This window comes from Streptomyces bullii, from assembly GCF_042657145.1.
In the GTDB taxonomy this organism is placed as follows: Bacteria; Actinomycetota; Actinomycetes; order Streptomycetales; family Streptomycetaceae; genus Streptomyces; species Streptomyces bullii.
In genome coordinates, this window is record NZ_JBHSNY010000006.1 from 111,601 (window position 1) to 225,608 (window position 114,008).

Annotated in this window: 93 protein-coding genes, 1 tRNA gene and 6 pseudogenes (2 of these 100 only partly in view); 39 read left to right on the forward strand and 61 right to left on the reverse strand. The window is 72.5% G+C overall.

Annotation, left to right across the window (positions count from 1 at the left end; genetic code table 11):
- The 6 genes from ACFPZJ_RS18035 to ACFPZJ_RS18060 form a co-directional block, all read right to left on the reverse strand.
- Positions 1-863, reverse strand: the 5' portion of a protein-coding gene (locus ACFPZJ_RS18035) for a proline racemase family protein (RefSeq protein WP_381022352.1). The gene continues 139 nt to the left of window position 1, outside the view; 863 of the gene's 1,002 nt are visible here — the first part of the coding sequence; its start codon is at positions 861-863; its stop codon lies beyond the left edge, outside the window.
- A gap of 19 nt (positions 864-882) precedes the next feature.
- Positions 883-1,773: a dihydrodipicolinate synthase family protein gene (locus tag ACFPZJ_RS18040; protein ID WP_381022355.1), complete on the reverse strand. Its 891-nt coding sequence runs from the start codon at positions 1,771-1,773 to the stop codon at positions 883-885.
- A complete protein-coding gene (locus ACFPZJ_RS18045; protein ID WP_381022357.1) occupies positions 1,770-3,347 on the reverse strand; it encodes an FAD-dependent oxidoreductase in 1,578 nt (525 codons plus the stop codon). The genes ACFPZJ_RS18040 and ACFPZJ_RS18045 overlap by 4 nt, the downstream gene beginning before the upstream one ends.
- Positions 3,337-3,636 carry a (2Fe-2S)-binding protein gene (locus tag ACFPZJ_RS18050; RefSeq protein WP_381022360.1) on the reverse strand — a complete coding sequence of 100 codons (300 nt, stop codon included), beginning with the start codon at positions 3,634-3,636 and terminating at the stop codon, positions 3,337-3,339. The genes ACFPZJ_RS18045 and ACFPZJ_RS18050 overlap by 11 nt, the downstream gene beginning before the upstream one ends.
- Complete coding sequence (locus ACFPZJ_RS18055) at positions 3,633-4,787, reverse strand: NAD(P)/FAD-dependent oxidoreductase (RefSeq protein ID WP_381022362.1); 1,155 nt, start codon at positions 4,785-4,787, stop codon at positions 3,633-3,635. The genes ACFPZJ_RS18050 and ACFPZJ_RS18055 overlap by 4 nt, the downstream gene beginning before the upstream one ends.
- An 87-nt stretch (positions 4,788-4,874) precedes the next feature.
- Positions 4,875-5,525, reverse strand: a complete 651-nt coding sequence (locus ACFPZJ_RS18060) for an MmyB family transcriptional regulator (RefSeq protein ID WP_381022364.1) — start codon at positions 5,523-5,525, stop codon at positions 4,875-4,877.
- 238 nt (positions 5,526-5,763) lie between these two features.
- Between ACFPZJ_RS18060 and ACFPZJ_RS18065 the strand changes: the two genes are divergently transcribed.
- The 3 genes from ACFPZJ_RS18065 to ACFPZJ_RS18075 all read left to right on the forward strand — a co-directional run bounded on the left by ACFPZJ_RS18065 (position 5,764) and on the right by ACFPZJ_RS18075 (position 7,491).
- Positions 5,764-6,420, forward strand: a complete 657-nt coding sequence (locus ACFPZJ_RS18065) for a helix-turn-helix domain-containing protein (protein ID WP_381022366.1) — start codon at positions 5,764-5,766, stop codon at positions 6,418-6,420.
- Between the two features lie 32 nt (positions 6,421-6,452).
- On the forward strand, positions 6,453-6,983 hold the full coding sequence (locus ACFPZJ_RS18070; protein WP_381023418.1) for a toxin-antitoxin system, toxin component: 531 nt from the start codon (positions 6,453-6,455) through the stop codon (positions 6,981-6,983).
- A 271-nt stretch (positions 6,984-7,254) separates the two neighbouring features.
- Positions 7,255-7,491 (forward strand): hypothetical protein, encoded by a 237-nt coding sequence (locus ACFPZJ_RS18075; protein WP_381022368.1) that lies wholly within the window; start codon positions 7,255-7,257, stop codon positions 7,489-7,491.
- Positions 7,492-7,542: 51 nt separating this feature from the next.
- Here ACFPZJ_RS18075 and ACFPZJ_RS18080 read toward each other — a convergent pair whose 3' ends face one another.
- Together ACFPZJ_RS18080 and ACFPZJ_RS18085 are read right to left on the reverse strand one after the other, a co-directional pair.
- Entirely contained in the window at positions 7,543-8,220 is a 678-nt protein-coding gene (locus ACFPZJ_RS18080; RefSeq protein WP_381022369.1) for a 4'-phosphopantetheinyl transferase family protein, read from the reverse strand.
- A complete protein-coding gene (locus ACFPZJ_RS18085) occupies positions 8,217-9,077 on the reverse strand; it encodes a metallophosphoesterase family protein (RefSeq protein WP_381022372.1) in 861 nt (286 codons plus the stop codon). Before ACFPZJ_RS18085 ends, ACFPZJ_RS18080 begins: the two co-directional genes overlap by 4 nt.
- Before the next feature lie 330 nt (positions 9,078-9,407).
- Between ACFPZJ_RS18085 and ACFPZJ_RS18090 the strand changes: the two genes are divergently transcribed.
- Positions 9,408-10,541 (forward strand): ATP-grasp domain-containing protein, encoded by a 1,134-nt coding sequence (locus tag ACFPZJ_RS18090; RefSeq protein ID WP_381022375.1) that lies wholly within the window; start codon positions 9,408-9,410, stop codon positions 10,539-10,541.
- Positions 10,542-10,668: 127 nt separating this feature from the next.
- Here the strand turns inward: ACFPZJ_RS18090 and ACFPZJ_RS18095 are convergent, their stop codons facing one another.
- The 6 genes and pseudogenes from ACFPZJ_RS18095 to ACFPZJ_RS18120 form a co-directional block, all read right to left on the reverse strand.
- Positions 10,669-11,544, reverse strand: a complete 876-nt coding sequence (locus tag ACFPZJ_RS18095; RefSeq protein WP_381022377.1) for a sulfotransferase family protein — start codon at positions 11,542-11,544, stop codon at positions 10,669-10,671.
- 53 nt (positions 11,545-11,597) lie between these two features.
- The gene (locus ACFPZJ_RS18100; RefSeq protein ID WP_381023487.1) at positions 11,598-11,804 is read right to left on the reverse strand and encodes a hypothetical protein; all 207 of its coding nucleotides are present in this window, start codon (positions 11,802-11,804) and stop codon (positions 11,598-11,600) included.
- Between the two features lie 10 nt (positions 11,805-11,814).
- A pseudogene (locus ACFPZJ_RS18105) lies at positions 11,815-12,191 on the reverse strand (alpha-L-fucosidase); the annotation flags it as partial.
- Positions 12,192-12,194: 3 nt separating this feature from the next.
- A complete protein-coding gene (locus ACFPZJ_RS18110) occupies positions 12,195-15,242 on the reverse strand; it encodes an alpha-mannosidase (protein WP_381022379.1) in 3,048 nt (1,015 codons plus the stop codon).
- Between the two features lie 37 nt (positions 15,243-15,279).
- Positions 15,280-16,617 carry a 6-phospho-beta-glucosidase gene (locus ACFPZJ_RS18115; RefSeq protein WP_381022381.1) on the reverse strand — a complete coding sequence of 446 codons (1,338 nt, stop codon included), beginning with the start codon at positions 16,615-16,617 and terminating at the stop codon, positions 15,280-15,282.
- Complete coding sequence (locus tag ACFPZJ_RS18120; RefSeq protein WP_381022383.1) at positions 16,614-17,378, reverse strand: DeoR/GlpR family DNA-binding transcription regulator; 765 nt, start codon at positions 17,376-17,378, stop codon at positions 16,614-16,616. The genes ACFPZJ_RS18115 and ACFPZJ_RS18120 overlap by 4 nt, the downstream gene beginning before the upstream one ends.
- Before the next feature lie 137 nt (positions 17,379-17,515).
- Between ACFPZJ_RS18120 and ACFPZJ_RS18125 the strand changes: the two are divergent.
- The 5 genes and pseudogenes from ACFPZJ_RS18125 (at position 17,516) to ACFPZJ_RS18145 (ending at position 21,468) form a co-directional block, all read left to right on the forward strand.
- A pseudogene (locus ACFPZJ_RS18125) lies at positions 17,516-18,568 on the forward strand (carbohydrate kinase family protein).
- A 220-nt stretch (positions 18,569-18,788) separates the two neighbouring features.
- Positions 18,789-19,426 (forward strand): annotated as a pseudogene (locus tag ACFPZJ_RS18130) (LamG-like jellyroll fold domain-containing protein); the annotation flags it as partial.
- A 164-nt stretch (positions 19,427-19,590) separates the two neighbouring features.
- Positions 19,591-19,754: pseudogene (locus ACFPZJ_RS18135) on the forward strand (histidinol-phosphatase); the annotation flags it as partial.
- A 12-nt stretch (positions 19,755-19,766) separates the two neighbouring features.
- Complete coding sequence (locus ACFPZJ_RS18140; protein WP_381023421.1) at positions 19,767-20,615, forward strand: hypothetical protein; 849 nt, start codon at positions 19,767-19,769, stop codon at positions 20,613-20,615.
- Between the two features lie 25 nt (positions 20,616-20,640).
- Positions 20,641-21,468: a PaaX family transcriptional regulator gene (locus ACFPZJ_RS18145; RefSeq protein WP_381022385.1), complete on the forward strand. Its 828-nt coding sequence runs from the start codon at positions 20,641-20,643 to the stop codon at positions 21,466-21,468.
- Here ACFPZJ_RS18145 and ACFPZJ_RS18150 read toward each other — a convergent pair.
- Genes ACFPZJ_RS18150 through ACFPZJ_RS18165 form a run of 4 tightly spaced genes read right to left on the reverse strand, consistent with a single transcriptional unit; the run spans position 21,459 to position 25,251 of the window.
- Positions 21,459-21,914, reverse strand: a complete 456-nt coding sequence (locus ACFPZJ_RS18150; RefSeq protein ID WP_381022387.1) for a MaoC family dehydratase — start codon at positions 21,912-21,914, stop codon at positions 21,459-21,461. The two genes, ACFPZJ_RS18145 and ACFPZJ_RS18150, sit on opposite strands and share 10 nt — an antisense overlap.
- Before the next feature lie 11 nt (positions 21,915-21,925).
- Positions 21,926-23,434 carry an acyl-CoA synthetase gene (locus ACFPZJ_RS18155; protein ID WP_381022389.1) on the reverse strand — a complete coding sequence of 503 codons (1,509 nt, stop codon included), beginning with the start codon at positions 23,432-23,434 and terminating at the stop codon, positions 21,926-21,928.
- A 12-nt stretch (positions 23,435-23,446) separates the two neighbouring features.
- Entirely contained in the window at positions 23,447-24,334 is an 888-nt protein-coding gene (locus ACFPZJ_RS18160) for an amidohydrolase family protein (protein WP_381022392.1), read from the reverse strand.
- Positions 24,334-25,251 (reverse strand): SDR family NAD(P)-dependent oxidoreductase, encoded by a 918-nt coding sequence (locus tag ACFPZJ_RS18165; protein WP_381022395.1) that lies wholly within the window; start codon positions 25,249-25,251, stop codon positions 24,334-24,336. The genes ACFPZJ_RS18160 and ACFPZJ_RS18165 overlap by 1 nt, the downstream gene beginning before the upstream one ends.
- A gap of 194 nt (positions 25,252-25,445) precedes the next feature.
- On the opposite strand from ACFPZJ_RS18165, the gene ACFPZJ_RS18170 reads away from it, so the two are divergent.
- From ACFPZJ_RS18170 to ACFPZJ_RS18195, 6 genes are all read left to right on the forward strand, one after another.
- Complete coding sequence (locus tag ACFPZJ_RS18170; protein WP_381022398.1) at positions 25,446-25,907, forward strand: MarR family winged helix-turn-helix transcriptional regulator; 462 nt, start codon at positions 25,446-25,448, stop codon at positions 25,905-25,907.
- A gap of 143 nt (positions 25,908-26,050) precedes the next feature.
- The gene (locus ACFPZJ_RS18175; protein WP_381023423.1) at positions 26,051-27,349 is read left to right on the forward strand and encodes an MFS transporter; all 1,299 of its coding nucleotides are present in this window, start codon (positions 26,051-26,053) and stop codon (positions 27,347-27,349) included.
- Entirely contained in the window at positions 27,346-28,713 is a 1,368-nt protein-coding gene (locus ACFPZJ_RS18180; protein WP_381022400.1) for an alpha/beta hydrolase family protein, read from the forward strand. The genes ACFPZJ_RS18175 and ACFPZJ_RS18180 overlap by 4 nt, the downstream gene beginning before the upstream one ends.
- Positions 28,710-29,477 (forward strand): IclR family transcriptional regulator, encoded by a 768-nt coding sequence (locus tag ACFPZJ_RS18185; protein WP_381022402.1) that lies wholly within the window; start codon positions 28,710-28,712, stop codon positions 29,475-29,477. Before ACFPZJ_RS18180 ends, ACFPZJ_RS18185 begins: the two co-directional genes overlap by 4 nt.
- Before the next feature lie 225 nt (positions 29,478-29,702).
- Positions 29,703-31,103 (forward strand): glycoside hydrolase family 16 protein, encoded by a 1,401-nt coding sequence (locus tag ACFPZJ_RS18190; protein WP_381022404.1) that lies wholly within the window; start codon positions 29,703-29,705, stop codon positions 31,101-31,103.
- Positions 31,104-31,226: 123 nt separating this feature from the next.
- Complete coding sequence (locus ACFPZJ_RS18195; RefSeq protein ID WP_381022407.1) at positions 31,227-31,964, forward strand: SAM-dependent methyltransferase; 738 nt, start codon at positions 31,227-31,229, stop codon at positions 31,962-31,964.
- A gap of 103 nt (positions 31,965-32,067) precedes the next feature.
- Here ACFPZJ_RS18195 and ACFPZJ_RS18200 read toward each other — a convergent pair whose 3' ends face one another.
- Positions 32,068-32,973 (reverse strand): helix-turn-helix domain-containing protein, encoded by a 906-nt coding sequence (locus ACFPZJ_RS18200; protein WP_381022408.1) that lies wholly within the window; start codon positions 32,971-32,973, stop codon positions 32,068-32,070.
- Positions 32,974-33,117: 144 nt separating this feature from the next.
- Between ACFPZJ_RS18200 and tkt the strand changes: the two genes are divergently transcribed.
- The 9 genes from tkt (at position 33,118) to ACFPZJ_RS18245 (ending at position 44,383) form a co-directional block, all read left to right on the forward strand.
- On the forward strand, positions 33,118-35,211 hold the full coding sequence (gene tkt, locus ACFPZJ_RS18205; RefSeq protein ID WP_381022411.1) for a transketolase: 2,094 nt from the start codon (positions 33,118-33,120) through the stop codon (positions 35,209-35,211).
- A gap of 19 nt (positions 35,212-35,230) precedes the next feature.
- Positions 35,231-36,373: a transaldolase gene (gene tal, locus ACFPZJ_RS18210; RefSeq protein ID WP_381022414.1), complete on the forward strand. Its 1,143-nt coding sequence runs from the start codon at positions 35,231-35,233 to the stop codon at positions 36,371-36,373.
- A complete protein-coding gene (zwf, locus tag ACFPZJ_RS18215) occupies positions 36,374-37,996 on the forward strand; it encodes a glucose-6-phosphate dehydrogenase (RefSeq protein WP_381022416.1) in 1,623 nt (540 codons plus the stop codon).
- A complete protein-coding gene (opcA, locus tag ACFPZJ_RS18220) occupies positions 37,993-38,940 on the forward strand; it encodes a glucose-6-phosphate dehydrogenase assembly protein OpcA (RefSeq protein WP_381022419.1) in 948 nt (315 codons plus the stop codon). The genes zwf and opcA overlap by 4 nt, the downstream gene beginning before the upstream one ends.
- The gene (pgi, locus tag ACFPZJ_RS18225; protein ID WP_381022422.1) at positions 38,933-40,600 is read left to right on the forward strand and encodes a glucose-6-phosphate isomerase; all 1,668 of its coding nucleotides are present in this window, start codon (positions 38,933-38,935) and stop codon (positions 40,598-40,600) included. The genes opcA and pgi overlap by 8 nt, the downstream gene beginning before the upstream one ends.
- Positions 40,601-40,610: 10 nt before the next feature.
- Entirely contained in the window at positions 40,611-41,495 is an 885-nt protein-coding gene (gene gnd / locus ACFPZJ_RS18230; protein WP_381023426.1) for a phosphogluconate dehydrogenase (NAD(+)-dependent, decarboxylating), read from the forward strand.
- A 5-nt stretch (positions 41,496-41,500) separates the two neighbouring features.
- A complete protein-coding gene (locus ACFPZJ_RS18235) occupies positions 41,501-42,091 on the forward strand; it encodes a histidine phosphatase family protein (protein ID WP_381023429.1) in 591 nt (196 codons plus the stop codon).
- Between the two features lie 43 nt (positions 42,092-42,134).
- Positions 42,135-43,601, forward strand: a complete 1,467-nt coding sequence (locus ACFPZJ_RS18240; RefSeq protein ID WP_381022425.1) for a membrane-associated oxidoreductase — start codon at positions 42,135-42,137, stop codon at positions 43,599-43,601.
- A 116-nt stretch (positions 43,602-43,717) separates the two neighbouring features.
- Complete coding sequence (locus tag ACFPZJ_RS18245) at positions 43,718-44,383, forward strand: TetR/AcrR family transcriptional regulator (RefSeq protein ID WP_381022428.1); 666 nt, start codon at positions 43,718-43,720, stop codon at positions 44,381-44,383.
- A 43-nt stretch (positions 44,384-44,426) separates the two neighbouring features.
- Here ACFPZJ_RS18245 and ACFPZJ_RS18250 read toward each other — a convergent pair whose 3' ends face one another.
- Positions 44,427-44,861 (reverse strand): VOC family protein, encoded by a 435-nt coding sequence (locus ACFPZJ_RS18250; RefSeq protein WP_381022431.1) that lies wholly within the window; start codon positions 44,859-44,861, stop codon positions 44,427-44,429.
- 66 nt (positions 44,862-44,927) lie between these two features.
- Positions 44,928-45,374 (reverse strand): PPOX class F420-dependent oxidoreductase, encoded by a 447-nt coding sequence (locus ACFPZJ_RS18255; protein WP_381022433.1) that lies wholly within the window; start codon positions 45,372-45,374, stop codon positions 44,928-44,930.
- 155 nt (positions 45,375-45,529) lie between these two features.
- Here ACFPZJ_RS18255 and ACFPZJ_RS18260 point away from each other — a divergent pair, with 155 nt between their 5' ends.
- Positions 45,530-46,762, forward strand: a complete 1,233-nt coding sequence (locus tag ACFPZJ_RS18260) for a serine hydrolase domain-containing protein (RefSeq protein ID WP_381022435.1) — start codon at positions 45,530-45,532, stop codon at positions 46,760-46,762.
- Positions 46,763-46,766: 4 nt separating this feature from the next.
- Here the strand turns inward: ACFPZJ_RS18260 and ACFPZJ_RS18265 are convergent, their stop codons facing one another.
- The 4 genes from ACFPZJ_RS18265 to ribA all read right to left on the reverse strand — a co-directional run bounded on the left by ACFPZJ_RS18265 (position 46,767) and on the right by ribA (position 50,871).
- Entirely contained in the window at positions 46,767-47,924 is a 1,158-nt protein-coding gene (locus ACFPZJ_RS18265; RefSeq protein WP_381022437.1) for a saccharopine dehydrogenase family protein, read from the reverse strand.
- 4 nt (positions 47,925-47,928) lie between these two features.
- Positions 47,929-48,975 (reverse strand): saccharopine dehydrogenase, encoded by a 1,047-nt coding sequence (locus ACFPZJ_RS18270; RefSeq protein ID WP_381022439.1) that lies wholly within the window; start codon positions 48,973-48,975, stop codon positions 47,929-47,931.
- Positions 48,972-50,114, reverse strand: a complete 1,143-nt coding sequence (locus ACFPZJ_RS18275; protein WP_381022441.1) for an NAD(P)/FAD-dependent oxidoreductase — start codon at positions 50,112-50,114, stop codon at positions 48,972-48,974. Before ACFPZJ_RS18275 ends, ACFPZJ_RS18270 begins: the two co-directional genes overlap by 4 nt.
- A 97-nt stretch (positions 50,115-50,211) precedes the next feature.
- A complete protein-coding gene (gene ribA, locus ACFPZJ_RS18280) occupies positions 50,212-50,871 on the reverse strand; it encodes a GTP cyclohydrolase II (RefSeq protein WP_381022444.1) in 660 nt (219 codons plus the stop codon).
- A 41-nt stretch (positions 50,872-50,912) separates the two neighbouring features.
- Between ribA and ACFPZJ_RS18285 the strand changes: the two genes are divergently transcribed.
- Complete coding sequence (locus ACFPZJ_RS18285; protein WP_381022447.1) at positions 50,913-51,701, forward strand: creatininase family protein; 789 nt, start codon at positions 50,913-50,915, stop codon at positions 51,699-51,701.
- Positions 51,702-51,847: 146 nt separating this feature from the next.
- Here the strand turns inward: ACFPZJ_RS18285 and ACFPZJ_RS18290 are convergent.
- The 5 genes and pseudogenes from ACFPZJ_RS18290 to ACFPZJ_RS18310 all read right to left on the reverse strand — a co-directional run.
- Positions 51,848-52,744, reverse strand: a pseudogene (locus ACFPZJ_RS18290) (lysylphosphatidylglycerol synthase transmembrane domain-containing protein); the annotation flags it as partial.
- Positions 52,741-53,742 (reverse strand): class I SAM-dependent methyltransferase, encoded by a 1,002-nt coding sequence (locus ACFPZJ_RS18295; protein ID WP_381022450.1) that lies wholly within the window; start codon positions 53,740-53,742, stop codon positions 52,741-52,743. The pseudogene ACFPZJ_RS18290 and the gene ACFPZJ_RS18295, both read right to left, overlap by 4 nt.
- Positions 53,739-54,938, reverse strand: a complete 1,200-nt coding sequence (locus ACFPZJ_RS18300; protein WP_381022452.1) for a glycosyltransferase family 4 protein — start codon at positions 54,936-54,938, stop codon at positions 53,739-53,741. Before ACFPZJ_RS18300 ends, ACFPZJ_RS18295 begins: the two co-directional genes overlap by 4 nt.
- The gene (locus tag ACFPZJ_RS18305; RefSeq protein ID WP_381022454.1) at positions 54,935-55,333 is read right to left on the reverse strand and encodes a 6-pyruvoyl trahydropterin synthase family protein; all 399 of its coding nucleotides are present in this window, start codon (positions 55,331-55,333) and stop codon (positions 54,935-54,937) included. Before ACFPZJ_RS18305 ends, ACFPZJ_RS18300 begins: the two co-directional genes overlap by 4 nt.
- 149 nt (positions 55,334-55,482) lie before the next feature.
- Complete coding sequence (locus tag ACFPZJ_RS18310) at positions 55,483-56,463, reverse strand: zinc-dependent alcohol dehydrogenase (RefSeq protein ID WP_381022457.1); 981 nt, start codon at positions 56,461-56,463, stop codon at positions 55,483-55,485.
- Positions 56,464-56,571: 108 nt separating this feature from the next.
- Here ACFPZJ_RS18310 and ACFPZJ_RS18315 point away from each other — a divergent pair, with 108 nt between their 5' ends.
- On the forward strand, positions 56,572-57,333 hold the full coding sequence (locus tag ACFPZJ_RS18315; protein WP_381022459.1) for a CDP-alcohol phosphatidyltransferase family protein: 762 nt from the start codon (positions 56,572-56,574) through the stop codon (positions 57,331-57,333).
- A gap of 25 nt (positions 57,334-57,358) precedes the next feature.
- Here the strand turns inward: ACFPZJ_RS18315 and ACFPZJ_RS18320 are convergent, their stop codons facing one another.
- Genes ACFPZJ_RS18320 through ACFPZJ_RS18335 form a run of 4 tightly spaced genes read right to left on the reverse strand, consistent with a single transcriptional unit; the run spans position 57,359 to position 62,382 of the window.
- Complete coding sequence (locus ACFPZJ_RS18320) at positions 57,359-58,588, reverse strand: MFS transporter (RefSeq protein WP_381022462.1); 1,230 nt, start codon at positions 58,586-58,588, stop codon at positions 57,359-57,361.
- Positions 58,585-60,345, reverse strand: a complete 1,761-nt coding sequence (locus ACFPZJ_RS18325; RefSeq protein WP_381022465.1) for an ABC transporter permease subunit — start codon at positions 60,343-60,345, stop codon at positions 58,585-58,587. The genes ACFPZJ_RS18320 and ACFPZJ_RS18325 overlap by 4 nt, the downstream gene beginning before the upstream one ends.
- A 3-nt stretch (positions 60,346-60,348) precedes the next feature.
- On the reverse strand, positions 60,349-61,842 hold the full coding sequence (locus ACFPZJ_RS18330) for an ABC transporter substrate-binding protein (RefSeq protein WP_381022468.1): 1,494 nt from the start codon (positions 61,840-61,842) through the stop codon (positions 60,349-60,351).
- Positions 61,843-61,845: 3 nt separating this feature from the next.
- Positions 61,846-62,382: a GNAT family N-acetyltransferase gene (locus ACFPZJ_RS18335; protein WP_381022470.1), complete on the reverse strand. Its 537-nt coding sequence runs from the start codon at positions 62,380-62,382 to the stop codon at positions 61,846-61,848.
- A 162-nt stretch (positions 62,383-62,544) separates the two neighbouring features.
- On the opposite strand from ACFPZJ_RS18335, the gene ACFPZJ_RS18340 reads away from it, so the two are divergent.
- On the forward strand, positions 62,545-63,531 hold the full coding sequence (locus ACFPZJ_RS18340; protein WP_381022472.1) for an ATP-binding protein: 987 nt from the start codon (positions 62,545-62,547) through the stop codon (positions 63,529-63,531).
- Between the two features lie 27 nt (positions 63,532-63,558).
- Positions 63,559-63,951, forward strand: coding sequence for an SCO5389 family protein (locus tag ACFPZJ_RS18345; RefSeq protein WP_381022475.1), 393 nt, complete (start codon positions 63,559-63,561; stop codon positions 63,949-63,951).
- Here ACFPZJ_RS18345 and ACFPZJ_RS18350 read toward each other — a convergent pair.
- Complete coding sequence (locus ACFPZJ_RS18350; protein WP_381022478.1) at positions 63,938-64,792, reverse strand: alpha/beta fold hydrolase; 855 nt, start codon at positions 64,790-64,792, stop codon at positions 63,938-63,940. The genes ACFPZJ_RS18345 and ACFPZJ_RS18350 overlap by 14 nt on opposite strands.
- A gap of 151 nt (positions 64,793-64,943) precedes the next feature.
- The gene (locus tag ACFPZJ_RS18355; protein WP_381022481.1) at positions 64,944-66,848 is read right to left on the reverse strand and encodes a discoidin domain-containing protein; all 1,905 of its coding nucleotides are present in this window, start codon (positions 66,846-66,848) and stop codon (positions 64,944-64,946) included.
- 301 nt (positions 66,849-67,149) lie between these two features.
- On the opposite strand from ACFPZJ_RS18355, the gene ACFPZJ_RS18360 reads away from it, so the two are divergent.
- Positions 67,150-68,937: a coagulation factor 5/8 type domain-containing protein gene (locus ACFPZJ_RS18360; RefSeq protein ID WP_381022484.1), complete on the forward strand. Its 1,788-nt coding sequence runs from the start codon at positions 67,150-67,152 to the stop codon at positions 68,935-68,937.
- Between the two features lie 389 nt (positions 68,938-69,326).
- A complete protein-coding gene (locus tag ACFPZJ_RS18365; RefSeq protein WP_381022486.1) occupies positions 69,327-70,334 on the forward strand; it encodes a cytochrome c oxidase assembly protein in 1,008 nt (335 codons plus the stop codon).
- A 66-nt stretch (positions 70,335-70,400) separates the two neighbouring features.
- Here ACFPZJ_RS18365 and ACFPZJ_RS18370 read toward each other — a convergent pair whose 3' ends face one another.
- Positions 70,401-71,507 carry an NAD(P)/FAD-dependent oxidoreductase gene (locus ACFPZJ_RS18370; RefSeq protein WP_381022488.1) on the reverse strand — a complete coding sequence of 369 codons (1,107 nt, stop codon included), beginning with the start codon at positions 71,505-71,507 and terminating at the stop codon, positions 70,401-70,403.
- Positions 71,508-71,802: 295 nt separating this feature from the next.
- Between ACFPZJ_RS18370 and ACFPZJ_RS18375 the strand changes: the two genes are divergently transcribed.
- Together ACFPZJ_RS18375 and ACFPZJ_RS18380 are read left to right on the forward strand one after the other, a co-directional pair.
- On the forward strand, positions 71,803-74,589 hold the full coding sequence (locus tag ACFPZJ_RS18375) for a SpoIIE family protein phosphatase (RefSeq protein ID WP_381022490.1): 2,787 nt from the start codon (positions 71,803-71,805) through the stop codon (positions 74,587-74,589).
- Positions 74,590-74,774: 185 nt separating this feature from the next.
- Positions 74,775-75,218, forward strand: a complete 444-nt coding sequence (locus tag ACFPZJ_RS18380) for a hypothetical protein (RefSeq protein WP_381022492.1) — start codon at positions 74,775-74,777, stop codon at positions 75,216-75,218.
- Between the two features lie 135 nt (positions 75,219-75,353).
- On the opposite strand, the gene ACFPZJ_RS18385 is transcribed toward ACFPZJ_RS18380, so the two are convergent.
- The 4 genes from ACFPZJ_RS18385 to sucC form a co-directional block, all read right to left on the reverse strand.
- Positions 75,354-75,441 (reverse strand) — tRNA-Leu (locus tag ACFPZJ_RS18385).
- Between the two features lie 218 nt (positions 75,442-75,659).
- Complete coding sequence (locus ACFPZJ_RS18390) at positions 75,660-77,201, reverse strand: aldehyde dehydrogenase family protein (protein ID WP_381022495.1); 1,542 nt, start codon at positions 77,199-77,201, stop codon at positions 75,660-75,662.
- Between the two features lie 209 nt (positions 77,202-77,410).
- Positions 77,411-78,295: a succinate--CoA ligase subunit alpha gene (sucD, locus tag ACFPZJ_RS18395; protein WP_381022497.1), complete on the reverse strand. Its 885-nt coding sequence runs from the start codon at positions 78,293-78,295 to the stop codon at positions 77,411-77,413.
- Between the two features lie 11 nt (positions 78,296-78,306).
- Positions 78,307-79,437, reverse strand: coding sequence for an ADP-forming succinate--CoA ligase subunit beta (gene sucC, locus ACFPZJ_RS18400; RefSeq protein WP_381022499.1), 1,131 nt, complete (start codon positions 79,435-79,437; stop codon positions 78,307-78,309).
- A gap of 145 nt (positions 79,438-79,582) precedes the next feature.
- On the opposite strand from sucC, the gene ACFPZJ_RS18405 reads away from it, so the two are divergent.
- The 4 genes from ACFPZJ_RS18405 to ACFPZJ_RS18420 all read left to right on the forward strand — a co-directional run bounded on the left by ACFPZJ_RS18405 (position 79,583) and on the right by ACFPZJ_RS18420 (position 86,179).
- A complete protein-coding gene (locus ACFPZJ_RS18405) occupies positions 79,583-81,265 on the forward strand; it encodes a thiamine pyrophosphate-binding protein (protein ID WP_381022501.1) in 1,683 nt (560 codons plus the stop codon).
- A gap of 12 nt (positions 81,266-81,277) precedes the next feature.
- Positions 81,278-82,519 carry a formyl-CoA transferase gene (gene frc / locus ACFPZJ_RS18410; protein WP_381022504.1) on the forward strand — a complete coding sequence of 414 codons (1,242 nt, stop codon included), beginning with the start codon at positions 81,278-81,280 and terminating at the stop codon, positions 82,517-82,519.
- A 4-nt stretch (positions 82,520-82,523) separates the two neighbouring features.
- Entirely contained in the window at positions 82,524-84,668 is a 2,145-nt protein-coding gene (locus tag ACFPZJ_RS18415) for an acetate--CoA ligase family protein (RefSeq protein ID WP_381023432.1), read from the forward strand.
- A gap of 122 nt (positions 84,669-84,790) precedes the next feature.
- Positions 84,791-86,179, forward strand: a complete 1,389-nt coding sequence (locus ACFPZJ_RS18420; protein WP_381022507.1) for an OFA family MFS transporter — start codon at positions 84,791-84,793, stop codon at positions 86,177-86,179.
- 123 nt (positions 86,180-86,302) lie between these two features.
- Here ACFPZJ_RS18420 and ACFPZJ_RS18425 read toward each other — a convergent pair whose 3' ends face one another.
- The 20 genes and pseudogenes from ACFPZJ_RS18425 to ACFPZJ_RS18520 form a co-directional block, all read right to left on the reverse strand.
- The gene (locus ACFPZJ_RS18425) at positions 86,303-87,355 is read right to left on the reverse strand and encodes a sugar phosphate isomerase/epimerase family protein (RefSeq protein WP_381022509.1); all 1,053 of its coding nucleotides are present in this window, start codon (positions 87,353-87,355) and stop codon (positions 86,303-86,305) included.
- Between the two features lie 60 nt (positions 87,356-87,415).
- Positions 87,416-88,813, reverse strand: coding sequence for an alkaline phosphatase family protein (locus ACFPZJ_RS18430; RefSeq protein WP_381022512.1), 1,398 nt, complete (start codon positions 88,811-88,813; stop codon positions 87,416-87,418).
- Positions 88,810-89,979, reverse strand: coding sequence for a metabolite traffic protein EboE (gene eboE / locus ACFPZJ_RS18435; protein WP_381022515.1), 1,170 nt, complete (start codon positions 89,977-89,979; stop codon positions 88,810-88,812). The genes ACFPZJ_RS18430 and eboE overlap by 4 nt, the downstream gene beginning before the upstream one ends.
- A 3-nt stretch (positions 89,980-89,982) precedes the next feature.
- Complete coding sequence (locus ACFPZJ_RS18440) at positions 89,983-90,876, reverse strand: TatD family hydrolase (RefSeq protein WP_381022518.1); 894 nt, start codon at positions 90,874-90,876, stop codon at positions 89,983-89,985.
- Positions 90,876-91,619 (reverse strand): EboA domain-containing protein, encoded by a 744-nt coding sequence (locus ACFPZJ_RS18445; RefSeq protein ID WP_381022521.1) that lies wholly within the window; start codon positions 91,617-91,619, stop codon positions 90,876-90,878. The genes ACFPZJ_RS18440 and ACFPZJ_RS18445 overlap by 1 nt, the downstream gene beginning before the upstream one ends.
- 278 nt (positions 91,620-91,897) lie before the next feature.
- Positions 91,898-92,806: pseudogene (locus tag ACFPZJ_RS18450) on the reverse strand (sugar phosphate isomerase/epimerase family protein); the annotation flags it as partial.
- The gene (locus ACFPZJ_RS18455) at positions 92,803-93,747 is read right to left on the reverse strand and encodes an SCO3242 family prenyltransferase (RefSeq protein WP_381023435.1); all 945 of its coding nucleotides are present in this window, start codon (positions 93,745-93,747) and stop codon (positions 92,803-92,805) included. The gene ACFPZJ_RS18455 and the pseudogene ACFPZJ_RS18450, both read right to left, overlap by 4 nt.
- A gap of 287 nt (positions 93,748-94,034) precedes the next feature.
- Complete coding sequence (locus ACFPZJ_RS18460; protein WP_381022523.1) at positions 94,035-95,381, reverse strand: inositol-3-phosphate synthase; 1,347 nt, start codon at positions 95,379-95,381, stop codon at positions 94,035-94,037.
- A gap of 198 nt (positions 95,382-95,579) precedes the next feature.
- Entirely contained in the window at positions 95,580-96,962 is a 1,383-nt protein-coding gene (locus ACFPZJ_RS18465; protein ID WP_381022525.1) for a ThuA domain-containing protein, read from the reverse strand.
- 12 nt (positions 96,963-96,974) lie between these two features.
- Complete coding sequence (locus tag ACFPZJ_RS18470) at positions 96,975-99,488, reverse strand: PQQ-dependent sugar dehydrogenase (protein WP_381022528.1); 2,514 nt, start codon at positions 99,486-99,488, stop codon at positions 96,975-96,977.
- A gap of 105 nt (positions 99,489-99,593) precedes the next feature.
- On the reverse strand, positions 99,594-100,592 hold the full coding sequence (locus ACFPZJ_RS18475; RefSeq protein ID WP_381022530.1) for a sugar phosphate isomerase/epimerase family protein: 999 nt from the start codon (positions 100,590-100,592) through the stop codon (positions 99,594-99,596).
- A gap of 14 nt (positions 100,593-100,606) precedes the next feature.
- Complete coding sequence (locus ACFPZJ_RS18480) at positions 100,607-101,851, reverse strand: Gfo/Idh/MocA family protein (RefSeq protein ID WP_381022532.1); 1,245 nt, start codon at positions 101,849-101,851, stop codon at positions 100,607-100,609.
- Between the two features lie 269 nt (positions 101,852-102,120).
- Positions 102,121-103,170: a substrate-binding domain-containing protein gene (locus ACFPZJ_RS18485; RefSeq protein ID WP_381022534.1), complete on the reverse strand. Its 1,050-nt coding sequence runs from the start codon at positions 103,168-103,170 to the stop codon at positions 102,121-102,123.
- Positions 103,171-103,187: 17 nt separating this feature from the next.
- Positions 103,188-104,204, reverse strand: coding sequence for an ABC transporter permease (locus ACFPZJ_RS18490; RefSeq protein ID WP_381022537.1), 1,017 nt, complete (start codon positions 104,202-104,204; stop codon positions 103,188-103,190).
- Positions 104,201-105,718, reverse strand: a complete 1,518-nt coding sequence (locus tag ACFPZJ_RS18495; RefSeq protein ID WP_381022539.1) for a sugar ABC transporter ATP-binding protein — start codon at positions 105,716-105,718, stop codon at positions 104,201-104,203. The genes ACFPZJ_RS18490 and ACFPZJ_RS18495 overlap by 4 nt, the downstream gene beginning before the upstream one ends.
- Before the next feature lie 115 nt (positions 105,719-105,833).
- Positions 105,834-107,015: an ROK family transcriptional regulator gene (locus ACFPZJ_RS18500; RefSeq protein WP_381023437.1), complete on the reverse strand. Its 1,182-nt coding sequence runs from the start codon at positions 107,013-107,015 to the stop codon at positions 105,834-105,836.
- Between the two features lie 1,050 nt (positions 107,016-108,065).
- Positions 108,066-108,743, reverse strand: a complete 678-nt coding sequence (locus ACFPZJ_RS18505; RefSeq protein WP_381022542.1) for a GntR family transcriptional regulator — start codon at positions 108,741-108,743, stop codon at positions 108,066-108,068.
- Positions 108,744-108,892: 149 nt separating this feature from the next.
- Positions 108,893-109,840, reverse strand: a complete 948-nt coding sequence (locus ACFPZJ_RS18510) for a beta-ketoacyl-ACP synthase III (protein WP_381022544.1) — start codon at positions 109,838-109,840, stop codon at positions 108,893-108,895.
- A gap of 172 nt (positions 109,841-110,012) precedes the next feature.
- A complete protein-coding gene (locus ACFPZJ_RS18515; RefSeq protein ID WP_381022547.1) occupies positions 110,013-110,168 on the reverse strand; it encodes an MFS transporter small subunit in 156 nt (51 codons plus the stop codon).
- Positions 110,137-111,474 carry an OFA family MFS transporter gene (locus tag ACFPZJ_RS18520; RefSeq protein ID WP_381022548.1) on the reverse strand — a complete coding sequence of 446 codons (1,338 nt, stop codon included), beginning with the start codon at positions 111,472-111,474 and terminating at the stop codon, positions 110,137-110,139. Before ACFPZJ_RS18520 ends, ACFPZJ_RS18515 begins: the two co-directional genes overlap by 32 nt.
- Before the next feature lie 218 nt (positions 111,475-111,692).
- Here ACFPZJ_RS18520 and ACFPZJ_RS18525 point away from each other — a divergent pair, with 218 nt between their 5' ends.
- Entirely contained in the window at positions 111,693-112,664 is a 972-nt protein-coding gene (locus ACFPZJ_RS18525) for a 2-dehydropantoate 2-reductase (protein ID WP_381022551.1), read from the forward strand.
- A protein-coding gene (locus ACFPZJ_RS18530; RefSeq protein ID WP_381022553.1) for a molybdopterin oxidoreductase family protein crosses the window boundary here: on the forward strand, positions 112,661-114,008 show its 5' portion. It continues 572 nt past the right edge of the window; the window shows 1,348 of its 1,920 coding nt (coding positions 1-1,348); it begins with the start codon at positions 112,661-112,663; its stop codon lies off the right edge, out of view. The genes ACFPZJ_RS18525 and ACFPZJ_RS18530 overlap by 4 nt, the downstream gene beginning before the upstream one ends.

Below are 114,008 nucleotides of genomic sequence, written 5' to 3' on the forward strand. Positions count from 1 at the left end.
GTGAAGCGGGTGCCGATGAAGGACTCGTTCACGAACTCGGAGTGCAGCGGGAGTTCCCCGCGCGCGTGCAGCTGGGCCATGCGGGCGCTGGTGCCCGTGCCGCAGGGCGAGCGGTCGAACCAGCCGGGGTGGATCGCCATCGCGTGCCGGGAGTGGCGGGCCGTCGAGCCGGGGCCGGCCAGGTACACGTGGTGGCAGCCGCGGATGGAGGGGTCCTCCGGGTGGACCGGCGGGTCCTCGGCGTTGACGGCGTCCATCAGCGCCAGGCCCGCCGCGAGGATGTCGTCCTTGCGCGATCGGTCGAAGGGCAGCCCGAACCGCTCCAGCGGCAGGATCGCGTAGAAGTTGCCGCCGAAGGCGAGGTCGTACGTCACCGTACGGCCGTCGGGCAGGGTGGCCTTGCGGTCGAGGGCGACGGCGAAGGACGGCACGTTGCGCAGGGTGACGGCTCCGGCGGCGCCGTTCCGCACGGCGACCTCGGCGACGACCGGGCCCGCCGGGGTGTCCAGGCGGATGGTGGTGACCGGCTCGGTGACCTCGACCATGCCGGTCTCGACCAGCACGGTCGCGACACCGATCGTGCCGTGCCCGCACATCGGCAGGTAGCCGGACACCTCGATGTAGACGACGCCCCAGTCGCAGTCGGGGCGGGTCGGCGGCTGGAGGATCGCGCCGCTCATCGCGGAGTGCCCGCGCGGTTCGTTCATCAGCAACTGCTTGATGTCGTCGCGGTGGTCACGGAAGTACAGCCGCCGCTCGTTCATCGTCGCGCCGGGGATCGTGCCGATGCCGCCGGTGACGACACGGGTCGGCATGCCCTCGGTGTGCGAGTCGACGGCGTGCAGGACGAGCTTGCTGCGCATGTCCGGCTCCTTCCGGGCCTCAGGCGAGCCCCGCCGCGACGGCCTTCTCGGTCGCCGCCCGCACGGCGGCCTCCTGCTCGGGCAGCAGGGGCACGCGCGGCGGGCGGCAGGGGCCGCCGTACCGGCCGACGACGTCCATCGACACCTTGATGGCCTGCACGAACTCCACCCGGGAGTCCCAGCGCAGCAGCGGATGCAGCTGCCGGTACAGGGGCAGGGCGGTGGCGAGGTCGCCGGCGACGGCCGCGCGGTACAGCTCCACGCTCGCCCGGGGCAGCGCGTTCGGGTAGCCCGCGACCCAGCCCTTGGCGCCGGCGACGGCGAGCTCCAGCAGTACGTCGTCGGCACCGACCAACACATCCAGTTCGGGGGCGAGTTCGGCGATCCGGTAGGCGCGGCGGACGTCTCCGGAGAACTCCTTCACGCCGTGGATGTGACCCTCGCCGTGCAGCCTGGCGAGCAGTTCCGGCACCAGGTCGACCTTGGTGTCGATCGGGTTGTTGTACGCGACGACCGGCAGGCCGGCCTTGGCGACCTCGGCGTAGTGGGCCAGGACGGAGCGCTCGTCGGCGCGGTAGGCGTTGGGCGGCAGCAGCATCACCGCCGCGCAGCCGGCCTCCCGGGCCTGCTCGGCCCAGCGCCGGGCCTCACCGGACCCGTACGCGGCGACGCCCGGCATGACGCGCTCCCCGCCGACCGCGGCGACGGCCGTCTCGACGACCCGGGCGCGTTCCTCGACGGTGAGCACCTGGTACTCGCCGAGGGACCCGTTGGGCACGACGCCGTCGCAGCCGTTGTCCACGAGCCAGGCGCAGTGCTCGGCGTACTTGTCATGGTTCACGGAGAGGTCGTCGTTCAACGGCAGCGCGGTGGCGACGAGCACGCCGCGCCAGGGGCGGTGGTCGGTCATGAGGGGTCCTCCTCGGGGTGGTCGCGGGGTTCGGGCGGCGGGGCGGCGGGGGTGTGGGTGGTCTCCGGGTGCGGTGCGGGTGCGCAGCGCCGAGCGGGCCCGGAGGGCCGGCCGGGGTCGGCGTGGTGGTCGGTCTCCCCTCCCTCACCGGGCTCAAGGCGACGGCCGGTCCCGGAGTACGGCTGGGCCTCGGAGCCCTGCCCGGCCGCGGAGTCCTGCGAGCTCCCGACATCCAGCCCGGCGAGCACGCCCAGTGGTACCGGCCTGGCGAACGTCCGCCTTGCCTGGGGAAGTTCGCATCCGGTGAGCCCGGCGACGGCCGGTGCGCACATCCTGCCCTGGCACCAGCCCATCCCGGCCCGGGTCAGCAGCTTCACCGTGCGGACGTCGCCCGCGCCGAGGTCGAGGGCCTCGCGGACGGCGCCCGCGGTGACCTCCTCGCAGCGGCACACGACGGTGTCGTCGCCGACCCGGTCGGTCCAGTGCGGGGGCGGCGCGTACACGGTTTCGAGGGCCTTGGCGAAGACGCGGAGCCGGGCCCGGGCCTTGACCGCCGCGGGCGCCGGGGCGGGTGCGGTGCCGCGCAGTCGGGCCGCGACGGACCGTCCGGCGAGGTGCCCCTCGGCGAGGGAGAGGGCGGCGCCGCCGATGCCGGTGGCCTCGCCGGCCGCCCACACGCCGGGAACGTCGGTGCGCTGTTCGTCGTCGACGGCGACGGCGGTCCCGTCGAGGCGGCAGCCGAGACCCTCGGCGAGGTCGGTGTGCGGGAGCATGCCGTGGCTGACGGCGAGGGTGTCGCAGAGCAGCAGCCGCTCGGTGCCGGGCCGGACACGTCCGCCGGGGTCGAGTGCGGCGACGGTGACACCGGTCAGCCGGTCGTCGCCGTGGGCGCGGACGACCGTGTGGTGGGCGAGGAGCGGTACGCGGTGCCGCATCAGCCGGGCGGCGTACCCGGCGCCCTCCGGCAGCTTCGCGGCCAGCGCCCGGCCGTGCCGCAGCAGCCGCCCGGGACCGGCCGACTCGACGAGCGCGGCGACCTCGACACCGGCCGCGGCGAGCCCGGTCGCCACGGGCAGCAGCAGCGGCCCGGTCCCGGAGACCACGGCCCTGCGTCCCGGGACCACGAGCCCGCCCTTGAGCATGGCCTGCGCCCCTCCGGCGGTGACGACGCCGGGGAGGGTCCAGCCGGGGAAGGGCAGCACGGTCTCGTGGCCGCCGGTCGCGAGGAGCACGGCTTCGGCCCGCACCTCGGCCGGGTCCTCCTGCTCCGGGCCGAGCAGCGCGTGCACGGTGAAACCCTCCGGGTCCCGCTGCACTGCCCAGACGTGATACTCCGTCAGCACGCGCACGTCGCTCGCGGCGAGTTGCTCCCGCAGCCGCCTCCAGGTGCGCCACTGATGGTGCAGCGCCTCGGGCCGGCGCGCCCCGAGCCCGGTGGCGGGCTGCCGCCAGAACTGCCCACCCGGCTCGGCCGCCCCGTCGACGAGCGCGACCCGTACGCCCCGTACGGACGCCGCCAGCGCCGCGGCCAGCCCGGCCGGGCCCGCGCCGATCACCGCCAGGTCAGTGCGCATGGCCGGTCCCCTCCTGCGTGCGGATCACGTCGCCCGGGCGTACCGGCACCAGACAGGCCCGCTGGTTGGGCCGGTCGTTGACGGTCACCAGGCAGTCGAAGCAGACGCCGATGCCGCACAGCACCCCACGCGGGCGGCCCGTGCCCCGGGTGGAGCGCCAGGAGGTCACGCCCGCCGCCCACAGCACGGCGGCGACGGTCTGGCCGGGCAGCACCTCGACGGGCCGGCCGTCGAAGGTGACCGTGAAGGCGGGACCGGGTCGCGCTCCCGCCCGCTCCAGCGGATTCACTCGGCCTCCTCGGGGAAGCGGTCGGGCCGGAAGGGCGTGAGGTCCAGGTCGGTCCTTCGCCCCGTCAGCGTCTGCGCGATCAGCTGCCCGGTGCCGGTGGACAGGCCGATGCCCGCACCCTCGTGGCCGCAGGCGTGGAAGAGACCGGGCGCCCGGGGATCGGGGCCGATCGCCGGGAGGTGGTCGGGCAGGTACGGCCGGAAGCCCGCGTACGTCCGCAGTGCCCGCACCTCGGCCAGGAACGGGAACAGCCGCGTCGCTCCCGCCGCCAGCGCCCGCAGCGCCGCGAACGACAGGGACCGGTCGAAGCCGACCCGTTCGCGGCTGGCGCCGATCAGGACGGGCCCGGCGGCGGTGCCCTCCACCACCGGGGAGGTCTGCAGCGCCGCCGAGTCGCTGGCGACGTCGGCGACGTAGTCGGCGGCGTACACCTTGTGCCGGACACGGGGCGGCAGCGGCTCGGTGACCAGGACGAAGCCGCGTCGGGGCAGAACGGGCAGCGACACTCCGGCGCGGGCGGCGAGCTCGCCGCCCCAGGTGCCGGCCGCGTTGACCACCGCCGGGGCGTGGACGTCGCCTCCATCCGTGCGCACCCCGCGCACCGCGCCGTCCGGCCCGCGCAGCACCTCGGTCACCTCCCGGCCGGTCAGCAGCCGGGCCCCCGACGCCCGCAGCAGGTGGGCCGCGGCGAGGGCGGGCATCACCTGGGCGTCCTGCGGATAGTGCACGCCGCCGGCCAGGCCGGTCGTCAAGTGCGGTTCGAGGTCGGCGAGTCGATCGGCCGGTACGTCGACGGCCACGACTCCGGCCGCCCGTTGCCCGGCGGCGAGCTCCGCCAGCCCGGTCAGCGTCCCGGGGCTCGCGGCGACGACCAGACCGCCCTTGGCCTCGTACTCGACCGCCTTGCCCAGCCCCTCCTCGGCCAGTTCGGCCCACAGCCGGCCGGACAGCAGGGCCAGGTCGAGCTCGGGTCCCGGTGCCTTGTCGGAGACGAGGAGGTTGCCCTCCCCAGCCCCGGTCGTACCGCCGGCGACGGGGCCGCGGTCCACCACGGTGACGTCGAGTCCCGCACGGGCCGCGTACAGGGCGCACGCGGCGCCCACCATGCCGGCGCCGACGACCACGACATCGCAGGTCAGTCGCTGACTCACTCCAGTACTATGTCACATGGCGCATCAGAGGAGAAGAGTGCGTGAGCAGACGTCGAGCACCGTGCGGGCAGCCGCGCGGTCGCGCGGTCAGTCGCTCGCGGGGACCACCCTCAGATGCGCGGCGGCGCGCCGCGCCCTGGCCGGCGCGCGGCGCGTCTCACGCAGCACCAGGGTCAACCGCGTGTACCCCATCCCCTCGAGCGTCCTGGGCGTCTCCACGACGATGCGGCAGTCCGTGGCGCCCCAGCGCGGATCGGGATGCAGCAACGGCCGTACGGCGCCGTCGTGCTCGACGGCCTCCTCGCCGACCGCGTGGATCCAGTGCGGCAGGCCCTGCCGGTAGGCGGCCTCCATGAGGGGGTCCTGCGCGATGTCGCGGCGGACGGACTGCAGCGCCGGGTCGTGGCCGTACCGCTCCAGGGCGGCCGCGAAGTGCGCCAGCATCGGCAGGCACCAACTGGGCTCGTGCTCGCCGAGGACCGTGGCCGCGTCGGGGTGGAACAACACGAACCTCAGGAAGTTCTCGTCCGGCATGGCCGTCGGATGCGGTCCGACACGAACGAAGAGTGACCGGAAGGCGCTGTTGGCGAGCACCACGTCCCAGCGGTGGTCGACGAGGAAGGAGGGGAAGGGGACGGCCTCCATGAGGGTGGCGCAGTCCCGGAGATAGGCCTGGGCCTCGGACGTCTCGGGGACGGGCCGCGGCGCCGGCCGCCACCCTCCTGCCTGATATGCCATCGGGAGGTCACCCCTCTTGCTGTGCGGCCTTGACGCGGCCGCCCCGATCCTGCTGCCAGCACGCGAGGCGTGTCAACTATCGTGGCATTTCATGCCTGTTGACGGCTGAAATTGGCCACAGTTGTGGCGAGACCTGGATGTGAGTTCGAACCACCCGCTAGTCTCCGGAAAGTTCACAGCACCCGCTTGTGAAGAGCCTGCTTGTGAGAAGCCTGTGAGAGACGTAGGAGATCTGTCGGTGACGGGTGGCTTCGAGGGACCGGGCAGCACGCCGACGGCCGCACTGCCGGCCGTCGTCGCCCGTGTCACCGCACTCGTCGACCGGCTCGGCGTGCCGCACGGCGAGGTCTTCGACGTCGGCCGCCTGTCCGTCGCCTCCGGCGTCGCGGAACCCGTGGTCAGGGCCCTGCTGAGCGGCCGGCCCGCGGGCGAGCCCGATGTGCAGGCCCGGTTCGTGCAGCGCCTGGACCTGCTGCGCCGCACCCGGCTCAAGCCGAACGGGCGCAGGTACACCCAGCAGGAGATCGCCGACGGCGCGGGCATGTCGCGGCAGCAGGCCGGCGCCCTCATCAACGGCGACCGGCGCCCCACCATGGAGCACTGCGACGCCATCCAGCGCTTCTTCCGGGTGCACGCCGGTTTCCTCACCGCCGAGGACCCCGAGGCCCTCGCGATCGCTCTGCAGCACACCGAGCAGGAGCTGCTGCAACGGCTCGCCGACCGCGAGCGGGAGGCCGCCGCTGCCGCCGACGACCCGCTGGAGCGGCTGCTGCAGGACCACGGCGTGCGCGGGATCGCCTGGCGGGCCGCGCAGCTGCCCACCGACCAGCACCGCGACAAGGTCGCGGAGTGGCTGGACATGCTCCTGGAGAGCGTCAAGCGGCCCGAGTCGTGAAGCTGGGGAGAGAAGTGGGCATCGGTAGGGAAATGCGCCGCCTGTGCGGCGAGTTGGTCGCGGAACTCACGCTCGACGCCCCGGCACGGCCCGCCGACCTGTACGGCGCGCTGTGCGACGCGATGAGCAGACGCCGCGGCCGCCCCGTCCACTTCCGCACGGCCGCCTTCCCGCCCGGCACCGCCAGCGGCCTGTGGCTCGACATGGCCGACCAGGACCTCGTGGTGATCGAGGAGCGCACGGCGCCGGACCACCAGTTGGTGATCCTCGGCCACGAGCTGTGGCACATGAACGCCGGGCACTGCGGCCACCACGTGGAGGGCGCCACGGTCGCGGCCCGGCTGCTCGACGACACCGCCGACCTGCGGGCGACCGTTCTGAAGGTCGCCGCGCGGACCCGCTTCGACCTCGACGACGAGCAGGAGGCCGAGCGCTTCGGCCTGCTGCTCGCCAGCAAGTGCCGTGCGTGGCTGGCCGGCTCGTCGCTGCGGGGCCCGGTGCAGCGGGACCGTCTGGCGGGCCGGATCGAGGCGTCCCTGGGGTATCTGGGGCCGCAGGGCTGAACGGCCCGCGGGGACGAACGGCCGTAGGGCTGCACGGTTCGCGGGGACGAACGGCTGTGGGGCTGCACGGCCCGCCGTTCAGGGACTCGAGGGGACACTCCCGTCCGCTGAGCGGGCGAACCGGAGCGCGGAAAGGCCGGATTGTCAGTGCCGGGCGGCAAGCTGGTGGTGCGCCGCCGAGTGCGGGGGCGTGCGTGGACCGGGTCCCGCTCGCCGGGCGGGCTGTGCCGGGGCGCGCTGACCGATGCCGCCGACAGGGGGGAACCGACCGATGCCCACCGCCGTACTGACCGACCGTGAACGCACCGCCGTCCAGGCCTATCTGCGCCTGCTGCACACGGTGCGGGCCTCCCTCGACACCGCCCCCGGCCCGCATGGGCCCGCCCGGCCGCCGGTCGTCCCGCCCGCCGTGCTCGCCGAGGCGGAACGGGCCCTGGCGCGGGCGGGCCTGACCGGCAACGAGGAGGAGTTCTTCCGGCTGTTGCGCAGCTGGTGCCCGGAAGCGTGACGCCGGCGCGCCGGCGCGCCGGGCGGGGGTGCGCCGCGCGGGGATCCCTGGTCAGCCGTGCGGGACCGTGACCGCCGTCGCGACCAGGCCGCGGGCCGCCGTCCAGCGGCCCTCGAAGTGGCCGAGACGGCGGTCGCCCACCCACGGGCCCGGCACGAGGAGGTTCGCGCGGAAGCCGCCACGGACCCGCTCGCCGGGGTCCACGGAGATCTCGACGTCGGCCTCCATGAAGTCCAGCCACGTGCCGGTGAGCGGGAACCACGCCTTGTAGACGGACTCCTTGGCGCTGAACAGCAGCCGTTCCCAGTGCACGTCGGGCCGGTCCGCGGCCAGCCGCCGCAGCCGCCGCGCCTCCGTCGGCAGGGACACCGAGGCCAGCACGCCCTCGGGCAGCGGCCCGTCGGGCTCCGCGTCGATGCCGACGGAGGCCAGGTCGGTGGCCCGCACCAGCGCGGCGGCGCAGTAGCCGTCGCAGTGGGTCATGCTGCCGGTCAGCCCAGCCGGCCAGCGCGGGGCGCCGCGCTCACCGGGCAGCACCGGCTGCGGCGGCACACCGAGCTTCTCCATGGCCCGCCGCGCACAGGACCGTACGGCGGCGAACTCACGGCGCCGCTTGTCGACCGCCTGCGCCACGCGGGCCGCCTCCTCGGGGTACAGCGGCGCGTCCCCGGCGTCCTGGCCGAACGACTCCACGGCGACGACCGTCTCCGGCAGCAGCTCCTCGATCAACGGTCCGCGCCCTCCCTCGGCAGGATGCGGCGCAGCCGCCCCGGCGGCTCGGACCGCTTGCGCCACTCGCGGGGGTAGCCCACCGACACCTCCTCGAAGCGGACGCCCTCGTGCCAGGTGGTGCGCGGGATGTGGAGGTGACCGTAGACCATCGTGTGGACGCGGAATCGGCGGTGCCAGTCGGCGGTGAGCCGGGTGCCGCACCACATGGCGAACTCCGGGTGCCACAGCACGTCCGTCGGGTGCCGGTCCAGCGGGTAGTGGTTGACGGGGACCGTGGGCAGGTCGTCGGGCAGGTCGGCGAGTCTGCGTTCGGTCTCGGCGACCCGCGCCCGGCACCAGGCCTCCCGGGTGGGGTACGGGTCGGGATGCAGCAGGTACTCGTCGCTGCACACGATCCCGGTGCCGCGGGCGTACTCCAGTCCCTCCTCCTTGGTCGCGCAGCCCGCCGGCAGGAACGAGTAGTCGTACAGCAGGAACAGCGGTGCGACGGCCACCGGACCGCCGGGGCCGTCCCAGACGGGGTAGGGGTCCTCGGGCGTCACCACGCCCAGTTCCCGGCACATCTCGACCAGGTGCTCGTAGCGGGCGACGCCGCGCAAGGTGACGGAGTCCCTCGGATGGGTCCACAACTCGTGGTTGCCGGGCGCCCACACGACCCGGTGGAAGCGGCCGGCGAGCGTCTTGAGCGCCCAGCGGACGTCGGCCACGGTCTCCGCGACGTCACCGGCGACGAGCAGCCAGTCGTCCTCCGTCGCGGGCCGCATCCCCTCGACCAGGGCGCGGTTCTCCGGGTAGCCGATGTGCAGGTCGCTGATCGCCAGCAGTTGTCCGCCCCCACCGGCCCTCGACGTCACTCTCGCCCCCTCCGCACGCACGAACGGCACCACGAGATCACATCCGTGCCGCCGGGACAAGGAGCCCGTTCCGGCACGTGGCGGACGGCGCGCTCCGCTGGGGCGGGGGCCGGACTGCCCAGCAGGTCGGCGAGGCCACGACCGGGCCGCGCCATGATCAGGAATCCGTGACCCGCGCGTTGCACGACACGGTCCGCCGAAGCCGTATGATCTGCCCCAACACCACCGCGATGACTCCCTTCACACAGGGGCGGTTTGGTGTCCCTTCCATTCGTCCTGCCCGGGCACGGGCCGCTCAGCCCTGCCCGCGAACCGTGAAAGGCGGCCTGCATGGTCTCTCGCGTACGCGTCTGGCTCAACCGCACGTACGCGGAGAACGTGTTCTTCATGGATCAGCTGCGGAGAAATCCCAGCGACCGGGCCGTCGAGATCCATGCCACGCACGGCGACCCCGACTCTCCCGTGCTGGCCGCCGCCGACACCGCCGAACTGGAGCCCGAGGGCCTCTCCCCGGCGGCGTACGTCGAGTACGCCCTCGACCAGTGCGCGCGGCGCGGCATCGACGTGTTCGTTCCCCGGCTGCACCAGGCGGCGGTCGTCGCGCACCGCGCCGAGTTCGAGGCGGCCGGTACGGCGCTGCTGGCGCCGCCGCCCGAGGCGGTGGCCGTCTTCCAGGACAAGGTGATCGCCTACGAGGCGGTCCAGGCGATCGGCGTGCCGGTGCCGCCGTGGTGGCGGGTGCGGTCTGCCGACGAACTCCTCGACGCCGTCGAGGAGTTGGAGGCGGGCGGACACAAGGCGTGCTTCAAGCCGGCCTCCGGTGCGGGCGGGGTGGGCTTCCGTGTGATCACGCGCGCCCCCTTCTCGCTCGCGCACCTCGGCGGGTTCCCGAGCCCGTACGTGCCGCTCGATCTGGTGCTGGACGCGGTGCGGCGCGCCGAGGAGCCGGTCGACTGGCTGGTGATGCCGCGTCTGGAGCAGCCGGAGGTGTCGGTGGACTGTCTCACCGGCCCCGACAACCGGATCCGCCTGGCCGTGGGACGCACCAAGAACGGGCGGCGCCGGGGCTTCACGCTTCACGAGCAGTGGCTGGAGCCGGCCCGGCTGATCGCGGAGGGTTTCGGTCTGCACTACCTGTCCAACATCCAGTTCCGGATGTACGGCGAGCAGCCGGTGCTCATGGACGTCAACACCCGTCCGGCCGGCGGGCTGCACCAGCTGTCCCTCTGCGGGCTCAACGCGCCCTGGGCAGCTGTGCAGTTGGCGCTCGGGGAGGACCCGGGCGAGATCGCCCCGCCGTTCCTGGGGCAGGACTACACGGTGGTGTCCGGGCCGCGTCCGCTGCGGCCGGTGTCGCTGCCGCAGCAGCGGGAGGAGACGGCGGAGCGGTTGCTGCCGGCGGTGCCCTCGCAGGCGCCGGTCGACTCCGTCGGGGCTCCGGCGGCTCAGGCACTGCCGCTGTAGACCGCCGGCGCGGGCGCTGCGCACGGAGCGCCCGCGGCGGCGCCCGGCACGAAAGACGAACCGTTCATTCGAACCGTTGAGACGTATCGCTCAAAGACCGTTCAGAAGGACCTTTCAGACGTACCGTTCAGTCGACGGGATAGCCCCACGTCCTCGCCAGTTCGGCCAGGCGCGGCGGCAGGTCGACGTCCGGGTCGGCGGTGCGGGCGGTCTGGATGCGGCCGGATTTGATGGTGCTGGACCAGTCGCCCAACTGGGGCCGGAAGGTGCCGTGGTCCTTGCCGCCGTAGTCGAGCATGCCGGGCTCCCAGGACAGCCCGAGGTGCTCGCAGACGCCCCGGGTCGCCTTCTCCGGTTCGGTGGTCAGCTCCTCGTACGTGAGCACATGCACGTGAGGGAGACGGGTGCGGGCCTCTTCCAGCTTCTCGCTGTAGTCGAGGACCTCGGCGCGGATGGCGTCGTGGTCGGGGTCCGAGCGCCGGCGGGTCAGGGACGTGATGACGGCGGCCGGGTGGCGCAGCAGGAGGAGGTAGCGGGCCTTCGGCCAGCAGCGGTGCAGGCGGGGCCAGACGAGCGTGTTGGGCGGGGTCTTGTCGACGATGACGTCCTTGCCGCTGCGGGTCAGCTCCAGGTGCAGCACGCGGTCCCAGAGCACGTGTTCCAGCTCCTCCTTGTCCAGGTGGAGCTCCTTCATGGCGTCCGCGGTGAAGTCGCGGGACAGGTGCACGTGCACGGTCCGCAGGTGCATCTCGTGCGGGGCGCGGATGCGGCTGTGGCTGTTGAGCAGGACGCGCAGCAGGGTCGAGCCGGAGCGCACGGACGACAGCACGAAGACCGGGGACTCCACCAGGCGCGGGGCGGGCGGGGCGACGTAGCGGTCCCGCGGTGTGCGCGGGGCGGGCATCGCGTTCAGGGTGCGGCGCGGCGGGCTCACCGCCTGGACCATCAGTTTGCCGCGCCGCTTCAGTCCCTTGCTGATCGCGGACATACGGGGGTCTCGCACGGTGGCACCTTTCTCTCGCCTTGCCCTGGGATCTCAGGGGGCGCGGAAGAACGTCAGGTGTCCCGAAGGCGGCGAGAAGGGGGCACGGCGGTGGAGGTACCCGCCGTGACCTGTGCGTTCACCGTGTTCGCCGTGCGTCGTACGGTTGTCGGCGCCGCGGCCACCCGTCCCTGCTCGTCGCGCCCGACGAGCAGCTGTACCGCCGAGCGGCCCGCGCCGCGGTACAGCTCCAGCTCGCCGTCGAGTTCGACCGCGAGCACCGTGGCGTGCGGGTCGCCCGCCGCGCCGCTCGGAGTGCGAGTAGGACAGGCCGACCTTGAGGCCCTGCTCGCGCAGGGCCTCGGCGTAGCCGCCGATCAGGTCCCGGCCCACGTTCAGGGCGCCGTACACCGTGTCCCACAGGGCGACGCCGTCGTGGTGGCGGCTGGTCAGCACGGCGTACCTCGCTCCGCCCGCGCGAAGAGCCTCGCCCAGGCGCGCGCGTCGTAGCGGGAGGCCGTGAAGCGGTCCAGCTGGGACAGGTACGGGTCGTAGGGGACGATGCCGTCGTAGAACGACCAGGACTCCTGGACGCCGTCGACGGCGTAGACGCCCCAGTGGACGAAGATCCCCAGCTTGGCGTCGGTGAACCAGGGTGGGACCGGCACGTCTCAGGCCCGCCTCAGACGCAGCGTCAGGATCTGGAACGGCCGCAGGAAGACGGCGACCCCGCCGTCGCCGGTGAGCTCCGCGTCGTGCAGCGGTCGCTCCAGCAGGTCGGTCACCTGAGCGCCCGCCAGCGGGAAACCGGCGCGTAGGGTGCCCTGGGCGCGTCCGCCGCGGGACTCGTAGAGCCGTACGACGACATCGCCGGAGGTGTCGTCGGCGAGCTTCACGGCCTCGAAGGTGACGCCCTCGCCGGTCACGGAGACCACCGGCTCGGGCTCGCCGGCCGAGTCCGCCACGCGCAGCGGGAGGTTGAGGGCGTAGCCCTCGGCGACGGCCTCCGCGATGCTCGCGCCCGGCAGGAGCGCGTACGTGAACCGGTGCCGGCCCTGATCGGCCTCCGGGTCCGGGATGCGCGGGGCGCGCACCAGGCTGAGACTGACCGTGGTCGTCGTTCCGCCGTCCTCACGGACCGTGCGGGTCACGTCGTGGCCGTACGTCGAGTCGTTGAGGACGGCGACGCCGTAGCCGGGTTCGCCGAGGTGCACCCAGCGGTGGCCGGAGACCTCGAAGCGGGCCGCCTCCCAGCTGGTGTTGGTGTGGGTGGGGCGCTGGATGTGGCCGAACTGGATCTCGGCGGAGGAGTGCGGGGCCCGGATGTCCACGGGGAAGCCCGCCTTGAGGATCTTCTCGGCCTCGTGCCAGTCGATGTCGGTCTCGATGTCGATACGGGGGCTGCCTGCGCGCAGGGTGATCGTCTGGGTGATGCGGGACCCCTTGCCGAAGGCCCGCTCGACCCGGACGGCGCCGATCAGCGGGTCCTGCTCGACGACCGTGACGGACTCGGCGTCCAGCAGGTCCGTGTAGCGGTTGCGGTAGTGCTTGTCGATGTCCCAGGCGTCCCAGTAGTTGGGCAGGTCCGTGTGGAGCCGGAGCCGGTTGCCCCGGTCGGCGAGGACTTCGCGGTCGGCCCTCAGGTCGCGGACGGAGGACAGGGTGCCGTCCTCGGCGACCTCGACCCGGACCAGCCCGTTGTCGAGGACGCGGCCGGTGACCGTCACGGGGGCGGGGGCCTTGGGGGCGGCGGCCAGGGGCGCGCTGCCGTTCGCCGGCACCTCCACGTACGCGGGTGCGCCCTCGGGGGTGCGGACCACTTCGGCACGGGCGCAGGGGCTGGTGTTGAAGACGCGGGTGGTGCCGGCGCCCAGCGCGGTGATCGCCTCGGCCGTCAGCTCCTCCAGTTCCTTCGCCACCCGTGCGTACTCGGCCTCCGCCTCCCGGTGCACCCAGGCGATCGAGGAGCCCGGCAGGATGTCGTGGAACTGGTGCAGCAGGACCGTCTTCCACAGGCGGTCGAGCCTCTCGTACGGGTAGCGGTAGCCCGGCGCGTGCAGCGCCGCCGTCGTGGCCCACAGCTCGGCCTCGCGCAGCCGGTGTTCGGAGCGGCGGTTGCCCTGCTTGGTGCGGGCCTGGGAGGTGTAGGTGGCGCGGTGCAGCTCCAGGTACAGCTCGCCGTTCCAGACGGGGGCGTCCGGGTACTCCTCGCGGGCCTTGGCGAAGAACGCGTCGGGGTGCTCGATGACGACCTTGGGCGAGCCCTCCAGGTCGGCGAGGCGGCGCGCCCGCTCCATGATCTCGCGGGTGGGGCCGCCACCGCCGTCGCCCCAGCCGAAGGGCGCCAGCGAGCGTGTACCGGCGCCCTTCTCCGCGTAGTTGCGCACGGCGCGGTCCATCTCCTCGCCGCTGAACCGGGCGTTGTAGGTGTCGACCGGCGGGAAGTGCGTGAAGACGCGGGTGCCGTCGATGCCCTCCCACCAGAAGGTGTGGTGGGGGAACTTGTTGGTCTGGTTCCAGGAGATCTTCTGGGTGAGGAACCACTCGTTGCCGGCGAGCTTGGCCAGCTGCGGGTAGGCGGCGGTGTAGCCGAAGGAGTCCGGCAGCCAGACGCCCTTGGTCTCGATGCCGAAGTGCTCCATGAAGAACCGCTTGCCGTGGACCAGCTGGCGGGCGATCGCCTCGCCGCCGGGCAGGTTGCCGTCGGCCTCGACCCACATGCCGCCGACGGGGGCCCACTGGCCCTTCTCGACGGACTTCTTGATCCGCTCCCACACGTGCGGGTAGTTGTCGCGCACCCACTCGTACTGCTGGGCCTGGGAACAGGCGAAGATGAAGTCGTCGTACTCGTCGGCCAGGGACGTGACGTTGGAGAAGGTGCGGGACGTCTTGCGCTTGGTCTCGCGGATCGGCCACAGCCAGGCGGAGTCGATGTGCGCGTGCCCGACGCCGGAGACGGTGTGGGCGCTGGCGTGGGCGGGCCTGGCGAGGACCGGCGCGAGCACCTCGCGGGCGGCCGGGGCGCTGCCGGAGACGTCGTCGAGGTCGAGGGCGTCCATGGCCCGGTCCAGGGCGTGCATGATCTCGTGGCGGCGCGGTTCGTGCTCGCCGAGGTGGACCATGAGCCCGCGCAGCACCTGCAGGTCCAGGTCGAGGTGCCAGACCTGCTCGTCGAGGATCGCGAGGTCGGCCCGCCGGAAGACGTACAGGGGCTTGTCGCCCGCGGTCAGGACGTCGCCCAGCGGGGTCGGCGCCGCGAAGTCGTTCGCGAGGATGTCCGGGTTGGAGGCCGCCTCGACCAGGTAGTCCACCGGTTCGCCGCCGGCGGCCGGGTTGCCGATGGGCACGTACTGGTTGAGCGGGTTGACCGCCTTCAGCGGGGTGCCGTCGGTGAGGTGGACCAGGGCCTCCGCCTGGTTGCCGGGCCAGTCGCCCGTGAAGCCGAGGTCGATGACCGCCTCGACGCGCCGGCCGGCCCACTCGGCGGGCACCTGCCCGCGCATCCGGAACCAGGTCGTGCCCCAGGGCGGGCCCCACGGGGTGCCCATCGCGAAGGGCCGGTACGAGGCGGCGGCGGCCTCCTCGAAGGGGACCGGCTCTCCCGGCGCCTGCCAGGCCTCGACGGTGAGCGGGACGGTGGCCGAGTAGATCGCCGGCTTGACGCGCTGGGTGTGGAGGCGCTCCACGCGCTCCTCGATCCGGCGGCGTTCGTCGTGCATCGCAAGTCTCCAGAGAGCCAGGAAGGGGGGTGAGCGCTTACTTGAGGTACGCCAGGCCAGGGTGGACCGAGGTGTAGCCGTCGACCAGTCTGCGGGCCACGTTCACGGAGTCGACGAGCGGGTGCAGCGCGAACGCCTTCACCGCCGTCGCGCGGGAGCCGGACTCGGCGGCGGCGAGCACCTCCCGCTCGACGGCCTTGACCGCGCAGACCAGGCCGGTGGCGTGGCCGGGCAGCGGATCGACCGCGACCGGGTGGGCTCCGTTGGCGTCGACCAGGCAGGGCACCTCGATGACGGCCTCCGCGTCCAGCACCGAAAGGGTCGTGCGGTTGCGGACGTTGAGGATCAGGGTCGTGCGCTCGTCGCGGGCGATGGCCCGCATCAGTGCCAGGGCGACCTTCTCGTAGCCGCCGGACAGGTCGTCCTCGTCGCGCTCGCCGGCGCCGGCCGTCTCGCGGTTCTCGGCCATGTAGGTGGCCTCGCGCTCGGCGCGGGTCCGGTCCCACAGCTGAAGGGCGCGGGCGCCGGGGTCCTTCACCTGCTCGTAGAACCGGGCCTGCTGCTCGTGCAGGAAGGCGCCGCGGGTCCTCTCGGCCTGCTGGTAGGCCCGTACGGCTTCCCGGTTGAAGTAGTAGTAGTGCAGGTACTCGTTGGGGATCGCGCCCAGGGACCGCAGCCAGTCGACGCCGAACAGCTTGCCCTCCTCGAAGGAGCCGAGCAGGTCGGGGTCGGCGAGCAGGCGCGGGAGTTCGTCGCGGCCGTCGACGCGCAGGCCGCGCACCCAGCCGAGGTGGTTGAGGCCGACGTAGTCGATGAACGCCTCGCGCGGGTCGGCGCCCAGCACCCGGGCGATCCGGCGGCCGAGGCCGACCGGCGAGTCGCAGATGCCGATGACGCGGTCGCCGAGCCGGCGGGACATGGCCTCGGTGACCAGTCCGGCCGGGTTGGTGAAGTTGATGACCCAGGCGTCGGGCGCCAGCCGGGCCACCCGCCGGGCGATGTCCACGGCGACCGGGACCGTCCGCAGACCGTAGGCGATGCCTCCGGCGCCGACCGTCTCCTGGCCCAGGACGCCCTCCGCGAGGGCCACCCGCTCGTCGTCGGCGCGGCCCCGAAGGCCGCCGACGCGGATCGCGGAGAACACGAAGTCGGCGCCGCGCAGCGCCTCGTCGAGGTCGGTGGTGGCGGTCACCTCGGGCGCGCCGGGCACGCCGGCCGCCTGCTCGGCGAGGACACGGGTGACCGCGGACAGCCGGTGCGGGTCCAGGTCGTGCAGCACGACCCGCGTCACTCGGCCCTCGGCGCGGTCCCCGAGGAGCGCGCCGTACACGAGCGGCACCCGGAACCCGCCGCCGCCCAGAATCGTCAGCTTCACGTCTGCACCTTTCCCGCCACGACGACCTCGACGCCTGCCTCCTCGAAGGAGGCACGTGTCGCCGTGTCGACCGGCTCGTTCGTCACCACCACGTCCAGGTCCTCGGGACCGCAGACCTTCGCCATCCCCGTGCCCGGGAACTTCGCCGCGTCGGCGAGGAGGACGACCCTGTCGCCGGCCCGGATCATGGCGCGCTTGACCGGCACCTCGACGACCGTGGTGTCCATGACCTGCCCGCCGGGCCGCACCCCGCTGGTGCCGAGGAAGAGCCAGTCGGCGTGCAGCTGGCGCAGGTTGTCCTCGGTGAGGAAGCCGACCAGGGAGCGGTACTCGCGGCGGACCATGCCGCCGAGCAGCACCAGCTCGATCTCCTCGTCGTCGGCGAGCTCCTCGTACACCACCAGGTTGCTGGTGATCACGGTGAGCCGGCGGCCGTGCAGCTGCCGGGCCAGCCGGTAGGCGGTGGTGCCGATGTCCAGCAGCACCGACTGACCGTCCCCGATCATCCCGGCGGCGCGCACGGCTATCGCGTCCTTCTCCGCCACCCGCACCTCGGCGACCTCGGCGAAGGGCTGGTCGCCCTCCTCCACCACGGCGCCGCCGTGCACCCGCGTGAGCAGGCCGTCCTCCTCGAGCTTGACCAGGTCACGCCGGACGGTGGCCGGACTCACACCCAGTTGCCCGGAGAGATCGGTCACGGACGCGGGGCCGCCGGAGCGCAAGGCCCGCAGGATGAGTTGGTGTCGTCGTTCTGCCAGCACGGCGTGCACATTACTCGTCATCTCCAATCATCGCCATGCTCATTTCTGCTCGGATATTGACCAATGTTGGCGGGCAGCGCACGATTCCGCTCACTGAAATGACGAGTTTTGACGAGTCCGGATGAGAGGACGCTGCCGTGGACGACGACCGGCCCGATGTGCTGTTGACCGGGCTGCTCTTCTACGACCGGGTCCTCACGGGGCTCGGGAAGCCGCCGACACCGGGCGAGGAGGTCTGGACGGCGGGCATGGGTTGCGGCCCGGGCGGCACCGCCAACCTGGCGGTGGCCGCCGCCCGCTTCGGTCTGCGGACCTCCCTGGCCACGGTCTTCGGCGGCGACTTCTAGGGCGCGTACTGCCGTGACGTCCTCGACCGGCAGGAAGGTGTCGACCTCTCGCTGTCCCGGACGGCGGACGGCTGGCCCACCCCGGTCACCGTCGCCCTCGCCCACGGTCACGACCGGGCCATGGTCACCCACGGCCAGGAGCCCCCGTACTCGCAGGACGCGCTGATGGGCGACCCGCCCGAGGCGCGCGCCGCCCTCGTCCACCTGGAGGCACAGCCCCGCGCCTGGCTCGCCAAGGCCGCCGCGAACGGCACCCACATCTACGCCGACGTCGGCTGGGACCCCGCCCAGGAGTGGTCCATGAATCTCCTGGACCAGCTCGCCCTGTGCCACGCCTTCCTCCCCAACGAGACCGAGGCGATGGCCTACACGCACACCGACAGCGCTCTCGCCGCGCTCGGCATCCTCAGCGAGCTGGTGCCGGTCGCCGTGGTCACGCGCGGCGGCGACGGCGCGGTGGCCGTCGACCAGATCACCGGCGAGTACGCGGACGTCCCCGCGCTCGATATCGATGTCCTGGACGCGACGGGCGCCGGGGACGTCTTCGGCGCGAGCTTCGTCGCCGCCTCGCTCGGCGGCTGGCCGCTGGAGGAACGGCTCCGGTTCGCCGTCCTGGCCGCCGGGCTGTCCGTCCGGCACCACGGCGGGGCACTGGCCGCGCCCGGCTGGTACGGCGTCGACCGCTGGTGGCGCTCCCTGGCCGATCCCGGACTCCGGCGGGCGTACGGCTTCCTGGCCGACCGCGTCCCGGCCGACGCCGGCCCGCCCGTACGCCACGCTCCCGTCACGCCGCCCGCCCCTCACACGCCCCTCGGCCCACGCGCCTCCCAGCGGCGGCACTGACTCCCCACCCCCTCGGCATGTCGAACAGAACACCAGGAGTGACCCGCGGACCTTTCTCGTAGAGGCTTCCTCCAGGCCGCCGCGCTCACCGCCGCCGCCTCCGGCCTGACCGTCGCATGCGGCGGCGGCTCAGGATCGGGCGGCACCAAGAACGGCAAGAGCCTCACCATGTGGTATTGGGGCGGCGCGCTCAGCGACAAGGTGGTCGCGGAGGCCAGGCACGTCCGTCACGGTGGGCGGCGGCACGCTGTCCTGGTCGCCCGACCACCACCCGGACCAGCCAGGCCACGGCAGCCTGGAGTTCCAGGGGTACAAGTCCCCGCTGAGGGGCGCGTACCTGCGCACGGTCGACGGCGCCCCGCTCAACTCGGCCACCTTCCGGGACGGTTACACCATCGAGGCGTTCTACCGCCTGCCCGCCGACTGGGACCCCGCCCACCACGCCTGGTCGGGCCTGCTCGGCCGCACGGGCACGGGCGGTGCCGCCGGGAAGACCGCCGACGACCCGGACGAGCCGCTGGCCACGCTGTCCCTGTCGAACGACCGCGAGCCGCAGTGGGCGACGCGCCCCCTGAACCAGCAGGGCATCGCCACCAACTGGGGCCACGAGACCCCGTTGGAGACCTGGTGGCACCTCGCGGTCGTCAACGACGGCGAGCACACCACGCTGTACGTCGAGGGCTGCCCGGTCGTCCGCAACCCGGGGGCGCCCGCCGTGGGGATCACCTCCGTGGGGCTGCCGTGGCTGCTCGGCGGCTACGAGCACGCCGGAAGATCGACCAGATCCTGTACGGCCGGCTCGGCGACGTCCGGATCGTCGCGCGGGCGCTGGCTGTCACGTCGTTCATGAACCACTGACCTTCGAGGACGCGCAGGACCAAGCAGCCGCCCGAGGGGGCCGACCGTCCGTCTCCCCCGTCGCCCTGGACGTCGCAGGCGTCTCCCGCCGCCGACTTCTGCGCCGAGCGGGCCTGTTCGGGTCGGCCATCGTCCTCGGGACGACGGCGGCCCCGCGCCGGCCGAGGGTCGTACGGACCGAGGACGTCTCCGGACGCACGGGCACCCGCACCCTGCGCATTCCGCTGACCGACGGCGACGAGTCCCGGTCCCCCACCCGTCCGGAGACGGTGACCCGTGGGCCGATACGTGGTTCTATTCGAACCCCATCTTCGTCGACGTGGAAGGTTCCCGACTCCTGATGAAGCGTCATCTCCTCGTATCTGCCGCCTTATTGGGTACGTTCGCGCTGGGCTCGGGCACGGCCTCGGCCGCCGGTGAGCCGCGCTGGGCCGAGACCGGCACGGCGTACACCGGCACCCTCGGCGGCGGTCAGGGCCTCGCCAGCCGCGCGGACGGCTCGCTGCTGTACCGCGGACTGGCGTCGATCCCGCTGGACCTGCGTGTCAAGGGCTGGAACCACATCGGCGACCCGGACGTCGCGCGCGACCACGTCTTCGACGCCTACCAGGGCGCCGACACGGCCACGTCGAAGATGTTCGCGGTGACCACCCCGGCCGGGAAGCGCTACGAGTACGTGCACCCGCTGAGCCCGGGCGAGAAGGTGAACAACTCCTTCGCCAGCGTCTCGCCCGACGGGCAGTGGCTCGTGTCGGGCGAGTGGGGTGAGCAGCGCAGACTCCAGGTCTTCCCCGCTCCCCTGCTCAACCCCTCCACCCCGGCCGCCGGCGGCGAGTTGAAGGAGGCCGGGCAGATCACCCTGGACAGACCGGTGCGGGACATCCAGGGCTGCGACTTCGTCAGCGACACCCGCCTGGTGTGCGCCTCGAACGACGCCACGGGCACGCTCTTCTCCGAGATCCGTCCGCTGCTCCAGGTCGACCTGCCGAGGAAACTGGACGGGCAGCCCGTCACCGGCGCGGTCAGCAGCCTGTTCGCGCTGCCGCAGCGCGGCGTGTGCACGGGCACCTTCGAGACGGAGGGCGTCGACCACGACATGAACACGGGCACCCTGCGCGCACAGGTGATCCCGCCGGGCGTGTGCGCGGTGACGACGGCCGTGTACACGTACCGGCAGGTCACAGACTGATCGACGAGGGTTTACGGTGGGCCGCGTGACCGGTGAAGAGGCGCTGCGGCCCCAGTCCCTCATGCTGACGTTCCTGGGCGACCAGGTGCTCGGCCACGACGTGTGCGTGTACTCGGGCAGCGTCATCGACGTGTTCGCCCGTGCCGGCGTCGGCGAGCAGGCGACCCGCTCGACGCTGACCCGCATGGTGAACCGCGGTCTGCTGCGCCGCCAGCGCGAGGGCCGCCGGATGTACTTCGGGCTGACCGAGCGTTCGGAGGCGGTGCTGCGGGACGGCGAGCGGCGCGTCTGGCGGACCGGCGCTGTCAACCGCACCTGGGACGGCAGTTGGACCCTGCTCGGTTTCTCGCTGCCGGAGTCCTGGCAGCGCCAGCGCCACGACCTGCGCTCCCAGCTCACCTGGAGCGGCTTCGGCCCGCTGTTCAGCGGCCTGTGGATCGCGCCCGGCGAGGTCGACGTGTCGGCGCTCGTGGCCGAGCTGGGCCTGTCCGCCCATGTGAAGGTGTTCCGCGCGCACGCCGACACCGGCATGGACATCGGCCGGATGATCGAGGAAACCTGGCAGCTGTCCGACCTGGCGGCGGGCTACGAGGCGTTCGTAGGGCGCTGGCAGCCGTGGGAGAGCCGGCTGCCGGACGCCGACGACGCCCTCGCCCTGCGGCTGCGGCTCCAGGCCGAGTGGTTGCGGATCATCCGGCGCGACCCCCGTCTGCCGGTCGAGCACCTGCCGGACGACTGGCCGGCCGAGCAGGCCGAGAAGACGTTCCGGACGGTGTACGACCGGCTGTCGCCGCTCGCCCGGGACGCCTCGGAACGCCTCCTCGACCTCGTACCGGCCCGCCCTCAGACGTAGAACCGCGACAGGCTCTGGAGCACCGCCGCCGGCTTGGTGGCGCCCTCGATCTCGACCGTGCCGTCCACGGTGATCTGCACGCCGCCCGGCACGTCCTCGACCTCCGCGAGCTTCGCGGCGAGCCGGATGCGCGAGCCGGCCTTCACCGGGGCGGGGAAGCGCACCTTGTTCAGGCCGTAGTTGACCTTGGTGGTGACGCCCTGGACGTCCAGCAGCTCGGTGAACAGCGGGATGAACAGGGAGAGGGTGAGGTAGCCGTGCGCGATGGGGGCGCCGAAAGGGCCGTCCTTGGCGCGCTCGGGGTCCACGTGGATCCACTGGTGGTCGCCGGTGGCGTCGGCGAAGGTGTCGATCCGCTGCTGGGTCACCTCGATCCACTCGCTGGTGCCGAGGTCCCCGCCGGCGAGCTTGCGGAGTTCGTCGAGGCCGTTGACGGTGATGCTCATGCAGGGCTTCCTTAGGGCTGGGAGGTGCCGTAGCGCTGGCGCACACGGGACTTGAGGAGCTTTCCGGAGGCGGTGCGCGGCAGTTCGTCCGCGACCACCACCGACTTGGGGATCTTGTACTTGGCGAGGTGTCCGGCCAGGGACGCCAGGACCTCGTCGGGGTCGAGCTCGGCGCCCTCGCGGGGAACGACCACCGCGCGCGGCACCTCGCCCCACTTGTCGTCCGGCACGCCGATGACCGCGCACTCGACGATGTCCGGGTGGGCGAGCAGCCGGTCCTCGATCTCGGCGGGGTAGACGTTCTCGCCACCGGAGATGATCATGTCCTTGATGCGGTCGACGATGTACACGTAGCCCTCCTCGTCGACCTGGGCCGCGTCGCCGCTGCGGAACCAGCCGTCCGCGAAGGAGGCGGCCGTCTCCTCGGGCAGCCCCCAGTAGCCGGGCATGACGTGCGGTCCGCGCACCACGACCTCGCCCACCTCTCCGACGTCGACCGGCGTGAGGTCGGGCCGTGCGACGCGTACGTCGCTGAAGAAGTGCGGAACGCCGGCCGAGCCCGCCTTGCCGACCGCGTGCTCGGCGTCCAGGAACAGGGTGCCGGGCGCGGCCTCGGTCATGCCGTAGCCCTGGAGGAAGGTCAGGCCGCGTTCCTGGTAGGCGGCGATGAGCGGGGTGGGGACGGGTGAGCCGCCGCAGGTGAGGATGCGCAGCGACGACAGGTCCGCGTCCGCCCAGCGCGGGTGCCGGGCCACCTGGTCGAACATGGTCGGCACGCCGAACATGAAGGTGATCCGGTGCCGTTCGATCAGGTCGAAGGTGGCGTCCGGGTCGAAGGCCTCGACCAGCACGCACGCGCCGCCCTTGAGCAGCACCGGCAGGGTCAGCATGTTCAGGCCGGCGGTGTGGAACAGCGGGGCGGAGACCAAGGCGCGTTCGTCGGCGATCAGGTCGGTGTCCACGAGGACGTTGATCGCGTTCCAGGTGAGGTTGCCGTGGGTGAGCATGGCGCCCTTGGGGCGGCCGGTGGTCCCCGAGGTGTACATGATGATGCAGGTGTCGTCGGCGCCGACCGGTTCGTCGATCGGTTCCTCGGACGCCTCGGCGACGGCCTGCTCGTACTCCGCGCCGGCCTCGACGTAGGCCCGTACGTCGGTGTCGCCCGGCAGCCCGGCCACGAGCCCGGCGTGCGACGGCCCGTACACCAGCGCCCTGGCTCCCGAGTCGGCGAGCTGGTAGGCGATCTCCGGCCCGGCCAGGCGGGTGTTGAGCGGGACGAAGACGGCGCCGAGCGTGCCCGCCGCGAACAGGGTCTCCAGGAAGGAGGGGTGGTTCGGGCCGAGGTAGGCGATCCGGTCGCCGCGCCGTACGCCCCGGGCGCGCAGGGCGTGGGCGAGCCGTGCGGTGCGGGTGTGCAGGGTGCGGTAGTCGACCGGCCGGTCGCCGTGGATCAGGGCGGTGCGGTGGGGGGTCTTGCGGGCCCGGCGTGCGGGCCATGACCCCAGTCCCTCGTTGCGCATCGTCGCGCCCCTTTACGGTGTCGTCAGCCCGAGCAGGCGGGCGGCGTTCTCCTTGAGGATCTTCGGCCTGACCTCGTCCTTGATGGGCAGCTTCTCGAAGTCGGCGAGCCAGCGGTCCGGGGTGAGGACGGGGAAGTCGGAGCCGAAGAGCACCTTGTCCTTGAGCAGTGTGTTGGCGTACTGCACCAGCTGCGGCGGGAAGTACTTCGGCGACCAGCCGGACAGGTCGATGTGCACGCCCGGCTTGTGCGTGGCGACGGCGAGCGCCTCGTCCTGCCACGGGAAGGACGGGTGCGCCAGGATGATCTTCAGGTGCGGGAAGTCGGCAGCGACGTCGTCCACGTGGAGGGGGTTGGAGTACTTCAGCCGGATCCCGCCGCCGCCCGGAACTCCGGCGCCGATGCCGGTCTGCCCCGTGTGGAACAGGGCGATGGTGCCGGTCTCCTCGATCACCTCGTACAGCTCGTACGCGACCGCCCTGTCGTTGGGGAAGAAGCCCTGGATGCTGGGGTGGAACTTGAAGCCCTTCACCCCGTACTCCTCGACCAGGCGCCGGGCCTGCCTGACCCCCGCCCTGCCCCGGAAGGGGTCGATGGAGGCGAACGGGATCAGCACGTCCGGATTGGCGGCGGCGGCCTCGGCGACCTCCTCGTTGGGGACCGGCGCCGTACCGGTGGCGGACTCGGCGTCCACCGTGAAGATCACGGCGGCCATGTTCCGCTCGCGGTAGTAGGCGGCCGTCTCCTCCAGGGTCGGCTTCCGCCTGCCCTCGACCTTGAAGTAGGCGGAGGAGGCGTCGTGCAGGTCGTCGTCCAGGGAGGAGTGGCCCTTGGAGGACACCTCCGCGTGGGTGTGGACGTCGATCGCGACCAGGCCCTCGACGTTCGCAGCGGGGTCCATCACGCCTCCGGGAACTTCGGCGCCGGGATGCCGACCGTCTGGAGTTCCGCGCCGACCGAGGTGGGCCAGGCGTCGGCCAGGGTGTCGGGGGTCCAGCCGCCGTCGGCGTACGCCGCCCTGATCTCCTGCGGATGCGACCAGAGTGCCACCTTGTCGCCGCCGATGCCGATGCACTGACCGGTCACCTCCCGCGCTTGCTCGGAGGCGAGGAAGGGCACCAGGGCCGCACAGTCCTCGGGGGTGCCGAAGCCCTCGCCCTTGCGCAGGAAGCCCGGCAGCGGCTCGCCGTTCCTCATCGCCTCGACGTACGGGGCGAAGGCGGGGATCGTCTCCGTCATGGCGGTCGCGGCGACCGGCACGATCGCGTTGACGGTGATGTGCGCGCGGGCCAGCTCCATCGACCAGGTGCGGGCCATCGCGGCGATGCCGGCCTTGGCGGCGGCGTAGTTGGTCTGCCCGAAGTTGCCGCGCTGCCCGGCCGGGGAGCCGACCAGGATCAGCGTGCCGCCCTCGCCCTGCTCGCGCATGCGCACGGCGGCGGCGCGGGCGCAGGTGAAGGTGCCCTTGAGGTGGGTGGTGAGCACCGCGTCGAAGTCGTCGTCGGTCATCTTCCACAGCACCCTGTCGCGCAGGATGCCCGCGTTGGTGACCAGGACGTCAAGGCGCCCGAACTCGCTGACGGCACGGCCGACCAGGCGGTCCGCTGCCTCGGAGGTGCCGACCGGGACGACCTCGGCGACGGCGGTGCCGCCGGCCTCGCCGATGGACTTCACGGCCGCCTCGGCCACGGCTTCGTCGACGTCGTTGACGACCACGGACGCGCCGTGGGCGGCCAGGGCGTGGGCGTAGGCGAGGCCGAGGCCGCGGCCGCTGCCGGTGACGACGGCGGCCTTGCCGGTGAGATCGATGCTGGGCACGGCACTGTCCCTTCACATGAGGATGCGGTGGTGCGGATGCGTGACGCGGTGACGCAGATCGAAGCTAAGAGCAATAATTGGCGACGTCAATAGTTGTTGGTGACCGGCGGGGTGCGTCAGACTGGGCCCAGCACACCCGAGCGCCCCGTCCGGGGCTGGAGACCAGGGAGCCCGCCATCACCCGCCAGCACGCCATGAACCCGGCCCCCATCGACGCGAACGAGCCGTGGATGCGGGGGCTGCACGCCGACACGGGCTACCTCCTGTACCGCCTGGGTCTGCGCTCCGGCCAGTTGTTCAACACCTTCCTGCAGGAGTCGGGGCTGCGCCTGCGCCACTACGCGGTGCTGCGGTTCCTCGCCACCTCCGAGGGCGCGCTCCAGCGCGAGCTGAGCACCCGGCTCGGCTACGACCCGAGCGCGATCGTCGGCCTGGTCGACGACCTGGAGAAGCTGGGCTTCGCGGAGCGCCGCCCCTCCCCCGACGACCGCCGCAGCCGGATCGTCGTCCTCACCCGGTCCGGCCGCGGCTTCCTGCGCGACACGGACGAGGCCGGCCTGCGCGTCACGAACGAACTGCTGGCCCCGCTCGACCCCGCCGAACGCGAGACGCTCCACGCCCTCCTGCTGCGCGTCGCGGAGGACGGACTGAACTGATGTTGTGCAAATGATTGACGGCGGCACGAGAGCTGCCTAACTTCACGGGGCAATCGAGGCACCGACGCATCGGCCCCAGGGAGCTCGTCGTGCAGTCATCCCGCTCTTCGTCCACCAGTCAACTCCCCTCCGGCTCGCGGCAGTTGCGCCGCGTCGCGCTGTCCGGCCTGCTCGGCACGGCGGTGGAGTTCTACGACTTCCTCGTCTACGGCACGGTCGCCGCGCTCGTCTTCGGCGACCTGTTCTTCCCCCAGGCCGACCCCGCGGTCGGCACCATCGCGGCCTTCGGCACCTTCGCCGCCGGTTATCTGGCCCGCCCGCTGGGCGGCATCGTCTTCGGCCACTTCGGCGACCGGATCGGCCGCAAGTCGATGATGCTGCTGACCATGGTCCTGATGGGCTGCGGCAGCTTCCTCATCGGCCTGCTGCCCACGTACGACGCGATCGGCGTGTGGGCGCCCGTCCTGCTGGTCGCCCTGCGCGTCGTGCAGGGCATCGCCATCGGCGGCGAGTGGGGCGGCGCCATGCTGATGGTCGTCGAGCACGCCGAGCACGCGCAGGGCTCCCGGCGCGGCCTGTGGTCCAGCTTCACCCAGCTCGGCGCCCCGCTCGGCTCGGTGCTGTCGGCCGGGGTGGTCACCCTCGTCGCCACGCTGCCCGACGACGACTTCCGCTCCTGGGGCTGGCGCGTGCCGTTCCTGCTGAGCGTCGTGCTGCTGGGCGTCGGCCTGTTCGTCCGCCTCAAGGTCGCCGAGAGCCCGCTGTTCGCCCAGGTGAAGCGGGAGCCGGTCGACAAGCCGCCGATCGTGGAGGTGCTGCGCCGGCCGAAGCCCGTGCTGCTCGCCGCCTGCGTCGGCATCGGCGCCTTCACCGCCCAGTCACTGCTGACCAGCTTCATGATCAGTTACGCGGTCGGCCAGGGCTACAGCCGGCCACAGGTGCTCACCGCCGTGACCGTCGCGTCCTGTGTGGCACTGGCCGTGCTGCCGGTCGCGTCGGCGCTGTCCGACCGGGTCGGCCGCCGCCCCGTCGTCCTCGCCGGAGCCGTCGCCTCGGCCGCGCTCGCCTTCCCCGTCCTGGCCCTGGTCGACTCGGGCTCGCCCGGACTGCTGATCCTCGCCCTGGCCCTCGGCCACGGGGTCGCCCAGTCGACGATGTACGGGCCGCTCGGCGCCCTGCTCGCCGAGATGTTCGGCACCCGGGTCCGCTACACCGGCGCCTCCCTCGGCTACCAGGCGGCCACCCTGATCGGCGCCGGGTTCTCCCCGCTGATCGCGGGCAGCCTGCTCGCCTCGTACGGCGACGGCAGCACCCCCGTCTCCCTGCTGCTGTGCGCGGGCGCGGCCGTCACCGCGCTCACCGTGTGGCGGCTGCGCGAGACGCACACCGACACCCTCGACTCCCCCGCCGCCACCCCCGCACTGGAAGGAACGCCCCGTTGAGGATCCGTCTCGCCTTACTGACCGTCACCCTGTGCGCGACAACCGTGGCCCCCGCACGGGCCGCAACCGCGGACACCCACCTGGAGGGCCGGCTGCCCTCCGGCGCCGCCTTCGTGATGGACGTACCGGCGTCCTGGAACGGCACGGTGCTGCTGTACAGCCACGGCTACACCCCCGCCGGGTCCCCCAACCCGGCCCAGAACACGCCGAGTTCAGGGGCCCGGGAGGCACTGCTGGCCGAGGGCTACGCGCTCATCGGCTCGTCGTACGCCACGACCGGCTGGGCCGTCACGGAGGCGGTGCCCGACCAGCTCGCCACCCTGGAGACGTTCACACAGCGCTTCGGCGCGGCCCGGCGCACGCTCGCCTGGGGGACCTCGTACGGCGGCTTCGTCACCACCGTGCTCGCCGAACGGCACGCCGGCCGCTTCGACGGCTCCCTGTCCCTGTGCGGGCTGGTGCAGGGCGGCGTCGCCAACTGGAACAGCACGCTGGACCCGGTGTTCGCGCTGAAGACGCTGCTAGCTCCGGACTCGGGCGTGCGGCTCACCGGCTTCACCGATCAGGCGGAGGCCGCCGATGCCGCCGACACCCTCACCACACGGGTCGACGCCGCCCAGCGCACCCCCGAGGGCCGCGCCCGCATCGCCCTGGCCGCCGCGCTGCACGGCATCCCCGGCCACAACGACGCCTCCCAGCCCGAACCGGGCCCGACCGACTGGGACACCCGACAGGCCAACCAGTACGCGGCTTTGAAGGGTCTGCTCCAGTTCCCCGCCTTCCGGTGGCGGCAGGAGGCCGAGAGCCGGGCGGGCGGCAACCCGTCCTGGAACACGGGCGTCGACCATCCGGCGCTGCTGGCCCGGTCCCCGCTGCACAAGGAGGTCACCGAGCTGTACAAGAAGGCGGGACTCTCCCTGCGCGCCGACCTGGCGGCCCTCGACCGCGCGCCCCGCGTCACCGCCGACCCCGGGGCCGTCCGCTGGATGCGCCGGACCAGCGTGCTCACCGGCCGGCTCAGCGACCCCCAGCTCACCGTCCACACCACCGGCGACGCGCTGATCCCGGTCCAGGCACAGAGCGCCTACCGGCGGGCCGCCGCTGCGGCGGGCTCCGGGCCGCTGCTCAGCCAGGCCTACGTCGACGCCCCCGGCCACTGCACCTTCACCACCGGTGAGACACTCGCCGCCCTGCACACCCTGGAACACCGCCTCGACACCGGCCGCTGGGACACCTCCCCCGGCACGCTCAACTCCCGCGCGCAGAAGGAGGAACCGACGGCCCGGGCCCGCTACGTCTCCCACCGACCGGCCGCCTACCCCCGCCCCTACGACCTCGCCCACCCGGGAGACGCCCGGCCATGACCGCCCCCACCGCGCCCGACCGGCTGCTGTCCGTGCTCGCGGCCTTCGACCACGAGCACCCGGCCCTGTCCCTGACGGACATCAGCCGCCGGGCCGGCCTCAGCCTGACCACCGCGCACCGGCTGGTGGGCGCGCTGACGCGGTGGGGCGCGCTGGAGCGCGACGGGTCCGGCGTCTACCACGTCGGACTCCGGCTGTGGGAGGTCGCGGCCCTCGCCCCGCGCGGCCTGGCGCTGCGGCAGGTCGCCCTGCCGTACCTGGAGGACCTGTACGAGGCGACGCACGAGAACGTGCAGCTGGCGGTGCGCGACGGCGGCGAGGTCGTCTACATCGAGTGGCTGTCGGGCCGTTCGGCGGTCGGGGTGCACATCCGGGTCGGCGCGCGCTGGCCGCTGCACGCCACCGGGGTCGGCCTCGCCCTGCTGGCCCACAGCGCACCCGAGACGCAGGAGGAGTACTGCGCGGCCCCCCTGGCGTCCTTCACTCCCTACACGATCACCGATCCGGAGCGGCTGCGCCGGGTCCTGGCCGACGTGCGGCGCACCGGGGTCGCGGTCAGCGACCGGCAGGTCACCGAGGACGCCCTGTCCGTCGCCGCCCCGATCCGCGGACGGGACGGCTCGGTGACCGCCGCCGTCTCGGTGGTGGTGCCGCAAGCGTGCACGCAGGTCCCCGTACTCGTCCCGGCGGTACGCCTCGCGGCACGCGGCATCTCCCGGGCCCTGGGCTGGCAACCGGAGACGGCCGAGCGGCCCGGCCCCTGACCAGGCCCGCACCACCGGCCCTCCGACACGCGGCACAGGCCCGCATACCCGCGCATTCATGGAGTGAAGTGGCCTGCCCCGCAAGGACTTTCTTTGTTTCACCTCTTGACGACCGGAGAGGCGTGGAGCACATTGGCGGCACTTTGAGAGCGCTCTCTTCCCTCCCCGGGAGGCGCTTTCGACGGCACCCGCGCAGCAGATCCCGTACCCGAGAGGCATCCCCACATGACCGAAACCTCCGGCACACACCGCAGACGGCGCCCGCTGAGGCGGGCGTTCGTCGCCCTGGTCGGCACGCTCGGCCTCGCCGCGGCCGCCACGACTCTCGCCACCCCGTCCGCGAGCGCTTCGGCGCCGCCTCCCCCGTCGGGCTGGACCCAGGTCTTCCTCGACGACTTCAACGGCCCCGCGGGCAGCGGCGTCAACACCTCCAACTGGCAGTACGCGACCGGCAAGGGCTACCCGGGCGGCCCCGCCAACTGGGGCACCGGCGAGATCGAGACGATGACGTCCAGCACGGACAACGTCTCGCTCGACGGCAACGGCAACCTCCGCATCACCCCGCGGCGCGACGCCGCCGGCAACTGGACCTCGGGCCGCGTCGAGACCAACCGCACCGACTTCCAGCCCCCGGCCGGCGGCAAGCTGCGCGTGGAGGCCCGCATCCAGGTGCCGAACGTCACGGGCGCCGCGGCCAAGGGCTACTGGCCGGCGTTCTGGATGCTGGGCGCGCCCTACCGGGGCAACTACTGGAACTGGCCCGCCGTGGGCGAGCTGGACATCATGGAGAACACCCAGGGCCAGAACACGGTGTTCGCCACGATGCACTGCGGCACCTCACCGGGCGGCCCCTGCAACGAGACCAGCGGCATCGGCGGCTCCACGACGTGCCCCGGCACCACCTGCCAGGCCGGCTTCCACACCTACCGCATGGAGTGGGACCGCTCGACGAGCCCGGAGGAGATCCGCTTCTACCTCGACGGCACCAACTTCCACACGGTGCGCGCCAACCAGGTCGACGCGACGACCTGGAAGAACGCCACGGACCACGGCTTCTACATCATCCTCAACGTGGCGATGGGCGGCGGCTTCCCCGACGCCTTCGGCGGCGGCCCGGACGCCGGCACCCAGCCGGGGCACCCGATGGTCGTCGACTACGTCCAGGTGCTGTCGGCCGGTGGGAGCGGTACCACGCCTCCGCCGAGCGGCGGCACCCGCGACGCCTACAGCGCTGTCCAGGCCGAGTCGTACGACGCCCAGTCCGGGGTGAGCACCGAGTCGACGTCGGACACCGGCGGCGGCCGGAACATCGGCTCGCTGGCCAACGGCGACTGGGCGCTCTACAAGGGTGTCAACTTCGGTTCCACCGCGGCCAGGCAGTTCAACGCGCGTGTGGCGAGCGGTGCGGCGAGCGGCGTCAGCGGACTGGTCGAGGTGCGCCTGGACAGCCGGAGCAACGCGCCGATCGGCAGTTTCGCGGTGGGCAACACCGGCGGCTGGCAGTCGTGGCGCACGATCCCGGCGAACATCAGCTCGGTGACCGGCACGCACGACGTGTATCTGACCTTCACGAGCGGGCAGCCGGCGGACTTCGTGAACGTCAACTGGTTCTCCTTCGGGCACTGAGCCCGCGCGGCATCCGTCCGCCGTGAGAAAGGGGGCTCCCGCGTGCGCGTGGAGCCCCCTGCCGGTGCACCGCACGGCGAAAAGCGCATGCGGTGCACCGGCGGCCCGTGCCAGGCTCCGCCGGTGAACCGTGAACAGATCTCCCGTCTTGCCCACGCGGACCATCCCCTCGCCGCCCCGCTCGGCGACGACTCGGTGCGCCACCTGCTGGACCACGGCATCCCACGCCCCGACGCCCGCGTCCTCGACCTCGGCTGCGGGGGCGCGGAGTGGCTGCTGCGCGCCCTGGCCACGTATCCGCGGCTGACGGCCGAGGGCGTCGACCTCTCCGAGGGCGCGCTGGCGGACGCCCGGCGGGCCGCGCACCGGCTGGGCGTCGGTGAACGTCTCGTCCTGCACCGCGAGGACGCCGCGGGATTCACCTCGTCCCACCCCTTCGACCTGGTGCTCTGCGTCGGTGCCACGCACGCCTTCGGCGGCCTGCCCGCCGCCCTCGCGGCGGCCCGCGGACATCTGGCCCCCGGTGGCCGGGTCCTGATCGGTGACGGCTTCTGGGCGCGCGAGCCGTCCCCGGAGGCGGTCGAGACGCTCGGGGAACTGACCGACCTGCCGACCACGGTGGACCGCGTGGTCGCCGCCGGCTGGACCCCCGTCCAGGGGCACGTCAGCACGCGCCAGGAGCTCGACGCCTACGAGTGGGCCTGGACGGGATCACTGGCGTCCTGGGCCCTGGACCACCCCGACGACCCGGACGCGGGCCAGGCGCTCGCGGCGGCCGACACCCACCGCACCCAGTGGCTGCGCGGCTACCGGGACTCCTTCGGCTTCGTGTGCCTGCTCCTGCGCCCGACGTCCGGCTGACCACCGTCCCGCGCCGTGCACCGGAAGCGCCCCTGCCGCCCAGAGCGTCGCCCACCACGAGCCTCCCGCCCGCCAGCGGCGCCCCGGCCGGCGAGCCGACGGCTCAGCGCAGGTCGGCCCGGAACGCCGCCGGGGTCCTGTCGGTGTGCTGGTGGAAGAACTTGGAGAAGTTCGCCGCGTCGGGGAAGCCGACCGCTGCGCCGACGCGGCCGATGGGCAGCTCGGTGTGGGCCAGCAGGCGCTTGGCCTCCAGGACCACCCGCTTGTCGATGAAGGCCTTGGGGGTCTCGCCGGTCGCGGCGCGCACCGCGCGCACGAGGGTGCGGCGGGAGTAGCCGAGCGCGTCGGCGTAGGCGCTGACGCTGTGGTTGGTGGCGAAGCCCTGCTCCACCGCGTCCCGGAAGCGGGTGAACGTGGTGTCGGTCCGCCCCCGCGAGACCTCCGCGGAGCTGGTCGCGAGGTGGGCCAGGCGGATGAGGAACGCCGTCAGCGAGTGCCGCAGCACCGCCGTGTGGAGGCTGAGCGGGAGGGTGGTGGTGTCCTCGTACTCGCGGCGCAGCTGGGCGAGCGCGGCCCGCAGCGCGGTGAGCTGCGGCTCGTCGGGACGCAGGAGCGGCGGCAGGTCGTAGCGGTACAGGCCGGTCGCCTCCACCGTGGCGCGGGGCAGGAAGCCGGGCTGCATGGTCAGCACCGTTCCGCGGTACTCGCTGGTCCGCGAGAAGCGGTGGACCTGCCCCGGGCGGATCCACAGCAGGTCGCCGGCCGTGGCCTCGTACTCGGTGAAGTCGATCATGTGCCGGACCGGGCCGTCGCCGAACAGCATCACGATGTGGAAGTCGATGCGGTGCACGCGCTCCAGCGGCGCCTCGGCGTGCCAGGTGCGGCCGTCGCCCATCGGGCCGACCTGCATGCCGACGCCGAGGACGCTCAGATCGACCGGGAAGGGGAACGTTCTGATCCCGTCGCCGCCATCGTCCCCGTCCCCACTGCGCATGGTTCTGTCCGCCATGTCCGTCCCGTGCCGTCCCGTTCGCGCGCCCACTGTCCCACTTTCACCAAAGGCTGACACACGGCGACCTTCCGCAGAAAAAGTCAGACTTTTAGTTTGAACGCGTCAGCAGCCGATATCGCTTCTTCCGAGGATTCCTTGAAGATGAGCACGCAGACGACCGACCGCCTGGAGTGGACCGAACTGGACCGGCGTGCCGTCGACACCGCCCGCCTGCTGGCGGCCGATGCCGTGCAGCGGGTCGGGAACGGCCACCCGGGCACCGCCATGAGCCTGGCCCCGGCGGCGTACACGATCTTTCAGAAGCTGATGCGGCACGACCCGGCCGACCCGGAGTGGACCGGCCGTGACCGCTTCGTGCTGTCACCCGGCCACACCTCGCTGACCCTGTACACGCAGCTCTTCCTCGCGGGCTACGAGCTGGAGCTCGACGACCTGAAGGCCTTCCGCACGCACGGCTCCAAGACGCCCGGCCACCCCGAGTACGGGCACACCGCCGGCGTGGAGACCACCACCGGCCCGCTGGGCCAGGGCGTCGCCAACGCCGTCGGCATGGCGATGGCGGCCCGCTACGAGCGCGGCCTGTTCGACCCGGACGCCCCCGAGGGCGCCTCCCCCTTCGACCACACCGTCTGGGCGATCGTCTCGGACGGCGACCTCCAGGAGGGCGTCTCGGCGGAGGCGTCCTCGCTGGCCGGCCACCAGAGGCTCGGCAACCTGCTCTTCCTCTACGACGACAACCACATCTCCATCGAGGGCGACACCGCGACCGCGTTCTCCGAGGACGTGCTGAAGCGGTACGAGGCCTACGGCTGGCACGTGCAGCGGGTCGCGCCCGCCGAGAACGGCGACATCGACGTGCACGCGCTGTACGCCGCGCTGCGAGCCGCGCGGGCCGAGACCGGCCGCCCCTCGATCGTCGCGATGCGCACGATCATCGCCTGGCCCGCGCCGAACGCCCAGAACACCGAGGCCTCGCACGGTTCGGCCCTGGGCGAGGACGAGGTGGCCGCGACCAAGCGCGTCCTCGGCTTCGACCCGGAACGAAGCTTCGCCGTCGAACCCGAGGTGCTGGCGCACACCCGTCAGGCCCTGGACCGGGGTGCCGAGGCGCACGCCGCCTGGGACAAGCGGATCGCCGCCTGGCGTGAGGCGAACCCGGAGCGCGCCGACCTGTTCGACCGGGTCAGCAAGGGCGAACTTCCCAAGGGCTGGGAGGACGCTCTGCCGGTCTTCGAGCCGGGCAGGGCGGTCGCCACCCGCGCCGCCTCCGGCAAGGTGCTGCAGGCGCTCGGCGCGGTGATCCCCGAGCTGTGGGGCGGCTCCGCCGACCTGGCGGGCTCCAACAACACCACCATCGACAAGAACAGCTCCTTCCTGCCGAAGGGCAACCCGCTGCCCGAGGCCGACCCGTACGGCCGGACCGTCCACTTCGGCATCCGCGAGTTCTCCATGGCCGCGGAGATGAACGGCATCGCCCTGCACGGCAACACGCGGATCTACGGCGGCACCTTCCTGGTGTTCTCCGACTACATGCGCAACGCCGTGCGTATGGCGGCGCTGATGCAGCTGCCGGTGACGTACGTGTGGACGCACGACTCCGTCGGTCTCGGGGAGGACGGCCCGACCCACCAGCCGGTCGAGCACCTGGCCAGTCTGCGCGCCATCCCGGGCCTGAACGTCGTGCGCCCGGCGGACGCCAACGAGACCGCGATCGCCTGGGCCGAGATCCTCAGGCGGCACGGCACCGACCCGGCCCCGCACGGCCTCGCCCTCACCCGTCAGGGCGTGCCGACGTACGCGCCGAACCCGGACGCGGCGCGCGGCGGCTATGTGCTCGAGGACGCCTCCACGCGGATCCCCGACGTGATCCTGATCGCCACCGGCTCCGAGGTGCAGCTCGCGGTCGCCGCGCGGGAGCGGCTGGAGGCCGAGGGGATCGGCACACGGGTGGTGTCGATGCCGTCCGTGGAGTGGTTCGAGGAGCAGCCGCGCGAGTACCGCGAGCGCGTCCTTCCGCCGTCCGTCCGGGCACGTGTCGCGGTGGAGGCCGGGATCGGTCTGACGTGGCACCGGTTCGTGGGCGACGCGGGCCGCATCGTGTCCCTGGAGCACTTCGGCGCCTCCGCCGACGCCAAGACCCTGTTCGCCGAGTACGGCTTCGCCCCCGAGAACGTCGTCGCCGCGGCCCGCGCCGCAGTCGACGCGGCCACGGCCCCGGCCGCCGCCCGCGGTTGATCCGACCACCCGAAAGAAGATGATCACTGTGACCGAAGCAACCGCGACCGCGGGAGCCCTCGAGGACCTGTCCGACCAAGGCGTCTCCATCTGGCTGGACGACCTGTCGCGCAGGCGGATCGACAGCGGCAACCTGGCCGAGCTGATCGAGACCCGGCACGTCGTCGGCGTCACCACCAACCCCTCCATCTTCCAGGCCGCCATCGGCTCCGGCGACGGCTACGAGGAGCAGCTCGCCGACCTGGCCGTGCGGGGCGTGACGGTCGACGAGGCCGTCCGCATGATGACCACCGCCGATGTGCGCGCGGCCGCCGACGTGCTGCGGCCGGTGTACGACGCGACCGGCGGCCGGGACGGGCGGGTCTCCATCGAGGTCGACCCGCGCCTGGCCCACGACACGGCGGCGACGATCGCCGAGGCCAGGCAGCTGGCCTGGCTGGTCGACCGGCCCAACGTGATGATCAAGATTCCGGCGACGCGGGCCGGCCTGCCGGCCATCACCGAGGTGATCGGCGCGGGCATCAGCGTCAACGTCACGCTGATCTTCTCCCTGGAGCGCTACCGCGAGGTCATGGACGCCTACCTGGCCGGCCTCGAGAAGGCCGCCGCGAAGGGCCTGGACCTGTCCGGCGTCCACTCCGTCGCCTCCTTCTTCGTCTCCCGCGTCGACACCGAGATCGACAAGCGGCTGACGCTGCTGGGCACCGACGAGGCTTTCGCCCTCAAGGGACGGGCGGCGCTGGCGAACGCGCGGCTCGCCTACCAGGCGTACGAGGAGGTCTTCGCCGGTGAGCGCTGGCTCGCCCTGGCCGGGGCGCGCGCGAACAAGCAGCGCCCGCTGTGGGCCTCCACCGGGGTGAAGGACCCGGCCTACAAGGACACTTTGTACGTGGACGAACTGGTCGCGGCCGGCACCGTGAACACCATGCCGGAGGCCACCTTGAACGCCGTCGCCGACCACGGCGCCGTCACCGGCGACACGGTCACCGGCGGCTACGCCCAGGCCCGCGCCGACCTCGCCGCCGTCGAGCGGCTCGGCATCTCCTACGAGGAGGTCGTCGGGAAGTTGGAGGAGGAGGGCGTCGCCAAGTTCGTCACGGCCTGGCAGGACCTGCTGGACGCGGTCACGAAGTCCCTGAACAGCAAGGGAGTTGACGCCTGAATGAGCGACGAGATCCCCGTGGCGGACCCGGTCGCCGCCCCCGCCAAGAGCTCGGCCGTCCTGGAAACCGCCCTGACGCCGGAGGATCCCGGCCGGTCCGACTTCTGGTCCAACCCGCTGCGCGATCCGCGCGACCGCCGGCTGCCGCGCGTGGCGGGGCCGTCCGGGCTGGTGATCTTCGGCGTCACCGGCGACCTGTCCCGCAAGAAGCTGATGCCGGCGGTGTACGACCTTGCCAACCGCGGTCTGCTGCCCCCGGGCTTCTCACTGGTCGGCTTCGCCCGCCGGGAGTGGGCGGACCAGGACTTCGCGCAGGTCGTGCACGACGCCGTGCGCGAGCACGCCCGCACCCCGTTCCGCGAGGAGGTCTGGCAGCAGCTCGCGGAGGGCATGCGGTTCATTCCGGGCGACTTCGACGACGACACGGCGTTCAAGCAACTACGCTCCGCCGTCGAGGAGTTGGACGCCTCCCGGGGTACCAGCGGCAACTACGCCTTCTATCTCTCCGTACCGCCGAAGTTCTTCCCGAAGGTCGTCCAGCAGCTGAAGAAGCACCGGCTGGCGCACGCGCCCGAGGGTTCCTGGCGGCGAGCGGTCATCGAGAAGCCGTTCGGGCACGACCTGGACAGCGCCTGCGAGCTGAACGCGATCGTGCACGACGTGTTCGACCCGGAGCAGGTCTTCCGCATCGACCACTACCTGGGCAAGGAGACCGTCCAGAACATCCTGGCGCTGCGCTTCGCTAACCAGATGTTCGAGCCGATCTGGAACCGGTCCTACGTCGACCACGTGCAGATCACGATGGCCGAGGACATCGGCATCGGCGGCCGGGCGGGCTACTACGACGGCATCGGCGCCGCCCGTGACGTCATCCAGAACCACCTGCTCCAGCTGATGGCGCTCACCGCGATGGAGGAACCCGCCTCCTTCGACGCGGCGTCGCTGCTGACCGAGAAGCTGAAGGTGTTCCGGGCGGTGCAGCTCCCCGAGGACCTGGGCCGGCACACCGTGCGCGGGCAGTACGCGGCCGCCTGGCAGGGCGGCGAGCAGGTGCGCGGCTACCTGGAGGAGGAGGGCATCGACCCGGCCTCCACGACGGACACGTACGCCGCGATCAAGCTGGGCATCGACAACCGCCGGTGGGCGGGCGTGCCCTTCTACCTGCGCACCGGCAAGCGGCTGGGCCGCCGGGTGACGGAGATCGCGGTCGTCTTCCAGCGCGCGCCGCACTCCCCGTTCGACGCCACCGCCACCGAGGAGCTGGGCCAGAACGCCATCGTCATCCGTGTCCAGCCGGACGAGGGCGTCACGGTCCGTTTCGGCTCCAAGGTGCCGGGCACGTCGATGGAGATCCGGGACGTGACGATGGACTTCGCCTACGGCGAGTCGTTCACGGAGTCCAGCCCGGAGGCGTACGAGCGGCTCATCCTGGACGTACTCCTGGGAGACGCCAACCTGTTCCCCCGCCACCAGGAAGTGGAAGAGTCGTGGAGGATCCTCGACCCGGTCGAGGAGTACTGGGCCGACCACGGCAGGCCCGCGCAGTACGCCGCGGGCAGCTGGGGACCCGCGGAAGCCGACGAGATGCTCGCACGAGACGGACGGAGCTGGCGCAGGCCATGAAGATCGACCTGACCGACACCACGGCAAGCAAGATCAACAAGGCCCTTGTGCAGGGCCGCCGGGCGATCGGCACCCCCGCCGTGGGCATGGTCCTGACGATGGTGATCGTCACGGACGAGGAGAACGCCTACGACTCGATCAGGGCGGCCGAGGAGGCCTCGCACGAGCACCCCTCGCGGACCCTGGTCGTCATCAAGCGGCACGCCCGCACCCCCCGCGACCGCACCCGCTCCCACCTCGACGCCGAGGTACGGGTGGGCGCCGACGCGGGCACCGGCGAGACGGTCGTGCTGCGCATGTACGGCGAGGTGTCCGACCACGCCGACTCGGTGGTGCTGCCGCTGCTCCTGCCGGACGCGCCGGTGGTGGTGTGGTGGCCGGTGGACGCGCCCGGCAACCCCGCCAAGGACCCGCTCGGCGCGCTCGCCCAGCGCCGCATCACCGACATGTACGCCGTCGAGCGCCCGCTCCAGGCCCTGGAGGCGCGGGTCAGGTCGTACGCGCCCGGTGACACCGACCTCGCCTGGACCCGGCTCACCCCGTGGCGTTCCATGCTGGCCGCCGCCCTGGACCAGGCCCGGCTGACGGTGACCTCGGCGGCGGTGGAGAGCGAGGCCGAGAACCCGAGCGCCGAACTGCTGGCCCGCTGGCTGGAGGCCCGGCTGCACGTGCCGGTCGAGCGGGTGGAGACCGCCGGCCCGGTCGTGACCGGCGTACGGCTCGGCACCGAGAAGGGCGAGATCGTCATCGACCGGCCCGAGGGCCCGCTGGCCACGCTGCACCTGCCGGGCCAGCCCTCGCGCACCCTCGCCCTGAAGGTGCGCCCGACCTCCGAACTCATCGCCGAGGAGCTCAGGCGCCTCGACGCGGACGAGATGTACGCCGTCGCCCTGCGCGGCGAGGTCGCCCCCCTGAGCGACAAGGAGACCCCCGCACATGTCTGACTCCCCCCTGCTCACCCGGCGTCCCGAGTGGACGGCCCTGGAGGACCACCGGGCCCAGTGGCAGACCTCTCTGCGTGAGCTGTTCGCCGACGACCCGGGCCGCGCGGAGCGGTACGTCGTCCACGTGGGCGACCTGCGCATCGACTACTCCAAGCACCTCGTCACCGACGAGACCCTGGCCCTGCTGCGGGAACTGGCCGCCGCCACCGACGTGTTCGGGCTGCGCGACGCCATGTTCTCCGGCGAGAAGATCAACCTCACCGAGGGGCGGGCCGTGCTGCACACCGCGCTGCGGGCCCCGCGGGACGCGGTGATCGAGGTCGACGGCGAGAACGTGGTCCCGGGCGTGCACGCGGTCCTCGACAAGATGACCGACTTCGCGAACCGGGTGCGCTCCGGCGAGTGGACCGGCCACACCGGCCGCCGCATCCGCAACATCGTCAACATCGGCATCGGCGGCTCCGACCTGGGCCCGGCGATGGCGTACGAGGCGCTGCGCGCGTACACGGCGCGGGAGCTGACCTTCCGCTTCGTGTCCAACGTGGACGGCGCCGACCTGCACGAGGCGGTCCGGGACCTGGACCCGGCGGAGACGCTGTTCATCGTCGCGTCCAAGACCTTCACCACCATCGAGACCATCACCAACGCCACCTCCGCGCGCTCCTGGCTCCTCAGGGGCCTGGGCGGCGACGAGAAGGCCGTCGCCCGGCACTTCGTCGCCCTGTCGACCAACGCCGAGAAGGTCACCGGCTTCGGCATCGACCCGGACAACATGTTCGAGTTCTGGGACTGGGTCGGCGGACGGTACTCGTACGACTCGGCGATCGGCCTGTCCCTGATGATCGCCATCGGCCCGGACGGCTTCCTGGAGATGCTCGACGGCTTCCGCATCGTCGACGAGCACTTCCGCAACGCCGACCCGGAGGCCAACGCCCCGCTGATCCTGGGCCTGCTGGGCATCTGGTACGGCGACTTCTTCGACGCCCAGTCGCACGCGGTGCTGCCGTACTCGCACTACCTGTCGAAGTTCACCGCCTACCTCCAGCAGCTGGACATGGAGTCCAACGGCAAGTCGGTGCAGCGCGACGGCCGGCCCGTGCAGTGGCAGACCGGGCCGGTGGTGTGGGGCACGCCCGGCACCAACGGGCAGCACGCCTACTACCAGCTGATCCACCAGGGCACCAAGCTCATCCCGGCCGACTTCATCGGCTTCGCCCGGCCCGTCGCCGAGCTGAGCGACGAACTCAAGGCGCAGCACGACCTGTTGATGGCCAACCTGTTCGCACAGGGGCAGGCCCTCGCCTTCGGCAAGACCGCCGACGAGGTGCGGGCCGAGGGCGTGCCCGAGGAGCAGGTGCCGCACCGCACCTTCAAGGGCAACCACCCGACCACGACGATCCTGGCCACCGAACTGACCCCGTCGGTGCTGGGCCAGCTCGTCGCCCTCTACGAGCACAAGGTGTTCGTGCAGGGCGCGATCTGGAACATCGACTCCTTCGACCAGTGGGGCGTCGAGCTCGGCAAGGTCCTCGCCAAGCGCGTCGAGCCCGCGCTGACCGAGGGCGCGGACGTGCCCGGCCTCGACTCCTCCACCGCCGCCCTCGTGGCCGCGTACCGCTCGCTGAAGAACACCGAGAACGCCCAGGGAGAAGTGAACTGACATGGCAGCGATGCAACTCGGCCTCATCGGTCTGGGGAAGATGGGCGGCAACATGCGTGAGCGGATCCGCCGCGCCGGCCACACCGTCATCGGCTACGACCGCAACCCCGAGCTGTCCGACGTCGGCAGCCTGACCGAACTGGTCGGCAGGCTCGACGCCCCGCGCACGGTCTGGGTGATGGTCCCGGCCGGCGCCCCCACCCAGTCCGTCGTCGACGAACTGGGAGAGCTGCTGGAGCCCGGCGACACGGTCGTCGACGGCGGCAACTCCCGCTGGACGGACGACGAGAAGCACGCCGCCGAACTCGGCGCCAAGGGCATCGGCTTCGTCGACGCGGGCGTCTCGGGCGGCGTGTGGGGCCTGGAGAACGGCTACGCCCTGATGGTCGGCGGCGACAAGGAGCACGTCGACCGGCTGAAGCCGATCTTCGACGCGCTCAAGCCGGAAGGCCCGTACGGCTACGTCCACGCGGGCAAGGTGGGCGCCGGGCACTTCGCGAAGATGGTCCACAACGGCATCGAGTACGCCATGATGCAGGCCTACGCCGAAGGCTGGGAGCTGCTGGAGGCCGTGGACTCGGTGGACAACGTCCGCGAGGTGTTCCGCTCCTGGCAGGAGGGCACCGTCATCCGCTCCTGGCTGCTGGACCTCGCGGTCAACGCCCTCGACGAGGACGAGCACCTGGACAAGCTGCGCGGCTACGCCGAGGACTCCGGCGAGGGCCGCTGGACGGTGGAGGCGGCCATCGACAACGCCGTACCGCTGCCCGCGATCACGGCCTCCCTCTTCGCACGGTTCGCCTCCCGCCAGGACGACTCCCCGCAGATGAAGATGATCGCGGCGCTGCGCAACCAGTTCGGCGGGCACGCCGTCGAGCAGGCGAAGAAGGCGTGAGGACCGTGGGTGATCTGCTGCTGGTCCGCCACGGGGAGACGGAGTGGAGCAGATCGGGACAGCACACCAGCTTCACCGATCTGCCCCTGACCCGGCACGGCGAGGAACAGGCCAAGTCCCTGTCTCCCCTCCTGGCGGGCCGGCCCTTCGCGCTCGTCCTCACCAGCCCGCTGGCCCGCGCGGTGCGCACCGCCGAGCTGGCGGGCCTGTCCGGGGCCGAGCGGGAGGCGGACCTGCACGAGTGGTACTACGGCGCCTACGAGGGGGTCACCACCGACGAGATCCACCGCACCCGGCCCGACTGGGACCTGTGGACCGACGGGGCGCCGCCCGGCCCGGCCGGTCAACCGGGCGAGTCGCCCGAGGAGGTCGGCGCGCGCGCCGACCGGGTGCTGGCCCGGGTGGTCACGGCCCTGCCCGACGGCGATGTCCTCCTGGTGGCCCACGGCCATTTCCTGCGGGTGCTCACGGCCCGCCGGCTGGGACTGCCGCCCGCCGACGGACGGCTGTTCCGGCTGGAGACGGGCACGGTCGGCCGGCTGTCGACGGAGCACGGGCGGCCCGTGATCGCGGAGTGGAACACCCGGGCCCCGTGACCCGGTTGACACTCTCGGCCGGGGCACGCCAGAGTCGCGGCTGATGGAGATCGACGAGCTGACGGCGGCCGAGCGGCGGATGTGGCGGGCGTTCGCCAGGGGCGCGTTCGTGGACTTCCGGGAGACACCGGACGAGGACGCCGCCGACGGCGCCTGCTGGGGGCCGGAGCGCACCGTCCGTGCCGAGGTGGTGCGGACGCTGCTCCTCAACGGCCCCCAACAGGACGGCGAGGTGGCCTCGCTCGACCTGGCCGGCGCCCGCGTCACCGGCTTCCTCGACCTGCAGCACGCGACGGTCGACCATCCGGTGCGGCTGCGGCACTGCCACTTCGACGACGCGCCGCGGCTGTACGCGGCCCGGCTGCGCGAGCTCAACCTGAGCGAGTCCGTCCTGCCCGGGCTGGTCGCCCACGCGATGCGGGTGGACGGGGTGCTGCGCATGACCCGCTCCCGGTTCCGGGGGCCCGTGCGCCTGGGCGGGGTGGAGATCACCGGAAGTCTCTACATGGAGAGCGCCGAGGTCGCCGCGCCGGACTCCGCCGAGCCGGTGCTCCAGCTCAACCAGGCCGCTCTCGGCGCCGACCTGTGGGCGCCCGGGCTGCGCACCCACGGGCAGACACGGCTCAGCGGCGCGAGCATCGCCGGGTCGGTCAGGCTCAGCGAGGCGCGACTCGCCAACCCGGGCCTGCCCGCCGTCGATGCGGAGGTCCTCGGTGTGGAGGGCGACGTCGTACTGCGGCAGGCGGACGTACGGGGGTGGATCGGCCTGCGCGGCGCCCGCATCACGGGGCGCCTCGACCTGTCGTACGCGCGTCTGTCGCACCGTGGCGACGGAGCCGCCCTGCGGATGAGCAGCGCCACCGTCGGGGAGCTGTGGCTGCGCCGGGGCGGCCCGGTGGACGGCGCCCTCAATCTGCGCCGCGCCCAGCTGGAGGTGCTCTTCCTGGAACCGGAGACGGTGCCCGACCGGGTCGACCTCAACGGCCTGACGTACACCACCCTCGCCCCGCACGAACCCGCCGAGCGCCGCCTGCCCATGCTGGACCGGGACAGCGACGGCTATGTCCCGCACGCCTACGAGCAGTTGACGGCCGCCTACCGCCGCATCGGCGACGACCACGCGGCCCGGCTGGTCCAGCTCGCCAAACAACGCCGCCACCGCCGCACCCTGCCCTGGTACGGCCGCCTGTGGGGCCATGTGCAGGACGCCACGGTCGGCTACGGGTTCCGCCCGCTGCGCGCCGCCGGCTGGCTGCTGTCCCTGCTCGCGACCGGGTCCGTCGCCTACGCCCTGCACCACCCGGCCCCGCTGAAGGCGGACGAGGCCCCGCCGTTCAACCCTGTGTTCTACACGCTCGACCTGCTGCTGCCGGTGATCTCCTTCGGCCAGGAGCCCGCGTACGCACCGAAGGGCTGGTACCAGGCGCTGGCGTACGCCCTGGTCCTCACCGGCTGGATCCTGGCCACGACGGTGGTCGCCGGTGTGTCCAGGACCGTCAACCGCCAGTAGGCCAGATCCGGCGGGCGCACCGCGCCCTGCTTCTACAATCACCGGCACGCCAGTGAGCCGCGGGGCGCGCCCCGAAGGTGCACGAGCACACCACGCCCGTCGTCCGAAGGAAGCCGATGACCAGCGTCGACGAACCGGCACGGCCTGGGGAGCGCATGCGTGACGCCGCCCGCACCAGGGCCGAGATCCTCGACGTCGCCACGCGGGAGTTCGCCCGGGCCGGCTACGACGGTGCCCGGGTGGACGAGATCGCCGCCCGCACCCGCACCACCAAGCGGATGATCTACTACTACTTCGGCGGCAAGGAGGACCTGTTCACGGCCGTGCTGGAGCGGGCGTACGGGGTGATCCGCGAGACGGAGCAGGCGCTCGACGTGGAGCACCTGGACCCGGTGGCGGCCATGCGGCGCCTGGTGGAGCTGACCTTCGACCATCACGAGCGGCACCCCGACTTCGTCCGGCTGGTGAGCATCGAGAACATGCACGGGGCGCGGCACATCGCCGCGTCCGGGCAGCTCGGCAGGATCGGCTCACCGGCGGTGGACGTGATCCGCCGGATCCTGGACGAGGGGCGGCGGGCCGGGTTGTTCACCGCCGACGTCGACGCGGTCGACCTGCACGCGATGATCAGCGCCTTCTGCTTCTTCCGGGTCGCCAACCGGCACACCTTCGGCGCGCTGTTCGGCCGGGACCTAGTCGACCCGGACCGGCGCGAGCACCACCGGGCCATGCTGGGCGACATGGTGATCGCGTACCTGACGGCCGAGCGCACGACGCGCTGACCGGCACCGGTCCGGGGCACGGGCCCGGCCTGGCGCGTCCGCCTCAGGCGGGGGCCGCGCCGACGCAGAACTCGTTGCCCTCGGGGTCGGCCATCACGACGTGGTGCCCGTCGGCCACCCTCAGGACGGTCCCGCCCGCCCTCACCAGACGGTCGGCCTCCGCCCGGATGCGGGCCCAGCGCTCCTCGGGGCCGCCGTGGCCCGGCACCCGGACGTCGATGTGCAGCCGGTTCTTGGCGGTCTTGGGCTCGGGGACCCGCAGGATCGACAGGCGGGGGCCGACGCCGTCCGGGTCGCAGAGCCAGGCACCGCCGTCCTCCTTCTCGTCCTCCGGCAGACCGAACTGCGCGAGCCATTCCTCGCGGGTGGTGAAGGGAGCGGGCGGCGGCTCGTCGACATAGCCGAGCGCCGTCTTCCAGAACGCGGCGAGCAGGGGTGCGTCCGCGCAGTCCAGCGTGAGATCGAATGCCACTGCCATACCGGGACCGTACTGCGCGGCACTGACAGTCGCCCCGGGGCCGTGCCCCGGCCCGGCCGCTCCTGCTCACCGCCCCCTATGCCCGGGAATCCCGTACGCCCGCTCCACGCGCAGCCGCAGCACCAGGCGGCGGTCGCGGACCATGGCGGCGCGGTAGTCGTCCCAGTCGGGGTGTTCGCCGAGGACGTCGCGGTAGAGACGGACGAGTTCCTCGACCGTCTCGTCGTGGGGGTCCCGCGCGACGGGTGACAGGTCGGCGGTGCCCTCGGCGACCGTGTAGGCCCCCCGGTCGGGTGTGGTGACGTGGTAGGAGGCCCGGGGGTCGCGGCGCAGGTTGCGGGTCTTGGCGCGGTCGTCCGTGACCGAGATGCGGATGATCCGCTCGTCGGGGTAGTAGGCGTGGCTGACGTTGGACAGCTGGGGGCGGCCGTCGCGTCTGAGGGTGACCAGTACTCCGCCGTGGCCTTCGGAGAGCAGTTCGAGCAGGGCGTCCTGCGTCGCGTCCTGAGTCATGACTCGGTCAACCGACGGGCGGGGAGGGTGCATTCCCGGCGATGTTCCGCCCCCTCCTGTGTGATCATGACGGGTCGCTGCGCCACGATGAGGTCTGAGCAGGTCCGGGCGGGGTATGCCGGACCTCACCTCGACGAACGCGACGGAGGACAGCGATGGCACAGCTGCGGCAAGAGGTCGACCCGGGTGAGGTCGGGCTGGATCAGAAGGCGCTGGACCGCCTGGACCGGCATCTCGCCCGGCACGTCGACGAAGGGCGCCTGCCGGGTTTCCTCGTGTCCCTGGCCCGCGGTGGACGCGTCGCCCACCTGACGACGCACGGCCTGCGTGACGTCGCGGCCGGGCTGCCCGTCGGAACCGACACGCTGTGGCGGATCTACTCCATGACCAAGCCGGTCACGGCGGTGGCCGCGCTGATGCTGGTGGAGGAGGGCCGGCTGTCGCTCGACGACCCCGTCGACCGGCACCTGCCGGCCTTCGCCGAGCCACGGGTGTACGTGAGCGGCTCGGGACCCGAGGACCTGGTGACCCGGTCGGCCGCCGGGCCGATACGCGTCCGGCACCTGATGACCCACACCGCGGGGCTGACCTTCGGCTTCTATCACACGCACCCGGTCGACGCCCTCTACCGCGCGGCGGGCCTCGAGTCGTCGGTGCCGCCGGGCAAGGACCTGGCCGAGACGATCGAGGTGTACGCGGGCCTGCCGTTGCAGTTCGACCCGGGGACGCAGTGGAACTACTCGGTGGCCAGCAACGTCCTGGGCCGGGTGATCGAGGTGGTGTCCGGGCAGCCGCTCGACGTGTTCTTCGCCGAGCGGATCCTCCGGCCGCTCGGCATGACGGACGCCGGGTTCCACGTGACGGACGAGCAGGCGGAACGGCTGTCGGAGATGTACGGGGAGACCGGCGACGGCGGCATCGAACCGATCCCGGGACTGCCGCTGCGGGGCCGGCCACGGTTCCTGTCCGGCAGCGGTGGCATGGTGGCCTCCGCGCACGACTTCCACCGCTTCATGGAGTTCCTGCGCCGGCGCGGCGAACTCGACGGCGTCCGGCTGCTCACGCCACGGACCGTGGACCTGATGACCTCCAACCACCTCCCCGGCGGAGCCGACCTGCGGGCCTTCGGCAGCCGGCCCGCCCATGACGAGCCCGGCAACGAGGGCGTCGGGTTCGGTCTGGGCGTCTCCGTGGTGATCGACCCGTCCCGCACGCAGGCCCCGTCCGGGCTCGGCGCGTACGGCTGGAGCGGCGTGGCGACGACGACGTTCTGGGTCGACCCGGGCCGCGATCTGACGGTGCAGTTCATGACGCAGGTGCGGCCGAGGTCCTCGCACACGATATTCCGGGACCTGAAGACGCTGGTCCACGAAGCCCTCGTCGAGTGATCCGCTACTCGTCGGCGCGGAGCGTGAACTCGATGCCGTCCCGGGCGAGTTCGCCCAGCCACCGACGGGACCGGTCCGCCGTCTCGGCGGCGCGGCTCAGCCCCGCCGGCAGGGACCCGTCGAGCACGTGGCGCACGCCCAGGCCGAGGGTGCGGGAGACGCAGCGGGCCATCGCGCTCTCCCGCGCGTCGCCCACCAGGTCGAGCAGGTAGCCGCCCGCCCAGGTCTGCCCCGTCCCCACGCGCACGTCCAGCGACACGGCGAGGACGGCACGGTCCCGGTCCTGGCCGGTGGTGGGGTAGGTGTCCGCCAGCTTCCGGGCGAGCACTGCGATCCGGGCGTCGTCGCCGGTCCTCAGCTCCTCGAAGACGCCCTGCCAGGCCCGCAGCCAGCCCTCCAGCCGCAGGGTGCCCCGCACGAACGTCCGCGGTGTCCAGACGGACGGCAGCCCGTACTGGGCGACGAAGGGAACGCTGTCGCGGTTGGGGTAGACCTCGAACGTCTCCCCGTCGACGATGTGCCGCCGGGTCGCCTCCCAGGGCCGCTCGGCGACGGTCTCCGCCCCGTCCTCGACGTAACGGGCCGGTGTCCGCAGGGCGTTGAGCACACCGAGGGGTGCCCAGCTGAAGCGGTAGGTGAAGTCGTTCGGGACGGCGGGGACGCCGCCGCAGTACGAGGTCAGGCTGTACGAGGCAGGCGTGCCGTCGCCGATCGCCTCCCGGGCTCGGGCGACGAGGTCGTGGGCGAAGAGGTGGTCGATGCCCGGGTCCAGCCCGGCCTCGGTGAGGACGACGAGGCCGGCCCGTTCGGCCGTGGGCACCTGCTCCAGCACGGCGTCGGAGACATAGCTGGAGCAGGCGAAGTGCGCCCGCCGCCGCACGCAGGCCGTCAGCAGCGGCGCGTGCTGCGGCGCGGGCAGCATCGACACGACGACGTCCCCGGGGGTCAGCGCGGCCGTGAGCGCGGGGAGCGTGTAGGCGCGCGGCTCGGCGCGTCCGGCGAGCCCGAGCCGGTCGAGGGCCGCGGCCGCGCGGTCCTCGGTGCGGTGCCACAGCGTTACGTGCCCGGCGGTGTCGCACAGGGCGGCCAGGCCGCTGCCGGTGGACAGACCGGCGCCGATCCAGTGCACGGTGCCGCTCGCGGGTACCCGGTCCTCGTCCACGGAACTACCTTTCTGTGACGCCGAGTTCACGGCGGGCGCGACGGAACCGGTCCAGGCAGCGCCCCCACGGTCCGCTGACGCCGAAGTCGAGCAGGTGGGGCAGCAGGGCGGCCGAGAAGTCGGTGCTGGACTCCTTCGGCAGCAGGGAGGGCAGGTTGTCGATGGCGATCAGGTCCAGCGGGGGCTCCTCGCGCAGGCGGCGGACGGGGGCGTCCCAGTCGGTGGTGCGGTCGTAGACCGGCAGCACGTTCAGCGGTGAGCCGACGTCACACGTCACGTCGCACAGGGTGCGCAGCCGGCGGGCGGGGTCGTCCAGGTCCTGATCGCGCAGGAAGGGCGGGACAGGGCTGGTGGCGAGGACCGCGTTCACCATCACGTCGTGGTCCAGCAGAGCCCGGCGGTCCAGGTCGCGGGTCTCGGGGAGGTCCCAGCAGGTGGGGTCCGCTCCGGCGGTGGCGAAGGCCACGCGGGCGCCCCGGCCGCTGCGGCCGAGCGCCCCGATCACCAGGGCGGTGAAGCCGGCGTCCCTGGCGGCGGGCCTGAGCGTGGCGTCCAGTGCGTCCTTCGTGGTGGGTGCCAGGGGCGCCGTCAGCCGGCCCCGGTGCTGGAGCACGGCCAGGGCGGCGCCCAGGTATCCGGCCCAGAAGCCGAAGGCGGCGAGCCGGCGCCCGTCGTCGTCCACCAGGTACTCCAGGTCGAGGAGCGCTCCTCCCCCGGCGGCGAACCGGCGCAGCAGGGCGGCCGCGCCGGGCTGCTGCTTGTAGGCGTGCCCGAAGAAAATGTGCCGGTGTGTCAACCGGGCGGGTTCGTCGGGCAGTTCCTTCAGGCCGACGACGACCGTGTCCGGAGGCGAGGACACCCAGGAGCCCGCGGGCGCGACCCGGCAGCCGGCCGACTCGTACTCCTCGACCGGGAAGATCCGCTGCGGGGACTCCTCGACGGTCACGGTCACGCCGCTATCGAGGAGGCGGCGGGCGTCGGAGGGCACGATCGGCGTGCGCCGCTCGGTGCTGCGGGCCTCGTGGCGCAGCCACAGGTGGAGCTCGGTCATACGAGGTTGGCCTCCGGGCGCGGGGCGTCGGCCGCGAACCGGCCGGCGCTGAGCGGTTGGACGTCCACGAAGGGTACGCGGCCCAGGTACAGGTCGCGCACGACCTCGCCGACGGCCGGTCCCTGCAGGAAGCCGTGCCCGGAGAAGCCGGTCGCGTACAGGAAGCGCGTCACGGAAGTCGCCTCGCCGATCAGCGCGTTGTGGTCCGGGGTGATCTCGTACAGGCCGGCCCAGCCGCCGGTGCGGCGCAGATCGAGCAGGGCGGGGGCGCGGCGTTCCATCGCCGCGCACAGGCGGGGGATCCAGCGGTCGTGCGTGTCGGTGGAAAAGCCGGGGGTCTCGTCGGGGTCGGACATCCCGACGAGCAGGCCGGGTCCCTCGGCGTGGAAGTACAGGCTGGTGAAGTCGATGGTCATGGGCAGGTCGGGCGGCAGTCCGCCGACGGGCTCGGTGACGGCGATCTGGCGGCGCAGCGGCATCACCGGCAGGTCGACGCCCACCATGGCGCCGACGGACCGTGACCAGGCGCCGGCGGCGCAGATCACCGTGTCGGTGGCGATCCGGCCCCGGGTGGTGGCCACGGCGGTGACGGTGTCGCCGCGCAATTCGATGCCGGTGACCTCGGTGTGGCGCAGGATGCGGGCGCCGTGGCGGCGGGCGGTGGCCGCGTAGCCGTGCACCACGGACTCGGGGGTGCAGTGGCCGTCGTCGGGTGAGAACGCGGCCGCCAGCAGTCCGTCGGTGCTGATCAGCGGGGAGAGCCTGCGGGCCTCGGCGGGGTCGAGCAGGCGGCTGGGCACGCCGAGGGAGTTCTGCAGGGCCACGCCCGCCTCGAACGCGGCGACCTCCTGCGGGGTGGACAGCAGGAACAGGTAGCCGACCCGGCGCAGCCCGATGTCGTACCCGGTGTCCTCCTGGAACCGGCCGAACGCCTCCAGGCCGCGGGCGCCGAGCTGGATGTTGAGCGCGTCGGAGAACTGGGCGCGCACCCCGCCCGCGGCCTTCGACGTCGACCCGGAGCCGAGTTCGTCCCGCTCGACGAGGACGACGTCGGGAACGCCGGCGCGGGCCAGGTGGCAGGCGATCGATGTGCCCATGACGCCACCGCCGATGACGACGACCGAGGCGTGTGTGTCCACGAGCGGCTCCTTCACCACGGGTGCGACGGGCGGCCCCGGTTCGCGGTCCGGGGCCGGCGCTGTCGTGTCGGGTACCAGGAGAACGCGCCGAGGGGGGTCAGGACCAGTGCGCCACCGCGTCCAAGTGGGGCAGGTTGTGGTCGAGGCGCTCCCGCTTGGTGCGCAGATAGGTGATGTTGCTCTCGCACGGCTCGATCAGCAGCGGCACCTGCTCGGCGACCTTGATGCCGTGCTCCAGCAGCGCCTCCCGCTTGCGCGGGTTGTTGGACATCAGGCGGACCGAGCGCACGCCGAGGTCGTGGAGGATCTCGGCGGCGACGCCGTAGTCGCGGGCGTCCACCGGCAGGCCGAGGGCGAGGTTCGCCTCGACGGTGTCCAGGCCCTCCGCCTGCAGCGCCATGGCGCGCAGCTTGGCGAGCAGGCCGATGCCGCGGCCCTCGTGCCCTCTCAAGTAAACGACGACACCGGCGCCTTCGGCGACGACGGCGCGCAGCGCGGAGTCGAGCTGGTCGCCGCACTCGCAGTGCTGGGAGCCGAAGGCGTCACCGGTCAGGCACTCCGAATGCAGCCGCACCAGCACGTCGTCGGTGCCGATCTCGCCGTAGACCAGCGCCACTTGCTCGTCGCCGCGGTCGTGATCGAGATAGCCGACCGCCTGGAATTTCCCGTACACCGTGGGCAGCGGGGCATTCACGACGCGTTCCGCGCCGGTGTGCTGCGGGGACTTCTTGCCGAGTACGCCAACTTTTTCTGTCATGATTCTCGAGTTCCTAAGCAGAGACGAAAGGCCGTGAAGAAATGAGTGGTTCGGGGACGCGGGCGGCGGCATTCGGTCCGGTGGCGGGTCTGCTGCCGGCGGACACCACGGAAGACGTACGGATGCGGGGCTGCGGTGTCTCAACGCAGGTCGCGGTCCTGCCCGTCGGAAGCTTCGAGCAGCACGGTCCGTACCTTCCGCTGGCGACCGACACGCTCGTCGCCTGTGCCGTCGCGCGGGAGATCGCCGACGCGTACCCGGTGCACCTCCTTCCTCCGGTGACGATCTCCTGCTCGCACGAGCACGCGGCCTGGCCGGGGACCGTCTCCATCTCCTCCGTGACCCTTCACGCGGTGATACGGGACATAGCGGCTTCGCTCCGCCGGTCGGGCGTCGACGCCCTGGTGGTGGTCAACGGGCACGGCGGCAACTACGTGCTGGGCAACGTCGTTCAGGAATCCTCCGCCCGCGGCGAGCGGATGGCGCTGTTCCCGGCCGCGGAGGACTGGGAGGCGGCGCGTGAGCGGGCCGGGGTGGCCACCTCGCTGCTCACCGACATGCACGCGGGGGAAATAGAGACCTCCATCCTTCTGCACGCTCACCCGGAATCGCTCCGACCCGGTTATGAGACCTCCGATTTCGTCGCCGACGACCGGCGTCATCTGCTCTCCCTCGGTATGTCCGCCTATACCGATTCGGGTGTCATCGGCCGTCCTTCGCTGGGTGCGGCGGAAAAGGGGAAGGAACTGCTGGCGAGCCTCGCGGATTCCTTCGCCGCGTATTTCTCGTTGCTGACCTCCGGGCGGGATGCGGAGCCCGGACGGGACTGAGGTGCGGCCGGTTCCGGTCCGGTCGCGGCGGGAGCGGAACCGGCGCGCAGGCCGCCGTACCAGCGGGCCACGAGGACGAGGACGCCGGGCAGGCTCGCCACGAGGCTGAGCACCCCGTAGACGACGGCGACGGCGAGGCCCTTGCCCGCGCCCAGTCCTGCGGCGCCGAACGCCCAGGCGGTGACGCCCTCCCGGGGCCCCCACCCGCCGACGTTCAGCGGCAGGCTCATGGCGAGCAGCGCCAGCACCGCGAGCGGCAGCAGCACCGTCACCGGGGCGGCGGTGCCGGCGACCCGGGCGGCGAGCAGGAACATGGCGACGTACCCGGCCAGGACGACGACGGAGGAGAGGACGACGCCCGGCCCGTTGCGCCGGGAGGCCAGGGAGGCCCGGGCCTCGGTGAGCGTCGCGCGCAGGGCCCGGCCGCGGCGGGACGGTGCCCGGTTCATCCGCAGGGCCAGGACGACCGCGAGTGCCCCGAGCGCGGCCAGTACCGCGAGCGGGGCGATGTGCCGGGCCTGGGACAGCACCGGGGACGGCATGGTGAGCAGCACGGCGACGCCGACCGCGAACAGGGCGAGCTGCCCGGCGGCCCGCTCCAGCACCACCGACCGTACGCCGCGCCCCAGGTCGCCGGTGTTCTGCCCGTGCCGTACGGCGCGGTGGACGTCGCCCAGGACGCCGCCGGGCAGGGCCGCGTTGAGGAACAGGGCGCGGTAGTAGTCGGCGACGGCCGGGCCGAGCGGCAGCCGGATCCGCAGCCCCCGGGCCACCAGGGCCCACCGCCAGGCGCTGAACACCGTGGTGACCAGCCCGATGCCGAGCGCGGCGAGCAGGGTGCCCCCGTCGATCCTGCGCAGCCCGTCGAGGAGGACACCGGTGCCCAGGCGCCACAGCAGCACCGCGAGGATGGCGACTCCGGCGAGGGTGCCGAGGTGGGCGCGGACGCGGCGGGTCCGGGGGGCGGGGGCTTCGTCGCGGGGCCGGGTGTCCTCGCGTACGGGCCTGGCCACCATCCGTGCCTCGACCGTCTGGGCGCTCATGACGCTCCGCCCCTCGGCCGGCACAGGGCGAGCAGGTCGCTGTGGTGGACGACGACCCGCAACTCCCCGGCGGCGCACGTGGCGAGACGTTCCGCCAGATAGCGCTGGGCGCGCTCCCCCAGGTCGGGGCGCTGTTCGACGGCCGCGCCGACCCAGCCGCGCAGCCAATGCTCGGTCAGCGCGGCGTGCTCCGGGCCGAGCCGCCAGGGGCTGGGGTGCACCCGTACCGTCGCGCCGTGTTCGGCGAAGGCCTTTGCGGCGACCGTGGCCGCGTCCGGGCCGAGCAGGCCCGTGCGGCGCTGGTGGTCGTTGAACGCCTCGGTGATCTCGGCGTCCAGGGGGTGGGAGGGGGTCAGGTCGACGCGCCCGGCCACGGAGAGGGTGAGCAGGGCCGGGCAGCCGGCCCCGGCGCAGGCGGCGGCGAGGGTCCCGACCTCCTCACGGGTGAGGACGTCCAGGAGCGCGGAGGCGGTCACCAGGGACGCGCCGTGCAGGGCGTCCGGGGTGAGGCGGGCGATGTCCCCGCGCCGTGTCTCGACGCTGACCCGGCTGCCGTCGGCGGCGGAGCGCGGGGAGGCGACGGCGGCGAAGTGCAGCAGATAGGGGTCGCGGTCGTGCAGGACCCAGTGCTGTGCGCCGTCGAGCAGGGGGGCCAGCCAGCGGCCCATCGACCCGGTGCCGCACCCGAGGTCGTGGATGACGGTTCCGTCGGCCCGCCCCGGCAGGTTGGCGAGCCGGATGCGCAGCGGATCCAGCAGGTCGTGGGCGCGCGCCGCGGCGTCGGCCGGCTCCCGCAGCTGCAGCCACTCGGGCGCGTAGCGGGGCGGCTCGCCGGCCTCCTCCGGGCCGGTCTCGCGCAGCCGCAGGGTGGCCCGTTCGCCGGGGCGGTCGGCGGGGCCGGCGCCCGGGATGACGCAGTCCGTGGCCTCGACGGTGTCCCTGGGCTTGGGCTGGGCCGGGATCGCCCCGCTGGGCTGTGTGGTCACCGGGTTCGTCATGCGGCCCTCCGGGGTTCGGTCGGGAGTCGGCGCAGCACGGCGGCCAGACTCTGTGCCGTGGTCGCCCAGCCGTTCAGGGCGGCGCGCCGGCTGCGGGCGGCCGCCTTCAGCCGGCGGCGTACATCGGCCTCGCCGAACCAGCCGCGCAGTTCGGCGGCGATGGCCGCGGGGTCCTCCGGCGGTACGAGGATGCCGGGCACCGCGCCGTCGGGGGCGCGGCCGACCGCCTCCGGCAGGCCGCCGACGTCGGAGGCCAGCACCGGGATGCCGCGGGCCAGCGCCTCCGTCACCGCCATGCCGTACGTCTCGGCGTAGGAGGTGAGGACCATCAGGTCGGCGGCGGCGTACCGGGCGTCGAGTGCTGCGCCGCCCTGTGCTCCGGCCAGCTCCAGCCGGCCGGTGAGGCCGTGCCGGTCGATGAGCGCCCGCAGGTCGGCGACGTATTCGGGGTCCTGGGTCAGACTGCCGACGCACACGCAGCTCCACGGCAGGTCGGCCACCTCGGCCAGCGCCTCCACCAGGCGGTGCTGTCCCTTGCGCGGGGTGACGGCGGCGACGCACAGCAGCCGGGAGACCCCGTCGGTGCCGGGCGCGAGGGGCGCGATGTCGGCGCCGGGGGCGGCGACGTGCACCCGTTCGGGGGCCAGGCCGTGGTGGGCGACGAGACGGCGGACCGCCCAGTCGCTGGTCGCGATCACGGCGGGGACGGCGCGCAGCACCGTGCGTTCGAGCGCGTCCAGCTCGGCGGCCACGGCCGGGGCGAGCCCCGTCTCGTCGCCGAGCGGGAGGTGGACGAGGACGGCCATGCGCAGGCGTTCCGCCTCGGGCACGACGATCTCGGGGACGCCGCAGGCGACCAGCCCGTCAAGGAGGACGACGCTGCCGTCGGGCAACTCCCGCAGCACCTGGGCGAGTTCCGTACGGGCCGCCGCTGCCGGCCGGGGCCAGTCGCCCGCCACGGCGTGCTTGTGGACCTGCCAGCCGAAGCCGGGCAGGTCCAGGCTCACCCGCCGGTCGTAGGCGTTGCCGCCGCTCGGCGCGGCCGGGTCGTCGACACCGCCCGGCATGACGAAGTGCACGGAGCGCAGGGACATGGGGATGATGTCGGCGTTCTTGAGGGCGGCATGCTGCACGGGCACGTAGGTCAGCGTCGCACGGGACGCCTGGTCCGGCCTCTCGATGGTCGTGTCGGTCACAGCGCACGCTCGTAACTCGCCCAGGCGATGTGCGACTCGTGCAGGGTGACGGTGAGGCCCGCGATGCCCTTGGCGCCCTCGCCGAGTGCGCCCTTGTGGATGCGGTCGGCGAGGCGGTCGGCGATGACCTTGGCGAGGAACTCCGTCGACGTGTTGATCCCGGCGAAGTCGGGCTCGTTGTCGAGGTTGCGGTAGTTCAGCTCGCTGACGACGGCCCCGAGTTCCTGGGTCGCCAGTCCGATGTCGACGACGATGTTGTCCTCGTCCAGCTGTTCGCGCCGGAACGTGGCGTCCACGAGGAAGGTGGCCCCGTGCAGGCGCTGCGCGGGTCCGAAGACCTCCCCGCGGAAGCTGTGGGCGATCATGATGTGATCGCGGACGGTGATGCTGAACAACGGACGACCCTCCAGGTGCGGCGCGTCTGTTCCCCGGCCGATGGCCGCCGGGGATGCCGTGTAGTACGGCTGGTTGCCTTCCCTTGTTCAGCCCCCGGTATCGCTTTTCTCAGGTCAGGCGCACGTGTCGTACCGGATTGAACGAATCGTCAACCGATGTCTGTGTACCGGACGCGGTGGCACAGGGCGGGGATGTCGCCGGAGGCGAGCCGGGGCAGCACGTCCGGCAGTTCCTCGAAGGCGGACTCGCCGGTGACCAGGGCGTCCAGGGCGGGGGCGGCGAGCAGGTCGAGGGCGAGGGCGAGCCGGTCGGCGTAGCTGCGGCCGGCGCGGCGCGGGGAGACTGTGCCGACCTGGCTGCTGCGGATGACCAGCCGCCGGGAGTGGAAGTCCTCGCCGAGCGGGAGGCTCACCCTGCGGTCGCCGTACCAGCTCAGTTCGAGGACGGTGCCCTCGGCGGCCAGCAGTTCCAGGGAGCGGGCCAGGCCCCGCTCGGTGGCGCTGGCGTGCACGACGAGGTCGCAGTCGCCGAGGGCGTCGCCGGGCGCCGCGAAGTCCACGCCGAGCGCCTCGGCGGTGGCGGCGCGCCCGGGGTCGGCGTCGACCAATTGCAGCCGTACGCCGGGGAAGCGGGCCAGCAGCGCTGCCACCGAGCAGCCGACCATGCCGCCGCCGACCACGGCGATCCGGTCGCCGACCAGGGGCGCCGCGTCCCACAGGGCGTTCACGGCGGTCTCCACCGTCCCGGCCAGCACCGCCCGTTCGGCGGGCACCGCGTCCGGTACCACGGTCACGGCGTGCGCCGGGACGACGTACCGCGTCTGGTGCGGGTAGAGGCAGAAGACGGTACGGCCGCGCAGGCTGTCGGGACCCTCCTCCACGACACCGACGTTCAGGTAGCCGTACTTCACCGGCCCCGGAAAGTCGCCCTCCTGGAACGGCGCCCGCATGGCCGCGTGCTGGCTCGCGGGCACGCCGCCGCGGAAGACGAGCGTCTCGGTGCCGCGGCTCACCCCGGAGCAGAGCGTGCGGACGACCACGTCGCCCTCGCCCGGCTCGGGCAGCGCGACGTCCCGTATCGCGCCTAGTCCAGGCGAGTCGATCCAGAACGCGCGGGCGGTGCGGTTCATCCAAGTCCTCCTGAACGATCGGGAAGCTGCTTGCGTACCGAGTGGTGCACAGGCCGCGCACAAGGTAGCGGCGTTGATCGACTCTGTCACACGGCCGGAGGATGTTCGGTGGCCCTGAACAGTACTTACGACGCGAGGCTCGTCCAGCAGGAGACCGCCGTGGGGGCGGGGGTGCAGGTGCTGCTGCTGGCCCTGCTCGGCACGGCGATCGGCATGGGCCCGGCGGGCTGGCTGACCGGTCTCGCGTTCGCGTTCGCCACCTGGGCGGTGCTCTCCCGGGCCCTGCACCGCTCCCGGCTGCGTTCCTTCGGCCCGGCCAACCGGGTCACCCTCGGACGGGCCACCCTCGTGGGCGGTGTGACCGCGCTGGTCGCGGACTCCTTCCAGGACTCGCCGCCGGTCTCGCTGTTCGTCGGGCTGACCGCCGTGGCGCTGATCCTGGACGGCGTCGACGGCAAGGTGGCCCGCCGCACGGGCACCTCGACCCCGCTGGGCGCCCGCTTCGACATGGAGGTCGACGCGTTCCTCATCCTGGTGCTCAGCGTGTACGTGTCCACACAGCTGGGCCCGTGGGTGCTGCTGATCGGCGGCATGCGGTACGTGTTCGTGGCGGCGGCCCGCGTGTGGCCGTGGCTGACCGCTCCGCTGCCGCCGAGCACGGCCCGCAAGACGGTCGCCGCGCTGCAGGGTGTCCTGCTGCTGCTGGCGGGCGCCGGGTTGCTGCCGTACGCGGCGAACTTCGGGATCGCCGCCCTGGCGCTGGGCCTGCTGGTGTGGTCGTTCGGGCGGGACGTGCACTGGCTGTGGCGGACCTCGCGGATCCGGACGGCCCCGGCCGAGGCGCAGGTGCGCGAGCTGGTCGCCGGGTGACGTCCCGGCCCGGCGACCGCGGGGCTCAGTCGCGACGCGGCAGCAGCGCCACCGCCGCTGCGGGCACCGCGGCCAGCACCAGCCAGGGCACGGCCGGCGGCAGCCCGGCGTCCAGCAGGGTCCCCGTCGCGGAGCTGCCGACCAGCACGATCAGGCCGGACACCGAGGACAGCGCCCCGGTGTACAGGCCGAGCCGGCCCTCCTCGGCGAGGTCGGGCACCCAGGCGCGGGCCACGGGTGCGACGAGCATCTGACCGAGCGTGAGCAGGACGACGAAGCCGGCCGCGGGCACGAGCCCCGCCGTCCCCGTCCACCCGGCGGGCCGCGCCGCCGCTACGACCGCGAACCCGGCGGCGATCAGCAGCAGCCCGGCCGCCATGGACCGGCGCAGCGCGAGCCGCTCCCCCACCCAGCGTGTGACCGGCAGCTGCGCGGTCACCACCAGCAGCGAGGACAGCGCGAACAGCCAGGCCAGCGCCGCCTGGGAGCCGGTGGCGCGCGTCACCTCGTCGGGCAGGGCCAGGTACAGCTGGTTGTAGGCGAGCAGGTAGGCGCCGTACGCGCAGCACAGCGCCAGGAAGCGGCGGTTGCGCAGCAGCAGCCGCAGCCCGCCCTTGGCCCGGGTGCGTGCCCGGCCGGGGATGCGCTGCGGAAGCAGCCGGGCGTGCCCGGCCAGGACGAGGACGAAGACCCCGGCGCCCACGAGGCACGTGGTACGGAAGTCCACCGCCAGCAGCAGTGCGCCGAGCAGCGGTCCGAGGAACGCCCCGACCTGACCGGCCACCGTGAACAGCGCCAGGACACGGGTTCGGGATCCGCCGCCCGTCTCCTCCCACAGCACGGCCTGCCGGGCGACCTCGGACTCCACGGCCGGTGAGAACAGCGCGGCGGCGAACCCGATCAGCAGCACCGCGCCGATCACCGTCCAGGTCGACTGCGCGTACCCGAGCCAGACGAACCCGGCGATGCGCAGCACACAGCCCGCCAGCACCACGGGCCGGATGCCGTACCGGTCGGCCAGTGCCCCGCCCACCACGAACAGCCCCTGCTGGCTGAACGTCCGCAGCCCCAGCACGAAGCCGACCATCCAGCCGGCCATGCCGATCGTCTGCCCGAGGTGTTCCGACAGGAAGGGCAGCACGACGAAGAAGCCGACGTTGAAGGCGAGTTGGGTGAGGATCAGCAGCCGCAGCAGGGGCGACAGACGGATCCGGCCGGGTGCCTCACGCCGGCCGGTGGACACGGTGATGGTCATCGGGCTCCCACCAACTCCTTTTCCGCAGGGGGACGTTCAGTGGCCGGTCCCGGCGGGCGAGGGGTCCGGCGCGGGCGCCGTACGCCGCCCGCCGCGGTCACGGCCAGCGCGCCGAGCAGGGCGAGGGCGGCCGCGGGGGCGAGGACGGCCCAGGGGGCGCGCTCGGCGTACGGCTGGTTCTCGGCGAGCAGCAGGCCCCACTCCGGCGACGGCGGCTGGGCGCCGAGGCCGAGGAAGCCCAGCGAGGCGAGGGCCAGCGCGATGCCGGGGAGCCGCAGCAGGGCGTGGCGGGTGACGGGCGGCAGGACGGCGGGCAGCAGTTCGCGGCGGAGCAGGTACCAGCGGTCGGCACCCAGGCCCCGGGCTGCCGCGAGGTGCGGGGTGGCGCGCTCCTGCCGCAGCAGTGCGGCGGTGTGTGCGGCGAGCGGGGCCCAGGCGACGGCGGTCACCGCGAGCGCGGGCGTGGCGGCGCCGCTGCCCGCGACGGCGGTGACGAGGAGCGCGACGAGCACGGGCGGTACGGCGTTGACGGTGTCGACGAGCGGCCCGGAGAGCCGGGGCACCAGGCCCAGCAGGACGCCGAGGCACAGGGTCGCCGCGCTGATGGCGAGGGCGAGCAGCAGCGTGTCGAGGGCGCCGTGGCCGACCCGGGCGAGCAGGTCCCGGCCGAGCGCGTCGGTGCCCAAGGGGTGGGTGGCGGAGGGTGCTCGGAGCCGTTCGCCGGTGTTCAGGGCGAGCGGGTCGCGTGGCAGGCCGAGCGCGATGACGCCGGTCAGCAGCCCCCCGTAGGCGAAGGGCAGGATGCGGCGGGCGGGCGGCACCGGCCGGTGCAGGGTGGGCAGGGCTCCGTCGCGCAGGGCGGGGCCGACGAGGAGGCGGGCGGCGAGCCGGCACGCCCCGGTCGCCACGGCCCCCAGCAACAGCAGGGCGAGGGTGCCCGCCTGCAGGACGGGCAGGTCCTGTGCGAGGGCGGCCTGGAGGGTGGTGCGACCGAGGCCCGGGATGTCGAAGACCTGCTCGACGGCGACCGCTCCGCCGGTCAGGCCGACGACGAACAGGCCGAGGTTGGGCAGCAGGGCGGGCAGGCAGCGGCGTACCGCCTGCCGGGCGACGCGCCGCCCGGGCAGGCCGCGGGCGGCGGCGGCCAGGGCCCAGGGTTCGCGGAGGGCGCCCGGCAGCAGGTCGTCGAGGAGCCGGCCGAGCACGGCCCCCGCGGGCAGGCCGAGGGCGAGCGCGGGCAGCACCGTCCACTTCGGTCCGTACCAGCCGAGCGCGGGCAGCCAGCCCAGTTGCACGCCGACGACGGTGGCGAGCACGGAGGCGGTGAGGAACTCGGGCAGCGCGGCGAGGACCGCGGAGGCGGCGCCGCCCCGGCGGGAGCGGCCGCCGGTGCGCAGGGTGCGGGCGCACACGAGCGCGGCGGTGCACACGGCGACGGCGAGCGCCACCGCCATCAGCAGCAGCGAGACGCCGAGCGCCGTGAGCACGTCGGGCGCCACGGGGGACCCGGAGAGCCAGGAGCGTCCGGCGTCCCCGTGCCACAGCCCGCCCAGCCACTGTCCGAGCAGAGTGAACGGCCCCTTGTCCAGGCCGAGTTGCTGCCGGATGCCGGCCAGCACCTCGGGGGTGGGGTCGCGGTCGGCCGACCGGGCCTTGAGCACGGTCAGGGCCGGGTCGGTGTGCGACAGCCAGGGCAGCAGGCCGACGCCGCACACGAGGGCGACCGCGAGCGCGGCCCGCCACAGCAACTGCCTCATGGTTCAGCGCCGCGTTCCCGTGCCGACAAGGGTGCGCTCGTACGGGTCGAGAAGTACGCCCTTCACGCCGGTGCCGACGCCGGTGATGACGCGCTGGTGGACCAGCGGCACCACGGCGTCGGTGCCGAGGATCTCCGCCTCCGCCGCCATCGCCGCGTCCTGCCGCTTCGCCGTGTCGGCGGTCCGCTCGGCCCGGGCCACGGCCCGGTCGACGGCCTTGTCGCACAGCTGGGCGATGTTGAAGCCGCCGTCGCAGGTGTGGTCACTGGCCAGGACGGCGACGGGGTCGCCGGTGTCCACGAGGGTGTTGCGGGCGAGCACGAACGCGTCGAACTCGCCGTCCAGCGCGTCGCTCTCCAGCCGCGAGTACTCGCGCACCTGGAGCCGCACGGTGAACCCGGCCTTCTCCAGCTGCTGTTCGAGCACCTGGGCGACCTCGGGGAGCTCGGGCCGGTTGTCGTAGGTGGCGAGGGTGACCGACGCACCCCTGGCGCTGCCCGGCTTCGCCCGGCCGGCGGGCGGCAGGCGCTTGCCCTCGGCCCAGGTCACGGCGGGGCCGTAGATGCCGGCGCCCGGGTCGGCGTGCCGTTCGTACACGTCCTGGGCGAGCGCGGAGGTGTCGACGGCCCGGCGGGCGGCGGCGCGCAGCCTGGGGTCCTCGAAGGGGCCGGACGCGGAGTTGAGCAGCAGGCTGGTGGTGCGGGTGGTGGCGGTCTCGCGGCGGGTGTCCTCGTCGAGGGTGGCCGCCTGGGAGACGGGGACCGCCTCGGCGATGTCGACCTGGCCGGTGCGCAGGGCGTTGGTGCGGGCGGTGCCGTCGGCGATGAAACGCGCGTCGATGCCGGAGGCCTGGGCGCGGCCGCCCCAGTAGTCGTCGAAACGGTCGAGGGCGGCGGAGGAGGAGCCGTTGACCTCGGTGAGCTCGAAGGGGCCGGTGGCGGTGCCGACGGGGTCGACGCTGCCGTCCGCGCCGTACGCCCTCGGCGAGAACACGGCGAGGCTCGGGCTGGACAGCCGCAGCGGCAGGACCGGGTCCGGCTCGGCGGTGGTGATCCGTACGGCGCGGCTGCCGTCGGCCTCGGCGGTGAGGGTGACGCCGGACAGGGCGGCGGGCGGGGGCTCGGCCCGGGTGGCGTGGGTCAGGGCGGCGGCGACGGCGGACGGCGTGACGTCCGTGCCGTCCTGGAAGGTGGCCTCGCGCAGGCCGAACTCCCAGGTGCGGGCGTTCTCCCGGCGCCAGGACTCGGCGAGCGCGGGGGACGCGGCACCGTTGGCGTCCAGGGCGGTCAGGCCCTCGGCGACACCGAGCCGGCTGAGGAGGGTGGCGTCGGCACCGTACGGGGAGAGGCGCTCGGCCGGCGGGAAGGCCAGGGCGACGCGCAGCCGGGAGCCGTCCGGCGCGCCGTCCCCCGACGACTGTCCGCCGGAGGCGAAGCAGCCGGTGAGCAGCGGGACCAGGGCGAGAGCGGTGAGGCAGCGGCGACGGAACGGGCGCATCGGTCACCGTCCCGTCGGAATCTCGAAGTGCACGACGCCGTTGCCGCCGCCGGGGTCCTCGCGCTCGTCGTGCACGACCTTGCCGAGCGACCGCCAGAACGCCTCCGCGCCGGGGACGGACGGGTCGGTGTGCAGATAGACGGCACGATAGCCGCCGTCCGCCTCGGCGAAGGCGAGCAGTTCCTCGACCAGGCGCCGGGCGAGGCCGCGCCTGCGGTGGCCGGGACGGACGTAGACCCGGCGCAGTTGGGCGGTCGCGCCCGAGGGGTAGCGCTCGGCGAGGTGGAGCGGGTTCGGCGGGTGAGCGGGGCCTTGGGAGTCCAGCGCCCCGGTGGCCACGACGCTCGCGTCGTCCGGGTCGAGCGCGACGAGGAGGGTGTGGCGGGCCGGGGCCAGGTAGGCGGCGGCCGGGTCGATGATGTCGCCGTGCCAGCGGGGCACGTAGCCGGTGCCGAACTCACGGTAGACGGTGTCGAGCATCACCGCTCGCGCACCGTCGATCTGTTCCGGGCCAGCCGTCCTGATGCTGTAGTCATGCACTTGCACATCATATGCATTAAGAACCGGCCATTGATCACCGCACCCCGACGGCCGGGCCACCGGCCACCAAGTCGTGCGCTCGCAAGGTGATTTGACACCCCCTCCGCCCAGCCACCAACCTAGCCACATGACATCCATTTTCAAAAACGGGGAGCGTCGTTCGTGAGGATCGCGTTCGTCGGCAAGGGCGGCAGCGGCAAGACCACGCTGTCAGCCCTCTTCTCCCGCCATCTGGCGCGGTCCGGCGCCCCGGTCCTCGCCATCGACGGTGACATCAACCAGCACCTGGCCGAGGCGCTCGCCCCGGAGGACGAGCAGCCCTTCACCGCCCCGCCCCTGGGCCCGCACCTGACGGAGATCAAGGACTACCTGCGCGGCACCAACCCCCGCATCACCTCCTCCGAGGCCATGATCAAGACGACCCCGCCCGGACGCGGCTCACGCCTGCTGCGCCTGCTCGGCGACGACGAGCTCCACACGCGGCACGTCGGCCGGGCGGGCGGGGTGCCGCTGATGGTGACGGGCGAGTTCGACGAGAGCGACCTGGGAGTGGCCTGCTACCACTCCAAGCTCGGCGCGGTGGAGCTGTACCTGGGCCATCTGGTCGACGGCCCCGGCGAGTACGTGGTCGTCGACATGACGGCCGGCGCGGACGCCTTCGCCTCCGGCCTGTTCACCCGGTTCGACATGACGTTCCTGGTGGCGGAACCCACCCGCAAGGGCGTCTCGGTCTACCGCCAGTACCGGGACCACGCCGAGCAGTTCGGCATCCGGATCGCGGTCGTCGGCAACAAGGTGACCTGCGAGGACGACCTGCTCTTCCTCAAGGAGGAGGTGGGGGACGACCTCCTGACCCACCTGGTGCACTCCTCCTGGGTCCGCGCGGCCGAACAGGGCCGTGCCGAAGCCGGCGGCCCGGACGCGCTGGACTCCCTGGAGCCGCACAACCGGCACGCCCTGAACGTCCTGCGCGAGGCCGTCGACGCCCACCCCCGCGACTGGGACCGGCTGCACCGCCACGCCGTGGAGTTCCACCTGCGCAACGCCCGCTCCTGGGCGGACGCACGCACGGGCCGGAACCTGGCCGAGCAGGTGGACCCGGAGTTCGTGCCGGGGCCGGCGGCACTGAACTCCCCTACAGCACACTGAACCGACGACCAGACAGGACACCCCTACATGTCTCTCGACGTCTCCCCGAAGCTCCTCGTCGAAGCCGAGCGCGGCGACATCCGCGAGGAGGACTTCGTGGACACCGTCCGCACGTCCCTCCCGTACGCCTACGACCTGATCGCCACTCTCGCCGCCGAACTCAAGGAGAGCCCGGCCGAGTTCGCCGACAACCAGACCCCTCCCCCGTCCGAGAAGGAACGCGGCCAGCTCCTGCGGGCCCTCGCCAGCGACGCGATCCGCGGCAGCCTGGAACGCCACTTCGGCGTGAAGCTGGCGTTCCAGAACTGCCACCGGGTGGCGGCGTTCCGGCCGGAGGCCGGGGAGGGGCAGACGTACGGGCGGTTCACTTCGGTGCGGGCGCAGGTGTTGAATCAGTCGCCGGAGTTCAGGGACTGCTGAGGCCCTCGCCGAACGCGGCGACAGTCCTCACGAACCGCTCCGCGTCCTCCAGCCACGGAAAGTGCCCCGCCCCGGGCTGGACGACCAGCTCGGCGCGCGGGAACAGGGCGGCGTACTCCGTCATCACGCGTGCCGGCGCGGCCACGTCGTACGCGCCGGCCAGCACAAGGACCGGTGCCGCGAGCGCGGCCAGGGCGGCGCGCGTGGCGTCGGGCGTGAAGGCGCCGTCGGAGACGTACACGGCCGCGGCCTCGTCATTGCGCTGCTTCGCCTCGGCCTCGTGGACGGCGCGTGCCTCGTCGTCCCACCGCCCGTACCAGAACGGTGCGACGGCCTGCCAGGCGTCCACGCTCGCCCGGCCCTCCGTGATCGCCTCCAGCGCCTCGTACGCCGGGACGAACCACGGCTCGTCCCGCCGCAGACGCGCGGTGGCCAAGCGGTCCTCGGCGGTGATCCGGAGGCCGACCGCGTACACGCTCGGGGTGATCAGGGCCAGGCGCGCCACCCGGTCCGGATGGCGGGCGGCGTACAGGGCCGCCAGGTTCGCGCCGGCGGAGTGCGCCAGGAGGTCCAGCCGGTCCAGGTTCAGTTCCTCCCGCAGCGCCTCGACGTCCTCGACCTGGCGGTCGCACCGGTAGGACGCGGGGTCCTGGGGTGCCGCCGACCGGCCGGTGCCCCGCAGGTCCAGGCGGATCAGGGTGCGGTGGGCGGTCAGCCCTCCGAGGTCGCCGAGGTAGACGGAGTCCTGCATCGGCCCGCCGGGCAGGCAGACCAGGGGCGGGCCGTCTCCGGTGACGTGGTAGGCGATCGTGGTGCCGTCGGGGGCGGTGAAGGAGGGCATGGCCGGGAGCCTGACAGGGGACGGTTGCGGCGGACAACCGGATTCGCCCGCCGCCCACGCGTGACCCCCGACCTGCTCCGCCCGCTCCTGCGTCACCGCCGACCCGCTCCGTCCGCCCCCGCGTCACCCCGACGCCACCCGCCCACGCCGCTCACCCCTTCTGCTCCACCCGCACCCAGTCCACCTCCAACCGCACTCCCCCGCCCGCGATCCGGTCCACGCTCGACTGCGGCAGGCCCCAGTACGGGCTCGTGACCTTGTTCCAGCCCGCCGGGTAGGCGCCGCCCAGGGCGAAGTTGAGGATGACGTACTGGTCGCGGCCGAAGACCCACTGCCCCCGCGTCGACTCCAGCTTGTTGCGGGTGGTCTCCTGGACCAGGCGGTCGTCGACGGAGAAGCGCATCGCCGTCGGGGTCCACTCCACCGCGTAGGTGTGCCACTGGTCGGCCCGGCCGCCGCCGGGGTAGACCTGGCGTGCGCCGATGTTGCCGTCCGCCGAGTAGCCGGGGCCGTGCAGCGCGGTGCTCGTCCAGTCGGCGTAGCCGATGTTCTCCATGATGTCCGTCTCGCCGGAGGACGGCCACGACACCGACGGGTCGTCGACGTTGCTGCCGAGCAGCCAGAACGCGGGCCAGAAGCCGTCGCCGACCGGGAGCTTCATACGGGCGCTGACCCGGCCGTAGGTGAAGTCGAACTTCGTGTGGGTGTCGATGCGGCCGGAGGTGAAGTCGTAGGTGGCGCCGCCCGCCCGGGTGCAGCCCTTGCAGTACCTGGGGGTGAGGACCAGGTTGCCGTTCTCCGTGCGGATGTTCTCCGGGGAGTCGACGTACGCCTGGGCCTCGCCGTTGACCGAGCCCATCTCCGTGCCGGTGCGCACCACCCGCCACTTGGCGCGGTCGAGAGCGGAGGTCGTGAAGTCGTCGAAGAAGGTGGTGCGGTACGTGCCCGGCTGCTCGCCGGGCAGGGGCGGGTACGCCGCCGACGCGCTGCCCCCGGTGCCCCAGACCTGGAACTCGTAGAGGGAGTATCCGAACTGGGCCGTCGTCGGGGCCGGGTTGTGGAAGGAGCGGCGTTCCACGCCGAGCACACGGACGTAGCGGCCGGTGACGGGCTGGGGCAGGCGGACGGTGTCGTGCAGGCCCACCGCCTCGGAGGGGGACTTGACGTCAGCGCGGCGGGCGGCGACCTGTGACGCGGACGGCTGGTACACCGTGCGCCAGGTGCGGTTGTCGTCGGAGACCTGGAGCCGGTAGTCGACGGCGTAGGCCGCCTCCCAGTACAGGTCGACCGTGTCGATCGTCGAGGTCGCGCCGAGGTCTACGGCGATCCAGCGGTCGGCGTTCCAGTCGCTGGACCAGCGCGTCGCGTCGGCCTTCAGGTCGGCCGGCCAACCGCCGTCCGTCACGAACGCCGGTGCGTTGCCCGCGTGCTGGTAGTAGTCGGCGTACGCCGGGTGGTGCAGGGCCAGGTTGGCGCGGGTGCTGGAGGCGGGGGCCGGGGTGCCGCCGTAGACCTTGAAGGACCACAGCGAGTAGCCGTACGGGGTGGCGCGTTCGATGCCTCGCAGGCGGACGTAGCGGCCGGTGACCTCCTGCGGGTAGGTGTGGGCGGTGACCGTGCCGCCGGTGCCGGCCGTCTCGGTGTAGAAGGGTGTCCAGTCGGTGCCGTTCTTCGACACCTCCAGGACGTAGCGCTTGCCGTAGGCCGCTTCCCAGTCCAGGACGACCCGGTGGATGCGGACGGTGGAGCCGAGGTCGACGCGGATCCAGGCGTCGTCGGTGAAGTCGCTGGACCAGCGGGTGGCGCCGTCACCGTCGAAGGCGCGGCCGGGGGCGGTGGCCGCGTTCTCGCTGCCGGAGGCCGTGACGGCGGCCGGGTCCGCGGTGTGGGCGGCTGCGGCCAGGTCGGTGTCCCAGGCCGCCACGGCGGCCTGCCCCTCGGGGGAGGGCGCCGCGAACGCGGGGGCCGTGAACAGCAGGGCCGCCGCGGCGAGGGCGGTCAGAAGAGTGCGAGGGGTGCGGGCGGTGCCGGGGATGCGGGGGGTGCGGGATGGCATGCGGCTCTCCTCGGGGAGTTGGGGATGCCGGGTCCCTGGACGGGGGTCTCACGCAGGTGCCGGTACCGGGTGCCGACAGCGGTACCTCGCGGGTGGCCGCCCTGCGTGGGCGGGGTGCCTCAAGACTTAATTTACGACGTGACTTAATCGGCGATCCGCCCATCCGTCAAGAGGTTTGACGCAGTGTCGGAACTCTGGTCGCACCCCTTGACGCAGCTGTTGCGCGGATGAACCATTCAGCGGCGAGAGAGCGCTCCCACCACCCCACCTCGTTCACTTCCTGAACCAGGAGAGCCGCCCCATGCCCCCTGACTCCCCGTCCACCCGGCCTTCGGCGATCGGCCGCCGGGCCCTCCTCGGCGCCGCGGCCGCCGCCCCCGTGCTGGCGGCCCTGCCCGCACCGGCCTCCGCAGCCCCCACCAAGCACAAGAAGCGGCGCCGCTTGCAGGGCGGCGGCGATCTCGGCCCCGACGTCCTCGTGTTCGACCCGTCCACGCCCCGCATCCAGGCCAGGCTGGACGAGGTCTTCGCCCGTCAGGAGTCGGCCCAGTTCGGCACCGGCCGCTACGCGCTGCTGTTCAAGCCGGGCACCTACCACGGGCTCAACGCCCAACTCGGCTTCTACACCTCCATCGCAGGGCTCGGCCTGTCCCCCGACGACACGACGATCCACGGCGATGTGACCGTGGACGCCGGCTGGTTCGACGGCAACGCCACGCAGAACTTCTGGCGTTCCGCGGAGAACCTCGCCCTCGTCCCGGCCAACGGCACCAACCGCTGGGCCGTCGCCCAGGCCGCCCCGTTCCGCCGCATGCACGTGCGCGGCGGCCTCAACCTGGCGCCCACCGGCTACGGCTGGGCCAGCGGCGGCTACATCGCCGACAGCCGGATCGACGGCCAGATCGGCCCGTACTCGCAGCAGCAGTGGTACACGCGGGACAGCGTCATCGGCGGCTGGCTCAACGGCGTGTGGAACATGGTGTTCTCCGGCGTCGAGGGAGCACCCGCGCAGAGCTTCCCGAATCCGCCGTACACCACGCTGGAGACGACACCGGTCTCGCGGGAGAAGCCGTTCCTGTACGTCGAGGGCGACGAGTTCCGTGTGTTCCTGCCGGAGAAGCGGACCGGTGCCCGGGGTGTGACCTGGGGCAACGGCACACCGCGCGGCACCTCCCTGCCCCTGACCCGCTTCTACGTCGCCCGCCCCGGCGTCTCGGCGGCCACCCTCAACCAGGCGCTCGACCAGGGCCTGCACCTGCTGTTGACGCCCGGCATCTACCACGTCGACCAGCCCATCCGGGTCAACCGCGCCAACACGGTCGTACTGGGCCTGGGATACGCCACGCTGATCGCCGACAACGGCGTCACCGCCCTGAAGGTCGCCGACGTCGGGGGCGTACGGCTGGCCGGCTTCCTCGTCGACGCCGGGCCGGTCAACTCGGCGACGCTGGTCGAGGTCGGCCCGCGGGGCGCGTCCCGGGACCACTCGGCCAACCCCGTCACGGTGCAGGACGTGTTCATCCGGATCGGCGGGGCGGGGCCCGGCAAGGCGACGACCAGCATGGTCGTCAACAGCCGCCACACCATCGTCGACCACACCTGGGTGTGGCGCGCCGACCACGGCGACGGCGTCGGCTGGGAGACCAACCGGGCCGACTACGGGGTGGTCGTCGACGGTGCGGACGTCCTCGCGACGGGCCTGTTCGTGGAGCACTTCAACAAGTACGACGTGCAGTGGAACGGCGAGCGGGGCCGCACGATCTTCTTCCAGAACGAGAAGGCGTACGACGCCCCGAACCAGGCCGCCATCCAGAACGGGCCGGTCAAGGGGTACGCCGCCTACAAGGTCGGCGACCACGTCACCCAGCACGAAGGCTGGGGTCTGGGCAGCTACTGCTACTACAACGTCGACCCCGGCATCGTCCAGCACCACGGCTTCGCCGCGCCGACCAGGCCGGGCGTGCGCTTCCACGACCTGCTCGTCGTCTCACTGGGCGGCAACGGGCAGTACGAGTGCGTCATCAACGACACGGGAGCGCCGACGTCGGGGACCGCCACCGTGCCGTCGACGGTCGTGTCGTATCCCTGACCGGCGGCGTCGGTGGTGGTCCCCACCCTGGCGCGTGCGGCCGCCGCCATCGACGTCACGGCGTGAGGGCGACGGGCGCTCGCCCTGGGGGCTGCCCTGTGGCGTGCGGGGTCGCAGGGCGGCCCCGCACGCCGGCGGCCCGCGCAGCGTGTTCCCTACCGCACCTTCACCGGCGTCGGCGCCTACCCCGTCGGCCGCGCCGTGAAGGCGCCTCGGCCCTGGGTCCGGCTGCACAACCGGGTCGCTTGGCCGAACGGGTAAGACGCCCCGCGCCCGGCCCTTACCTCCCGCCGCTAGCGTCACGCCGACGCGCGCGCTCCGCGGGGCCGAGGAGGACTCCCCGCAGCACCGGGGAGGACGACCCGCACGGATGGGGAAGGACGAACCGCATGACCGGTGACGCGACGGCGGCGCCGCCCGAGCTGACATGGGGCCGGCTGCTGTCCTCGTGGCAGACGGACGTGCCGGCGCTGCTGCTGATGGCCGCCCTGGGCGCGCTGTACGGCTGGGGTGTGCTGCGTCTGCGCCGGCGCGGTGAGGGCTGGCCGCCGGGCCGCGTCGCCGCGTTCGCCCTGCTCGGGCTGGGCGGACTGGCCGTGGCGACGATGTCCGCGCTCGCCGTGTACGACCACGTGCTGTTCTGGCCGGCCGCCGTGCAGAACGTCCTGCTCGACCTGGTCGTGCCGCTGGGCCTGGCCCTCGGGGATCCGCTGAGTCTGGCGGTGCTGGCGCTGCCGGAGCGGGCCTCGGCCCGGCTGAGGCGGGCCATGACCGGACGCGTGGTGCGGCTGCTCACCTTCCCCCTGGTCAGCACGGTCCTGGTGCTGGCCACGGAGCTGACGGTGTATCTCACGCCGTACTTCGCCACCGCCCTGCGGGTGGGCTGGCTGCACGAGCTGATGTATCTGCATCTGCTGCTGGCCGGCTGCCTGTTCGTGATGCCGGTGCTCACGCACGAACAGGCGCTGCCCGCCTGGTGCACCCACCCGGTCCGGGCCGCGCTGGTGTTCCTCGACGGGATCGTCGACGCGGTGCCGGGCATCGTGGTGATGACCCACGGCGCGCTGATCGCGAGTGCCTGGTACCTGCACCACACGCCGCGCTGGGCCCCGGATCCGCGGTACGACCAGCAGCTCGGCGGCGGGGCGATGCTGGGCATCGCCGAACTGGTCGCGGTGCCCTTCCTGCTCGCGCTGCTCGTGCAGTGGGCCCGTCACGAGCGTGCCCGGGCGGCGGCTCTGGACCGCCGTCTGGACGCGGAACTCGTGCCCGCGGCCGAACGGGGGCCGGCGCGCCGGCCGGGCCCCGGGCCCGCACCCGAACTCGTACGGCCCTGGTGGGAGACGGAGCGCGGCGAGATCGCCGACCGGATCCGGCGCCAGGGCCCGACGGACTGACGGACGACGGAACCCCGCCGCCGTCGAGGCCTCTCACCGCCTCACGGGCTGCCGGTTCTCCGGGGCTCAGGCGGCGGTGTACCCGAGCTGCCGCCGCATGTAGGGCGTCATGAGGGTCTTCGCCTTGGTGAGGGTCGTGGTGCGGCTGCCGAGGACCGCGGTCTCGCCGCCCGGCACGGGCAGCATGGTCACGCCGTCGGCCGGTCCGAACGGCACGATGAGCGGGGTGCGCTGCATCGGCCGGTAGAGGCGGGGCTGTCGGCGGTGCTTGCCCGCACCGCGCAGGTGGGCGCGGATGTTGTGGGCGGCGAGGTCGGCCTGGGCCAGTGCGGCCGGGGTGACCTTCAGCTCGCTGACGTCGTTGACGTCGCCCACCGCGAACACGTCCAGCCACCCCTCGACGCGGAGCGTCCGGTCGACCTTGACGTGCCCGCTGCCGTTCAGCCAGTCGCCGTGTCCGGCCAGGCGCAGCCAGAGCGTGTTGGGGGTGGTGCCCGTCGCCCAGAAGGACAGGTCGGCGTCGAGGACGTTGCCCCGCGCGTCGCGATAGGTGCCGTAGTCGTTTCCGGGGGACATGAAGGAGTCGAGCCGCACCTCCACGTCGTGGGTCTCCAGCCAGGCGCGGGCCCTGTGCCCGGCCCGCGCGCTGCCGGTGGCGTGCAGCAGCTCGGGCCCGGAGTGGGCGAGCGTGACCCGGGCGTCGGGCCGGGCCAGGCGGATCTCGGCGCTGAGTTCGACACCGGAGGGCCCGCCGCCGACGACGAGGATGTGCTCGGCGCCGGCGATCTTCTGCTGGTGCTCGGCGAACGACTTGGCCGCCTCCTCGACGGTGCTGCCGGAGAAGCGGGCGGGTTCCGGGTAGTCGGCGCCGGTGGCGATCACCACGACGTCGTACGGGAGCCGTTCGCCCGTCGCCAGGAGCACCTGCCGCTCGGCGGTGTCGATGCGGACCACCTTGCCCGCGATCACACGGCCGTGCTGGAGCAGCCGGTCGTACGGGATGAAGGGGGTCATCGACCACTCGGGGTGGACACCGGCGCGCAGCGAGGCGATGCGGTGGAAGAAGACCTCCTTGCGGTCCACCAGCGTGACCCGCGCTGTCGCGTCCAGCCGTTTCGCCAGGCGGACGCCCGCATAGCCGCCGCCGATCACCACTACGTCGCCGTCACGCACACCGAGTCTCCTGTGCCTGGTGGGGGTGAGCGAGTGCCGCGGCGGATGGCCGCCCTCGGCCGCTCGAATGCTCGTGAGCGTAGCGCTTGAAACTTAAACGGTTGATGAGGCGACGTGTGCGTTCTGTGAAGTGACCGCACGCATCCCGCACTCGGGCGCAGCCCCACGACCTTCTGCGCACTCCTGCGGTCCGCCCGGGCGGCCTCCTCCACCTCGCCGGGCACTGCCGCCGTGAGAGCCGGGACGGCTGCCGCACCGGTCGCCCGTGGAGGAGGCGCAGTGCTAGAAATGGGACATGATCGGACGTTTCCGCCGGTCGCGGACGAGGGCGGCGCCGGCGTTCGGCGAACGGCGGTCCCCCGGCCCGTCCCGCCGTACGGAGGCGTGGCGATCCCCGGGACGCCGTCTCCCGCCGTCCCTGGGCGTCCGTACGCTCGCCGCGCAGGTCTTCCTGCTCCAGGTCCTGATCATGCTGGTGCTCGTCGCTGCGGCGGTCGCCGCCCTGGTCGTGCAGGGGCGGTACGACGGCGAGCACGGCGCCGTCAACCGTTCCCTCGCCGCGGCGCAGGCGTTCGCGAACGCGCCCGGCACGGCGGACGCGCTGCGGTCGCCGGATCCGACGGCCGTGCTCCAACCGGCGGCGGAGCGGGCCATGCGAGGCTCGGGCGTCGACTTCATCACCGTGCTGGACAGGCAGGGCGTGCGGCTCACCGACCCGGTGCCCGGGCTGATCGGCACGAAGGACGAGGGCGTCGGCCGGGCCGCCGCGGGAGAGACGTTCACCGAGACCTTCCACGGCGAGCCGGAGGAGGCCGTGCGCGCGGTGGTGCCCGTGACCGATGCGAGCGGGCGCGTGATCGGGATGGTGAGCGCCGGGATCCAGTTCGAGACCCTGGGGCACGTACTGAACGAGCAGGTGCCGATGATGCTGGCGTCGGCGGCGTTGGCGCTGGCGCTCGCGACCGGCGGCACGGCCCTGGTCAGCCGGCGACTTCGCCGCCAGACGCACGGTCTGGGCCCCGCCGGGATGACACGGATGTTCGAGCACCACGACGCCGTGCTGCACGCGGTGCGTGAAGGCGTTCTGATCGTCGGCGGCGACGGGCGGCTGCTGCTCGCCAACGACGAGGCGCGCCGCCTGCTGGCCCTGCCGGACGACGCCGACCAGCGGCAGGTCTCGGAGCTGGGCCTGAGCCCCCGCCTGACGCGGCTGCTGCTGTCGGCCGAGCCCGTGTCCGACGAGGTCCTGCCGGCCGGTGAGCGGCTGCTGGCGGTGAACACCCGCCTGACCGCTCCGTACGGCGGCGCGCAGGGCCTGGTGGCCACGTTCCGTGACACCACGGAGCTGAGGGCCCTGTCGGGTCAGGCCGAGGAGGCGCGGGGACGGCTGACCCTGCTGTACGAGGCGGGGGTGCGGATCGGCACCACGCTCGATGTGCGGCGCACCGCCGAGGAGCTCGCCGAGGTGGCGGTGCCGCGCATGGCGGACTTCGTGACCGTGGAGCTGCTCGACTCCGTGCTGCGCGGCGAGGAGCCCACCGGCGCCGTGAGAAGGATGCGGCGCACCGCGCTGCGCGAGTCGCGGGCCGGGCATCCGCTGCAGCCGGTGGGAGACCTGATCCAGTTCGTGGTGGCCGACACGCCGAGCGTGGCGGCGCTGCACCGCGGCAAGGCCGTCCTGGTGCCCGACCTGCACACCGCCCAGGACTGGCGGGCCCAGGACCCGGAGGGGGCCCGCGAGGCGCTGGACTACGGCATCCACTCGCTGATCACGGTGCCCCTGCGGGCCCGGGGCGTGGTGCTCGGCATGGTCAACTTCTGGCGGGGCGCCGGCTCGCCCCCGTTCGAGGAGGAGGACGTCGCGGTCGCCGAGGAGCTGGTGGCCCGGGCGGCCGTCGCCATCGACAACGCGCGCCGGTACTCCCGCGAGCACGCCATGGCCGTGACCCTGCAGCGCAGCCTGCTGCCCCGGGACCTTCCGGACCAGGACGCGCTGGAGGTCGCCTGGCGCTATCTGCCGGCGCAGGCCGGTGTGGGCGGCGACTGGTTCGACGTCATTCCGCTGCCGGGCTTCCGGGTGGCGCTGGTGGTCGGCGACATCGTGGGGCACGGGCTGCACGCCGCGGTGACGATGGGCAGGCTGCGGACCGCGGTGCTGAACTTCTCCTCGCTGGACCTGCCCCCGGACGAGCTGCTCGGCCACCTCGACGAGATGGTGACGCGGCTGGACACCCAGATGGCGAGCGCCCATCCCGACGGCGCGCCGGTCACGGGCGCCACCTGCCTGTACGCGATCTACGACCCGGTCAACGGGCACTGCGTCCTCTCCCGCGCCGGTCACATCGGACCTGCCATGGTGGATCCCCGGGGCCGGGTGTCCTTCCCCGACATCCCCTTGTCGCCGCCCCTGGGAGTGGGCGGGCATCCCTTCGAGACAGGTGAGCTGAAGCTGCCCGAGGGCAGTCGGCTCGTGCTGTTCACCGACGGCCTGGTGGAGGACCGCAGGCGGGACATCGACGAGGGCCTGGAGCTGCTCACCTCCGCCGTGGCCCGTCCGGAGCAGACACCGGAGGAGACCTGCCGGGCGGTGATGGAGACGATGCTGCCCGGGCACCCGAGCGACGACGTGGCGCTGCTGGTGGCCCGGACACGGCTGCTCGACCCGTCCCGGGTCGCGGCCTGGGACGTGCCGTTCGATGCGATGGCCGTCTCCCGGGTCCGGACGGACGTGAACCACCGACTGGACGGCTGGGGGCTCCAGGAGGTGTCCTTCACCACGGAGCTGATCCTCAGCGAGCTCCTGACCAACGCCATCCGGTACGGCGCTCCGCCCGTACGGGTCCGGATGCTGCTGGGCCGCACCCTGGTCTGCGAGGTGTCGGACGGCAGCAACACCTCGCCCCGGTTGCGGCGCGCGGCCACCACCGACGAGGGAGGACGCGGCCTGTTCCTCGTGTCGCAGTTCGCGGACCGGTGGGGCACCCGCTACGTGGCGAACGGAAAGGTGATCTGGGCCGAACAGACCCTCGGCCGCGCCCCGGAACCGGACGCGGCCGCGTTGCTCGACGAGATGGCGTGGTGACGGCGACGCCTCCTGTCCGGTTCGGGCGTTCCCTCCGTGCGGTGGTCGATGGCACGCTGCCGAGGGCCCCGCCCGGGCCGGCGCCGGCCCGGGCGGGGCCCGGTGGAACAATCCGCGTCAGGGTCCTCGCCGCAGGGACGACCGGCGTCCGCTCATCGCGCGGAGGACCGGAAGGAAGCGTCAGCATGATCGAGTGGGTGTCGGTCGGCACCGCGGCCCGGCCCGTTCCCCATCCCGTCGCCACTCCGCTGGTCTGGGCCACGGCCTTCGGCGGCGCACTGGTGCTGGTGGCGCTCAAGAACGCCCTCGTGGGCCCCGCCCAGCCCGGGTTCGCCCTGGCAGCGCTCTCCCTGCTGGCCGCCCTGCTGGGCATGCACGCACGCTTCGTCGCTGCCCCCGGCACCGCCCTGCTGTGCTGGTTATTCCTGAACGGATTCGCCGTCCCGCCCGTGGGCACCCTCAGCTGGATCGGGCACCGCGACACGTTCTGGCTGGGCTGCCTGCTCACCGCGGCCCTGCTCGGCACGGCACTGGCCCGCCTGGCGCACGCCCGCGCCGCCTATCGCCGGGTCACCCCGGCAGGCACCACGGCGGCGGCCGAACCGGGCGACTGGCGATGGGAGCGCTGACCGATACCGCCGGTGCACGGCTGGGCGTGGGTGCGTGCGCGTACGTGCCTCGTCGGGCTGTCACCCCGGACAGCAGAAAGTGGTGGTCGAGACCTCTCGACCACCACTCGTCTGACTGTTGCGCCGCGTATCGCGTGGTGTCCGAGGGGGGACTTGAACCCCCACGCCCGATAAAGGGCACTAGCACCTCAAGCTAGCGCGTCTGCCATTCCGCCACCCGGACCAGGTGTGTGCCGCCTTGCCGGCGTTCCCGGCGGCGACACGGACAACCATACCAAGGTTTCGGAGCGCCTTTCACCTGCGTTTCCGTGCGCCGAGGGCGGTCGGCAGGCGGGTGCAGCGACGGCCTCGTGGTGTCACAGAACGCGATGTTCCGGTCACCCGCGGCACGTCTGCGCACGGCGGTCGCCGACCGCCTCGATCAGGCCCCGAGCCGGCGGCTCACGGCATCAGCTGGTAGTGCGGGAAGTTCCCGGGCAACCGCTCCCCCTCCGGGCCCCGGGTCACGGCCCGGACGAGGAGTTCGCCGCCGACGAACGCGCCACGCCACGACGCGCCGAGGCCGCCGAACAGCTCGTCGCGGTCACCCCGGGAGCGTGCCGTGCCGTGGCCGACCTTGAAGGCGCGGATCTGCTGGGCCAGCCGTTCGTAGGTCGCCCGGTCGTCCGTGGACAGCGTGGCCACCAGCGCGCCGTTGGAGGCGTTCATCGCGGCCAGCAGCTCGGCCTCCGTGTCGACCAGGACGACGGTGTCGACCGGGCCGAAGGGTTCCGCGTGGTGGAGGGGTGAGGACCGGGGCGGGTTGAGCAGCGTGACCGGCTGGACATACGCCGAGGTGTCCTGGCCGGGCAGGAACCGGGCCTCGGCCGGGTTGCCGCGGTGCAGCGGGACGGCACCCCGGTCGACGGCCTCGGCGATCTGGTCGGTGAGTTCCTTCGCCTTGGCCGCGTTGATCACCGGCCCGAAGTCCAGCTCGGGGTAGGGGTCGTCGCGCCTGTCCACGGCGAGCGGGTGGCCGACCCTGAGGGTGCGGACCGCCGGGAGGTACGCCGCCAGGAACGCGTCGAACAGGTGCCGCTGGACGACGAAACGCGGGTAGGCCGTGCAGCGCTGCTTGCCGTAGTCGAAGAGCCGGGGGACGACCGCGGTGAGCGCGTCCCAGTCCGAGTAGTTCCAGATGCCCCAGGTGTTGAGTCCCTCCTGTTCGAGGATGTGCCGTTTGCCGAGGTCGGCGACCGCCGTGGCCACCGCGGCGCCGGTGTCCCGGCCGCCGACGAAGGAGACGCAGCCGATCTCGGGCGCCCGCACCAGCGCCTGGGACAGCTCGCCTCCGCTGCCGCTGACGAGGGTCACGGGTATCTCCTCGCGGGCGGCGAGCGCGCAGGCCAGGGTCAGACAGGCGACACCGCCGTCGGTCGGGGTCTTGGCGATGACCGCGTTGCCTGCCAGTGCCTGCACCAGCATCGCGTGAACGAGCACGCTCATCGGGTAGTTCCAGCTCGCGATGTTGGACACCGGCCCGTCCAGCGGGGCCCGTCCGGCGACCATCGGTTCGATGCCGTCGACGTACCAGCGGACCCCGTCGACGGCCCGGTCCACGTCCGCCTGCGCCAGTCGCCAGGGCTTGCCGATCTCCCAGACGAGCAGCAGCGCGAGCAATTCACGGTGCTGGGTGAGGGCGTCGAGGGTGGCCGCGACGCGGGCGCGGCGTTCGGGCAGAGGGATGTGCCGCCAGGCGCGGTGCTGGTCGAGCGAGGCGCGCACGGCCTGGTGGGCCGTGGCCCGGTCCAGCCGCGGCGGGCCCGCGATGGGGCTGCCGTCGACCGGGCTGACGGCGGGCAGCACCCGGCCGTCCGCCTGCCAGGCGGCGTTCCAGAGATTGAGGACGCGGTCGCCCCGGAAGGCCTCGGGGGCGACGGCGAGGCAGCGCTGCCAGGCGTCGGCCCAGGAGGTGCCGGACTTCAGGGTGAGGGTGGGTGCCATGGGGTTGCTCCGCTCACGGTGCACAGTCGAGGGGGAAGGACCCGCGGGGCCTTCCTCGGAAGGGCAGGGGTGGTTGACGGGCGGGCGGGAGTGCATGGCTCGTCCCGGCGCACGGTTCGCACAGCCGTGCGCGGGACGTCGTACGGGAGGGGAGGGAGTCGGTGACGCCGTGGGGGACGCCGCGGTCGGCGCGTCCCCCACGCGGGGCGTCACGCCGGGCCGGTGAGTGCGTCGAGCACCAGCCGGGCCGTCTCGGTCGGGGTCCTGCCGACCCGGACACCGACCGCCTCCAGCGCCTCCTTCTTCGCCTGCGCCGTGCCGGACGAACCGGACACGATCGCGCCCGCGTGTCCCATCGTCCTGCCCTCGGGTGCGGTGAAGCCGGCGACGTAGCCGACGACCGGCTTGGTGACGTGCTCGCGGATGTGGGCCGCCGCGCGCTCCTCGGCGTCGCCGCCGATCTCGCCGATCAGGACGATCAGTTCGGTGTCGGGGTCGTCCTGGAAGGCGGCGAGGCCGTCGATGTGGGTGGTGCCGACGACCGGGTCGCCGCCGATGCCGACGCAGGTGGAGAAGCCGATGTCGCGGAGTTCGTACATGAGCTGGTAGGTGAGGGTGCCCGACTTGGACACCAGGCCGATGCGGCCCGGTTTGGTGATGTCGGCCGGGATGATGCCCGCGTTGGACTGACCGGGGGTGATCAGTCCCGGGCAGTTGGGGCCGATGACCCGGGTGCCCTTGGTCCTGGCGTACGACGTGAAGGCGACGGAGTCGTGGACGGGGACGCCCTCGGTGATGACGACCGCGAGGCCGATGCCCGCGTCCACCGCTTCGACGACGGCCGCCTTGGTGAAGGCGGGCGGCACGAAGACGACGGTGACGTCGGCGCCGGTCTCCCGCACGCCGTCGGCGACCGACCCGAAGACGGGCACCGCGCGGTCGTCGAAGTCGACGGTGCGGCCGGCCTTGCGGGGGTTGACGCCGCCGACGACGTCGGTGCCGGCCGCGAGCATGCGCCGGGTGTGCTTCATTCCCTCGCCTCCGGTCATGCCCTGGACGAGGACCTTGCTCTCCTTGGTGAGATAGATCGCCATGTCCCGTCTCCTCAGGCTGTGGTGGCGAGTTCGGCGGCGCGGCGGGCGGCGCCGTCCATGGTGGTGACCTGCTGGACCAGCGGATGGGCGCGTTCCTCGAGGATGGCGCGGCCCCGGGCCGCGTTGTTGCCGTCGAGGCGTACGACGAGCGGTCTGGTCAACCGCACGTCGTCCAGGGCCCGTACGATGCCGTCGGCGACCGCGTCGCAGGCGGTGATGCCGCCGAAGACGTTGACGAGGACGGACTTCACGGCCGGGTCGGAGAGGATGACCGACAGTCCGTCGGCCATGGTCCGGGCGCTCGCACCGCCACCGATGTCGAGGAAGTTGGCGGGACGCGCCCCGCAGCCGGCGACCACGTCGAGGGTCGACATGACGAGCCCGGCGCCATTGCCGATGACACCGACCTCGCCGTCCAGCTTGACGTAGGTGAGGCCCTTGGCGGCGGCCGCCGCCTCCAGCGGGTCGGCGTGCCCGGCCTCGTCGGCGCCCCACCGGGCCTGCCGGAAGCGGGCGTTGCCGTCCACGGTGACCTTGCCGTCGAGGGCCATGACGCGGCCCTGTCGCGTGCGGACGAGCGGGTTGACCTCGACGAGGAGGGCGTCCTCGCGGACCAGGACCTCCCACAGCCGTACGAGGACGTCGACGGTCTGCGCCGGCAGTCCGGCCGCCTCGGCGATCTCTGCCGCCTTCGCCGAGGTGACGCCCTGCGCGGGGTCGATCGGGATGCGTGCGACGGCCTCGGGACGAGTGGCGGCGACCTCCTCGATGTCCATGCCGCCCTCCGCCGAGGCGATCGCCAGGAAGCGGCCCGCCGCCCGGTCGAGTACGTAGGAGACGTAGAACTCCCGGTCGATGTCGACGGGTTCGGCGACCATGACGCTGCGGACCGGGTGGCCCTTGATGTCCATGGCGAGCATCTGGCGGGCCGTCAGCTCGGCGGCGGCCGGGTCCGCCGCGAGCTTCACGCCGCCGGCCTTGCCCCTGCCACCGGTCTTCACCTGGGCTTTCACCACGACCCGTCCGCCCAGCCCGCGGGCGATGACGCGCGCTTGTCGCGACGAGTCGGTCACCTCCGCCCGGGGGACCAAGACGCCGTATTCCTCGAACAGTTGCCTTGCCTGGTGCTCGTACAGGTCCATTCCGGCTCCTGACCTAAAAGTGCCGCACGCCCCCTGGACACCACCCACCGGATGCGGGATAACAAGCTTCATACAGTATTCGTCGACTGTATGCAATGTACCGCGAGAGCGTTCCCACCCCCCTATGAAGGGACAGGACTTCGCCATGCCCGACGACACCCAGGACGTCATCTCCGGCGGTCATCTCGTCGCCAAGGCCCTCAAGGCCGAGGGGGTCGACCGCATCTACACCCTGTGCGGCGGCCACATCATCGACATCTACGACGGCTGCGTCGACGAGGGCATCGAGGTCGTCGACGTCCGCCACGAACAGGTCGCCGCCCACGCCGCCGACGGGTACGCCCGCATCACCGGAAAGCCGGGCTGCGCGGTGGTCACCGCGGGGCCGGGGACGACCGACGCCGTCACCGGGGTCGCCAACGCCTTCCGCGCGGAGTCCCCGATGCTGCTGATCGGCGGCCAGGGCGCCCTCACGCAGCACAAGATGGGGTCCCTGCAGGACCTGCCGCACGTCGACATGATGAACCCCATCACCAAGTTCGCGGCGACCGTGCCGGACACGGCGCGCGCGGCGGACATGGTGTCGATGGCGTTCCGCGAGTGCTACCACGGAGCGCCCGGGCCCGCCTTCCTGGAGATCCCGCGCGACGTGCTGGACGCCAAGGTGCCCGTGGCCAAGGCGCGTGTGCCGAAGTCCGGCGCCTACCGCGCCTCCACCCGCTCGGCCGGTGACCCCGAGGCGATCGAGAGGCTCGCCGACCTGCTGGTGCACGCCGAGAAGCCGGCCATCCTGCTCGGCAGCCAGGTGTGGACGACGCGGGGCACCGAGGCCGCCATCGAGCTCGTCCGCACCCTCAACATCCCCGCGTACATGAACGGCGCCGGGCGCGGCACCCTGCCGCCGGGCGACCCGCACCACTTCCAGCTCTCGCGCCGGTACGCGTTCTCCAACGCCGACGTCATCGTCATCGTCGGTACGCCCTTCGACTTCCGCATGGGCTACGGCAAGCGGCTCTCGCCGGACGCGGCGGTCGTGCAGATCGACCTCGACTACCGGACCGTAGGCAAGAACCGGGACATCGACCTCGGGATCGTCGGCGACGCGGGGCTCGTGCTCAAGTCGGTGACCGAGGCGGCCTCCGGACGCGTCAACGGTGGTGCGTCCAAGCGCAAGGAGTGGCTGGACGAACTGCGCGCTGCCGAGCAGACCGCCCTGGAGAAGCGGCTGCCGCAGCTCAGGTCGGACGCCTCACCCATCCACCCCTACCGTCTGGTCAGCGAGATCAACGACTTCCTCACCGAGGACTCGATCTACATCGGCGACGGCGGCGACATCGTCACCTTCTCCGGGCAGGTCGTCCAGCCCAAGTCGCCCGGGCACTGGATGGACCCGGGCCCGCTCGGCACCCTCGGGGTCGGCGTCCCGTTCGTGCTCGCCGCCAAGCAGGCCCGGCCCGACAAGGAGGTCGTCGCCCTGTTCGGCGACGGCGCGTTCTCCCTGACCGGCTGGGACTTCGAGACCCTCGTCCGCTACGACCTGCCGTTCGTCGGCATCGTCGGCAACAACTCCTCGATGAACCAGATCCGCTACGGCCAGGCCGCCAAGTACGGCAAGGAACGCGAGCGGGTCGGCAACACCCTCGGCGACGTCCACTACGACAAGTTCGCCCAGATGCTGGGCGGTTACGGCGAGGAGGTCCGCGACCCCGCCGACATCGGGCCGGCGCTGCGGCGCGCCCGCGAGTCCGGGAAGCCGTCGCTGATCAACGTCTGGGTCGACCCGGACGCGTACGCCCCCGGAACCATGAACCAGACCATGTACAAGTGAGGAGCACTTGGCATGACCCAGACCTCGACCAGGGCTCTCGACGGCATCCGCGTCCTGGACATGACGCACGTCCAGTCCGGACCCTCCGCGACCCAGCTCCTCGCCTGGCTCGGCGCGGACGTCATCAAGCTGGAGGCGCCGACCGGTGACATCACGCGCAAGCAGCTGCGTGACCTGCCGGACGTCGACTCCCTCTACTTCACGATGCTCAACTGCAACAAGCGGAGCATCACGCTGAACACCAAGACCGAGCGCGGCAAGGAGATCCTCACCGAGCTGATCCGGCGCGCCGACGTCATGGTCGAGAACTTCGGGCCGGGCGCGGTCGACCGGATGGGGTTCACCTGGGACCGCATCAAGAAGATCAATCCACGGATCGTCTACGCCTCCATCAAGGGGTTCGGCGAGGGCCCGTACACCAACTTCAAGGCGTACGAGGTCGTCGCGCAGGCCATGGGCGGGTCGATGTCGACCACCGGCTTCGAGGACGGGCCGCCGCTGGCGACGGGGGCCCAGATCGGGGACTCGGGCACGGGCGTCCACGCCGTGGCGGGCATCCTCGCGGCGCTGTTGCAGCGGGAGCGGACCGGGCGCGGGCAGCGGGTGAACGTGGCCATGCAGCACGCGGTGCTCAACCTCTGCCGGGTGAAGCTGCGCGACCAGCAGCGCCTGGCCCAGGGTCCACTCGCCGAATATCCCAACGAGGACTTCGGCGACGAGGTTCCCCGCTCCGGCAACGCCTCCGGCGGCGGCCAGCCCGGCTGGGCGGTCCGGTGCGCGCCGGGCGGCCCCAACGACTACGTGTACGTCATCGTGCAGCCCGTCGGCTGGAAGCCGATCAGCGAGCTCATCGGCCGGCCCGAACTGGCCGACGACCCCGAGTGGGCGACTCCCGAGGCCCGCCTGCCCAAGCTGAACAAGATGTTCCAGCTGATCGAGGAGTGGTCCTCCACGCTGCCCAAGTGGGAGGTGCTGGAGCGGCTCAACGCGCACAACATCCCGTGCGGGCCGATCCTGTCCACCAAGGAGATCATCGAGGACCAGTCGCTCGCCGCCAACCAGATGGTGGTACGCGTCCCCCACCCCGAGCGCGGCGAGTTCGTGACCGTCGGCAGCCCCCTCAAGCTCTCCGACTCCCCCGTCGAGGTGACCAGTTCACCGCTGCTCGGCGAGCACAACGAGGAGGTCTACGTCGGTGAGCTGGGCCTCGGCGACGAGGAGTTGCGCCTGCTCAAGTCGAACGGAGTGATCTGACGTGATGGCCGAAGACCGGGTGCTGCGCGTGCGTGCGCTCCTCGACTCCGTGCGGGCCGAGGGACGGACCGCGCTGACCGCACCCGAGGGCAAGGTGCTCGCCGACGCCTACGGGATCGCCGTACCCGGCGAGGAGCTGGCGCGGGACGTCGACGAGGCGGTGGCCTGCGCGGCGCGCCTCGGCGGTCCCGTCGTGATGAAGATCGTCTCCCCCGACATCCTGCACAAGACCGACGCCGGCGGAGTCGTCGTCGGGGTGGAGGGCGCCACCGACGTCCGCGCGGCCTTCCACAGGATCGTCGAGAAGGCGCGCGCGTACAGCCCCGAGGCGCGCATCGAGGGCGTGCAGATCCAGGAGCTGCTGCCCCAGGGGCAGGAGGTCATCGTCGGCGCGGTGACCGACCCCACGTTCGGGAAGGTGGTGGCCTTCGGGCTCGGCGGGGTGCTCGTCGAGGTCCTCAGGGACGTCACCTTCCGGCTCGCCCCCGTCGACGCGGACGAGGCGCTGTCCATGCTGGACTCGATCCGGGCGGCGGAGATCCTGCGCGGTGTGCGGGGACAGGCGGGCGTGGACCGGTGGGCGGTCGCCGAGCAGATCCGCCGGGTGTCCCAACTGGTCGCCGACTTCCCGGAGATCGCCGAGGTGGACCTCAACCCGGTGATCGCGACGGCGGAGGGGGCCGTCGCGGCCGACATCCGGGTGATCCTCGCCGAGAAGCAGCCGGCACCGCGTCGTACGTACTCCCGTGAGGAGATCCTCACGTCCATGCGGCGGCTGATGCAGCCCGGCGCGGTCGCCGTGATCGGCGCCTCCAACGAGCAGGGCAAGATCGGCAACTCGGTGATGCGCAACCTCGTCGACGGCGGTTTCGCCGGAGACATCCACCCGGTGAACCCCAAGGCCGATGACATTCTGGGCCGCAAGGCGTACAAGAGTGTCACCGAGGTTCCCGGTGAGGTGGATGTGGCGGTCTTCGCGATCCCCGCCAAGTTCGTGGCCGCCGCCCTGGAGGAGGTGGGACGCAAGAAGATCCCGAACGCCGTGCTGATCCCCTCCGGGTTCGCGGAGACCGGCGAGCACGAACTCCAGGCGGAGATCGTGGCGATCGCCGAGCGGTACGGCATCCGGCTGCTCGGGCCGAACATCTACGGCTACTACTCGACGTGGCAGGACCTGTGCGCCACGTTCTGCACCCCGTACGACGTGCGGGGCGGGGTGGCGCTCACCTCGCAGTCGGGCGGCATCGGGATGGCCATCCTGGGCTTCGCGCGCACCACGAAGACGGGCGTGTCGGCGATCGTGGGGCTCGGCAACAAGTCCGACCTGGACGAGGACGATCTGCTCACCTGGTTCGGGGAGGACCCGCACACCGAGTGCATCGCGATGCACCTGGAGGACCTCAAGGACGGTCGTGCCTTCGTACGGGCCGCACAGGCGACCGTGCCGAAGAAGCCGGTCGTGGTGCTCAAGGCGGGGCGTACGGCGGCGGGTGCCAAGGCCGCCGGCTCCCACACCGGCGCCCTGGCCGGCGACGATGCCGTGTACGACGACATCCTGCGCCAGGCCGGGGTGATCCGGGCGCCCGGGCTGAACGACATGCTGGAGTACGCGCGCGCGTTGCCGGTGCTTCCCACCCCCCGGGGCGACAACGTCGTGATCATCACGGGGGCGGGCGGCAGCGGTGTGCTCCTCTCGGACGCCGTCACCGACAACGGGCTGTCGCTGATGGAGATCCCGCCGGACCTGGACGAGGCGTTCCGGAGGTTCATCCCGCCCTTCGGCGCCGCGGGCAACCCGGTGGACATCACCGGGGGCGAGCCGCCGTCGACGTACGAGGCGACGATCCGGCTGGGTCTGGAGGACCCGCGGATCCACGCGCTGGTCCTCGGCTACTGGCACACCATCGTCACGCCTCCCATGGTCTTCGCCGAGCTCACCGCGCGCGTGGTGGCCGAGTTCCGGGAGCGCGGCATCGCCAAGCCCGTGGTGGCCTCGCTCGCAGGTGACGTGGAGGTCGAGGAAGCCTGTCAGTACCTCTTCGAGCGGGGCGTCGTGGCGTACCCGTACACGACCGAGAGGCCGGTGGCGGTGCTCGGCGCGAAGTACCGCTGGGCGCGGGCGGCCGGGTTGTTGGGGGGCGGTTCATGAGGTGAGGGAGCGGGGGCCCGCCCGGCGGTGCGCGCCGGCCGGCCCCCGGGACCCGCGCGCGCACGAAAGGCATTGGACAGGGGGCGCTGGCCAGAACTTTCGACGCAAGGGGTGCAACCGACATGACAACGACCGATCTACCGGCAACGGTTCCCTACCGAGAGGTGACCGACGCGAACGGACGCGTCTACCGCCTCGGTGAGACCGACATCGACATCATGGGCCGCAAGCGCAAGTGGATGGTCATCCTGCCGTGGGTGGGCATGATGGGCATCAGCTCGGCCGAGTACGCCTTCGCGTCCGCCGAGGACACTCTGCACAGGGCCCACAGCTGGAGCAGTTCCCACATCTTCTGGATGCTGGGCGTCTGGGTCTTCTTCCAGGCGGCCGTGGCCTTCCCCGCGGGCAAGCTGCGCGAGAGCGGCAAACTCCCCGCCCGCTGGGCGATGATGTGCGGCGCGCTCGGCACGCTGCTGGGGTATCTCTCGCTCGCCTTCGCGCCGCATGTGATCGTCGCGTACATCGGGTTCGGCATGTTCAGCGGCATGGGCGCGGGCATGGTCTACGCGACGTGCGTGAACATGGTCGCCAAGTGGTATCCGGAGCGCAAGGGCGGCAAGACGGGTTTCGTGAACGGCGGTTTCGCCTACGGTTCCGTGCCGTTCGTCTTCCTCTTCACCGGCTACATGGACCTGACCAACTTCCGCTGGGTGCTGGTCAGCGTCGGTGTCTTCCTGGCGGCCGTCGTGGCGGTGGCGGGCCACTTCTTCAAGGACCCGCCGAAGAACTGGTGGCCGGCCGACGTCGACCCGCTCAAGAAGCCCGACGACGCGCGCGCCCGGCGCGCGCTGGAGAAGAACCCCCCGGCCGTGCACCAGTACACCCCCTTGGAGGCGTGGCGGACCGGGCGGGTGGCCCTCATGTGGTTCTGCCTGCTGTGCACCTCGGGTGTGAACATCTTCGGTATCGCCTTCCAGGTGCCGTTCGGTGACGAGGCGGGCTTCGCGGGCGGCATCGTGGCGACCGCGATGTCCCTGAAGGCGATCGTGAACGGCACCGGGCGCGGTGTCATCGGCTGGCTCTCCGACCGGTACGGGCGCAAGCAGTGCCTGATCTTCGTCTGCATCGTCCTGGGCCTGTCCCAGTACGGCATCCTGTTCTCCGGGAACATCGGCAACCTGCCGCTGTTCCTGCTGTTCTCGTCGATCTCCGGCTTCGGCGGCGGCGCCATCTTCCCGATGTTCGCGGCGATGACCGCCGACTACTTCGGGGAGAACAACAACGCCTCCAACTACGGCCTGGTGTACTCGTCGAAGCTGGTCTCCGGCCTGCTGGGCTCCGGTATGGGCGCCGTGGTCGTGGGGGCCTGGGACTACGCCGGCGCGTTCGTCCTGGCCGGCTCGATCTCCCTCTTCGCGGGCTTCGTGGCCATGTTCCTGCACCCGCCGGGACGGCCCAGGGCCAAGCACATCGCCCCGAACCCGCACCCGCTCGGCGAGGAGACGGCGTGACGTGTCGCCGCTGCGGCAGCCGGGGGCGGGCGGCGGTGCCGCAGCCCGCGGCCTGACCGGTCCGCTGCGTGAGGAGGCCCTCCCCGCCTCGGGGAGGGCCTCCTCATGTCGTACGTACGTCCGTCAGCACTTCTCTCGCAGGGAGTGCAGGTGCGCGCTGGAGCGGCGGGCGAACGTGAAGGACTCGGCCGGGTTGTCGTGCTCGGCCTGCCAGTGGTGGGCGAGGCGGTGCCCGCGCAGCCGGGTGACGGCGGAGATGAAGCGCTGGTAGTCGATGTCTCCGTCGCCGACGTCGACCATGCGGTAACCGTAGGGGTTCGACGGTTCGCTGACGCCGTCCTTCACGTGGAAGAGCGGGTAGCGGTGCGGCTGCTGCAGGACGTAGTCGAGCGGCTCGAAGGGTGCGGGCGTGCCGTCGGGCCGCTTGGAGAAGCGGAACTGGCCCACGTACGCCCAGTAGATGTCCATCTCCAGGTAGACCAGGTCGGGGTCGGTCTCGGCGAGCAGGACGTCGTAGAGCCGGACCTTGGGGTCGTCGCCGGCGAAGGAGAACTCCTCGGAGTGGTTGTGCTGGTAGAACTTCATGCCGCGCGCCCTGGCCGCGGCTCCGTAGGTGTTGAAGTCCTCAGCGGCGCGCCTCCAGGCGTCGACGGTGGAGCCGTAGCGGAAGGGTCCGGCGGCCGTGCCGATGTGCTTGAGGCCGAGGGCCTCGGCGTCGTCGAGGACCTTGGTGAGGTTCTGGGCGAAGGTGTAGGCGTTGGGGTCGCTGGAGTAGTAGCCGACGTGGCTGCCGATCGGGTTCAGGCCGTGGTTCCTGGCCAGCCGCTTGAGCTGGGCGAGGGTGATGGGCCCGGCGGAGCCCTGGGTGTAGCCGGCGAACTCGACCTCGTCGTAGCCGTATTTCTCCAGTTCGGCGAAGACGGGGGCGAATCCGAGGGTGGAGACCTTGTCGCGCAGGCTGTACAGCTGGATGCCGAGCCGGCCGGGCGGCAGGACGGGGCGGCCGCGGCCCGCGGTGCCAGTGCCGGTGGCGGACGCGGTGCCGGTGGTGGCTGTCGCGGGGGTCGCGGCGGCGCCGAGCAGGGCGGCGGCGGTGGCGCCGGCCGCCACGCCGAGCATGCCTCGTCTGCTGAGGCGGTGGGTCAGTTCGGGGTCGGGCTGGGAGATGCGGCTCATGCCTGGAACTCCTCGGTGTCGGACGGCGTTGTCAGTGGTGAGTGCTTCACTTGGGACCAGTCAGGACAGACCGGCCAGTTGGAGCAGGAGTGCTTTCACGTCGGTGGCCGCGACGCGGTCGCCGACAGCGCGGGGGGTGGAGCAGATGAGGAGCGGACCGTCGTCGTCGCTCGCGGGAAGGCGGCCGTGGCTGCCGCGAATAGGTGAGGGATCCAGAGGCACGACCGCCATGCGGTAGCGCATGCCGAGTTTCTTGCGCGCCAGCGCGGCGGCAGCCTTGACCTTGACGTAGGGGTCGAGGGGGTCCATGAAGAGTTCGACCGGGTCGTAGCCGGGTTTGCGGTGGATGTCGACGAGCCGTGCGAAGTCGGGCGCGCGGGCGTCGTCGAGCCAGTAGTAGTACGTGAACCAGGCGTCCGGCTCCGCCACGGCGACCAGTTCGCCGGCGCGCGGATGGTCGAGGTGATGTGTCTTCTTTCCCTCGTCGTCGAGGAGTTGCTCGATGCCGGGCAGGCCGTCGAGGGCCGCCCTCGTCGCGTCGAGGTCCTCGGGACGGCGCACGTACACATGGGCGATCTGGTGGTCGGCGACCGCGAAGGCACGGGACACCATCGGATCGAGGTACTCCATGCCGTCCTGCGTGTGCACCTCCAGCAGACCGGCGCGGCGCAGGGCGCGGTTGATGTCGACAGGCCGGTGCACGCGGGTGATGCCGTACTCGGACAGCGCGACGACGGTGCGGCCCTGCGCGCGGGCGTCGTCCAGGAGCGGGGCCAGGGCGGTGTCCAGGTCGGTGGCCGCCTTCAGGGAGCGCGGGTCGTCGGGTCCGAAGCGCTGCAGGTCGTAGTCGAGGTGAGGGAGGTAGCACAGCGTCAGATCGGGCTGCCGGGTGCGCATGATGTGCCGGGCGGCGCCGATGATCCAGCGGCTGGAGACGAGGTCCGCGCCGGGGCCCCAGAAGTGGAAGAGGGGGAACGTGCCGAGTTCCCCGGTCAGTTCGTCGTGCAGCGCGGCGGGCCGGGTGTAGCAGTCGGGTTCCTTGCGGCCGTCGGCGTAGTAGATGGGACGGGGGGTGACGGTGATGTCGGTGTCGGCACCCATGGCGTACCACCAGCAGATGTTGGCGACCGTGTAGCCGGGGTGCGCGCGGCGGGCGGCGTCCCAGAGTTTGTCTCCGGCGACGAGTCCGTTGTGCTGGCGCCAGAGCAGGACGTCGCCGAGTTCGCGGAAGTACCAGCCGTTGCCGACGATGCCGTGCTCCGACGGGAGGGTGCCGGTCAGGAAGGTCGACTGGGCGGCGCAGGTGACGGCGGGCAGCACGGTGCCGAGCGGTGCCTGGGAGCCGGACCGGGCGAGCGCCTTGAGGTGGGGCATGTGGTCCAGGAGACGGGGGGTGAGGCCGACGATGTCGAGCACGAGGAGCGGGGTGGGGCCTGTGCCTGAGGGGTGGGGGCTCATGGCAGCTCCTTCAGGCCGAGGTCCGTCAACAGGTCACGGGCAAGGGTGAGTTCTGCGGCGATGCCGTCGGTGAGCTGAGCGCGGGCACGCGGGCGCAGCTCGGGCGGCAGGGTCTGCCAGGTGTAGGTCTCGACCTCCAGGTGGTGGGTGAGCGGGCTCGGGCCGCCAACGAGCCGGGCCAGGGCGGCCTTGAGTACGGGAAGTGTGGAGGTGAGGGGCGCGGCGGGGGCCGCGTGCAGCGGGACGTGGAAGTGGGCGCGCCAGGGCCCGCCGTCGGGCAGGGCGCCGCCGCTCAGGGCCTCGCCGAGGTCGTCGGTGCCGCGCAGTCCGGTGGCGGTGGCTGTGCGGGTCTGGTGCAGGAAGCGGGGTTCGGCGAAGGCGGCGAGGGCCTCGCGGACCTCGGGCAGATGCGGGTGCTCGGCGTGCAGGGCAGCCGAGAGCTGGGACTTGACGACGGGGACGCCGGCCGCGGCGAGCGCGTCGAGGGCGGTGTGCGGATCTTCGAAGGAGGTGGCGAGATGGCAGGTGTCGACGCAGATGCCGATCCGGTGGTGGGCGATCGAGGTCAGCGGGGCGACGGCGTCGTGGGTGGTCTCCACGACGCAGCCGGGTTCCGGTTCCAGGCCGACACGGATGGAGCGGCCGGTCAGTTCCTCGAGCGCGTCGAGGCGTTCGGCGAGGGTGAGCAGGGCGGTGCGGGCGGCCTCGGCGCCCGGCTCGTCGTAGGCGGTCCGCCAGGCCAGTGGCAGGGTGGAGACGCTGCCGTCGGTGACGTCGTCGGGCAGCAGTGCGGCGAGGACGCGGGCCAGCGCGGTGGTGTGGTCGAGGCGTTCGGCATCAGCCCAGTCCGGCTTGTACACGCGGTACTTGACCTCTTGCGCGCCGAAGCCCTCGTAGGGGAAGCCGTTGAGGGTGACGACCTCCAGGCCGCGCCGGTCGAGTTCGCCGCGCAGGCCGCGCAGCGCGGACGGGTCGGTGACCAGGGCGCGGGCGGCGTCCTTGGCGAGCCACAGTCCGATGCCGAGGCGGTCGCGGCCGAGGCGGCGGCGGACGGGTTCGCAGTGGTCGCGGAGCTGGGCGAGGACGCCGTCGAGGGTTTCGGCGGGGTGGACGTTGGTGCAGTAGGCGAGGTGGACGGTGGAGCCGTCGGGGTGGCGGAAGCGCATGGTTCACACCTCCGCGGCCGGGGCACCGGCCGGCTCGTGGCCGTCGTCCCTCGGAGCGCCGCGCAGGACGGAGTTGCCCTCGTGGGTGGTGTCCGTGACCGTGACGTCCAGGGCGAGGCGGCCGCTGAGCGCGTAGAAGGCGACGGGGTTGCGCCACAGCACCCGGTCGACGTCGTCCCCGCTGAAGCCCTCGGCCAGCATCAGGTCGGCGACCTTGCGGGTCTTGAGGGGGTCGCTCTTCCCCCAGTCGGCGGCGGAGTTGACCAGGACCTGCTCGGGCCCGTACGAGCGCAGGATCGCGACCATGCGCTCCTCGTCCATCTTGGTGTCCGGATAGACGGAGAAGCCGAGCCAGCAGCCGCTGTCCTTGGCCTCCTTGACGGTGGTCTCGTTGAGGTGGTCGATCAGGACGCGGTCCGGTGGCAGGGCGGACTCCCGGACGACGTCGAGGGTGCGGCGCAGCCCGGTGAGCTTGTCGCGGTGCGGGGTGTGCACGAGCGCGGGCAGGCCGTGGTCGGCGGCGAGCTGCAGCTGGGCGGCGAGCGCGGTGTCCTCGGCGGGAGTCATGGAGTCGTAGCCGATCTCGCCGACGGCCACGACGTGGTCCTTGACGAGATACCGGGGCAGTTCGTCGAGGACGGGGCGGCAGCGCGGGTCGTTGGCCTCCTTGGGGTTGAGGGCGAGCGTGCAGTGGTGGGCGATGCCGTACTGGGCGGCGCGGAAGGGCTCCCAGCCGAGGAGGGAGTCGAAGTAGTCGAGGAAGGAGGCGGGCGAGGTGCGGGGCTGGCCGAGCCAGAAGGAGGGTTCGACGACGGCGCGGACGCCAGCGGCGTACATGGCCTCGTAGTCGTCGGTGGTCCTGGACGTCATGTGGATGTGGGGGTCGAAGATGCGCATCAGGACTCCTTGGCGTGGGGGTGGTCCGTGCGGTGCGGCGGGGTCGCCGGGGTCGCCGTCTCGGTCAGGGCCAGGACGCGGTGCAGATCCTCGGGCACGGGGCGGCCGGCGGCGGTGCGCTCAGCGGCGTAGTCGCCGAGCATGCGGGCGAGTTCGCCGTCACCGCCGGCGCGTTGGTCCAGGTCCGCCACGTGGTCGAGGGACACGCCGGTGAACAGGCACTTCAGCACGGCGTGCCGCCAGTGGTGCGGGGCCAGGTGCCGGGCGGCGTACGGGCCGACGGCGGCGGCCAGGAGCCGGGTGTCGTTGGTGCGCAGGGCGTCCTCGACGAGCGGGAGGGCCTCGGGGCCGGGCACGAGGTGCGGCAGGGCGTGCAGGACGGCACGGCGCTCGTCGGCGGTGCCCTGGAAGTAGACCCGGGCCAGGGCGTCGGCGCCTGCGCGGGCCGCGTGCAGGATCAGCACGCGGGCGGCGTCGGCGTGGGCGGGTCCGCAGCGGCGTCCGGCTTCGGCCAGGCGCAGCTCCCACACGGAGATGGGGCCGTGGATGCCGGGCTGGGCGGCGGCCTCGTCGAGGGCCTGGTCGAGCCAGGCGCGGGCGGTTGCGTCGAGGTGGGTGGTGAGGTGGCGGTACAGGTCGTCCGGCCGTGCCAGGGCGAAGGTGGGGCCGTCGGCCTCCTCGGTGCGCCGGCTGCCCGGGCCGCTCGTGGAGCGTGCCGTCGGCGTGGCGTGGGGACGGGTCATGCGGTGCTGCTCCCTTCGGTGGCGGCGGAGGGATGACCGTGTGCCGGGGCGGCGTGGGACTTCGCGGGGGTGGAGGGAGCACCGGGAGGCGGGGTGTTGCGGGACGTGGGCGGAAGGGACGGAGCACCGGGAGGCGGGGTGTTGCGGGACGTGGGCGGAAGGGACGGAGCACCGGGAGGCGGGCCGGTGCGGGACGTGGGCGGAAGGGACGGAGCACCGGGAGGCGGGGCGGTGTCGGATCTGACGGGGGTGGAGAAGGCACCGGGAGGTGGGGCCGGTGCGGGAGGCGCTGTGGCGGCCGGGGCGGTGTGCTGTGGGGTGTCGGCCGGCGGTGGGGTGGCCGCGGCCCGGGCCGCCGCGCGGCGCAGGAACGGCAGGGAGTGTTCGGCGAAGTGGGGGCCCGCGTGGGAGTGGCGGGGCAGTTCGACGACGGTCAGGCCCTGGTAGCCGGATGCGGTGAGGGCCGCGAGGACGGGCGGGAAGTCGATCTCCCCGTTTCCGAACGGGAGGTGTTCGTGGACGCCGCGGCGCATGTCCTCGATCTGGACGTGGCGCAGCCAGGGAGCGGCGGCGCGTACGCAGTCGGCGGGAGGGAGGGGTTCGAGGCACTGGCAGTGGCCGATGTCGAGGGTGAGGCCGAGGACATCGGGGTCGCCGAGGGCGCGGCGCAGGTGGTGGAAGTCGGCGAGGGTGGCGAGGAGGTGACCGGGTTCGGGTTCGACGGCGAGCGGGACACCGGCGGTGGCGGCGGCGTCCAGGACGGGGATGAGCGTCTCGGTGAGGCGCTTCCACGCCGTGTCCTCGTCGGTCCCCGCCGGGAGGGTGCCGCTGAAGCAGTGGACGGCGTGGGCGCCGAGGTCGGCGGCGACCCGGACGGCCCGGACCAGCAGGTCGACGCGGCGGGCGCGGTCGTCCGGGTCCGGATCCAGCAGGGAGGGGCCGTGCTTGCGGCGGGGGTCGAGGACATAGCGGGCACCCGTCTCCACGGTGACGCCTAGGCCGAGCGCGTCCAGCCGCTGCGCGACGCGGCGGGTGCGGTCGGCGAGGCCGGGGGCGAGCGGGTCGAGGTGCATGTGATCGAGGGTCAGGCCGACGCCGTCGTAACCGAGGTCGGCGAGCAAGGCGAGAGCGTCGTCGAGGCGGAGGTCGGCGAGACCGTTGGTGCCGTAGCCGAAGCGGATGGTCATGTGATGCTCACCTTCCTCGCGAACTTCCGTCCGATCGGGGCGAGGGCCGCGATGGTGAGGGCGGTGGCCAGTGCGCCGGTGCGGGCGGCGAGTGTGGCCTGGAGGGGGATCGTGGCGCGGATACCGGCGCCGACGGCTCGTTGGGTGAGCGGGGGTGAGGGGTTGAGGGTGGCGTGGACATAGGGGCGTGCCGTGGTCGCGGCGTAGGCGGTGGCGAGGGCGGCGGTGAGGTGGGCGGTGGCCCGTCCGGGCCGGGGCCGTTCGCCCTCGGCGAGGTGCGCGGGGACCGTGTGTGACCGCCTGCCGGGCAGGCCCTGGGCGGCGGTGGCTTCCCGTCGGTCGCCCGGGAGCGGTGCCGGGAGGCGCGTCGGGGGGTGTGTCGTCAGGCGGGTCAGCAGGCCGGTCGCGGCGAGGGCCGCCAGGGGGGCCAGGGCGGAGCCGTATCGGGTCTCCTGACGGGACAGCACCGTCACGGCGAGGGTGTGGGTGCCGAGGAGACCGGCGGATCGCAGGGCCCGGTGGGGGCGGCCGGTGGTGGCCGCGGCACCGAGGAGCAGGTCCAGCGCGCGGGCCGCCGCCATCGCGGCGGGCCCGGCGGGCGTGTGCTTCAAGGTGAGGTCGTACGCCCAGACCGTGGCCGCGAGGGGCGCGGCGACGGCGAGGGCGGGGCGGCCCGCGCGGGCTGCCAGGGCCAGCCCGGCTCCGGTCAGGGCGCAGGCCGCCGTGAGGGCGCCGGCCGGTCGGATGCGGCCGGAGGGGAGGGGACGGTGCGGTCGTTCGGCGGCGTCCTCCTCGCGGTCCGCCCAGTCGTTGAGGGCCATACCGGCCTCGTACAGGCAGAGGGAGGAGCCGATGGCGAGCAGGGTGCGGGCATTGGGGCGGGCTCCGGTGGCCGCCGCACCGGCCAGGGCGTCGCCGGGGACGGTGAACAGGGCGGGCAGACGGAGGAGTTCGGCCCAGGCGCGGCGGCGGTGTGCATGACGGGCCGTGTCCTCCGGGGGCTGTTCCGCGCCGACGGCACTGCCCCCCGCCGGGTGGTGTCCAAGGCCGCGTTCAGGGTGGTGCTCAACGTGGTGAGCGGGGTGATGTCCAGGGTGGTGCTCGGGGTGCTGAGCCGGATGGTGTCCAGGGTGATGAGCGGGATGCTGAGCGGGGGGATGTCCAGGGTGGTGCTCAGGGCGCTGAGCCGGGTGGTGTCCAGGGTGATGACGACCGTTCTCGACCCGCCTCACCGCTGCTCCTCCGGCCCGTCGGCCCGCACGGCGGAACTCGTTGCCGACGGCGTCCCGGCCCCGGCGCTCCGCTGGTCGCGCCCGCCCGGTGCGGCCGCCCCCGCTCGCCCTCCGCCGTCCAGCGCCACGGCGGAACGCAGCGCCCGCTCGCCCGGCCCGCAGCTGCCCCCAGCCCCCTCAGCCCCCTCAGCGCAGGCAGTCCTCTCGGTCGCGCCGTTCCCGGCCCCGCCCCCACGCAGCCTCCGTGCGAAGACCGTCAGTGCCGCGTACTGCTCCGCAAGCCCCGACGGGCCCTGCCCCACCGGGTCCTTGAAGTAGAAGCCGAGTTCGCCGAGCGGGCCGGACAGGCCGGTCTCGTGGGCGCGGGCGGTCAAGCGGACCAGGTCGAGGACCAAGGGGGCCGCGAGCGCGGAGTCGCAGCCCTGCCAGATGGTCTGGAGGATCATGCGGGTGCCGAGGAAGCCGTCGAAGGCGATGTGGTCCCAGGCGGTCTTCCAGTCGCCGAGCGCGGGGACGTCGTCGATGTGGACCTCGCCCTCGGGAGTGGCGCCGAGGGTGTCGGCCAGCACCCGCTCCTTGCCCGCGTTCTTCGCCGCCGCGGCGGCCGGGTCGGCCAGGGCAGCGCCGTCGCCGCCACCCAGCAGGTTGGTGCCGGACCAGGCCCGTACCGCGAGCGCCCGCTGGGTGAACATCGGACCCAGGACGGAGCGCAGCAGGGTCTGGCCGGTCTTGCCGTCACGGCCCGCGTACGGCAGGCCGGACGACGCGGCCAGCGGGGACAGTGCCGGGTGGTGCAGGCCCGTCGAGGGGGTGAAGTTGACGTACGGGCAGCCGGCGCGCAGGGCCGCCGTCGCGTACAGCGAGCTGGGCGGCAGTGCGTCACCCGTGGCCACGGGCTCGGTGGAGGCGACGTTCACCACCACCGCCCGCGCCAGGCCGCAGCGCCGTACGAAGTCCTGGATGTCCGCGGTGAAGGCGGTGATCAGTTCCTCCGGGCTCCGGGTGTCGCCCGGAAGGGGGCCGCCGGGCCTGATCTCCTGGTCGGCGGCGGCCAGTTCGGCCGCGACGGCGGTGGGCAGGCCCGGCGGCAGGACGCCCCCGGCCGCCAGCGCCTCCGCCCGTTTGGGCAGCGGACAGTCCAGCGTGTCGTGCCCGCCGAAGACCAGGGACGACACCGCCGGCAGGCCGCTGTCGGCGAACGCGGGCGTCTCGGTCACCAGGCCGGTCGGCGGGTGCAGACCCGCCGTCACGGCGGCAGCCCCGGCCACCACGGTGGTGGCGACGGAGCCGCGCGCTCCGATCAGCCACACCCCGACACGGGTATCGGAACAGGACGCGGACATGGGCGGCCTCCTTGTCGATCGCGGACTACGGCAGGGACGTGAAGACGGCGGCGGGAAGACGACAACGGAACGACGGCGACGGAACGACGGCGACCCAACGACGGCGAAACGAAGCCGGCAACGCGCAGACGGCACGGGCGACGGACCCAGGAGGTGAAGACGGCGGGCGGGGGTCCGGCGTCCCCCGCCCGCCGTCGCTCAGTCGCCCTGCGGAGCCGTGGAGGCCGAGGACTTCGCGGGCAGTTCCTTGATCCGGACGTCGCGGAAGGACACCTGGTCGTCGGCTCCGTGGTTCTGGATGCCGATGTGCCCGTCGGTCAGACTCCGGGCCGGATCGGTGTTGGTGAAATCGTTGATCTTCACGCCGTTGAGCCAGACGCGGAGGCGTTCGCCCTCCACGCGGATCTCGTACGTGTTCCACTCCCCCGGCGGGTTCAGCGCCCGGTCGCGCTGCTTCAGGTCGGCGGAGCGGAAGCCGTAGACGGACCCGGTGGTCTTCTCGGGTACGTCGGTGGCGTCGATCTGGATCTCGTACCCGTGGTCGACCGCCGACCACGGGTCGTCCGAGGGCGGGAAGCCCACGAACACACCCGAGTTGTCGTCGCCGGCCATCTTCCAGTCGAGCTTCAGCGAGTACGACGAGAAGCCGGAGGCGGCGTACCAGAGCAGACCCATGCCGCCGGTCGTCGTCAGGGTGCCGTCGTCGGACAGGGTGAAGGAGCCGGGGCCGGCCTGCTTCCAGCCGGAGAGCGAGGCGGAGGTGCCGTCGAAGAGGGCCCGGTATCCGTTCTCCGGCCGGCAGTCGGCCTGGACGGCTCCGATCGCGTACCGGATCCCGCCCAGCAGGTGCTCGCGGAAGGCCGGTTCGGCGAAGGACTCCTTGGTGTGGCCGCCGCCGGTGTAGAAGGCGCGGCCGCCCTCGTAGGTCTGGCACCAGGCGATCGGATGGTCGCCGTGCATGGTGCCGCCGGTGTACGACGACTCGTCCAGCGAGGCGAGGACATGGGCCCTGTCCCGTGGGTTGGAGCGGTAGTTGTACCACTCGTCCGTACGGTTCCAGGTCCGCGGCAGGCCCGCGGTCGCCGGATGCGCGTGGTCCTCGACGTGCACCGTGGCGGGCTGGATGGCCGGGTGCGACTGGAAGTAGGCGCCGGCGAGGCCGCCGTAGAACGCCCAGTCGTACTCGGTGTCGGCGGCGGCGTGGATGCCGACGTAGCCGCCGCCCCGCCGGATGTACCCCTCGAAGGCGGTCTGCTGCGCGGCGTTCAGGACGTCCCCCGTCGTGGACAGGAACACGACCGCGTCGTACCGCCGCAGGTTGGACGGCGTGAACGCGCCCGCGTCCTCGGTCGCGTCGACCGTGAAGCCGCCGGTCTCACCGAGTTGCCGCACGGCCGCGACGCCCTCGGGGATGGAGTCGTGCCGGAAGCCGGCCGTCTTGGAGAAGACCAGCACCCGCTTGCCCGCCTCGGCCGGCGACGAGGCCGGCGACGAGGTCTGCGACGAGGCCGGTCCGGAGACGCAGCCCAGCAGCAGGGCGGCGCCGACGACGGCCGTCGTGATGCGTCCGGTTGAGCGCATGGCTGTCTCCTCTCAGTCCGTCGTGAAGGTGAAGTCGTCCACGTCGTACAGGGCGCCCGAGCCGCTGCCCTTGAAGACGAGGTGGAGCGTGGTCGTGCCGCGCGGGGCGCGTGACAGGTCGGCGCTGACGTCCTGGAAGTTCTCCCAGCCGCCGGTCACCGGCACGGTCACCGCGCCGAGCAGGGTTCCCGTCGAGGAACCGGCGCGGATCTCCAGGGTGCCGCCCGCGCCGCCGGAGGAGACGCGTGCCGTGATCTTCTTGGCGTTGTTCAGCAGGTACGGCGTGAAGGAGATCCAGTCGCCGTTGTGGATGTCGCCGACGGTCCGGCCGCCGTGCGCGGCGTCCTTGGTGATGACGGAGACGCCGGAGGAGTTGCCGAAGTGCTCGGCCTGGCGGTGCTTGGGCTGGGCGACGTTCTGGTCGTGCGTGGTGAGCGGGGCCTGGCCGCCGCCCCCGTTGTCGGTGTACTCGGCGTCGATGACGCCGAAGATGTTGGCGTCCTCGTCGTGGCCGCCGTCGGCGCTGGTCTGGAGGGTGCCGGTGCAGCCGTTCGCGGAGGTGAGCGGATGGCCGTGGGTGTCGTGGCCGAGGACGAAGGTGACCTTGACCTTCGAGCAGTCGATCGTCCGGTCCTCCGGGTCGGTGACCTTCACCTGGAACGGGATGGCGTCGCCGAAGCTGAACAGCTGCCCGTCCTTCGGGTTCTCCAGCACGACCTTGGGCGCGGTGTTGCCGACGACGATGCGCACGCTGGCGCTGCCGGTGCGGCCGGAGGGGTCCTTGGTGGTGAGCGTCGCGGTGTAGGTGCCGTTCTTGCGGTAGGTGTGCGTGGGGTCGGCCGACGTCGACGTGCCGCCGTCACCGAAGTCCCAGCTGTACGTCAGCGCGTCGCCGTCCTGGTCGGTCGTGCCCTCGGAGGAGAAGCGGACCCTGAGCGGCGCCTGGCCGGAGGTCTTGCTCGCCGTGGCCTGGGCGACGGGCGAGTGGCCGTCGGTGGCGTTCTCGATGCGGTACAGGGCCGAGTTCTCGTCGCCGCCGAACCAGGACACGCCGTAGTCGAGGACGTACAGCGCGCCGTCCGGGCCGAAGGCCATGTCCATCACCTGGGTGCCGGTCCAGGGGAAGGGATTGATGGACTGTACGGTCCCGGCGGAGTCGGTAACGATCCGCTTGATCCAGCGCCGTCCGAACTCCCCGGCGAAGAAGTTCCCGTCGTAGGCCTCGGGGAACTTCACCGGCGAGTCGAGCGCGGGGTCGTAGTGGTAGACCGGGCCGCCCATCGGGGACTCGGAGCCGGAGCCGAACTCGGGCACGGAGCCGCCGTCGTAGGGGATCCAGGCGGGCTGGGCCGGGGGCAGGTCGGTCAGGCCGGTGTTGTGCGGAGAGGTGTTCTTGGGCGCGTCGCAGTCGAAGGCGGCACCCGAGGTCTTCGTCGCGAAGTCGTAGTCGAGGTAGGCGTCGTTGTCGCCGGTGCAGTAGGGCCAGCCGTAGTTGCCGGGCCCGGTGACGCGGGCGAACTCGACCTGGCCGGCCGGGCCGCGCGCCGGGTCGGCGGCGCCCGCGTCGGGTCCGTAGTCGCCGACGTAGAGGATGCCGGTCTCCTTGTCGACGCTGAACCGGAACGGGTTGCGGAAGCCCATCGCGTAGATCTCGGGGCGGGTCTTGTCCGTGCCGGGGGCGAAGAGGTTGCCCTCGGGGATCGAGTAGGACCCGTCGGCGTTGACCTTGATGCGCAGGATCTTGCCGCGCAGGTCGTTGGTGTTGCCGGAGGAGCGCTGGGCGTCGAAGGCCGGGTTGCGGTTCGCGCGCTCGTCGATGGGGGTGAAGCCGTCCGACTGGAAGGGGTTGGTGTCGTCACCGGTCGACAGGTACAGGTTGCCGGCCGCGTCGAAGTCGATGTCGCCGCCGACGTGGCAGCACAGGCCGCGGGAGGCGGGGACGTCGAGGATCTTCTTCTCGCTGGCGGTGTCCAGGGTGCCGTCGGTCTTCAGCACGAAGCGGGAGAGGCGGTTGACGCCGTCGAAGGGGGCGAAGTCGGCGGCGGTGCCGGTCTCGGGGGCGTCGCCCGCGGGGGTGTTCAGCGGGGGCGCGTAGTAGAGGTAGATGAAACGGTTCTCTGTGAAGTTCGGGTCGACGCCGATGCCCTGGAGACCCTCCTCGTCGTGGGAGTAGACGTCGAGCTTGCCCGCGAGCCTGGTGTTGCCCGCGGCGTCGGTGAGGCGGAGTTCGCCGTCGCGGGAGGTGTGCAGCACCGAGCGGTCCGGGAGCACGGCGAGCGACATGGGCTCGCCCACCTCGGGCTCGCCCTTGGCGAGGGTGACCTGCTGGAAGTCCTCGGCAGCGACGGGACCCTCGTCGGCGACGGCTGCGCCGGCCTGGGGAGCGGCGAGGGTGAGGGAGGCGCCCGCCAGCAGCACCCCGCTGAGCAGGGCGACCGCCTTTCGGAAGGCGGGGCGCCGGAAGGGCCGGAGTCCTCTGTGGTTCTCGGTTCTGGCGGTGTGGATGGTGCGGTCGTTCCCGTGCACGAATGCCTCCATCAATGGGGCCGGTTGTACGGGCGGGTGCGTACGCCGGGATGCGCCGTCATCCCGGAGAGCTGACGGAGGGCTCGACGAGCCCTGCGACGGGGGTCAGTTGCCGAACGCCGCGTCGAAGGAGGCCGACGGCGGCTCGAAGTCGTAGGCCTTGAGGCGGGTCAGCGCCTCGGGTGCGCCCTGGAGCCGGTCCATGCCGGCGTCCTCCCACTCGACGGAGACCGGGCCCCGGTAGTCGATGGAGCGCAGCATCCGGAAGACGTCCTCCCAGGGGACGTCGCCGTGCCCGGCGGAGACGAAGTCCCAGCCGCGCCGGGGGTCGCCCCAGGGCAGGTGGGAGCCGAGGCGGCCGTTGCGTCCGTCGAGGCGCTTGCGGGCCTCCTTGCAGTCGACGTGGTAGATCCGGTCGCGGAAGTCCCACAGGAAGCCGACCGGGTCGAGGTCCTGCCAGACGAAGTGCGACGGGTCGAAGTTGAGGCCGAAGGCCGGCCGGCGGTCGACCGCGTCCAGGGCGCGGACCGTCGTCCAGTAGTCGTAGGCGATCTCGCTGGGGTGCACCTCGTGCGCGAACCGCACGCCCTCGGCGTCGAAGACGTCCAGGATCGGGTTCCACCGCTCGGCGAAGTCCTGGTAGCCCCGCTCGATCATCGACTCGGGCGCGGGCGGGAACATGGCGACCAGGTGCCAGATGGCGGAGCCGGTGAAGCCGATGACGGTGTCGACGCCGAGGGCGGCGGCGGCCCTCGCGGTGTCCTTGATCTCGGCGGCGGCGCGCCGCCGTACGCCTTCCGCGTCTCCGTCGCCCCAGATGCGGGCGGGCAGGATGGCCTGGTGGCGTTCGTCGATGATGGCGTCGCAGACGGCCTGGCCGACCAGGTGGTTGGAGACGGCCCAGCACTTCAGGCCGTACTTGTCGAGCAGTGCCTTCTTGGAGTCGATGTACGACGGGTCGGCGAGGGCCTTGTCGACCTCGAAATGGTCGCCCCAGCAGGCGAGTTCGAGACCGTCGTAGCCGAAGTCGCGGGCCAGGCGGCAGACCTGTTCCAGGGGCAGGTCCGCCCACTGGCCGGTGAACAGCGTGAAGGTGCGCGGCATCGGGTGTGGCCTCCTCAGGCTGCGATCGGCGTGTAGACGGAGTTCTTCTCGGCGCTCTCCTCGACCGCCGCGAGCACGCGCTGCACCTGGAGCCCGTCGGCGAAGGAGGGATCGGGCCTGCGGCCCTCGGCGACGGCGTGGACCAGGTCGCGCGCCTGGTGGACGAAGGTGTGCTCGTAGCCGAGGCCGTGGCCCGGCGGCCACCAGGCGTCCAGGTAGGGGTGGTCGGGTTCGGTGACGAGGATGCGGCGGAAGCCGGCGTGCCCCCCGGGCTCGGTGCCGTCGTGGTACGACAGCTCGTTGAGCCGCTCCAGGTCGAAGGCGAGCGAGCCGCGTTCGCCGTTGAGTTCGATGCGCAGGGCGTTCTTGCGGCCGGTGGCGTACCGGGTGGCCTCGAAGGAGGCGAGGGCGCCGGAGGCGAAGCGGCCGGTGAACAGGGCGGCGTCGTCGACGGTGACCGCCCCCGTGCCCACGGTCGACACGGCGGACAGCCCGCTCGTGGGCCCGCCGGGCAGCGGCCGCTCCCGTACGAAGGTCTCCGTCAGGGCGGACACGCCCGCCAGCGGCTCGCCCACCAGGTACTGCGCGAGGTCGACGATGTGCGCCCCGAGGTCGCCGAGCGAGCCGGAGCCCGCCTGCTCCCTGCGCAGCCGCCAGGTCAGCGGGAACTGCGGGTCCACCAGCCAGTCCTGGAGGTAGGCCACCCGCACGTGCCGCAGTCGGCCCAGGCGCCCCTCGGCGACCATGCGGCGGGCCAGCGCGGTGGCCGGGACGCGGCGGTAGTTGAAGCCGACCATCGCCACCTGGCCGCGCCCGTGGGCCTGTTCGGCGGCCCGGGTCATCGCCTCCGCCTCGGCGACGCTGTTGGCGAGGGGCTTCTCGCACAGGACATGCTTGCCGGCGGCGAGGGCGGCCAGTGCGATCTCGGCGTGGCTGTCGCCGGGGGTGCAGATGTCGACGAGGTCGACGTCGTCCCGTTCGACCAGGGCACGCCAGTCGGTCTCGGTGGCCGCCCAGCCGTGCCGGTCGGCCGCCGCGCGCACGGCGCCGGCGTCCCGGCCGCAGATCACGGCGAGCTCGGGGTTCAGCGGCAGGTCGAAGACGCGGCCGGCGGTGCGCCAGCCCTGGGAGTGGGCGGCGCCCATGAAGGCGTAGCCGACCATGCCGACGCGCAGCGGTGGCTTCCCCGTGTCCGACCCCGCGTCCGTCCCCGTCTCCGTCCGCGTCTCCGTCCCCTCTTGCTGCTGCGGCTGTCCCATGCGGATGTCCTCCTCGTCGTCGTGGCACGGTGGGGGGTGGGTCCCGCCCCGGTGGGCTGGTCAGGCCTGGGGGCTGTCCGGCGGATCAGGCCGGCTCCGAGGGACCGTGACTTGCGTCGCGGGTGAGCGGGGCTTGGTGCGTCCATCTGAAAGGCGGAGGAGGGAGTCGACGCGAAGCGTCGGCGACCGAGGACAACGCCGCGGACGGGCGTGACAAGCCCCGCCATTGCGGTGTGATCCGCCGGACGTGCCCCCAGGGGCCGGGCTCCTCACTTGAAGCCGGTGGACATGTACTGGTCGACATTGGTCTTGTCGACGACGGCCGAGTAGAGCGTGATCGACGCCGGGATCTCGTACTCGGCGAGGCCGCCGACACCCTTGCCCTGGCCGAGGGCGCGGGCGAGGTCGATCGCGGAGGCGGCCATGGTCGGCGGGTACAGGACGGTCGCCTTGAGCACCCCGTTGTCCTGCTTGATGGCCTGGAACGCGGACAGGGCGCCGGCTCCGCCGACCATGAGGAAGTCGTCGCGTCCGGCCTGCTCGATGGCGCGCAGGGCGCCGACGCCCTGGTCGTCGTCGTGGTTCCACAGCGCGTCGAACTTCGACTGGGCCTGGAGCAGTTGGGCCATCTTGGCCTGCCCGGACTCGACGGTGAACTCGGCGGCCTGGCGGGCCACCTTCCTGATGTTCGGATAGTTCTTCAAGGCGTCGTCGAAGCCCTGGGTGCGCTGCTTGGTCAGCTCCAGGTTGTCCAGTCCGGCCAGTTCGATGACGCGGGCGTTCGGCTTGTCCTTGAGCTTCTCGCCGATGTAATGGCCGGCGTTCAGGCCCATGCCGTAGTTGTCGCCGCCGATCCAGCAGCGGTACGCCTGGGGGCTGTTGAAGACGCGGTCGAGGTTGACGACCGGGATGCCCGCGCGCATCGCCTTCAGCCCGACCTGGGTGAGCGCCTTGCCGTCGGCGGGCAGCACCACCAGCACGTCGACCTTCTTGTTGATGAGGGTCTCGATCTGCCCGATCTGCTGGGCGGTGTCGTTGGAGCCCTCGGTGATCTCCAGCGTCACGTCCGCGTACTTCCCGGCGCGCTTCTCGGCGTTGTCGTTGATGGCGTTGAGCCAGCCGTGGTCGGCCTGGGGGCCGGCGAAGCCGATGGTGACGGGCTTGCCGGGCTTGGCGTCGGCGGCGGGCTGGTCGTTCGCCGCGGGCTCGTCGTTGCCGGAGTCGCTCGGTTCGTTGCTCGTGCAACCCGCGAGGAGGGCACCCGCCCCGACGGCGGCGGTCCCGAAGAGCAGTCCTCTGCGACTGGTGAGCTGTGTCATGGCGGTGAACCCTTTCCTCAGGTCGTGCTCGCGGTACGGCGCTGGACCAGCACGGCGGCGACGATGATCGCGCCCTTGGCGATCTGCTGGACGTCGCTCTGCAGGTTGTTCAGGGCGAAGATGTTGGTGATCGTGGTGAAGATCAGGACGCCGAGCACCGAGCCGGTGATGGTGCCGCGGCCCCCGCTGAGCAGCGTTCCGCCGATGATGGCGGCGGCGATGGCGTCGAGTTCGTAGAGGTTGCCGTTGGTGTTCTGGCCGGAGCCGGACAGGACGATCAGCAGGAACGCGGCGATGCCGCAGCACAGCCCGGACAGCAGGTAGAGGTACAGCCGCTGGCGGCGTACGTCGATGCCGGCGAGGCGGGCGGCCTCCGCGTTGCCGCCGACGGCGACCGTGCGGCGCCCGAAGGTGGTGCGGTTGAGCACCAGCCAGCCGATGACGGTCACGACGGCGAACACCAGCACCAGCGGCGGCACGCCGAGCACGTACGCGTCGCGTTCCCCGAGGTCCAGGACGCTCGGGACGGTGACGATCTGTGTCCTGCCGTCGGTGATCTGCAACGCCAGTCCTCGCGCCGAGGCCAGCATGGCGAGCGTGGCGATGAACGGCACCATCCCGCCGTAGGCGATGAGCAGCCCGTTGACCAAGCCGCAGCCGACCCCGACGACGACCGCGGTGAACAGGATGCCGCCGAAGCCGTACTCCTGCGTGGCGACGGTGGTGGCCCACACCGAGGCGAGGGCGACGATGGCGCCGACCGACAGGTCGATGCCGCCGGAGGTGATGACGAAGGTCATACCGACGGTGACGACACCGATCACGGAGGCCTGGGTCAGGACGAGTTGGAGGTTGCGGGTGTCGAGGAACTCGTCCGGTTTGGTGATCCCGCCGATGAGGACCAGGACGGCGAGCACACCGAGCAGGGAGAGGGTGCGGACGTCGGCGCGGGCCATCAGGCCGCGCCAGGCGGGCGGCTGGGCCTGGGGCACCTTGTCGGTGCTGCCCCGCGGCGGGGAGACGGGCTGCGTCATGACGCCGGGCTTCCTTCCATGACGAGGTCGAGTACGCGGTGTTCGTCGAGTGCGCGGGCCGGTGCCGTGTGGACGACCCGGCCCTCGCGCAGCACCAGGACGCGGTCGGCGAGGCCGAGCACCTCGGACACCTCGCTGGAGACCAGCAGCACGGCGAGCCCTTCGTCGGCCAGTCGCCGTACGACCGCGTACAGTTCGGCGCGCGCGCCGACGTCGACGCCGCGGGTGGGTTCGTCGAGCAGCAGCACCCGGCAGCCGCGCAGCAGCCAGCGCGCCAGCACGGCCTTCTGCTGGTTGCCGCCGGACAGGGTGCGTACGGGCACGGCCGGGTTGTCGGGCCGCAGGGACAGTTCTCGGGTCGCGGCCCGGGCCGCGCCGAACTCGGCGCGGCGGTCGATCCAGCCGCCTCGGGAGAAGCGGGACAGGGAGGACACCGACACGTTGCGGGTGACGGACTCCAGCATGAGCAGCGCCTGCGCCTTGCGTTCCTCGGGGGCGAGCCCGAGCCCGGCGCGTACGGCGGCGCGCACGCTGCCCGGCTTCAAGGGCCGGCCGCCGACGAGGACCTGGCCGGTCGTCGGCTTGCGTGCTCCGTAGACGGTCTCCAGGATCTCGGAGCGGCCGGAGCCGACGAGCCCCGCGAGCCCGACGATCTCTCCGGGGCGCACCTCCAGGTCGAAGGGCTCGAACTCGCCCTCCCGCCCGAGCCCCTTGATCTCCAGGACGGGCGTGCCGCCCGGCGCCGCGGCGGGCCGGTCCGGGAAGACGTACTCCACGTTCCGCCCCGTCATCAGCGCCACCACCTCGCGGGTCGGCGTCGACTTGGCGGGCAGTCCGCCGGCCACGGCCCGGCCGTCCTTCAGGACGGTCACCCGGTCGCCGATGCGGCGGATCTCCTCCAGGCGGTGCGAGATGTAGACGACGGCGACGCCGTCGGCGGTGAGGTCGCCGACGATACGGAACAGGTTGTCGACCTCGTCCGGGTCGAGGGCGGCGGACGGTTCGTCCATCACGATCAGCCGTACGTCGTGGGAGAGCGCCCGCGCCATGGACACGATCTGCTGCTGCGCCGCCGACAGTTCCCCCGCCAGCCGGGCGGGATCGATCTCGGGATGTCCGAGTCGTCGCAGCAGTGCGGCCGTCGAGGACCGTGCGGCCTTGCCTCGTACGACGAAGCCGGCGGTGGTCGGCTCATGGCCGAGGTGGACGTTCTCGGCGACCGACAGGTGCTCGACCAGGTCGAGTTCCTGGTAGATGGTGGCGATGCCGAGACGCATGGCGGCGATGGGTGAGCGGAGCGTGACCGGTTCGCCGCGCCAGCGGATGGTGCCGTCGTCGGGCTGGTGGGCGCCGGCCAGCACCTTGATGAGGGTGGACTTCCCGGCACCGTTCTGGCCGAGCAGGCAGTGCACCTCGCCGGCCTGGACCGCGAGGTCGACGCCGTCGAGGGCCCGGACTCCGGGGAACGACTTGGTGATGCCGGACATGCTGAGCAGAGGTGGTTCTGATGCCATGCGATTTCCCCTCGGCGGGCGTGCGGGCCGGTGTCAGGGCGCTGGTGGTGCAGGCGTGTTCGGAGCAGGGCAGAACGGAGGCGCTGTGCTGGTGTGGCCGTGCGGGGGTACGTGCTTACGCGGGTGAGAACAGGTGGTCGCTGATGAGGCGGGCCGCGCCGATGACTCCGGCGGTGGGGCCCAACTCGCCCAGGACGATGGGCAGGTTGCCGGTCGCCAGCGGCAGTGACTGGCGGTAGACCTGGGTGCGGATCGCGGCGAGGAGGGTGTGGCCGAGACCGGTCACCCCGCCGCCGATCACCACCAGGCCCGGGTTGAAGAAGCTGACCAGGCCGGCGATGACCTGGCCGGTGCGGTTGCCGCCCTCGCGGATCAGGTCGAGCGCGGTGGCGTCGCCCGCGGCGGCCGCGGCGGCGACATCGACGGCGCTGAGCGTGCCGTTCGTCTCCAGCCGGGAGGCGAGTTCGGCGGAGAGGCCCTGCTGGGCGGCCTCCGTGGCGTCGCGGGCGAGGGCCGCCCCGCTGAAGTGGGCCTCCAGGCAGCCCCGGTTGCCGCATGCGCAGGGGCGGCCGTCGGGCACGGCCTGGATGTGCCCGATGTCGCCCGCGCTGCCCGTCGTACCGCGGTAGACGTCACCGCCGACGACGATGCCGCAGCCGATGCCGGTGCCGATCTTGACGCAGAGGAAGTCGGCGACGGTGCGGGCGACGCCGGCGTGCTGCTCCCCCAGCGCCATGAGGTTCACGTCGTTGTCGACCATGACCGGGCAGCCGAGGTCCTGGCTGAGCGCCTCCCGTACGGGGAAGCCGTCCCAGCCGGGCATGATCGGCGGGGCCACGGGGACGCCCTCGGGAAAGCGGACCGGGCCCGGGACGCCGATGCCGGCGCCGTCGTAGCCCTCCGCGAGGCCCGAGGCCCGCAACTTGGCCGCCATGGACAAGACTTGCTCGAAGACCGCGACCGGCCCCTCGCGGACGTCCATGGGCTGGTTGATGTGCCCGAGGATCTCCAGTTCGGCGTTGGTGACGGCGACATCGACGGAGGTCGCGCCGATGTCCACGCCGAGGAAGCGCAGTTGCGGGTTGAGCCGTACGTTGTGGGAGCGGCGACCGCCGCGCGAGGCGGCGAGTCCGTCGGCCACCACCAGCCCCGTCTCCAGCAGCCGGTCCACCTCCACGGCCAGCTTGGACCGGGACAGGTCGACCTGGTCGCCCAGCTGAGCACGGGAGTTGGGGCCGCCGTCGCGCAGCAGCCTGAGCAGCTTGGCCTGATGGGCGTTAGCGGGTCGCGCCGTCATGCGTCTCACGAGCCCCTCCCCGCCCCAACGGCCTGTGCGCGCCGGTTTCCGGCCACTTCCGTGGCTTGCTTTCGAAGGGAACGTAGCAGTGGCCGCCATGACTGGGAAGAAGTCGTGCACGAATTGCCGACGACTTTTTCCACTCACAGGACAAAGATGCTGACCAGCCGTGAGCGGAGGCGGGGTTGGCGCATGGGGGCCGCTCCCTCGGCGTCGTCCAGGCCGACGCGCAGGGAGACGACGGGCGTTCAGTGGGCAGGCGCCCCGGCACAGGCATGCGGTGGCTTCGGCGCCAGGGCGCCGGCGCTCCCGCAGCAAGCGCGGCAGGCATCCGGCACCGCCCGCCCACGAACCCGGCGCGGTCCGCACACGAGTCCGCACGCCTGCCCACCGGTGGTCCCACTCAGGACGACAGCGCTCCCTGGGCGGTCACTGACCACATGGGCGGCACGCGCCCACGCCACGGAACGCACCCACCCGCCACGGAACGCCCCCGGCGCCCGCCGCTCACCCACCCGCCACGGAACGCACCCGGCGCCGGCCACTCACCCACCGGGCGCGGCGCGCCCCGCGCACGAGCCCGTCACACCCGGGGAACCCGTTGCCGCCCGCCCCTCGGCGACGCATCCACCACGGCTCGCCGCACGAGCGGCGCGCGAGCGCAGAAGCCACACGCGTCCGGCACCGCCCGCCGTGCAGCCGACGCCCCGCGACGCCCGACCACAGCCGCCGCTCGTCACGCGAGCGCACAAGCGGCACCTGAGTCGCCGGCGCGGCGCGGCAGAACCCGTCGTCCCCCGCTGACGCGTTGCCGCAAACCCCGCGGACACAGCGCTCCCACCGCGGCCACAGCGCTCCCACCGCGGTCGCTCACAGCACGCGCGGCACGCGACCGACCCACCGACCGTGCCACGCACCCACACCCCGCAAGACCCACCCACCCACACCCGCACAAGCGGCAGCGGTCACCCAGGACCCCGTCACCACCCGCCGCGTCCCCGGCTACGACCAGCCCCCTGCTACGACCGACCCCTGCTACGACGAACCCCGCTAAGACCGAGCCCTCTCGTGGTAGGACCGCCGCGTGTGTTCCGTGTGGGCGCGCATCAGTTGCGTGGCGTGGTGTTCGTCTCGCGCCCTGATCGCGGCGATCAGCTCACGGTGCTCGATCCAGGACTGCTGTCCGCGCTGCCGGGCCACCGGCGTGTAGTACCAGCGCACGCGTCGGTCGACCTGGGCGGCGAGTTCGGCGAGGACCGCGTTGCCGGCCAGCTCCATGATCTTCGCGTGGAAGCGGGCGTTCATGGCGACGGCCCCGTCCACGTCGTCGGCGGCGACGGCCTCCTCGCCCTGAGCGCACAGCTCCTCCAGGGCCGTGATGCCCGCGCTGTCCGCGTGGGCCGCGGCGAGCCTCGCCGCCTCGGCCTCCAGCAGCGTACGCACGGTCAGGAGCTGGTCGGCCTCCTCCTCCGTCGGCTCGTGCACGAACGCTCCCTGCGCGGGCCGCAGATCGACCCATCCCTCGGTGTTCAGCCGCTGGAGCGCCTCGCGGACCGGCTGCCGGGAGACCCCGAGGTGCCCGGCGAGCTCGCTCTCCACGAGGTGCTGTCCGGGCTGGAGGGCGCGGGTGGTGATGAGTTCGAGCAGCGCCTCGTAGACACGGTCGCGCAGCGGGCCGGGCCGTTCGAGCTTGGGTACCGCCCCCTGGGGCAGTCCTGTCGACAACATCGCGGTCCCCCTCCTCGGCAGGGCCGTGCACAGCAGGCGGGAAGTCCCTGTCACCGCAGAGCCGGCAGTCGATTGTCTTTCGTCTACAGTCTACGGCGCACAAAGGCCAGGGAAACGGCGAGTTGGCCGCGTCACACCCGCGGGGCCCCTCAGGGACAGCGGACCACCTGGCCCGCGTACGACAGGTTCCCGCCGAAGCCGAAGAGCAGGACCGGGTCGCCGCTGGTGATCGCGCCCTGTTCGATGAGCTTGGAGAACGCGAGCGGGATGCTCGCGGCCGACGTATTGCCCGACTCGGTGACGTCGCGCGCGACGACGGCGTTCACGGCGCCGATCTTGACGGCGAGGGGTTCGATGATGCGCAGGTTGGCCTGGTGCAGCACCACCGCTGCGAGCTCCTCCGGCGCCACTCCCGCCCGCTCGCAGGCCCGGCGCGCGATGGGCGGCAGCTTCGTGGTCGCCCAGCGGTACACGCTCTGCCCCTCCTGCGCGAACCGCGGCGGCGTGCCCTCGATCCGCACCGCGTGCCCCATCTCCGGCACCGAGCCCCACAGCACCGGCCCGATCCCGGCCTCGGCGTACGGGGCACAGGCCTCGACCACGGCGGCGCCCGCCCCGTCGCCGACGAGCACACAGGTGGTGCGGTCGGACCAGTCGGTCACCTCGGACATCTTGTCGGCCCCGATGACCAGTGCCCGGCGGGCCGCGCCCGCGCGGACGGCGTGGTCGGCGGTGGCCAGGGCGTGGGTGAAGCCCGCGCACACCACGTTGACGTCCATCACCGCGGGCGAGGGCACCCCGAGGCGGGCCGCGACCCGGGCGGCCATGTTGGGCGAGCGGTCGACGGCGGTGGAGGTGGCGACCAGCACCAGGTCGATGTCCGCGGGCGCCAGTCCGGCCGCCGCGAGGGCCTTGGCGGCGGCGTGGAAGGCCAGCTCGTCGACCGGCTCGTCGGGACCGGCGATGCGGCGGGTGCGGATGCCCACCCGGCTCGTGATCCACTCGTCACTGGTGTCGACCATGCCCGCCAGGTCCTCGTTGGTGAGCACCCGGGCGGGCTGGTAGTGGCCGACTGCGGCGATGCGCGAGCCGTTCATGGGTGGATCCCCCTCGTTGCCTTGGATAGCGGGATTCACCAGTTTGATCAGTGACTCACGGGTACGACGGCAGGTGAAGTGACAGGAATCCAGCGCCCGGCTTGTCGGCTTCCGTCACCCTCACGGGCGCCCGGGCCGTCACTGCGCGCAGCCGCCTCACGGCCGCCTCCGCTCACCCGGTGAACAACTGGGTGGCCTTGCGGACCAGTTCGTACAGCCCGTAGGCGAGCGGCGCGCCCACCCACAGCCAGGCGAAGGCGATCAGCCCCCGGCGGCTCGGGCCGGGCGGAACCGGGCTAGGCTGACTCGGGCTGCTGGCGCCGGCCATCGGCGGTCTCCTTCGGTGCGGGGCTGGGGACGTGGTGGCGGGGGTGGACGGGCCGGACGAGCTCGTTGGCGACGAACCCGACGACGAGCAGCCCGATCATGATCACGAAGGACAGGCCGTAGAGGGACGCGCCGTGCCGCCCCGCCTCCTCCTGCCGGTCGGCGATCCAGTTGACGATCAGCGGCCCGAGGACTCCGGCGGTGGACCAGGCGGTGAGCAGCCGCCCGTGGATGGCGCCGACCTGGTACGTGCCGAAGAGGTCCTTCAGATACGCGGGGACCGTCGCGAAGCCGCCGCCGTAGAAGGAGAGGATCACCAGCGCGCACAGCACGAACAGCGGCTTGGAGGAGTCGCCGAACAGTGCGATGAGCGCGTACATCAGCGCGCCCACGCCGAGGTAGACACGGTAGATGTTCTTCCGGCCGATCAGGTCGGACGTCGAGGACCAGCCGATCCGGCCGGCCATGTTCGCCGCCGACAGCAGCGCGACGAACCCGGCGGCGGCCGTCACCGACACCGGCGTCGAGGTGTCCGCGAAGAAGTCGGTGATCATCGGGGCGGCTTTCTCCAGGATGCCGATGCCGGCCGTGACGTTCATGCAGAGCACGATCCACAGGCACCAGAACTGCGGGGTGCGCACCGCGCCGCGGGCCGAGACCTGCGGGCCCGCGAGAGCGCTCGGCGCGCCCTCGACGGGTGCGGCGGTCCGGGGCACCCGCACCAGCAGCACGCCCAGCAGCATGAAGACCGCGTACGACAGCCCGTGCACGAGGAACGCGAGCGCGATGCCGGTGCTGTCGGCTCCGAACGCCTCCAGCATCCGCGCCGACCAGGGCGAGGCGATGAGCGCGCCGCCGCCGAAGCCCATGATGGCGATGCCGGTCGCCATGCCGGGCCGGTCCGGGAACCACTTGATCAGTGTGGAGACGGGCGAGATGTAGCCGATGCCGAGACCGACGCCGCCGACGGCGCCGTAGCCGAGGACGATGAGCCAGTACTGCTCGGCCGCCGCGCCGAGCGCGCAGACCAGGAAGCCGGAGGAGAAGCAGACCAGGGCGACGGTCATCGCCCAGCGCGGTCCGTTGCGCTCCACGAGGGTGCCGCCGAACGCGGCCGACAGGCCGAGCATGACGATGGCGAGCTGGAAGGGGAGCGCGCTCTGGGTGCCGCTGAGGCCGAGCGCGGACTCGAGCGGCGGTTTGAACACGCTCCAGGCGTAGGCCTGGCCGATGGAGAGGTGGACGGAGAGCGCGGCGGGCGGAACGAGCCAGCGGCTCCAGCCCGGGGGTGCGACGGGGGGACTCATGGACCCCGGACGGTAGGCAGCGGTACGGGAGTTGAGAAGACGCGCGTCGACCGTATGCGGTGAGCGGTATCCAGGGTGCGCCGAACGGTCGGCTGTGCGCACACCCTTGCTGCACCTTGCTCCATACTGTAGACAATATTTCGTCGACAGTTTCGGGACAGTCTCGTCCAGCCGACCACCACCTCCGCGGTATCCCTCAAACCGAACGGAGCGTTCCCGTGAAAGTCGCAGTTCTCGGCGCCGGTGCCATCGGTGCCTATGTCGGTGCCGCGCTCCACCGCGCCGGTGCCGAGGTGCATCTCATCGCCCGTGGACCGCATCTGGCGGCCATGAGGCAGCACGGAGTGCGGGTGCGCAGTCCGCGCGGCGACTTCACCGCGCACCCCCACGCGACCGACGACCCGGCTGAGATCGGGCCGGCCGACTACGTCTTCCTGGGCCTGAAGGCCAACTCGTACGCGGCGTGCGGGCCGCTGATCGAACCGCTGCTGCACGGCACCACGGCCGTCGTGGCCGCCCAGAACGGCATTCCCTGGTGGTACTTCCACCGGCACGGCGGCCCCTACGACGGCCACCGGGTGGAGAGCGTCGACCCGGGCGGCGCGGTCAGCGCGGTGCTCGCGCCCGAACGGGCCGTCGGGTGCGTCGTCTACGCGGCGACCGAGCTGGAAGGGCCGGGCATCGTCCGCCACTTGGAAGGCACCCGCTTCTCGATCGGCGAGCCGGACCGCAGTGTCTCGGCGCGCTGTGTGCGCTTCAGCGAGGCCATGCTGGCCGGCGGCCTGAAGTGCCCGGTCGAACCCGACCTGCGCAATGACATCTGGGTCAAGCTGCTCGGCAACATCTCCTTCAACCCGATCAGCGCGCTGGCCCGCGCCACCATGCGGCAGATGTGCCGGCACGGCGGCACCCGCAGGGTCATCGAGACGATGATGACCGAGACGCTCGCGGTCGCCGAGGCCCTCGGCTGCCGGGTCGGCGTCTCCATCGAACGCCGCCTCGCCGGCGCCGAACGGGTCGGGGACCACCGCACCTCCACGCTCCAGGACCTGGAGCGCGGCAAGCCGCTCGAACTCGACGTGCTGCTCGCGGCCGTCGTCGAACTGGCGGACATCACCGGCGTGGACGTGCCCACGCTGCGCACCGTGCACGCCATCTCGGACCTGCTCGCACTGAGGAGCGCCGCATGAGGAAGCGCCGACCGAAGACCTACACCCGGCTCACACATCCGCTGATCAGGGACACGCGCGACGAGCCGTTCCGGCGGGCGAGCTGGGACGAGGCCCTGGAACGGGCCGCCCGCGGCCTGGCCCGCAATCGCGGCGCGTTCGGGATGTTCTCCTGCGCCCGCGCCACCAACGAGATGAACTACGTGGCGCAGAAGTTCGCCCGCGTGGTGATGGGCACCAACAATGTCGACTCCTGCAACCGCACCTGTCACGCGCCGAGCGTGGCGGGCCTGTCGGCCGCCTTCGGCTCCGGCGGCGGGACGTCGTCGTACGAGGAGATCGAGCACACCGACGTCATCGTGATGTGGGGCTCCAACGCCCGCTTCGCGCACCCGATCTTCTTCCAGCACGTGCTGAAGGGCATCAGGAACGGCGCCCGGATGTACGCGGTGGACCCGCGCCGCACCTCCACCGCCGAGTGGGCGGAGAGCTGGCTCGGGCTCAACGTCGGCACCGACATCCCGATGGCGCACGCGATCGGCCGGGAGATCATCCACGCGGGCCTGGCCAACCAGGCGTTCATCGAGCGGGCCACGACCGGCTTCGAGGAGTACGTGCAGCTCGTCGAGCCGTGGACGCTGACCCTCGCCGAGAAGGTGACGGGCGTACCGGCCGCCGCCATACGGGACTTGGCGCACGCCTACGCCCGCGCCGAACGCGCCCAGCTGTGCTGGACCCTCGGCATCACCGAGCACCACAACGGCACCGACAACGTACGCGCCCTGATCAACCTGTCCCTGCTCACCGGCCACGTCGGCCGCTACGGCTCCGGGCTGCAGCCGCTGCGCGGCCAGAACAACGTGCAGGGCGGCGGCGACATGGGCGCCATCCCCAACCGGCTGCCGGGCTTCCAGGACATCCTCGATCCCAGTACCCGGCTGAAGTTCGAGTCGGCCTGGGACACCGTCATCCAGCCGCACTACGGGCTGAACCTGACGGAGATGTTCGAGGCGATGGAGGACGGCACCCTGAAGGCCGTCTACTGCATCGGCGAGAACCCGGCGCAGTCGGAGGCGGACAGCGAGCAGGCCGTACGGCGGCTGCGGGCCCTGGACTTCCTCGTCGTGCAGGACATCTTCCTCACCAAGACGGCCGAACTCGCGGACGTCGTGCTGCCCGCGACCGCCGGGTGGGCGGAGACCGAGGGCACGACCACCAACAGCGAGCGCCGGGTCCAGCGCGTCCGCAAGGCCGTCACCCCGCCCGGCGAGGCCCGCGAGGACATCGACATCATCTGCGACCTGGCGGCCCGCCTCGGCCACGACTGGAAGTACGCCGACGCCGAGTCCGTCTGGAACGAGCTCA

Bases quoted from the DNA above. Each gene is read 5' to 3' on its own strand.
- ACFPZJ_RS18345 (WP_381022475.1), top strand. From the start codon at position 63,559: ATGTCTCTCGACGTCTCCCCGAAGCTCCTCGTCGAAGCCGAGCGCGGC.
- ACFPZJ_RS18245 (WP_381022428.1), top strand. From the start codon at position 43,718: ATGACCAGCGTCGACGAACCGGCACGGCCTGGGGAGCGCATGCGTGAC.
- tal (WP_381022414.1), top strand. From the start codon at position 35,231: ATGATCACTGTGACCGAAGCAACCGCGACCGCGGGAGCCCTCGAGGAC.
- ACFPZJ_RS18325 (WP_381022465.1), bottom strand. From the start codon at position 60,345: ATGAGGCAGTTGCTGTGGCGGGCCGCGCTCGCGGTCGCCCTCGTGTGC.
- ribA (WP_381022444.1), bottom strand. From the start codon at position 50,871: ATGACAGAAAAAGTTGGCGTACTCGGCAAGAAGTCCCCGCAGCACACC.
- ACFPZJ_RS18160 (WP_381022392.1), bottom strand. From the start codon at position 24,334: ATGGACCCCGCTGCGAACGTCGAGGGCCTGGTCGCGATCGACGTCCAC.
- frc (WP_381022504.1), top strand. From the start codon at position 81,278: ATGACCCAGACCTCGACCAGGGCTCTCGACGGCATCCGCGTCCTGGAC.
- ACFPZJ_RS18510 (WP_381022544.1), bottom strand. From the start codon at position 109,840: ATGAACGGCTCGCGCATCGCCGCAGTCGGCCACTACCAGCCCGCCCGG.
- ACFPZJ_RS18390 (WP_381022495.1), bottom strand. From the start codon at position 77,201: ATGGCACCCACCCTCACCCTGAAGTCCGGCACCTCCTGGGCCGACGCC.
- ACFPZJ_RS18255 (WP_381022433.1), bottom strand. From the start codon at position 45,374: ATGACTCAGGACGCGACGCAGGACGCCCTGCTCGAACTGCTCTCCGAA.
- zwf (WP_381022416.1), top strand. From the start codon at position 36,374: ATGAGCGACGAGATCCCCGTGGCGGACCCGGTCGCCGCCCCCGCCAAG.
- ACFPZJ_RS18200 (WP_381022408.1), bottom strand. From the start codon at position 32,973: ATGGCGGACAGAACCATGCGCAGTGGGGACGGGGACGATGGCGGCGAC.
- tkt (WP_381022411.1), top strand. From the start codon at position 33,118: ATGAGCACGCAGACGACCGACCGCCTGGAGTGGACCGAACTGGACCGG.
- ACFPZJ_RS18425 (WP_381022509.1), bottom strand. From the start codon at position 87,355: ATGAGCCGCATCTCCCAGCCCGACCCCGAACTGACCCACCGCCTCAGC.
- ACFPZJ_RS18420 (WP_381022507.1), top strand. From the start codon at position 84,791: ATGACAACGACCGATCTACCGGCAACGGTTCCCTACCGAGAGGTGACC.
- ACFPZJ_RS18045 (WP_381022357.1), bottom strand. From the start codon at position 3,347: ATGCGCACTGACCTGGCGGTGATCGGCGCGGGCCCGGCCGGGCTGGCC.
- sucD (WP_381022497.1), bottom strand. From the start codon at position 78,295: ATGGCGATCTATCTCACCAAGGAGAGCAAGGTCCTCGTCCAGGGCATG.
- ACFPZJ_RS18140 (WP_381023421.1), top strand. From the start codon at position 19,767: ATGAAGCGTCATCTCCTCGTATCTGCCGCCTTATTGGGTACGTTCGCG.
- ACFPZJ_RS18170 (WP_381022398.1), top strand. From the start codon at position 25,446: ATGAACCCGGCCCCCATCGACGCGAACGAGCCGTGGATGCGGGGGCTG.
- ACFPZJ_RS18445 (WP_381022521.1), bottom strand. From the start codon at position 91,619: ATGACCCGTCCCCACGCCACGCCGACGGCACGCTCCACGAGCGGCCCG.
- ACFPZJ_RS18500 (WP_381023437.1), bottom strand. From the start codon at position 107,015: ATGACGGCGCGACCCGCTAACGCCCATCAGGCCAAGCTGCTCAGGCTG.
- ACFPZJ_RS18480 (WP_381022532.1), bottom strand. From the start codon at position 101,851: ATGGGACAGCCGCAGCAGCAAGAGGGGACGGAGACGCGGACGGAGACG.
- ACFPZJ_RS18475 (WP_381022530.1), bottom strand. From the start codon at position 100,592: ATGCCGCGCACCTTCACGCTGTTCACCGGCCAGTGGGCGGACCTGCCC.
- ACFPZJ_RS18350 (WP_381022478.1), bottom strand. From the start codon at position 64,792: ATGCCCTCCTTCACCGCCCCCGACGGCACCACGATCGCCTACCACGTC.
- ACFPZJ_RS18240 (WP_381022425.1), top strand. From the start codon at position 42,135: ATGGAGATCGACGAGCTGACGGCGGCCGAGCGGCGGATGTGGCGGGCG.
- ACFPZJ_RS18285 (WP_381022447.1), top strand. From the start codon at position 50,913: ATGAGTGGTTCGGGGACGCGGGCGGCGGCATTCGGTCCGGTGGCGGGT.
- sucC (WP_381022499.1), bottom strand. From the start codon at position 79,437: ATGGACCTGTACGAGCACCAGGCAAGGCAACTGTTCGAGGAATACGGC.
- ACFPZJ_RS18365 (WP_381022486.1), top strand. From the start codon at position 69,327: ATGACCGGTGACGCGACGGCGGCGCCGCCCGAGCTGACATGGGGCCGG.
- ACFPZJ_RS18505 (WP_381022542.1), bottom strand. From the start codon at position 108,743: ATGTTGTCGACAGGACTGCCCCAGGGGGCGGTACCCAAGCTCGAACGG.
- ACFPZJ_RS18090 (WP_381022375.1), top strand. From the start codon at position 9,408: ATGGTCTCTCGCGTACGCGTCTGGCTCAACCGCACGTACGCGGAGAAC.
- ACFPZJ_RS18490 (WP_381022537.1), bottom strand. From the start codon at position 104,204: ATGACGCAGCCCGTCTCCCCGCCGCGGGGCAGCACCGACAAGGTGCCC.
- ACFPZJ_RS18465 (WP_381022525.1), bottom strand. From the start codon at position 96,962: ATGCGCTCAACCGGACGCATCACGACGGCCGTCGTCGGCGCCGCCCTG.
- ACFPZJ_RS18360 (WP_381022484.1), top strand. From the start codon at position 67,150: ATGCCCCCTGACTCCCCGTCCACCCGGCCTTCGGCGATCGGCCGCCGG.
- ACFPZJ_RS18415 (WP_381023432.1), top strand. From the start codon at position 82,524: ATGGCCGAAGACCGGGTGCTGCGCGTGCGTGCGCTCCTCGACTCCGTG.
- ACFPZJ_RS18075 (WP_381022368.1), top strand. From the start codon at position 7,255: ATGCCCACCGCCGTACTGACCGACCGTGAACGCACCGCCGTCCAGGCC.
- ACFPZJ_RS18295 (WP_381022450.1), bottom strand. From the start codon at position 53,742: ATGACGAACCCGGTGACCACACAGCCCAGCGGGGCGATCCCGGCCCAG.
- ACFPZJ_RS18070 (WP_381023418.1), top strand. From the start codon at position 6,453: ATGCGCCGCCTGTGCGGCGAGTTGGTCGCGGAACTCACGCTCGACGCC.
- pgi (WP_381022422.1), top strand. From the start codon at position 38,933: ATGTCTGACTCCCCCCTGCTCACCCGGCGTCCCGAGTGGACGGCCCTG.
- ACFPZJ_RS18355 (WP_381022481.1), bottom strand. From the start codon at position 66,848: ATGCCATCCCGCACCCCCCGCATCCCCGGCACCGCCCGCACCCCTCGC.
- ACFPZJ_RS18150 (WP_381022387.1), bottom strand. From the start codon at position 21,914: ATGAGCATCACCGTCAACGGCCTCGACGAACTCCGCAAGCTCGCCGGC.
- ACFPZJ_RS18320 (WP_381022462.1), bottom strand. From the start codon at position 58,588: ATGACCATCACCGTGTCCACCGGCCGGCGTGAGGCACCCGGCCGGATC.
- ACFPZJ_RS18520 (WP_381022548.1), bottom strand. From the start codon at position 111,474: ATGAGTCCCCCCGTCGCACCCCCGGGCTGGAGCCGCTGGCTCGTTCCG.
- ACFPZJ_RS18460 (WP_381022523.1), bottom strand. From the start codon at position 95,381: ATGTCCGCGTCCTGTTCCGATACCCGTGTCGGGGTGTGGCTGATCGGA.
- ACFPZJ_RS18155 (WP_381022389.1), bottom strand. From the start codon at position 23,434: ATGCGCAACGAGGGACTGGGGTCATGGCCCGCACGCCGGGCCCGCAAG.
- ACFPZJ_RS18430 (WP_381022512.1), bottom strand. From the start codon at position 88,813: ATGAGCCCCCACCCCTCAGGCACAGGCCCCACCCCGCTCCTCGTGCTC.
- ACFPZJ_RS18495 (WP_381022539.1), bottom strand. From the start codon at position 105,718: ATGGCATCAGAACCACCTCTGCTCAGCATGTCCGGCATCACCAAGTCG.
- ACFPZJ_RS18040 (WP_381022355.1), bottom strand. From the start codon at position 1,773: ATGACCGACCACCGCCCCTGGCGCGGCGTGCTCGTCGCCACCGCGCTG.
- ACFPZJ_RS18110 (WP_381022379.1), bottom strand. From the start codon at position 15,242: ATGCACGACGAACGCCGCCGGATCGAGGAGCGCGTGGAGCGCCTCCAC.
- ACFPZJ_RS18380 (WP_381022492.1), top strand. From the start codon at position 74,775: ATGATCGAGTGGGTGTCGGTCGGCACCGCGGCCCGGCCCGTTCCCCAT.
- ACFPZJ_RS18485 (WP_381022534.1), bottom strand. From the start codon at position 103,170: ATGACACAGCTCACCAGTCGCAGAGGACTGCTCTTCGGGACCGCCGCC.
- ACFPZJ_RS18260 (WP_381022435.1), top strand. From the start codon at position 45,530: ATGGCACAGCTGCGGCAAGAGGTCGACCCGGGTGAGGTCGGGCTGGAT.
- gnd (WP_381023426.1), top strand. From the start codon at position 40,611: ATGCAACTCGGCCTCATCGGTCTGGGGAAGATGGGCGGCAACATGCGT.
- ACFPZJ_RS18310 (WP_381022457.1), bottom strand. From the start codon at position 56,463: ATGAACCGCACCGCCCGCGCGTTCTGGATCGACTCGCCTGGACTAGGC.
- opcA (WP_381022419.1), top strand. From the start codon at position 37,993: ATGAAGATCGACCTGACCGACACCACGGCAAGCAAGATCAACAAGGCC.
- ACFPZJ_RS18060 (WP_381022364.1), bottom strand. From the start codon at position 5,525: ATGGCATATCAGGCAGGAGGGTGGCGGCCGGCGCCGCGGCCCGTCCCC.
- ACFPZJ_RS18185 (WP_381022402.1), top strand. From the start codon at position 28,710: ATGACCGCCCCCACCGCGCCCGACCGGCTGCTGTCCGTGCTCGCGGCC.
- ACFPZJ_RS18405 (WP_381022501.1), top strand. From the start codon at position 79,583: ATGCCCGACGACACCCAGGACGTCATCTCCGGCGGTCATCTCGTCGCC.
- ACFPZJ_RS18270 (WP_381022439.1), bottom strand. From the start codon at position 48,975: ATGACCGAGCTCCACCTGTGGCTGCGCCACGAGGCCCGCAGCACCGAG.
- ACFPZJ_RS18515 (WP_381022547.1), bottom strand. From the start codon at position 110,168: ATGGCCGGCGCCAGCAGCCCGAGTCAGCCTAGCCCGGTTCCGCCCGGC.
- eboE (WP_381022515.1), bottom strand. From the start codon at position 89,979: ATGCGCTTCCGCCACCCCGACGGCTCCACCGTCCACCTCGCCTACTGC.
- ACFPZJ_RS18330 (WP_381022468.1), bottom strand. From the start codon at position 61,842: ATGCGCCCGTTCCGTCGCCGCTGCCTCACCGCTCTCGCCCTGGTCCCG.
- ACFPZJ_RS18190 (WP_381022404.1), top strand. From the start codon at position 29,703: ATGACCGAAACCTCCGGCACACACCGCAGACGGCGCCCGCTGAGGCGG.
- ACFPZJ_RS18440 (WP_381022518.1), bottom strand. From the start codon at position 90,876: ATGCGCATCTTCGACCCCCACATCCACATGACGTCCAGGACCACCGAC.
- ACFPZJ_RS18250 (WP_381022431.1), bottom strand. From the start codon at position 44,861: ATGGCAGTGGCATTCGATCTCACGCTGGACTGCGCGGACGCACCCCTG.
- ACFPZJ_RS18375 (WP_381022490.1), top strand. From the start codon at position 71,803: ATGATCGGACGTTTCCGCCGGTCGCGGACGAGGGCGGCGCCGGCGTTC.